Origin of the sequence: Pseudoalteromonas sp. MB41, from assembly GCF_020966275.1 — a bacterium.
Classification (GTDB): Bacteria; Pseudomonadota; Gammaproteobacteria; order Enterobacterales; family Alteromonadaceae; genus Pseudoalteromonas; species Pseudoalteromonas lipolytica.
Map to the genome: position 1 here is coordinate 1 of NZ_JAJJZF010000010.1, position 115,343 is coordinate 115,343.

At 42.6% G+C, this 115,343-nt stretch carries 84 protein-coding genes, 2 rRNA genes, 1 pseudogene and 1 riboswitch (1 of these 88 running past the window's edge); of the genes and pseudogenes, 47 read left to right on the forward strand and 40 right to left on the reverse strand.

The window, feature by feature from the left end:
• Both LPA49_RS11360 and rrf read left to right on the forward strand, forming a co-directional pair.
• Positions 1-211, forward strand: a 23S ribosomal RNA gene (locus LPA49_RS11360); the annotation flags it as partial.
• Positions 212-399: 188 nt separating this feature from the next.
• Positions 400-514, forward strand: a 5S ribosomal RNA gene (rrf, locus tag LPA49_RS11365).
• A gap of 569 nt (positions 515-1,083) precedes the next feature.
• On the opposite strand, the gene LPA49_RS11370 is transcribed toward rrf, so the two are convergent.
• The 4 genes from LPA49_RS11370 to LPA49_RS11385 form a co-directional block, all read right to left on the reverse strand.
• Complete coding sequence (locus LPA49_RS11370) at positions 1,084-1,836, reverse strand: hypothetical protein (protein WP_230236559.1); 753 nt, start codon at positions 1,834-1,836, stop codon at positions 1,084-1,086.
• 92 nt (positions 1,837-1,928) lie between these two features.
• Entirely contained in the window at positions 1,929-3,203 is a 1,275-nt protein-coding gene (locus LPA49_RS11375) for a LysM peptidoglycan-binding domain-containing protein (RefSeq protein WP_230236561.1), read from the reverse strand.
• Between the two features lie 118 nt (positions 3,204-3,321).
• On the reverse strand, positions 3,322-3,861 hold the full coding sequence (locus tag LPA49_RS11380; RefSeq protein ID WP_083202792.1) for a hypothetical protein: 540 nt from the start codon (positions 3,859-3,861) through the stop codon (positions 3,322-3,324).
• A gap of 133 nt (positions 3,862-3,994) precedes the next feature.
• Complete coding sequence (locus tag LPA49_RS11385; protein ID WP_074989535.1) at positions 3,995-4,522, reverse strand: sugar O-acetyltransferase; 528 nt, start codon at positions 4,520-4,522, stop codon at positions 3,995-3,997.
• Between the two features lie 154 nt (positions 4,523-4,676).
• On the opposite strand from LPA49_RS11385, the gene LPA49_RS11390 reads away from it, so the two are divergent.
• The 4 genes from LPA49_RS11390 to LPA49_RS11405 all read left to right on the forward strand — a co-directional run bounded on the left by LPA49_RS11390 (position 4,677) and on the right by LPA49_RS11405 (position 10,105).
• The gene (locus LPA49_RS11390) at positions 4,677-5,438 is read left to right on the forward strand and encodes a DeoR/GlpR family DNA-binding transcription regulator (protein WP_036973640.1); all 762 of its coding nucleotides are present in this window, start codon (positions 4,677-4,679) and stop codon (positions 5,436-5,438) included.
• 95 nt (positions 5,439-5,533) lie between these two features.
• Complete coding sequence (gene glmS, locus LPA49_RS11395; protein WP_065979511.1) at positions 5,534-7,354, forward strand: glutamine--fructose-6-phosphate transaminase (isomerizing); 1,821 nt, start codon at positions 5,534-5,536, stop codon at positions 7,352-7,354.
• Between the two features lie 159 nt (positions 7,355-7,513).
• Positions 7,514-8,641, forward strand: a complete 1,128-nt coding sequence (locus tag LPA49_RS11400; RefSeq protein WP_230236578.1) for an alpha/beta hydrolase — start codon at positions 7,514-7,516, stop codon at positions 8,639-8,641.
• A 168-nt stretch (positions 8,642-8,809) separates the two neighbouring features.
• A complete protein-coding gene (locus LPA49_RS11405; protein WP_180311253.1) occupies positions 8,810-10,105 on the forward strand; it encodes a DEAD/DEAH box helicase in 1,296 nt (431 codons plus the stop codon).
• A 54-nt stretch (positions 10,106-10,159) separates the two neighbouring features.
• On the opposite strand, the gene LPA49_RS11410 is transcribed toward LPA49_RS11405, so the two are convergent.
• Positions 10,160-10,405 carry a DUF3297 family protein gene (locus tag LPA49_RS11410; protein ID WP_174403901.1) on the reverse strand — a complete coding sequence of 82 codons (246 nt, stop codon included), beginning with the start codon at positions 10,403-10,405 and terminating at the stop codon, positions 10,160-10,162.
• Between the two features lie 85 nt (positions 10,406-10,490).
• Entirely contained in the window at positions 10,491-10,955 is a 465-nt protein-coding gene (locus LPA49_RS11415) for an energy transducer TonB (protein WP_180311252.1), read from the reverse strand.
• A gap of 179 nt (positions 10,956-11,134) precedes the next feature.
• Between LPA49_RS11415 and LPA49_RS11420 the strand changes: the two genes are divergently transcribed.
• On the forward strand, positions 11,135-13,219 hold the full coding sequence (locus LPA49_RS11420) for a TonB-dependent siderophore receptor (protein WP_180311251.1): 2,085 nt from the start codon (positions 11,135-11,137) through the stop codon (positions 13,217-13,219).
• A complete protein-coding gene (locus LPA49_RS11425) occupies positions 13,209-14,354 on the forward strand; it encodes a DUF1624 domain-containing protein (protein ID WP_180311250.1) in 1,146 nt (381 codons plus the stop codon). Before LPA49_RS11420 ends, LPA49_RS11425 begins: the two co-directional genes overlap by 11 nt.
• A 64-nt stretch (positions 14,355-14,418) precedes the next feature.
• Here LPA49_RS11425 and LPA49_RS11430 read toward each other — a convergent pair whose 3' ends face one another.
• From LPA49_RS11430 to LPA49_RS11450, 5 genes are all read right to left on the reverse strand, one after another.
• Positions 14,419-19,362 (reverse strand): S8 family serine peptidase, encoded by a 4,944-nt coding sequence (locus tag LPA49_RS11430; protein ID WP_180311249.1) that lies wholly within the window; start codon positions 19,360-19,362, stop codon positions 14,419-14,421.
• 161 nt (positions 19,363-19,523) lie between these two features.
• On the reverse strand, positions 19,524-20,717 hold the full coding sequence (locus tag LPA49_RS11435; RefSeq protein WP_036973632.1) for an ATP-binding protein: 1,194 nt from the start codon (positions 20,715-20,717) through the stop codon (positions 19,524-19,526).
• Positions 20,718-20,723: 6 nt separating this feature from the next.
• The gene (locus LPA49_RS11440) at positions 20,724-21,437 is read right to left on the reverse strand and encodes a response regulator transcription factor (protein ID WP_036973631.1); all 714 of its coding nucleotides are present in this window, start codon (positions 21,435-21,437) and stop codon (positions 20,724-20,726) included.
• Positions 21,437-21,820, reverse strand: a complete 384-nt coding sequence (locus tag LPA49_RS11445) for a DUF3019 domain-containing protein (protein WP_118844767.1) — start codon at positions 21,818-21,820, stop codon at positions 21,437-21,439. The genes LPA49_RS11440 and LPA49_RS11445 overlap by 1 nt, the downstream gene beginning before the upstream one ends.
• 3 nt (positions 21,821-21,823) lie before the next feature.
• Entirely contained in the window at positions 21,824-22,711 is an 888-nt protein-coding gene (locus LPA49_RS11450; protein ID WP_036973629.1) for a MipA/OmpV family protein, read from the reverse strand.
• 346 nt (positions 22,712-23,057) lie between these two features.
• Between LPA49_RS11450 and tkt the strand changes: the two genes are divergently transcribed.
• The gene (tkt, locus tag LPA49_RS11455) at positions 23,058-25,058 is read left to right on the forward strand and encodes a transketolase (RefSeq protein ID WP_180311248.1); all 2,001 of its coding nucleotides are present in this window, start codon (positions 23,058-23,060) and stop codon (positions 25,056-25,058) included.
• Between the two features lie 123 nt (positions 25,059-25,181).
• On the opposite strand, the gene tal is transcribed toward tkt, so the two are convergent.
• On the reverse strand, positions 25,182-26,135 hold the full coding sequence (tal, locus tag LPA49_RS11460) for a transaldolase (RefSeq protein ID WP_074989530.1): 954 nt from the start codon (positions 26,133-26,135) through the stop codon (positions 25,182-25,184).
• Between the two features lie 231 nt (positions 26,136-26,366).
• Here tal and LPA49_RS11465 point away from each other — a divergent pair, with 231 nt between their 5' ends.
• The 7 genes from LPA49_RS11465 to LPA49_RS11495 all read left to right on the forward strand — a co-directional run bounded on the left by LPA49_RS11465 (position 26,367) and on the right by LPA49_RS11495 (position 35,017).
• The gene (locus tag LPA49_RS11465) at positions 26,367-28,019 is read left to right on the forward strand and encodes a ribulokinase (RefSeq protein ID WP_036973626.1); all 1,653 of its coding nucleotides are present in this window, start codon (positions 26,367-26,369) and stop codon (positions 28,017-28,019) included.
• Positions 28,016-28,711 carry an L-ribulose-5-phosphate 4-epimerase gene (locus tag LPA49_RS11470; protein WP_036973625.1) on the forward strand — a complete coding sequence of 232 codons (696 nt, stop codon included), beginning with the start codon at positions 28,016-28,018 and terminating at the stop codon, positions 28,709-28,711. The genes LPA49_RS11465 and LPA49_RS11470 overlap by 4 nt, the downstream gene beginning before the upstream one ends.
• Before the next feature lie 23 nt (positions 28,712-28,734).
• A complete protein-coding gene (araA, locus tag LPA49_RS11475) occupies positions 28,735-30,234 on the forward strand; it encodes an L-arabinose isomerase (protein ID WP_074989529.1) in 1,500 nt (499 codons plus the stop codon).
• A gap of 131 nt (positions 30,235-30,365) precedes the next feature.
• The gene (locus LPA49_RS11480; RefSeq protein ID WP_036973623.1) at positions 30,366-30,950 is read left to right on the forward strand and encodes an HAD family phosphatase; all 585 of its coding nucleotides are present in this window, start codon (positions 30,366-30,368) and stop codon (positions 30,948-30,950) included.
• Between the two features lie 215 nt (positions 30,951-31,165).
• On the forward strand, positions 31,166-32,233 hold the full coding sequence (locus LPA49_RS11485; protein WP_230236563.1) for an aldose epimerase family protein: 1,068 nt from the start codon (positions 31,166-31,168) through the stop codon (positions 32,231-32,233).
• Between the two features lie 12 nt (positions 32,234-32,245).
• Positions 32,246-34,195: a family 43 glycosylhydrolase gene (locus tag LPA49_RS11490; RefSeq protein WP_230236565.1), complete on the forward strand. Its 1,950-nt coding sequence runs from the start codon at positions 32,246-32,248 to the stop codon at positions 34,193-34,195.
• A 141-nt stretch (positions 34,196-34,336) separates the two neighbouring features.
• Entirely contained in the window at positions 34,337-35,017 is a 681-nt protein-coding gene (locus LPA49_RS11495; RefSeq protein WP_036973621.1) for a hypothetical protein, read from the forward strand.
• Positions 35,018-35,030: 13 nt separating this feature from the next.
• Here the strand turns inward: LPA49_RS11495 and LPA49_RS11500 are convergent, their stop codons facing one another.
• The 3 genes from LPA49_RS11500 to LPA49_RS11510 all read right to left on the reverse strand — a co-directional run bounded on the left by LPA49_RS11500 (position 35,031) and on the right by LPA49_RS11510 (position 40,170).
• Positions 35,031-35,363: a carboxylesterase family protein gene (locus LPA49_RS11500; RefSeq protein ID WP_230236567.1), complete on the reverse strand. Its 333-nt coding sequence runs from the start codon at positions 35,361-35,363 to the stop codon at positions 35,031-35,033.
• Between the two features lie 69 nt (positions 35,364-35,432).
• Positions 35,433-38,855 (reverse strand): LamG-like jellyroll fold domain-containing protein, encoded by a 3,423-nt coding sequence (locus LPA49_RS11505; protein ID WP_180311245.1) that lies wholly within the window; start codon positions 38,853-38,855, stop codon positions 35,433-35,435.
• Positions 38,856-39,207: 352 nt separating this feature from the next.
• A complete protein-coding gene (locus tag LPA49_RS11510; RefSeq protein ID WP_036973618.1) occupies positions 39,208-40,170 on the reverse strand; it encodes a glycoside hydrolase family 43 protein in 963 nt (320 codons plus the stop codon).
• A 599-nt stretch (positions 40,171-40,769) separates the two neighbouring features.
• Between LPA49_RS11510 and LPA49_RS11515 the strand changes: the two genes are divergently transcribed.
• The 4 genes from LPA49_RS11515 to LPA49_RS11530 all read left to right on the forward strand — a co-directional run bounded on the left by LPA49_RS11515 (position 40,770) and on the right by LPA49_RS11530 (position 48,142).
• Positions 40,770-43,586 (forward strand): TonB-dependent receptor, encoded by a 2,817-nt coding sequence (locus tag LPA49_RS11515; RefSeq protein WP_180311244.1) that lies wholly within the window; start codon positions 40,770-40,772, stop codon positions 43,584-43,586.
• Between the two features lie 269 nt (positions 43,587-43,855).
• The gene (locus tag LPA49_RS11520) at positions 43,856-45,193 is read left to right on the forward strand and encodes an MFS transporter (protein WP_065979494.1); all 1,338 of its coding nucleotides are present in this window, start codon (positions 43,856-43,858) and stop codon (positions 45,191-45,193) included.
• Between the two features lie 77 nt (positions 45,194-45,270).
• Entirely contained in the window at positions 45,271-47,715 is a 2,445-nt protein-coding gene (locus LPA49_RS11525; RefSeq protein ID WP_118844760.1) for a glycoside hydrolase family 127 protein, read from the forward strand.
• 10 nt (positions 47,716-47,725) lie between these two features.
• Complete coding sequence (locus LPA49_RS11530) at positions 47,726-48,142, forward strand: FKBP-type peptidyl-prolyl cis-trans isomerase (protein ID WP_051501946.1); 417 nt, start codon at positions 47,726-47,728, stop codon at positions 48,140-48,142.
• 82 nt (positions 48,143-48,224) lie between these two features.
• Here LPA49_RS11530 and LPA49_RS11535 read toward each other — a convergent pair whose 3' ends face one another.
• Positions 48,225-49,229: an arabinan endo-1,5-alpha-L-arabinosidase gene (locus tag LPA49_RS11535; protein ID WP_118844759.1), complete on the reverse strand. Its 1,005-nt coding sequence runs from the start codon at positions 49,227-49,229 to the stop codon at positions 48,225-48,227.
• A 104-nt stretch (positions 49,230-49,333) separates the two neighbouring features.
• Between LPA49_RS11535 and LPA49_RS11540 the strand changes: the two genes are divergently transcribed.
• Positions 49,334-50,362: a family 43 glycosylhydrolase gene (locus LPA49_RS11540; protein ID WP_036973613.1), complete on the forward strand. Its 1,029-nt coding sequence runs from the start codon at positions 49,334-49,336 to the stop codon at positions 50,360-50,362.
• A 56-nt stretch (positions 50,363-50,418) separates the two neighbouring features.
• Here the strand turns inward: LPA49_RS11540 and LPA49_RS11545 are convergent, their stop codons facing one another.
• Positions 50,419-52,047, reverse strand: coding sequence for a sodium:solute symporter (locus LPA49_RS11545; RefSeq protein ID WP_036973612.1), 1,629 nt, complete (start codon positions 52,045-52,047; stop codon positions 50,419-50,421).
• A gap of 259 nt (positions 52,048-52,306) precedes the next feature.
• Between LPA49_RS11545 and LPA49_RS11550 the strand changes: the two genes are divergently transcribed.
• The 4 genes from LPA49_RS11550 (at position 52,307) to LPA49_RS11565 (ending at position 55,608) form a co-directional block, all read left to right on the forward strand.
• Positions 52,307-53,032, forward strand: coding sequence for a FadR/GntR family transcriptional regulator (locus LPA49_RS11550; RefSeq protein ID WP_065979489.1), 726 nt, complete (start codon positions 52,307-52,309; stop codon positions 53,030-53,032).
• 46 nt (positions 53,033-53,078) lie between these two features.
• Entirely contained in the window at positions 53,079-53,858 is a 780-nt protein-coding gene (locus tag LPA49_RS11555; RefSeq protein WP_230236569.1) for an SDR family NAD(P)-dependent oxidoreductase, read from the forward strand.
• Between the two features lie 130 nt (positions 53,859-53,988).
• Positions 53,989-54,696, forward strand: a complete 708-nt coding sequence (locus LPA49_RS11560) for a sulfite exporter TauE/SafE family protein (protein WP_074989520.1) — start codon at positions 53,989-53,991, stop codon at positions 54,694-54,696.
• Between the two features lie 27 nt (positions 54,697-54,723).
• On the forward strand, positions 54,724-55,608 hold the full coding sequence (locus LPA49_RS11565) for an SMP-30/gluconolactonase/LRE family protein (protein ID WP_227006793.1): 885 nt from the start codon (positions 54,724-54,726) through the stop codon (positions 55,606-55,608).
• On the opposite strand, the gene LPA49_RS11570 is transcribed toward LPA49_RS11565, so the two are convergent.
• From LPA49_RS11570 to LPA49_RS11600, 7 genes and pseudogenes are all read right to left on the reverse strand, one after another.
• Positions 55,603-56,490: a LysR family transcriptional regulator gene (locus LPA49_RS11570; RefSeq protein WP_036973605.1), complete on the reverse strand. Its 888-nt coding sequence runs from the start codon at positions 56,488-56,490 to the stop codon at positions 55,603-55,605. The two genes, LPA49_RS11565 and LPA49_RS11570, sit on opposite strands and share 6 nt — an antisense overlap.
• Before the next feature lie 288 nt (positions 56,491-56,778).
• Positions 56,779-57,621: a DUF4198 domain-containing protein gene (locus tag LPA49_RS11575; protein WP_118844757.1), complete on the reverse strand. Its 843-nt coding sequence runs from the start codon at positions 57,619-57,621 to the stop codon at positions 56,779-56,781.
• Positions 57,622-57,630: 9 nt separating this feature from the next.
• Entirely contained in the window at positions 57,631-58,131 is a 501-nt protein-coding gene (locus tag LPA49_RS11580) for a DUF2271 domain-containing protein (RefSeq protein ID WP_036973601.1), read from the reverse strand.
• Positions 58,131-58,763: a PepSY-associated TM helix domain-containing protein gene (locus LPA49_RS11585; RefSeq protein WP_065979485.1), complete on the reverse strand. Its 633-nt coding sequence runs from the start codon at positions 58,761-58,763 to the stop codon at positions 58,131-58,133. The genes LPA49_RS11580 and LPA49_RS11585 overlap by 1 nt, the downstream gene beginning before the upstream one ends.
• A gap of 201 nt (positions 58,764-58,964) precedes the next feature.
• A pseudogene (locus LPA49_RS11590) lies at positions 58,965-59,348 on the reverse strand (YbaN family protein); the annotation flags it as partial.
• A 224-nt stretch (positions 59,349-59,572) separates the two neighbouring features.
• Positions 59,573-60,898 carry a porin gene (locus tag LPA49_RS11595; protein ID WP_230236571.1) on the reverse strand — a complete coding sequence of 442 codons (1,326 nt, stop codon included), beginning with the start codon at positions 60,896-60,898 and terminating at the stop codon, positions 59,573-59,575.
• Positions 60,899-60,998: 100 nt separating this feature from the next.
• On the reverse strand, positions 60,999-61,484 hold the full coding sequence (locus LPA49_RS11600; RefSeq protein ID WP_036973598.1) for a MarR family winged helix-turn-helix transcriptional regulator: 486 nt from the start codon (positions 61,482-61,484) through the stop codon (positions 60,999-61,001).
• Between the two features lie 328 nt (positions 61,485-61,812).
• On the opposite strand from LPA49_RS11600, the gene LPA49_RS11605 reads away from it, so the two are divergent.
• From LPA49_RS11605 to LPA49_RS11625, 5 genes are all read left to right on the forward strand, one after another.
• Entirely contained in the window at positions 61,813-62,664 is an 852-nt protein-coding gene (locus tag LPA49_RS11605) for a D-hexose-6-phosphate mutarotase (RefSeq protein ID WP_118844755.1), read from the forward strand.
• A gap of 60 nt (positions 62,665-62,724) precedes the next feature.
• Positions 62,725-63,258 (forward strand): PH domain-containing protein, encoded by a 534-nt coding sequence (locus LPA49_RS11610; RefSeq protein ID WP_065979478.1) that lies wholly within the window; start codon positions 62,725-62,727, stop codon positions 63,256-63,258.
• Positions 63,251-64,786 carry a PH domain-containing protein gene (locus LPA49_RS11615; RefSeq protein WP_118844754.1) on the forward strand — a complete coding sequence of 512 codons (1,536 nt, stop codon included), beginning with the start codon at positions 63,251-63,253 and terminating at the stop codon, positions 64,784-64,786. The genes LPA49_RS11610 and LPA49_RS11615 overlap by 8 nt, the downstream gene beginning before the upstream one ends.
• A 79-nt stretch (positions 64,787-64,865) precedes the next feature.
• Positions 64,866-65,108: a hypothetical protein gene (locus LPA49_RS11620; protein ID WP_036973594.1), complete on the forward strand. Its 243-nt coding sequence runs from the start codon at positions 64,866-64,868 to the stop codon at positions 65,106-65,108.
• 97 nt (positions 65,109-65,205) lie between these two features.
• Entirely contained in the window at positions 65,206-68,028 is a 2,823-nt protein-coding gene (locus LPA49_RS11625; protein WP_180311661.1) for a hypothetical protein, read from the forward strand.
• 3 nt (positions 68,029-68,031) lie between these two features.
• Here LPA49_RS11625 and LPA49_RS11630 read toward each other — a convergent pair whose 3' ends face one another.
• A complete protein-coding gene (locus tag LPA49_RS11630; RefSeq protein WP_230236573.1) occupies positions 68,032-69,174 on the reverse strand; it encodes a lipopolysaccharide assembly protein LapB in 1,143 nt (380 codons plus the stop codon).
• A 267-nt stretch (positions 69,175-69,441) separates the two neighbouring features.
• On the opposite strand from LPA49_RS11630, the gene LPA49_RS11635 reads away from it, so the two are divergent.
• On the forward strand, positions 69,442-70,056 hold the full coding sequence (locus LPA49_RS11635; RefSeq protein WP_036973591.1) for a membrane protein: 615 nt from the start codon (positions 69,442-69,444) through the stop codon (positions 70,054-70,056).
• 55 nt (positions 70,057-70,111) lie between these two features.
• Here the strand turns inward: LPA49_RS11635 and LPA49_RS11640 are convergent, their stop codons facing one another.
• Positions 70,112-72,622, reverse strand: coding sequence for a zinc-dependent metalloprotease (locus tag LPA49_RS11640; RefSeq protein ID WP_180311239.1), 2,511 nt, complete (start codon positions 72,620-72,622; stop codon positions 70,112-70,114).
• A 264-nt stretch (positions 72,623-72,886) separates the two neighbouring features.
• On the opposite strand from LPA49_RS11640, the gene LPA49_RS11645 reads away from it, so the two are divergent.
• The 5 genes from LPA49_RS11645 (at position 72,887) to LPA49_RS11665 (ending at position 80,792) form a co-directional block, all read left to right on the forward strand.
• Complete coding sequence (locus LPA49_RS11645; protein WP_180311238.1) at positions 72,887-74,062, forward strand: efflux RND transporter periplasmic adaptor subunit; 1,176 nt, start codon at positions 72,887-72,889, stop codon at positions 74,060-74,062.
• A 9-nt stretch (positions 74,063-74,071) separates the two neighbouring features.
• Positions 74,072-77,209: an efflux RND transporter permease subunit gene (locus LPA49_RS11650; protein WP_036973587.1), complete on the forward strand. Its 3,138-nt coding sequence runs from the start codon at positions 74,072-74,074 to the stop codon at positions 77,207-77,209.
• Positions 77,210-77,342: 133 nt separating this feature from the next.
• Positions 77,343-77,433, forward strand: a riboswitch (cyclic di-GMP riboswitch).
• Between the two features lie 114 nt (positions 77,434-77,547).
• Positions 77,548-78,117 (forward strand): chitin-binding protein, encoded by a 570-nt coding sequence (locus tag LPA49_RS11655; RefSeq protein ID WP_065979472.1) that lies wholly within the window; start codon positions 77,548-77,550, stop codon positions 78,115-78,117.
• A gap of 140 nt (positions 78,118-78,257) precedes the next feature.
• Positions 78,258-80,336, forward strand: a complete 2,079-nt coding sequence (locus LPA49_RS11660) for a S9 family peptidase (RefSeq protein WP_180311237.1) — start codon at positions 78,258-78,260, stop codon at positions 80,334-80,336.
• Between the two features lie 54 nt (positions 80,337-80,390).
• Entirely contained in the window at positions 80,391-80,792 is a 402-nt protein-coding gene (locus LPA49_RS11665; protein ID WP_036973584.1) for a hypothetical protein, read from the forward strand.
• A 143-nt stretch (positions 80,793-80,935) separates the two neighbouring features.
• Here the strand turns inward: LPA49_RS11665 and LPA49_RS11670 are convergent, their stop codons facing one another.
• Positions 80,936-81,409 carry a Dps family protein gene (locus LPA49_RS11670; RefSeq protein WP_065979471.1) on the reverse strand — a complete coding sequence of 158 codons (474 nt, stop codon included), beginning with the start codon at positions 81,407-81,409 and terminating at the stop codon, positions 80,936-80,938.
• Positions 81,410-81,777: 368 nt separating this feature from the next.
• Between LPA49_RS11670 and LPA49_RS11675 the strand changes: the two genes are divergently transcribed.
• Positions 81,778-81,987, forward strand: a complete 210-nt coding sequence (locus tag LPA49_RS11675; protein ID WP_036973582.1) for a hypothetical protein — start codon at positions 81,778-81,780, stop codon at positions 81,985-81,987.
• A 7-nt stretch (positions 81,988-81,994) separates the two neighbouring features.
• Here the strand turns inward: LPA49_RS11675 and LPA49_RS11680 are convergent, their stop codons facing one another.
• Together LPA49_RS11680 and LPA49_RS11685 are read right to left on the reverse strand one after the other, a co-directional pair.
• Entirely contained in the window at positions 81,995-82,597 is a 603-nt protein-coding gene (locus LPA49_RS11680) for an alpha/beta hydrolase (protein WP_065979470.1), read from the reverse strand.
• Between the two features lie 8 nt (positions 82,598-82,605).
• Positions 82,606-83,142, reverse strand: a complete 537-nt coding sequence (locus LPA49_RS11685; protein WP_036973580.1) for a YaeQ family protein — start codon at positions 83,140-83,142, stop codon at positions 82,606-82,608.
• Positions 83,143-83,233: 91 nt separating this feature from the next.
• On the opposite strand from LPA49_RS11685, the gene ylqF reads away from it, so the two are divergent.
• Complete coding sequence (gene ylqF / locus LPA49_RS11690) at positions 83,234-84,178, forward strand: ribosome biogenesis GTPase YlqF (protein ID WP_065979469.1); 945 nt, start codon at positions 83,234-83,236, stop codon at positions 84,176-84,178.
• A gap of 457 nt (positions 84,179-84,635) precedes the next feature.
• Positions 84,636-88,085: a PAS-domain containing protein gene (locus LPA49_RS11695; protein WP_075594219.1), complete on the forward strand. Its 3,450-nt coding sequence runs from the start codon at positions 84,636-84,638 to the stop codon at positions 88,083-88,085.
• Here LPA49_RS11695 and LPA49_RS11700 read toward each other — a convergent pair.
• Positions 88,082-91,051: a DUF3857 domain-containing transglutaminase family protein gene (locus LPA49_RS11700; protein ID WP_180311236.1), complete on the reverse strand. Its 2,970-nt coding sequence runs from the start codon at positions 91,049-91,051 to the stop codon at positions 88,082-88,084. The genes LPA49_RS11695 and LPA49_RS11700 overlap by 4 nt on opposite strands.
• A 207-nt stretch (positions 91,052-91,258) precedes the next feature.
• Here LPA49_RS11700 and LPA49_RS11705 point away from each other — a divergent pair, with 207 nt between their 5' ends.
• Positions 91,259-91,777 carry a DUF2569 domain-containing protein gene (locus tag LPA49_RS11705; protein WP_118844747.1) on the forward strand — a complete coding sequence of 173 codons (519 nt, stop codon included), beginning with the start codon at positions 91,259-91,261 and terminating at the stop codon, positions 91,775-91,777.
• On the opposite strand, the gene LPA49_RS11710 is transcribed toward LPA49_RS11705, so the two are convergent.
• The 8 genes from LPA49_RS11710 to LPA49_RS11745 all read right to left on the reverse strand — a co-directional run bounded on the left by LPA49_RS11710 (position 91,770) and on the right by LPA49_RS11745 (position 103,899).
• The gene (locus LPA49_RS11710) at positions 91,770-93,059 is read right to left on the reverse strand and encodes a PAS domain-containing sensor histidine kinase (protein ID WP_180311235.1); all 1,290 of its coding nucleotides are present in this window, start codon (positions 93,057-93,059) and stop codon (positions 91,770-91,772) included. The genes LPA49_RS11705 and LPA49_RS11710 overlap by 8 nt on opposite strands.
• Positions 93,060-94,436: a sigma-54 dependent transcriptional regulator gene (locus tag LPA49_RS11715; RefSeq protein ID WP_118844745.1), complete on the reverse strand. Its 1,377-nt coding sequence runs from the start codon at positions 94,434-94,436 to the stop codon at positions 93,060-93,062. It lies immediately after the preceding gene.
• Between the two features lie 64 nt (positions 94,437-94,500).
• Complete coding sequence (locus LPA49_RS11720) at positions 94,501-96,951, reverse strand: ABC transporter permease (protein WP_036973575.1); 2,451 nt, start codon at positions 96,949-96,951, stop codon at positions 94,501-94,503.
• 1 nt (position 96,952) lies between these two features.
• The gene (locus tag LPA49_RS11725) at positions 96,953-97,708 is read right to left on the reverse strand and encodes an ABC transporter ATP-binding protein (RefSeq protein ID WP_036973573.1); all 756 of its coding nucleotides are present in this window, start codon (positions 97,706-97,708) and stop codon (positions 96,953-96,955) included.
• The gene (locus tag LPA49_RS11730; protein WP_036973572.1) at positions 97,705-98,982 is read right to left on the reverse strand and encodes an HlyD family secretion protein; all 1,278 of its coding nucleotides are present in this window, start codon (positions 98,980-98,982) and stop codon (positions 97,705-97,707) included. Before LPA49_RS11730 ends, LPA49_RS11725 begins: the two co-directional genes overlap by 4 nt.
• Before the next feature lie 161 nt (positions 98,983-99,143).
• Entirely contained in the window at positions 99,144-100,628 is a 1,485-nt protein-coding gene (locus tag LPA49_RS11735; RefSeq protein ID WP_230236575.1) for a serine hydrolase domain-containing protein, read from the reverse strand.
• Positions 100,629-100,844: 216 nt separating this feature from the next.
• Positions 100,845-101,507 (reverse strand): response regulator transcription factor, encoded by a 663-nt coding sequence (locus LPA49_RS11740; protein WP_036973567.1) that lies wholly within the window; start codon positions 101,505-101,507, stop codon positions 100,845-100,847.
• Positions 101,508-101,607: 100 nt separating this feature from the next.
• Positions 101,608-103,899, reverse strand: coding sequence for a TonB-dependent receptor (locus tag LPA49_RS11745; protein ID WP_036973565.1), 2,292 nt, complete (start codon positions 103,897-103,899; stop codon positions 101,608-101,610).
• 294 nt (positions 103,900-104,193) lie between these two features.
• On the opposite strand from LPA49_RS11745, the gene LPA49_RS11750 reads away from it, so the two are divergent.
• The 7 genes from LPA49_RS11750 (at position 104,194) to LPA49_RS11780 (ending at position 111,984) form a co-directional block, all read left to right on the forward strand.
• Entirely contained in the window at positions 104,194-105,495 is a 1,302-nt protein-coding gene (locus LPA49_RS11750; protein ID WP_036973562.1) for a GntP family permease, read from the forward strand.
• 9 nt (positions 105,496-105,504) lie between these two features.
• Entirely contained in the window at positions 105,505-106,695 is a 1,191-nt protein-coding gene (locus LPA49_RS11755) for a homoserine O-acetyltransferase (RefSeq protein ID WP_036973560.1), read from the forward strand.
• Positions 106,696-106,699: 4 nt separating this feature from the next.
• Entirely contained in the window at positions 106,700-107,461 is a 762-nt protein-coding gene (locus LPA49_RS11760; protein WP_036973558.1) for a 3-hydroxybutyrate dehydrogenase, read from the forward strand.
• Between the two features lie 9 nt (positions 107,462-107,470).
• Positions 107,471-108,178, forward strand: coding sequence for a CoA transferase subunit A (locus tag LPA49_RS11765; protein ID WP_118844742.1), 708 nt, complete (start codon positions 107,471-107,473; stop codon positions 108,176-108,178).
• 11 nt (positions 108,179-108,189) lie between these two features.
• On the forward strand, positions 108,190-108,849 hold the full coding sequence (locus tag LPA49_RS11770; protein ID WP_074989499.1) for a 3-oxoacid CoA-transferase subunit B: 660 nt from the start codon (positions 108,190-108,192) through the stop codon (positions 108,847-108,849).
• Between the two features lie 226 nt (positions 108,850-109,075).
• Entirely contained in the window at positions 109,076-111,163 is a 2,088-nt protein-coding gene (fusA, locus tag LPA49_RS11775) for an elongation factor G (RefSeq protein WP_118844741.1), read from the forward strand.
• 401 nt (positions 111,164-111,564) lie between these two features.
• On the forward strand, positions 111,565-111,984 hold the full coding sequence (locus tag LPA49_RS11780) for a hypothetical protein (RefSeq protein ID WP_036973553.1): 420 nt from the start codon (positions 111,565-111,567) through the stop codon (positions 111,982-111,984).
• A gap of 43 nt (positions 111,985-112,027) precedes the next feature.
• Here LPA49_RS11780 and LPA49_RS11785 read toward each other — a convergent pair whose 3' ends face one another.
• Complete coding sequence (locus LPA49_RS11785; RefSeq protein WP_065979461.1) at positions 112,028-114,778, reverse strand: ExeM/NucH family extracellular endonuclease; 2,751 nt, start codon at positions 114,776-114,778, stop codon at positions 112,028-112,030.
• Between the two features lie 133 nt (positions 114,779-114,911).
• A protein-coding gene (gene hemB, locus LPA49_RS11790) for a porphobilinogen synthase (protein WP_065979460.1) crosses the window boundary here: on the reverse strand, positions 114,912-115,343 show its 3' end. It continues 579 nt past the right edge of the window; the window shows 432 of its 1,011 coding nt (coding positions 580-1,011); its start codon lies off the right edge, out of view — the gene reads right to left on this strand; the stop codon is at positions 114,912-114,914.

Below are 115,343 nucleotides of genomic sequence, written 5' to 3' on the forward strand. Positions count from 1 at the left end.
GTTGTCATGCCAATGGCATTGCCCGGTAGCTACGTTCGGAACTGATAAGCGCTGAAAGCATCTAAGCGCGAAGCAGGCCTCGAGATGAGTTCTCACTAGACTTTTAAAGTCTCTGAAGGGCCGTTGAAGACTACAACGTTGATAGGCAGGATGTGGAAGTGGTGTGAGCCATTAAGCTAACCTGTACTAATTACCCGTGAGGCTTAACCATACAACGCCAAACGCGTTTTATGACAGCGTAACAGACAGAAGTTAGTATACTAAAGTAGATTTTACGATTATCAGATTTCCAGATTTTATGTAGGGTGAACCGCAGCGCTTAATGCGAAATCAGTTCACCTTGCGCAAAGGACTCGTAAGCGCGATGCGCTTTGTCGAGAATCCTTTCCACGCATTTTGCTTGGTGACAATAGCGTTTTGGACCCACCTGACTCCATGCCGAACTCAGTAGTGAAACGAAACAGCGCCGATGATAGTGTGGCATTTGCCATGTGAAAGTAGGACATCGCCAGGCTCCTAATTAGAGAAACCCGTTGCAGCAATGCAGCGGGTTTTTTGTTGCCTGTAGAAAAATAAAACACCCAACAAGACCCCCTACGACCTATATCCTAGTAGGCATAAGCGCAAGATGAAGAGACGTAGGAGGCACTTTAGTGCCGAAGTATCTGATATGCCCTTCATACATAACCACTGACATTCACGGCTAAAGCCGTTCCCACGCTTTATAATCAGATGCTTAATCACGATTCCCATGTTGTTTAATCATGACGACAAGAATGAAAGATTCCCTTAAATTGCTCACTTCGCTTCTGGTTCAAATAACTAGGCGTAGTAGGAGGCACTTGAGTGCCGAAAGGGTCTGATATGGCCTTCATACATAACCCCTGAGATTCACGGCTAAAGCCGTTCCTACGCTTCTTAATCACGATGTTCAATCACGGTTCCCACGCTGCTTAATCATGATGACAAGAATGAAGGGACTCTAAAATGGGCTACTTCACTTTACGCTAACCTAATTAGCGCGTAGGAGGTACTTTAGTGCCGAAAGTGTCTGATATGCCCTTCATACAACACCCCTGACATTCACAGCGCTGTCTCTGGCGAATTACCTGATATATCACACTGTTCTATTTCTTTTACATCTGCGCGGCCATCGCTTAGGTAGCATTGTTCTAGTAAAGAGCAATAGCAGATCTCGGTTTTGATGCTATTACGTTGCTTGTTTACTTTGTCCCATTGAGTTTCATTAAATCCCGTTCGCTTGAAACCAAAAAGTTTAAGTTCGCTGCCAGATGCCAGTAAACGGTTATCACTGGCACTCGTCATAATCCAGCCAAATGCTTCGAAAATATTTATGTTGGGAGAATCATCTTGCAGAGTTTGTAGCTGTGTTTCATATGCTTGTGTATCAAAACAGCATGCAGAAATTACTTTATAGATATCTAAATATGATTGGTCGTTATAGTGATACTTCACATACTTTACTATCGCAGGTCCTGATCCTGAATTAGTGAGTACAAAGGTGATTTCAGGTAGATTTTTTTCTTCATCATAATTCTCCGTCATAACTTCAAGCCAAGGCCATGTGGCGGCTTTTACTTGTCGTTCTGCAGCATTTGCTTGCAGGTATGTGGCATAAAAAGACGCTGCTGAAATAATAATGGCACACAGTGCGAGAAAGAGGTTTAGGCGCTCATTGGTAAACCAGGCTTTAGGCTGTTTAGAGTCGTCGGGTTCAGTGCTTACCGTGGTTGATTTTGGTTGGTGTTCATCGCTTGCCTCTTGCTGATGTGTCTCAAGAGTTGATTCGGTGACGTCCTTTTGTTGATTATCCATGACTTTGTCGTTGTTATTTTTATAGACTACTAAAGATACAACTTTAATTGGATATATAAAAGAGACAGGGAGTAAAACTCCCTGATTTGGTATTAACTATTTGAGATAAATACGGTGAGCTTTTCGCCTACTCTTAGACTATCTCTAGAAAGGTTATTCCATTGCTTTAGTTTGGTTATGCTGACTTTGTATTGCTTTGCTATTTTCCATAAGCTGTCGCCAGATCTTACTTTGTACTCAATTTGTTGATCAGCTAATTGCGGTAATATGAGTTTTTGACCTACGCGAATAGTGTTCGTTTTTAAGCTATTAAAGGTTTTAAGCTGGCTGACAGTCACTTTATAACGTTTTGCTATCACGCTTAAGCTATCGCCGCGTTTTACGGTGTAATGTTGCCACTGGCTGTAATCATTACTTTTCTGATTTGCTAACAGTGTTTTAAAAGTTGACTGTTGATCTTTTGGTACCACAATATGTGGCGCATCTATTACTGCAGGGTAGCGAATTACGCCATGGTTTAACTCTTCGAGTTCTTGCCATTTTGCTTTGTCAGCTAAGATCACAGCCCCTGACACAGGCAAGATGCTAATTGCTTCTTCATTTTTAATCGACGGAAAGACCATTTTTTGATGTTTAAGCAACTGTGCAGCAGCGAGCAGCTTGGGCACATATTGACGAGTTTGTGATGGTAGTTTTAAGCTGAAAAAATCGGTTGGTTTACCTTGCTTTTGATTACGAGCAATGGCTTGTAACACTCGCCCCTCACCGATATTGTAGGCAGCAATAGCATGATACCAATCGCCATCAAAGCGTTTATAAAGATACTCCATAAAATCGAGAGCTGCACGTGTGCTGTCAATCACATCTTGTCGACCATCATACCAAGGAGTAATTTTTACTTTAAAGTATTTGGCGATTGAAGGAGTGAGTTGCCATAAACCCGATGCATGCTTGTGCGAATAGGCACTGGCATCAAAATCGCTCTCTATAAGCGGCATTAGGGCAAGTTCTATGGGTAAGTCACGGTTTTCTACTGCTGTGACGATATGATACAAATACGGCGCTGCACGGCGGCTTATTTCTTCCATATAATTCGGATGAGTAAGGTACCAAGCAATGCGCTTTTGTACATCAGGATGACTTGAATCGCTAAACTGCAGTTGAACGCGAATACGCTGCCACACATCTTCAAGTTCACTTGGTTTTAGCGGTGGCACCGCATCTACTTGTTCTGTTTTAGATTCTGTAACCACAGTATCTGGATTTGCCTTAATTATGGGCTTCTTTTCAGTAAGAGACTCAGGGGCAGTCTGACAGCCTGTTACAATAAGACAAACAACAAGGCCTAAAAATCGATTTAAAAACACGTATTAAAATACTCCGTTAACTTAGGTGCGGGTAAACTAAAGCGCCTAAGCTTAACATAGGGTGAGCTAAAAATGACCATTAGATTAACAACGTGCTAACTCTCTCACCCAATTGAAATTAAAACGAAATACTAACTTGTAACCCAGCATAACCATGGTTTTGTGCCTCCCAATAGCGGCTGTCTATTTCTCGGGCTCTGGCATAGATCTCTATTCTGAATGGCTTAGAGTCCACGCCTATACCAACACCCACATAGCCATCGATACTATTGTTATCGTCATCGAAGCGGTCGTTATAGTCATGGTCTTTTCGGTCGTCGTAGAAAGCGAGCTCAATTAAATCTAAGCCCACTTCGCCATAGACAAAAAAGTCACTGAAATAGCCAAATTTTATGCCAGTGTCGAGGGTTAAAAATGTCTCCCGATCACCTTTTTTAGTAAACACTTCAGCTGACCCAAGCGCTGTTGTCAATGCTGCGCCAAAATTGCTGTTGTTATTTTTAGCCATAAATTCGACACCTGCCGAGGTGATTGAGTCAGTGCTATTACGTTCTGACTTCACAAACAGGTTTATATTAGGGTTGTCATAAATCCCTGCAAAGCTTGTAGAAGGAATTAAGGCAAGTGGTGCAAAAAGTGCTAAGCCGAGATATTTCATATTGAATTTAATCCATTAACTGTAATGGGTACAATAATATCAATCTTGGTGAGTTCTAATTGTAAGAAAATGTTCTAAATTGGCAGGTTAGCCGACAATGTGTGCTCAATTTAATATCGCTATATTGTAATTTTTAAAGGTCTTTAATCTTCACTGCGGGGTTACCTGCTACTAGGGTATTTGCCGCGACATCTTTAGTAACTATTGCCCCTGCGCCAACTACGGCATTATCAGCAACTTTAATACCTGCAAGTATAATCGCGCCAGCACCAATCCATACATTATTACCAATGCTAATCGGCGCTGCAAAATTAGCTTTAGCTAAACGCTCGGAGGGGTTTGCTGCATGCGATACTGCAAGAATTTGCACATTTGGGCCAATTAAGCAGTCATTGCCTATGGTAATTTGTGCATCTGATAGCGGCGCATCAAGTATTGTACAGTTAATATTTATGAAGGTTCGATCACCTATTTTAATACCACTGCCATAATCACAATGAAAACCCGCTTCAATAACGACCTGTTCACCACACTGAGCAAACATGCATTTTAGTCGTTTTAAATTGCCTTTACTGGGACTTTTGGCAAATAAACGGCAAATCTCATGTGCGTTTTTACGCTGTTCAATCAGGGATTTATCTAGGCTATTAAACTCTTTCATGGTGATCAGTCTAAGTAAATTCTAAAGATAGCTTATCGCGTAAAAGTCAGAGATCAAAATAAACTTAGTGGGGTTATAAAACATTCACTTGCCATTTATATTGTTTCGTTTAAAATCCCGTAACTTTCGAAACGAAACTTATGTGATCAGGTTAATGACAAAACGAAACACTCAACAACGTCGTCATACAATATTAAGTCAGGTTAATGAACTTGGCGAAGTAGCCGTTGAAGCGCTGGCTGAGCAGTTTCAAACCTCCGAAGTGACCATTCGTAAAGATTTAACAGCGCTTGAAAAAAGTGGCTTATTACTGCGCCGCTATGGTGGGGCTATTGCATTACCGCAAGAGATTGTGAGTGATGAAGAAGACTCAGTACGTAAAATCGCAATCGCTAAAGCGGCTGCGGGCCTTATTAAAGATCATAACAGAGTGATCATAGACAGTGGTCGCACAACGGCTGCCATGATCCCTGAGCTTGCAAGTAAACGTGGCCTAGTAGTAATGACAAATGCCATTAAAGTCGCTAACCGTTTATTAGCACTGGAAAACGAACCGACATTATTGATGACCGGCGGCACCTGGGATCCGCATTCAGAATCGTTTCAAGGCCAAGTTGCAGAGAACGTTTTGCGCTCTTATGACTTTGACCAACTGTTTATTGGTGCCGATGGCATTGATGTAGATAGAGGCACAACGACCTTTAATGAATTAGTGGGCCTTAGCCAAGTAATGGCTGAATCGGCTCGTGAAGTCGTTGTTCTTGTTGAGTCAGATAAAATAGGCCGAAAAATACCGAATTTAGAACTGCCTTGGCAGCAAATTACCACACTTATCACAGACAACAACCTTAGCGAAGAGAAACGCGAGGCGATAAGAAAATGTGGTGTGCAGCTGATTTGTGCAGACATTGAATAACCCGTAATAAGACCGACAACATCTTATTACATAAATTTTATGACAACACATACTGCCCAAAGTGAGACACTTTGGCATGTGCAAAAGGAGAGATTATGTGTGGAATCGTTGGGGCTGTTGCAGAACGCCCAGTAAATAAAATTCTTGTTGAAGGCTTAAAGCGCCTTGAATACCGTGGCTATGACTCAGCAGGTGTGGCTTTACTTAAAGGTAATGAACTAAACACAGTTAAAGCAGTGGGTAAGGTTGCAAACTTAGAAGCTGCACTTAATGATGCCGCTGTTAATGGCACTACCGGTATTGCACATACGCGTTGGGCAACGCATGGTGGTGTAACAGAGGCCAATGCGCACCCGCATATTTCAAAAAGCGAAATTGCCCTTGTTCATAATGGTATTATTGAAAACCATGCCAGCCTGCGTGAAGCGTTAAAAGGCGATGGGTATGAGTTTTTATCAGAAACTGATACCGAAGTAATGGTGCACCTTATTCACCAGTTACGTCAGCAACATGACACGCTATTAGCAGCAGTACAAGCTGCAGTTAAGCAGTTTGAAGGTGCATTTGGTACTGTTGTTTTCGATAAAGCGAACGACAACGAAATCATTGTAGCGCGCTCAGGTAGCCCACTGGTGATTGGTTTAGGTCTTGGTGAGAACTTTATTGCATCTGACCAACTTGCCTTACTACCTGTTACACGCAGCTTTATTTACCTTGAAGAAGGTGATGTAGCGCGTATTACCCGTGATAGCGTGGAAATTTTTGATGCGAATGGCGAAGCTGTAGAGCGTGAAGTGATTGAATCAAACATCACCCAAGATGCATCAGGTAAAGGCGAATATCGTCATTACATGCTGAAAGAAATTTACGAACAGCCACTTGCAGTTCGTAATACACTTGAAGGCCGCCTTGTTAATGACACTGTAGCGATTGATGCCTTTGGCGACAGTGCCCAGCAAATCTTTAAAGATGTAAAACACGTACAAATTATTGCCTGTGGTACGTCTTATCACTCAGGAATGGTGGCTCGTTACTGGCTTGAACAGTTTGCGGGTGTGAGTTGTAACGTTGAGATTGCGTCTGAGTTCCGTTACCGCGAATCATTTGTGCATGAAAACAGCCTATTAGTCACTATTTCTCAGTCAGGTGAAACAGCCGATACCCTAGCTGCATTGCGATTAGCTAAACAGCAAGGTTACATGGCATCGATGACCATTTGTAACGTACCGGGTTCATCTTTAGTACGTGAATCTGATTTAGCCTTTATGACGAAAGCGGGTGCCGAAATTGGCGTTGCATCAACGAAAGCCTTCACAACACAACTTGTTGGCTTATTAATGCTAACAGCGTCTATTGCGCAAGAAAAAGGCCTCGACCAACGTGTAATTGTCAATGCAATTAAAACACTCCCTAACAAGCTTGAAGAAGCATTGTTATTAGCGGATGGCATTGAAGAGTTAGCTGAAGAATTTGCCGACAAGCATCACTCACTATTCTTAGGTCGTGGCTCACAATACCCAATCGCGATGGAAGGTGCGCTTAAGCTGAAAGAAATTTCATACATTCACGCGGAAGCATACGCAGCAGGTGAGCTTAAACATGGCCCGCTAGCTTTAATTGATGCCGACATGCCAATCATTGTTGTAGCACCCAACAACGAGCTACTTGAAAAGCTTAAATCAAACGTAGAAGAAGTGCGTGCCCGTGGCGGTATTATTTATGTATTCGCAGATAAAGATTCACACTTCGAATCTGACGAAACAATGCGTGTGATCAACGTAAACCATGTTGATGACGTGATTGCACCAGTTGTATATACAATTCCACTACAGTTACTTTCATACTACGTAGCGGTGATTAAAGGCACCGACGTAGACCAACCACGTAACCTAGCGAAATCGGTGACAGTTGAGTAAAATCAATTAGTTGAATTTTTAAAAAAGGCGTTCTAGGCGCCTTTTTTTATACCTGTAATTCTGTTAGCTTAAAAAATTACCAATATTTCTTAAGGATAAGTCGTGCGATTATTTAAGTTACTCTGTATTAGCGGTTTTTTACTCTGTACTAACCATGTAATGGCTCAACCAGCGGCAGATGAGCCGGTTATAAATTACAGCCAACAAACGCATACTTTTGAATCAAGTATGCTTAATGAGCAGCGCACTGTCGTTGTGCAATTACCGAAAAGCTATCAAACTCATCCAAATAAGAAATATCCCGTTATATATCGTTTAGATGGGGCTGGTAATGTGCCATTAATTAATGCAGTGCTTGAGCGCTTACAACAAGATGACCAAGCGCCAGAGGTGATTGTAGTCGCGATTGAAAGCACCAATCGACTTAGAGATTTTTATCCCACCGTGAACAAAGAACCGCAAGGACCCGTTGGCGAGGGCGGTGGTGCAGCAAAGTTTTTAGCTTTCGTAGAGCAAGAACTGATGCCTCTGGTTAATAAACAGTATCGCACTCATGATTATAGCGTTATTGCGGGAGCCTCAGCTGCTGGTGTATTTGCTCTTTACGCTATGCAGGCTAAGCCAGAGCTATTTCAAGCGCATATTGCTTATAGCCCCGCGGTATGGTGGAACTATGGCGCTCCGGCTAAGAGCTTGAAAACCTTTGTTACTAAAGCCAACAGTATCAACAGCTATGTATATATAAATATCGGTGAAGAAGCCGGCATTATGCGCGAAAGATACGATGATATGCAGCAAACTATGCAAAATAGTAAGGTGCAAAATCTGCGTTTTAAGAGCGACGCCTTTGCTGGCGTTTCGCATAACTTAACCTCAGCTGCCGGAGCATTTAATGCTTACCATGGCTTATTTTTATCTAAACAGATGCCTTTGAGTGCATTGAGCGATGATGTTTCATCAATTGATGCTTATTATCAACGCTTATCTCAGCAATGGGGCGAGCAAATAGCGCCACCAGACCGTGCTGTTAGGCTACTAGGTTACAGCTTAACGGATAACCAGCAATTTGAGCGGGCTATTGAGGTGTTTAAGTACAATATCAAAAACTATCCTAAATCAGCGTATGCACTGTCAGCTTTGTCATATGGCTATGAAATGCAAGGTAATACTCGACAAGCTCTGGTTCAAATCGAAGCTGCAATAGCGGTCGCAGATGACACTTACCCCTATCTAGATTACTTAAAAGAGACAAAAACGAGGTTAGAAGCACAGTTGAGTAAGAGTTAATAATATGGCCAACTTAGTTGTTGGCTTTTTAAGTGCCTCTTTTAATATTGAGCAATTATCATAAACCAGTGGCTATCATCTAAAAGGTATTTAAATCACTAATCCCTACTTACCGGGCAATAAATGCGTTAAAATTGCAGGCTATTTTAGTAATGAGCCCACACCTTTATGACCTCAGCCTCAAACCCTAGTAATTTCAATGCACTTGGCCTTATTCCAGAGCTAGTTGCTCGATTGTCTGATCTTGAATATACCCAGCCTACACCTATTCAGGCAAAAGCAATTCCAAGTATCTTGGCGGGACATGACTTAATTGCAGGAGCGAATACGGGCTCAGGTAAAACAGCGGCGTTTGCACTACCTATATTGCAAAAAATATCACAGGGTGCATTAAAGCGAGATGCTAAAGGTAACTATGTATCGGCGCTTATTTTGGTGCCGACGCGTGAGCTTGCAACGCAAGTGGCTGATAATGTTAAATCGTATTCTGCTTATTTTAATGGCGCGATTAAAACGATGGCTGTATTTGGTGGGGTGTCGGTTAATACACAAATGCAGGCACTACGCGGCGGTGCCGATATTATTGTGGCAACTCCTGGGCGTTTGCTCGACTTAATTTCAAGCAATGCCATTAAGCTAGATAAAGTAAACACCTTAGTGCTTGATGAAGCTGACCGACTATTGAGCCTTGGTTTTACAGAAGAGCTTGCTGAGTTGTTGGCGTTAATGCCTGCTAAAAAGCAAACGATGTTGTTTTCAGCTACGTTCCCTGAGCAAGTAATGCTATTAACGCAAGAGCTGTTAAAAAATCCGCTAGAGATTCAGTTACAAAACAAAGATGAAAGCACCTTGGTGCAGCGTGTATTCACGGTAAATAAAGGCGAGAAAACCACCGTTTTAGCGCATTTAATTAAACAGCAGCAATGGCGCCAAGCACTTATTTTTGTGAACGCCAAAAAAGACTGTGAGCACTTAGCCAATAAACTAGAAAAACGCGGTATTAGCGCACAAGTATTCCATGGCGATAAAGGCCAAAGCGAGCGTACACGTGTAATCGAGAAATTCAAAGCGGGTGAAATTGACGTACTAATTGCCACTGATATTGCTGCCCGTGGTTTAGATATTGAAAAACTGCCAGTGGTGATTAACTTTAATTTACCGCGCAGCCCCGCTGATTACATGCATCGCATTGGTCGAAGTGGCCGTGCTGGTGAAGTGGGTTTAGCGTTATCACTGATTGATTATGAAGACTTTCATCACTTTAGAATCATCGAAAAGAAAAATAAGTTACGCTTGGAGCGAGAGCAAGTGGGAGGTTTTGAAGTGAATAAAGCAAACCTTGATGCTGCACAGGCGCTTAAAAGCGATAAGCCAATGGCAAAACCGGAAGGCACGGGTAAGAAAAAGAAGAAAAATAAAGTGAACAAAGAAGACGATGTTTGGAGTAGCTGGCGTCGTAAGTAACAAAAATGAACAAGCCGACGAAAGTCGGCTTGTTCATTTACAGTAAGACAGAGTTTACTTATAAAAAACCTCAACAGTGCCTTTTACTTTCATAAGTAATGGCTGGCCGCGACGGTCTAGTGCTTTAGGTGCTGCAATTTTGATCCAGCCTTCGCTGATGCAGTATTCTTCTACGTCAAAACGCTCTTTACCGTTTAGTTTTACACCAATTTCATGTTCGAATACTTCTTCTACATAAAATTTGCTACGTGGGTTGATAGAAAGTTGATCGGGTAGTGCTGGTTTTGTTGTATCGGTCATAGTTGCGATCTGCATTGAATAAATTGTGCGCCATTGTAGGCAATACCGCGCATTCGCTCAAGTATCAGTGGTGCAAATTTGTTGTTTACTCACACGCTTGCGCTGAATGATCTATACACTGTGCAATGGCATCACTCTTTTTATCGAAATCATGGGTTAGGCAGTAGTCAAAACGCATGGTTAAATCAACCACCTGCTCATCGGTGCGCTCTGGCCAGCGCCAGTCTCTGACGATTTCCCTTGCGGCTTTTCTGACTTCTTTGCTGTATCGCTTAGGTGCAGATTTTTCAATATTTATCGCTTTTACTTGGCCTTGTGGTGTGACTTTAAAATTAACAATCGCGCAACCACTGCCTTGCTTATTTAAAAGCTCACGAGGGTATTGAACATTTGGAATTTGCTGCAGTCGCTGCCATGTTAGCTCACCGGCTGAGGTATCAAGTACCTGTGCTTGAATATCCACAAACGGTACTTTACGTGATAAGTCTGGGTTGGCGTATGCGCTTACAGATGTGCAAGCCAGTGATAGTGCGAATAGCGATTTGTACATAGTCATCCGTAACATGTTTGTTTTTTGTTCAGCGATAAATACTAAAGATAAGAAAGCCGGATGTAAATAAGTGGTGTGGGTATAAAACAGTAACAAAATGATTTGTTATACTATATCAACACGATTATTTGTGTTATTTTATAACAAATAATCGTTTAATCTTTTTGAAGTACCAACCTATGACGTTTTCAACCCTTCCCCTTAGTTTAGCTGTTGTAATAAGCACGGCTGTGAATGCGACTGATAACAGTGATATAGAAACTATTACTATTGAACACAAGCAAGCGTTTCGGGGGGATATACCCGCCAAAGAGCTACCGCAATCGATCACGACCTTAAGTAAAGATATGCTCACTGATAATGGCATAACTAAGTTTCGTGATGCGCTCGATTTTTCGGCGAGTATCAGCCGTAAAAATAATGGAGGGGGCTTGTGGGATAGCTACTCTATTCGCGGTTTGTCTGGTAATGAAAACATGCCTTCGGGGTATTTAATTAATGGCTTTAGTGGTGGAAAAGGCTTTGCAGGGCCAAGAGATGTGTCGAATATTGAATACATTGAGGTGTTAAAAGGGCCTGGCTCTGCGCTTTATGGTCGTTCTGAACCGGGTGGTACTATTAATATTATTACTAAAAAGCCACAGTTTTACCAACAAGGCCAGTTTAAGGCTGAACTGGGCAGTGATGAACACAAGCGAGTTCAAGGTGATTATACCAATGGTGTGACTGATGATTTAGCGTTTCGCATTAATGGTGCGTGGCAAGACAGCGATAGTTTTCGTGATTATGTGCACCACGATAAATTAGTGATTACACCTTCGCTTTACTATCAAGTGACTGATAACTCATCGCTCACCTATGAGTTTGAATATGTTGACCAACAACAAATGTACGACCGAGGCGTTGTGATTCTTAATGGCAATATTGAGACTGTGCCGGAGTCACGCTTTTTAGGTAACCCAAATGATGCGCCAACAAAAGTTCACTCCAGAGGCCATCAACTCAACTATAACTATAATTTTAATAATGATTGGTCATTACTTGCTGGCGCTAATTATCGTGCAGCCACTTTAACTGGTGAGTCTTCAGATGCGGAATTATCGCCATCGCGCCAATCATTATTTGATGATGGAACAACCTTAACGCGCCAGCACCGCTATCGAGATTATGAATCTGAGGATGTTTCCGTGCGTTTTGAGCTGAGCGGTCAGTTTGATATTGCAAGTATTACCAATCATGTTTTATTCGGTGCTGATGCATATGAATACGAGTTACGTACAGGGTTATATCGTTACCGCGGTGGTTATGGCACTTATACAATTGATATCCATGAGCCAGATTACACGCCTATCGAAGGCCCTGAAATGGGTATGCAATATGAGAACAATGAGGAACAACGTGCTTACGGTCTTTATATACAAGATCAGTTAGATATAACTGACAACCTAAAAGTGATGGTTGGGTTACGTTTTGATGAAATAGAACAAGATATTTTCGAAACGAAGTCGGGCGTTGCATCACACAGTAAAAAAAATCGTATTAGCCCACGTTTTGGTATGGTGTACGTGCTAAACGATAACATTAATCTGTACTCAAGTTACTCAGAGGGTTTTTTACCGTTAAGTGGCACCGACGCTGAAGGTAAGCCATTTGGCTTTGAAGAGAGTGACTCGTTCGAAGTCGGTGTGAAATTTAGCAGCGAAAAAATCACTGGTACAGTGGCAATATTTGATGCGACTAAGAGCAATATGCTGGTGGCAGATCCTGTTAATGTGGGGTATTCAGCCCCAATAGGCAAAGCCAAAAGTAAAGGTGTTGAGCTTGATTTAACAGGCTCACTGGGCGCGAACACTGAGTACAACCTATCTTATGCATATGTTGACGCTGAGACAGCAACAGACAGTTTAAATGTTGAGTGGATAGTGCCTATTCCAAAGGGCAGCCCGCTTGTTAACGTGCCAAAGAATAACTTTTCTGCAAGTTTTAATCATGATCTGACACTATTTTCTCAAGAGCTTAAGGTCGGGGGGCATTATCAATATGTGTCAGATCGTTTAGGGGACCCTGCCGATTTAACTTTTCGCATCCCACGCTATCAATTAGTGGGTTTATTCGCAAAATGGCGTGCAACAGAGCAAACAACCGTGTCACTAAATGTCGATAATATCTTTAACGAAAAATATATTGCCAGTAGCTACAATGCACTGTGGGCTTATCCTGGAGCGCCAACGCAATTTAAACTGGGGGTGAGCTATGACTTCTGAGCAGCTTAAAAGTCGTATTCATAGTATCGACATTATGCGGGGGGTCGTTATTTTAATTATGCTCCTAGATCATGTCAGAGAACGCTTCTTTTTGCATATGCAAGTGTCTGATCCGATGGACGTTGATGTTACTTCACCCAGCTTATTTTGGAGTCGTTTTGCGGCCCACTTTTGTGCACCAACCTTTATCTTTTTAACGGGGCTGTCGGCGTGGTTGTACAGTCACCCAGCAACGGGTGTCGCACGCTCTGCTCGCGGCTTTTTAGTAAAACGAGGGCTGTTTTTAATTGCGCTTGAAGTAACGTTAATTTGCTTTTCGTGGATGGGGTATTACTACACGATTTGGCTTCAAGTGATGTGGGCTATTGGCTTGTGTATGTTGGTGCTTGCTTTACTTATAAAGCTACCTCAGAGGGTATTACTCGTCCTTGGTTTAGTGATTGTATTCGGCCATAACTTACTTACTCCAATCAGTTTCACGCCCGATGAGTTTGGTTATTCGCTGTGGACGATTTTGCATGATCGAGGTTATTTATCACAAGGTGGCTTAATTGACGTAAAAATTAGCTACCCTGTATTGCCGTGGATTGGTGTGATTTTACTGGGTTATTGCGCAGGGCCACTATATGCACATACGCAAAAAGCGCAGTCGCGTAAACGAGCATTGCTGCTGTTAGCACTATTATGTGTAGGATTATTCGCGGTACTGCGTGGTTTTAATATTTATGGTGAAACGTTGCCTTGGCAAACCTTTAGCACCACCACAGAAACGATCATGTCGGTATTCAATGTAACGAAGTATCCGCCATCATTAAACTTTTTATTGATAACCTTGGCGGGGATGTTTCTCGGTTTATGGGCGTTTGAGCGACCCCTTAACCGCGTGACCAATGCGCTGCGCGTTTATGGTTCTGTGCCTATGTTTTTTTATATATTACACCTGTATGTGCTGCTCGCCATGTATCAAGTCGGTATGTTGATATGGGGGGCAAACCAAGGGCACTATTTTGGGGTAAGTGATATATCAAGTGTTTGGTTAATTACTTTACTCTTAATAATTGGACTCTATTGGCCAACCAAAAAGTTTAGTGAATACAAACGTAAAACTAAAAAACCGTGGCTTAAGTATTTGTAAAATGAAAAATGCCGATATGCAAGCATATCGGCATTACTTCTTAACTATCCTAATTAACTTATCCTTAGTTAATTTGAGATTTCTTACGACGAAGCGTCAGAAGTGGTGCAAACGCTAGTAATAACCAGCCAAATGAGCCACTTGATGATTTTTTGCTTTCTTCCACTTCAGGGTCTGGGATAACGGCCTCAGGGAAAGTACAACTACCATTGTCAGTATTTGCATTTTCATCATAATTTGTTGCTGCGCTGTCAGTACAACCCAACTCAATACCATCTGACATAACCATTAATGAGAATGAGCTCATTGCAGCATCTGCAGAGTTTACTCTGTCGCTTACTTTTACCATGACATCAATTTCACCATTAAAGTGCTCTGTAGGTGTGATTGTTACTGTGCTACCTGATGTGTGACCTGAAACTTCAGAAGTAAAGTTTTCACCCATCACTTCAATCACGTTACTTACGTTGTTTTCATCCGCGTAAAGTACATCGAAGCTAATAGAGTTGTTTTCTTCAACTTGCATATCAGGGAAGTCAGATAATGAAATATTACCCAGTACGTTAAGCTCTAAGGTTAACACTTCGTCATCAGCGCCTTCTAAGCCGTTATTAACCGTCAGCGTATGCATTTGTGCTGCAGCTGCTTCGCCAATATACGCTTGGAACTGAACGTCAAACTTAGACACTTCAGGGCCTACATAATCCATACATACGACAAGCTCATCATGAACAACTTCATCAAGATTGTCGTATGCAAAACCATCACCAATATTAAGATCTACAGGCATATCACCATTAACAATAATACGACCGTCAGCAGCTTTGAAACCAATAGAACCTTGGTTATCAGCGAGGTTAACGTTGTCATAAGCAAACATCATTTCATATTCGCCTGGCTCATAAGCAATATTCATACGCATGAACAATTCAACGTCAACTGATTGCCCTTCTACTTGAGAGCGTTGGATATTATCCCACTCAAGGACAAGCCAATCACGTGCTTGAGTATAAGTTGGTGTAATACCCGCGTTAGCGTCATAGTTACCATAAGTGCCATCTACACGCTCAGGAATTGTGTTATCACCAACCCAGAAAGGCGCAATAAGATACGGAGGTGGTGGTGGGAAACCGCCGCCTGATGGAAGTTCTACATGGAATGGCGTTGTGCGGCCGTTAGAGCCAAACGTCACTAAACCAGCTGGGTTAAGTTTGATTGAATCAAAATGGTATTTATTAAAGAATGGGAAAGAAACATCGAGATCTGTTGCCATTAACTCTTTAAATGAATACTCAAACTCGTTCCAGTATTGGCCTTGAACTCCTTCAAGTGTACGCCAGCCAAGTGTACGCAAGTCTAAATAGTTAGGGTACGGAGATTTAGCTGCTCCAAGAGAACACATTTCATCTGTTAGATTCGTGGTAATTTTATAGTTACGAGCCACATCTTTGGTCGTCTCTTGCGTACCTTGAAGTGATAATACGTTGTCTACCAGTTCAGGTGTTGCTGGAGTTGATGCTGTCGCAACAATGCTGTCTTCAATAATTTCGATGCCTTCTGGGAAAGCAGTATCAATTGTGAAATTACGAGCCGCTTGTTCATTATTTGCGATTACTTCAATTTTGAAATCAACTAATTCACCCACAGTCGCTTGTTCTTTATTTGCTGTAAAGCGCATGTCTTTATCAATTTGATTGATAATGACAGGAACAAAACCAAGGTTACCAGCGTCTTCAGGGTTGCTACCTAAGTCAAAACCACCAAAATATATATCGCCTACTTCCATGTCAGGTAAGTTGTACGACAGTGTTAGCTCGTAGTCTTTGTAACCTACAATTTTCTCTGGAGCACTGACTGTTAGGTTGCTTTGACCTTCTTGAACCACTGCTGTTGCAAAAGTGATATCTCGGCCTTGGTCTTCTTCACCCGAAGGAACATTTGCTAAGCTCATGTAAACGGTGAAATATTCACCTGCTTCTGGGTCAACAATGTTACAGAAGTTGGTAACAGTAAAGCTGGTAGACATACAGATAGTTTCATCCATGCTTGCTAAACCATCGTTATTACTGTCTTTACCCATAAACATAAGCACGCGAGAGGCTTCGCCTACTGGGCTTGCGCTTAGCATTTTTGCGTCTTGTGGTACGGTAGTCCACTCGATATGGTTAGGGTTAACAATTTCACCATCGACGTCGACTAAATCAAATGGGTCGCCGCTGGTGGTGTCTGTGAATAATTTTACGGTGTTTTGTTGGCCTTCCACTAACCCAAAAGAGCGCGATGTGAAATCACTCACTTCATCGGTGTTGAAAGGACCTACATTAATTGTTGAAGAACGACGATGCGCATCTACTTTAATAAAGCTCGGTAATCCTGTATCACCGTTAAATGTCCATACTGGCATTTCTAGAACGGGTGAATTAGGGTTGCTCGAAACCAATTTTATTTGACCTTGGTTTCCTGATACCTCAATATTATCAATTGCTTGAGCAACTTGGTTCATTTTCACTTCAACAACAATGTTTTGTGTTTCACCGGCTTTTAGTGAAAACTCACTCGGCGTTACAGTAATTGTGCTGTTACCAATCCACTCTTCAGCTGATACGCTCCACGTTGCATCTTCTGTTGCTGTCACTGTACGCATAAAGCTACATTCTAGGCCACAGTTATTATCAACCATGTAAGCCGTGTTAAGTGCTTTTAAGCGGCCGCCTAAATTAGGATTTGCCGCTTTCATATTTTCGATGCTTTCATGCATCACTAAACCGGCTTTATCAGCAAGGTCAACATGCATACGACCCGCACCCATATCTTGTAAAGATGAATCAAAGCCTTCATCTTTATAGTTATCAAGGTATTGTGCATTTTTAAGGTTGTTGCTTGCCGTTAACATCAGCGCTGATTGAATCTCCATTAAAGACCATTCAGGATGAGACTGTTTAAGCAATGCGGCAGCACCAGCAACGTGCGGACTTGCCATTGATGTACCCGACATCGTTTGCCAGTCTGTTGATGATGGGTTTTTAGAAAACGGTTGGTCGTCTGAACTCGCTGCGAACACATCAACACCCGGTGCAGCAACATCAACTAACAAGGTATCAAAACCAAAGTATGATGGACCGCGACTTGAGAAGTACGCAATGCGCTCTTCATCTACTTCTTCGGTGCTAGCTGAGTTTGCTGTAATGGTTCCTTTATGACCTGAGCCTGTGCTTAACCAATTAAGTAGTTTAACACCTTCTGCATTGGTTACATGTGCTGTAGGCGCAGGGTAAGGCAGTTGAGGTGCTGGGCTACGGTCTTGGTATGACGATAGGTTGTAAATAATGACACCCTCAGCGCCACCGGCTAATACGTTATTTGCTTTTGCGTAAAGCGGTTTATTGCTTCGCTTACACACAACAATAACGTCTTCTTGGCTTTCGTCGATATCCGGCGTGTTAGGGTCATCGGTAAAGTCAAAGGTGCCCGCTGGATAAGGCTGATCACAGTCTGTTTGGTAGCGTGACACTGGCTCATTTGGGTTAGGGTAATCAGACGCAGAAACAATTAAACCCGTTAGCTCGTCAAAGGTAATGCCTGCAGCAATCATATCTGTTGGTGCGTCAGTGTCGCCACCTGATAAGTTCTCAAGAGTTTTATCGCTAAACACAACTTGCGAAGATGGAGTATGCGCAGCAACCGTTGTTACCCAAGGAGATGAGTGATCAGCTGATTGTAAGTAAGGGCCACTGTTACCGGCTGCAACAGCAACGAATACACCTGAGTTTGCCGCATTGAAAAATGCTTGCTCAATAGGTTCAACCCAAGGATCTTCCTCAAAACCACCGAGTGAGGCATTGAGTACATCAACGTTATCAATAGCTGATTGCTCGATAGCGGCAATAATTGCACTACCTGGACAGCCCGCATATGGGTCGCCAGCAGCGCCAGGCCAACAAACTTGGTAAGAAATGATATTTGCATGCGGTGCCATACCTGACACTTGCGGGAAGATAAGGTTCGTTTCAGTGCCTGAGTTTTGGCTACCGTAACCAGGTTCTTTATAAGTAATATCATAAAGTACGTTACCCGCTGCGGTGCCTGCAACGTGAGAACCATGAGAGTTATAATCTTCACCATACGCTGGACGCGATTCTTCAAATACAGGATCAGAATACGCTACTGTGATTTCTGGGTATGAATACACACCAATGAGCTTATCGTTACAGCGATCTGCGAATTCAGCTTTAGCACAATCACCTAAGTAAGTATCACCCAGTGGATTGGTGTGTGTATAGCCATCATCGCCTACGGCAGCAAATGATGGGTGATCAGTATTAATACCCGTGTCGATAATACCGACAACAACGCCTTCACCTTTGTTACTTGTTAGGCCACTTTGACTGTTGCTCCACAGTGCTTTTGCACCTGTTTGCTCAATCGTGTTAAACGTAGTTAGTGGGTATATCTTAGAGCGTGCGATGTGCTTAATGCCAGGCACTTTTGCTAAACGCGCAGCTTCTTCTTGGGTCATTCGGGTTGTGAAGCCGTTTAAAGTGACGCTAAATTCACGATCTACTTTTAATTGCAGACCTTGAAGTGTCAGTGCAGAGTTCACAACATTTTGACGCTTGCTAGCGAGGTGATTTGAGTAGCTTGCAATTTCAGGTTTATTTAAATCAAGTGGCTTTGCGGTTGTTTGTCTAGCTGTCGCCACTGTTTCACGTGTACTTGCTAGGCCTTTTAGGCTGCCATCATAAGCTGAAATAGGTGCATCAATTAATTGAACAATATAAGTTTGAACACCAGTGATGTCTTTTTCTGGCGTGAAAATGCGGCTTTGTTTCTTCACCGTTTGGTTGATTTTACCATCCCAATTAGTTTCAGCAGAAACCATTGGTTTTGGCGCATAATCAGCGGGTTGTTCAGCCCATTCTTGTGCTTGATTCAGTGCAGCATGTGAAGTGCCAGCACTGATATACAGTGCAGAAGCGACCATCACTGATACTTTTTTCATATTGAACATGTGCTTTAGTTCCCTAGAAGGATTTTTTAATTATGAGCTCGCTATTTGTTGCGAACGATTTTAATCACTAGGGATAGTGTTCAGTTGTGTATCTAACATCAATATAATGTAAATAAATGGCACACACTGATACATCTTGGTACATTTTCGGGGAGGGGGTATCAACGCAAAAAATGAATACTTGCCTTGGCGCCAGTGAGCTGGCTGCTATTGTCTAAACTAAACTGTGCGTTATTCCAAATACAGAGTTGCTTCACGATTGACAAGCCTAAGCCGACTCCCTTATAGCCACGTTGATGCACAGAGGCCGTTTTAGAAAAAGGCTGCATTAAGGTTGCGCGCATCGCTTCTGGTATACCTGGCCCGTCATCTTCGATGATGAGTAACGTGCCTTTTTTAGTGTGTTTTAAGGTGATCTCAATATGTTGTTTAGCAAACCGCACAGCGTTACCAAGTAAGTTTTGCAGTAAGCGCTGAAAGCTTTGCTTATCAACACTTATTTTTTCTAGTTGGCAATCAATACGAATATCAAGCTGACAATAACTCATAAACTTAGCAATACAGGGCTGGAGTAATTCATCAGGGCTGTAGTCTTTAATTAATATGCGTGGCTCACACTGTTCAAGCTCTGCATAAGTTAAAAACTCTTCAACTAATAGCTCTAACTCAATAATGTCTTGCAAAATACTGTGGCGATAATGGTTGTTATCGTCAACGGCTTCGAGGGCAAACTTAGCGCGTGAAATCGGGGTTAAAAAGTCATGTGAAACGGCGTTGATAAGTTCGCGCTGACTTTGGTTTCGGTTATAAAGTGCCTGTGCCATATTATCAAAGGTATCGCCTATGCTTTTTAATAAACTAAAGCGGCTAAATTGAACTTGCGGGCTAAAATCAGCATTTGAAATTTTGCTACTTGCTCTACGTAGTTTACTTAAATCAATCAGTAATGGGCCGGTAAAAATAACCACCGCTAATGCAACACTACTATAAAAAACCAGACTCACGAGGGATTGTGATGCTGTTTCTTCTGTTTGTACGTAAGGGCCAGCGCTTAAAATGGTGTCACCATCGACAGCAAGTCGATGAAAATACACATTCCCTTCAGGGTCATTAACACTGATCACTTCGCCTCGTAACAGGGGTTGTTTTAAAGCATCGCCTAAGTAGAAACTGGCAAGGGGCGATTTTTTTATTAACGCATTATCGACTTGGCTTTCTACACTTAGCAGGTGGTGTGCGAGTTGCTGTTCTAACGAGTGAGCGGGAGGAGAAGGAAAATAAGTCTCTAGTACCCACGCTGCGCTACTTAGGCAAACAGCGAGGGTTAAATAGAGGTAAAAATACAGCCTAAACAAGGCAAGTTAGCTCCAAGCTTGAGGTGAAAAAATATACCCTTTGCCCCACACGGTGACTATTTTTTGGGGTGGCACAGATTCGTCTCCGAGCTTTTTTCGGAGCCGACTTATACGGCCATCAATTGTGCGGCTTTGACCATCATATTTACGACCAATTGCACTATCAAAAAGCTGATCGCGACTGATAAGTTGCCCTGGAGCCTTGGCTAACTGTATTAGTAATTCAAACTCTGCACTGGTTAATTCAAGAGGTTGGCTATGCAAATAAGCTTCGCGCTGAATGGTATTTATACTCAGTGAGCCAAACCGTATGTTATGGGCGTTGTGTACAGTACTTTGAGGCTTAACCTGTTGAGTGCGGCGAATCGTGTTGTTAATTTTTGCTAATAAAATAGACGGTGATACAGGCTTGGTAAGGTAGTCATCGGCTCCTAATTCTAGCCCTGTTATATGATCAACCTGACTTTGTCTGGCAGTCATAAAAATAATCGGACTGTCTTGATAGCGCTTTAGCTCTTTGAATACGTCAAAACCATCTTCGTTACCAAGGCCGATATCGAGTAAAATCAAGTCGAACTTCTTCATACTTGCTTGGTAGCACGCATGGCAGCCATTATCAAAATGATCAACCTCATACCCATTACTCATCAGGTAATTTACGACTAATTGAGCCAGTTTTAGGTCATCTTCAATATATAAAATTTTATTATGCTTGGTCATTAAAAAATACTCCATGCGATATCACGGCGACGTTTTTTAATATTTTGATAAAAAACGTTTATTTCAGTGCTTTCTAACGGGATAAGTTGCTCGGTTAATAGCTCTAGAACAATATTTCGATTGTTTCGTACAGCGATAAGGAAGTTGTGCCCTTGTTTTGGCTTTTGACAAAATAGCCTGACTTGCTGATCAGTAACACGAATGCACACCGTGCTGGTGGCCTCTGTGAACCAATCTACCTTAATATTCATCACACAATCTTGTTCAATAGTTACACAGTTACTGGGTGTTACTTCAATATGACTCGACTCAGCAAAGGCAAGTTTACTAAGGGTGAAGCTGAGGATAAGCATCATGAGTAAAAATGAGTTAGTTCGCAGCATTGTTTAGTAATTCCATGCAATGCCAGCATAAAAAGAAAGCAAGTTGCTATCGTTTATGAGTGGACTGTCGGCGATGCCCGAAGATAAGCGCTGGTACTTTACATCACTAATAAATTGCCATTGCTGACTAAAGTGGTATTGGTAGCTGGCCTTAAGGCCATACTTTTGACTTGAGCGACCTTCAAAGCGGCTAAACCCCACCTGCACGTCTTGTTGGCTAGTGCCATAATAGTAATCAACTAACCCTCTGTTTAAATGCTGTACTTCGATACCCAATAAAAGTAGATGCTGATCAATTTTATATAAGCGCTGTGCAGAAAGTGCGCCTTGTAAACCCTTATGATAGTTGGTTAGCTCCATTGCCCAACTCACGCTAAAGCGCCAGTTTTGCCAATCGTATAGCGCTTCTGCGCCAGTCATAAAAGAGAGTTTACGGTTACTAATACTGCCTATATCGCCGCGTCTTTTTTGGGTCGTGGGCGGCATGTCACCCATTGCCGGTGGAATTGACCCCATTGGAGGGCGGCCACTTATAGTCCTTATTGCTGCGAGTGCAGCGGAATGCTTAGCAAAGTAAAGCCCGTCTTCGTTTAGTTGAGTGAACACCGAGAGTTGATAGTTTTCACGTGTTATCGGTGTCCAGGTTAGTTGCGTATTTGCGAACGAGAAATCACCGACAAACAGTTCTACGCGCGGCAGCACATAAAGTGGAATATCCCCTTTATTATAAACCGGATTATCGAGCTGCCCATACCCTAAGCTAATGCCAAGGCTCAATCCTTCATCTGCTAAATAGGCAGGCGCGGTACTGTGAGCCTGAGGAGACAAGTAAAGCGTGCTTAAGAGTAAAATAATGCGAAGCCCAATAGAGCAACCACTGTTAACTATCACAAATAAAAAACCTCAGCGAAAAAACGTGTTAACACTAAGGTGTTCTTGTTAACTTGAACAATGAAATAATGTACCAAATTGTAGCATTGGTTGGTTTTTGTAAACTAAATAATGTAAGCGCATGAATTAATAATTAATGTGTTTGTGATGCTGAGGTCGCTAAAAAAAGCGTGAGCAACATAAACAGAGTATTACAAAGTATTAAACGGTGCATATTCACGCTCATTTAACACTTTAAAACCGCGTTAGGGGCACGTCATTACTGACATGACACTTTATTAAGTTGCTATTTGACTGAGTTTTTGCGATATTAATTATATTATAATATTAACAGGAAGCTAATAAGATGACTCTGCCTAGTTCTCAATCTGCAAATGCTATTCGCATACTTGCTGTCGATGCTGTTCAACAAGCTAACTCAGGTCACCCAGGTGCGCCCATGGGGATGGCTGATATTGCCGCAGTATTGTGGCAAAACTTTCATCGTCATAACCCATTAAACCCAGACTGGTCTAACCGTGACCGTTTTGTGTTATCAAATGGGCATGGCTCAATGTTGCAATATGCATTGTTACATCTAAGCGGCTACGACGTTAGCATCGAAGATATTAAGCAATTCCGTCAGCTTCATTCTAAAACACCGGGTCACCCTGAATACGGTTACACACCGGGTGTTGAAACAACAACAGGCCCATTAGGTTCGGGGATTGCTAACGCAGTCGGTATGGCTATCGCTGAAAAAACTTTAGCGGCACAATTCAATAAACCGAACTTTGATATTGTTGATCACTTTACATACTGCTTTATGGGTGACGGCTGTCTAATGGAAGGTATCTCGCACGAAGCATGTTCGTTGGCAGGTACGTTAGGCCTTGGAAAACTCATTGCATTTTGGGATGACAACGGTATCTCGATCGATGGTGAAGTAGAAGGTTGGTTCACTGATGATACACCTGCGCGTTTTGAGTCGTATGGCTGGCAGGTTATTCGTGATGTTGATGGTCACGATATGAATGCAATTGCGGGCGCAATCGAGGCGGCGCAAAGCAATACCACGCAACCTACACTGATTTGCTGTAAAACCGTGATTGGTTTTGGTTCGCCAAACAAATCGGGTAGCCACGACTGTCATGGTGCGCCACTTGGTCACGATGAAATCGCTGCGGTACGTGAGCAATTAAACTGGCCACACCCTGCATTCGAAGTACCGCAAGACGTGTACAACGAGTGGAATACTCAAGCGAAAGGTCAAGAGTTCGAAAGTGCATGGCAACAAACGTTTGCTGCCTATAGCAAAGCACACCCTGAAATAGCTAAAGAATATACTCGTCGCGTACTTGAAAAAACACTCCCTGCTAACTTCGCAGAATTAGCTGATGAGTACATTGCTAAATGCCAAGCTGACATGCAAAACATTGCAACGCGTAAAGCTTCACAAAACGCAATTACTTTCTTCGCAAAGCAGCTTCCTGAACTAATGGGTGGCTCTGCTGACCTTGCCGGTTCAAACTTAACATTGTGGCCAGACGCTAAAGGCTTACAAGATGCCGCTGATGGTAACTATGTTTTTTACGGTGTACGTGAATTTGGTATGAGCGCTATCATGAATGGTATTGCACTACACGGTGGCTTTATCCCATTCGGTGCGACTTTCTTAATGTTTATGGAATACGCGCGAAATGCTGTGCGTATGGCTGCATTAATGAAAGCACAAAGCATCTTTGTGTATACTCATGATTCAATTGGTCAAGGTGAAGATGGTCCAACTCACCAACCAATCGAGCAAATTGCAAACCTACGTATGACCCCGAATATGACTGCGTGGCGTCCGTGTGATGAAACAGAAACAGCGGTTGCTTGGCGTCAAGCGTTATTAAAAGAAACAGGCCCAAGCTCACTCATTTTCAGCCGCCAAGGCACGAAAGCGATGGCGCGCGATGAGCAGCAAGTAGCCGATATCGCTAAAGGTGGTTACGTACTTGTTGATAGCGAACAAACAGCTGAACTTATCCTAATTGCAACAGGTTCAGAGGTTGAACTGGCGGTTAATGCTGCCGCTGAACTGACAGCACAAGGCAAGCAAGTTCGCGTGGTATCTATGCCGTCGACTAATCAGTTTGATAGCCAAGACAAAGCATACCGTCAAAGCGTACTACCAGCAGGTACTCCAAAAATTGCAGTTGAAGCTGCGCACCGTGACTTCTGGTTCAAGTATGTTGGCCAAGATGGTGACGTACTCGGTATGGATACATTTGGTGAATCAGCGCCAGGTGCTGTATTGCTAGAGCACTTTGGTTTCACGGTTGCTAACCTCGTCGCTAAAGCAAACGCATTACTTGCTGAATAATGTTGTTAGCTAAAAATTTATCGTAATCGCAACACGATAAGCCTGCCTTCACGATTATAAGGCAGGCACAAAAAAGCCCGCAAACCTTAGTTTGCGGGCTTTTTTCTGCGTAAACAATCAGGTTTAAACTAATTCGCTTAAGATTGACTCTAGTTTCTCTTGGTCAATGGCGAACTGGCGAATACCTTGGCTTAGCTTTTCAGTGGCCATTGCATCTTCATTCATTTCCCAGCGGAATGCGTGCTCTGTCATCGCTGCTGGCGCGTCTGCTTTTTCAGTCGCAGGTTGTAGCTTTTGTGTCAACGGCGCTTGCGTTGCTGCAAGTTCTGCAAGAAGTTTAGGGCTGATAGTTAAGCGGTCACAGCCTGCTAGTTCTTGAATTTCACCAATGTTACGGAAGCTTGCACCCATAACGATTGTTTCAAAACCATGTTTTTTGAAATAGTTATAGATGTGAGTCACTGACTTAACGCCCGGATCGTTTGCACCGTCGAAATCTGCGCTTGCATCTTGTGCTTTATACCAATCAAGAATACGCCCTACGAATGGAGAGATTAGGTATGCGCCTACTTCGGCACAAGCACGCGCTTGAGCAAATGCAAACACCAGTGTTAGGTTACAACGGATGCCTTGTGCTTCAAGTACTTTAGCGGCTTGAATACCTTCCCATGTAGAAGCAATTTTGATTAACACGCGCGATGTGTCGATACCTTGCTCTTTATAAAGAGCAACAAGCTCAAGAGCTTTATCAACGGTTGCTTGGGTATCAAATGATAAACGCGCATCAACTTCAGTTGACACTAAACCCGGTACTTGCTCCATTAATTTAGAGCCAATTAATACTGCTAGTTTATCAGCTGCTTTGCTTATTACTTCATTTGTATCGTTACTTTGTGCTTTAGCCCATGAAACGGCTTCTGCAGCAAGTGGACGGTATTTCTCAATTTGAATCGCATTTAAGATGAGTGATGGGTTCGTTGTTGCATCTTGCGGTTTGTATTCGTTGATTGCTTCAAAATCACCCGTGTCAGCAACAACGGTTGTCATTGCTTTAAGTTGTTCTAGTTGGTTAGACATAATTATCCCATTCTTATCATACAAAAGTTAATTTAGTGGCTTTAACCTGTTATTTGTGCTGAAAAAACAATCTAATCTTCCAGAAAAACTGCGCAATAAATCGCCCGCCAGCAGCAAATAATCCTGTTAATAATATTTTTATAATACCTTTACAATCTGGTATTGTTGATATTATCATACAAATAAAGATAATGACTAACAATGTTAGTAAGCAATTAGTGAAAGGTAATTATGTCTCGTTATACGTTGGGATTAGACTACGGGTCAGACTCGGTAAGAGCATTACTCGTTGATGTTGCAACTGGTGAAGAACTAGCCAGCCATTTAGTGAACTACCCGCGCTGGGCACAAGGTTTATATTGTGACCCAAGTAAAGATCAGTTTCGTCAGCATCCACAAGACTACATTGATAGCCTTGTTGAAGTAGTGAATGGTCTTTGGTCGCATGTTCCAGCAGGTACCGCAGACAAAGTAGTGGGTATGAGCTTTGATACGACAGGCTCAACGCCTGTGGCTATTAATAGCCAAGGTACACCACTGGCATTAACTGAAGAGTTTGCAGAAAACCCAAATGCAATGTTCATTTTGTGGAAAGACCATACGTCTATTAAAGAAGCAAATGAAATCACTCAAGCTGCAACTAACAACGATGTGAACTACCTTTCACACATGGGCGGTATTTACTCTTCTGAGTGGTACTGGGCTAAAGCATTACATATTTTCCGCGTTGATAGCAGTGTTAAAGCAGCCACTTATTCATGGGTTGAACACTGCGATTGGATGACCGCGCTCATGTGCGGCACAACTCACCCTGAAGCATTAAAGCTAGGGCGTTGTGCAACGGGCCACAAACAAATGTGGAACGAGCAGTGGGGCGGTTTCCCACCAAACAGTTTCTTTACAAGTATCGATCCACTATTAGATGGTGTTGTTGATACTTTAAATGCAACCACAGAGCCAAGCGACCAAGTTGCTGGCAACTTAACCGCTGAGTGGGCCGAGAAGCTAGGTTTACCACAAGGCATTGTGATTGGTTACGGTGCATTTGACTGTCACATGGGGGCAGTAGCTGCCAATGTTCGCCCAGGCGTTCTAACTAAGGTAATGGGTACCTCAACCTGTGACATCACGGTAACGTCTAAAGAGCAACTAGGTGATACCTGCGTTAAAGGTATTTGTGGTCAAGTTGATGGCTCAGTGATCCCTGGATTAATTGGCTTAGAAGCTGGTCAGTCTGCTTTTGGTGACTTATACGCATGGTTTAAAAATCTAGTACTTTGGCCAACTCGCCAACTTACAAATCTATCTGACGCTGAGCAGGCGTTAGTTAACAAGCTAGAAGACTCAATCTTAGTTGATTTATCAAACGCGGCAGCAGCACTCCCTGTAACAAGCAGCGACGTAACTGCGCTTGATTGGGTAAATGGTCGTCGTACGCCAGATGCTGATCAAAGCGTTGCAATGGCATTAACGGGCTTAAAAATGGGCACCGATGCACCTAAATTCTTTAAAGCACTTGTTGAAGCAACGGCGTTTGGCGCACGTGCTATCACTGAGCGTTTTCAAAGTGAAGGCGTGCCAATTGAGTCAGTGGTTGTTATCGGCGGTATTTCTAAAAAATCAGACTACGTAATGCAAACCTGTGCTGATGTTTGGAACTGTCCAATCGACGTTTTAGAGAGTGAGCAAAGTTGTGCATTGGGTGCGGCAATTATGGCTGCGGTTGCTGCGGGTGAGCACGCAACAGTGGCTGATGCGCAAAAAGTGATGGCGTCATCAGTCTGTCATCAGTACTTACCAAACCCTGAGCGTGTAGCGGTGTATGACGCGCTTTATGCCAACTACCAAGCACTTGCAAGCTATGTAAACGGAGACAAAGCATGAGTTTTACTGAACTAAAACGTGAAGTTTATGAAGCGAATATGGAGCTTCAACGTCGTGGCTTAGTAATTTATACCTTTGGTAACGTATCGCAAATCGACCGCGACAAAGGCGTGATTGCGATTAAACCAAGTGGTGTATCGTACGACCAAATGAAAGCCGACGACATGGTGATCGTCGACCTTGAAAACACCATTGTTGAAGGTGCTATGCGTCCGTCTTCTGACACCAAAACACATGTTCATTTATATCGCCACTTCGATGAGATTGGCGGTGTAACACACACGCATTCGACCTATGCAACTGCATGGGCACAAGCAAAACAAAGCATTCCTTGCCTTGGCACAACTCACGCTGACTATGTACACGGTGACATCACCTGTACGCGTGAACTAACTGATGAGCAAGTGAATGGCGATTATGAATTAGAAACCGGTATTCAAATTACTGATGCGTATAAAGACCGCGATCCGAAAGCTGCACCTATGGTGATTGTTGCGGGTCATGCGCCTTTCACGTGGGGTAAAGATGCCGCTCAGTCTGTATACCATGCCGCGCTACTCGAAGAGATTGCTCGCATGGCGTATTTAACACGCACTTTAGATCCACACGCAGCTGAACTTAAAAAAGCAGTGATGGATAAACATTATCTACGTAAGCACGGTAAAAACGCGTATTACGGTCAGAGCAAATAGCAAGAATTTAGAGGATTATTAACATGACGACGATGACGAAAGAAGTCTGGTTTGTTACCGGCTCACAACATCTTTATGGTCCTAAGGTGTTAGAAACGGTCGCCAAAGACAGCGAAGCAATTGTAGCGGGCTTAAACAGCGAAGCGAACCTACCAGTAAACTTGGTATGTAAGCCTACCGTTAAGTCACCTGAAGAAATTCACGCTGTTTGCCAAGCGGCAAATACCGATCCTAACTGTGTTGGTTTAGTATTATGGATGCACACTTTCTCACCTGCGAAAATGTGGATTGCTGGCCTAAGCGAATTACGTAAGCCTTGGTTACACCTTCATACTCAGTTCAATGCAGCCCTTCCTTGGTCTGACATCAACATGAACTACATGAATACGCACCAAAGTGCACACGGTGACCGTGAGTTCGGTTTCATCGGTACAGTAATGCGTAAAGAGCGCAAAGTGGTTGCGGGTCACTGGCAACGTGCTGACGTACAAAAGCAGTTAGATGACTGGTGTCGTGCGGCGAAAGGCTGGGCAGAAAGCCAAACACTTAAAGTAGCGCGTTTTGGCGACAACATGCGTCAAGTAGCGGTAACGGAAGGTAACAAAGTTTCAGCACAAATCACCTTTGGTTATGAAGTACACGCGTTTGGTGTCGCTGAGCTTGTAAAAGTGGTTGATACAATCACTGAAGACGAAATCGATGCACAGTTAGCACTTTATAAGCAAGACTATGTGATTGCTGACGAAACTCTACAAGACGATTACGCCGTGAAAATGCTGCGCAACGAAGCACGTTTAGAGCTTGGTATGGAGCGTTTCTTAGAGAAAGGCGGCTTTAAAGCATTCACAAACTGTTTTGAAGACTTATCAGGTCTTTCGGGTCTTCCGGGTCTTGCTACACAGCGCCTAATGTCGAAAGGCTATGGCTACGGTGGTGAGGGTGACTGGAAAACAGCTGCGATGGTTCGCATCATGAAAGTAATGGGTGAAGGCCGTGAAGGCGGTTGTTCATTCATGGAAGATTACACTTACAACATGGGTGAGACTGACCAAGTACTTGGCGCGCACATGTTAGAAGTATGTCCTTCAATTGCAGCACAAAAACCACGCTTAGAAGTTCACCAACACACGATCGGTGTGAAGTGTGATGTAGGCCGTTTATTGTTTACTGCAAAGCCAGGCGCTGCAATTAACGTATCACCAATTGATATGGGTAACCGTTTCCGCATTCTAATCAACGAAGTAGATACAGTGGCTCCGCCAGCTGATTTACCTCACTTACCAGTGGCTTCAGCACTGTGGGAACCAAAACCAAATCTATCTGTTGCATCTGCTGCATGGATCCACGCAGGTGGCGCACACCACACTGCATACAGCCAAGCAGTCACAACTGATATGATCGTTGATTTTGCTGAAATGGCAGGCGTTGAAACGATGATCATCGATAACGATACGACAATTCGTGGTTTCAAAACAGAGCTTCGTCATAACGCAGCTTATTACATGCTAAAACGTGGCCTGTAAAAACGAGTACATAAAGTACTAGGGCATGCTTTTAGTATGTTCAGTCAAATTTTGTTGTCGATTAAGCCAGTGATGAGCCTCGCTCCTCGCTGGCTTATGCTATTGTGAAGTAACACTTTTTAGGAGTAGATATGATCGACTTAAGCGCCTACCAAGGCATTATTTTTGATATGGACGGCACCTTAATTGACTCAATGGGCAGTCATTTGCAAGCATGGCAGAAAGCCTGTGAAGCGTATGGTTATCCGTTCGATTACGACTACATGTATAGCTTGGGTGGCATACCGACCGTTAAAACCATTGAAATGCTCAATGAAAAATTTGGTTTAGATCACGACCCTCTCGTTGTTGCTAAAGACAAGCACCAATTTTGGGTTGATTTACAGCACCATCCGTTGGTAATTGACGAAACCGTCGCTGTACTTGAGAAATACCATGGCGTACTGCCAATGGGAGTGGGTACAGGGGCTGACCGCGAGCATGCAATTGATCACCTAACAGATACTAATTTAATTAATAAAATAGGCGCCTTAGTTACCGCAAGTGATGTGAGTAAAGGTAAGCCAGACCCAGAAACGTTTTTAAAAGTGGCTGAGCAATTAGGTGTTGAACCCAGTAAATGCGTGGTGTTTGAAGATACGCAAATTGGCTATCAAGCAGCAAAAAGTGCGGGCATGGACTGCATTATGGTAAAAGACGGCAAAATCCAATTTTAGCGATTAAATTTGCAATGATCCCCTTATTTGTATTATAAAACTATAAATACAATTAAAAAAAGGTTATTCATATGTCATTGCAATGTGTTTTCCAAGGTTTAAAAACAACTCATCAAACAGCCGGTTCGAACACGAAAAAGTCGCGCGGGCTTTATGCATTGTTGGTGACATGTGGGATTGCCCTTACACCAGCGTGTGCTCATCAAGGAGACAATATGACAACTTCCCCTTCAGCATCTATGACGGCTTACGGCGTGCTTGCAGATCAAACCCCTGTAAATCAAGTAACACTCACTAACAGCAATGGCATTAGTGTTGATGTAATCAACTACGGCGGTATTATCACGCGCATTGAAACGCCAGATGCAAAAGGCGAAATGGGTAATATTGTACTGGGTTTAGATAACCTAGACGCTTACACAAAAGCAACGACTTACTTTGGCGCTATTATTGGTCGTTTTGGTAACCGTATTGCGAACGGTAAATTCACGTTAAATGGCACCGAATATCAGCTTGCCACTAACGACGGCGACAATCATTTACACGGGGGTGTGCAAGGTTTCGACAAAAAAGTATGGAACATGACACCGTTCACTACGCAAAACAGTGCAGGCGTGACCCTAAGCCTTGTTAGCCCCGATGGTGACCAAGGATACCCAGGTGAAGTAACCACTGAAGTGACTTACACGTTAACCAATAACAACACGCTAGACATGCAGTTTATTGCTACAACGAACAAGCCTACCATTATCAATATGACGCAGCACAGCTACTTTAACTTAGCGGGTAAAGGCGACATTCTTGATCACCAAATGCAAATTAACGCCAAAGCGATTACGCCTGTAGATGGTGGCTTAATCCCAACGGGAGAGTTAATGGATGTAGCAGGCACACCGTTTGACTTCCGTACTGCTAAAGCAATTGGTCAAGATATAAAAGTAAGCAATGAACAGCTTCAGCTTGGTAAAGGCTACGACCATAACTTTGTACTAAAAGACACACCAAGCAAAGAGCTTATTGAAGCGGCAACGGTTTACGAAGCAAACTCAGGTCGTACATTAACCGTTTACACCGAAGAGCCTGCCGTACAGTTTTATTCAGGTAACTTCTTAGACGGTAGTAGCAAGCAAGCGTCTGGCTTAGTGCATAACTTCAGAAGTGGTTTTTGTTTAGAGCCACAACACTTCCCAGATGCACCCAATCAGCCAACGTTCCCAAGCACAACATTATTACCGGGTGACGTGTACTCAACACGCATCGTGTACGAATTTGGTACAAAATAAAGGAACACAAACGTGAAAACAACAAAGCTTAAAAGCGCAATGCAAAAGGCCGGTTTAGCCAGCCTATTTGCCTTGTCGTTTGGCGCGCTGACTGGCTGTCAGACAACGGCTGAAGACAACACAGCTAAAAAAACTGATGTAGCAGCCACAGAAAAAGCGCCCATTCAAGATAATGGCATATTTACCAATCCGCTGTTTCCTAATGGCGCCGATCCATGGCTTGAGTATTGGGATGGTAACTATTACTTAACCACAACAACATGGACTTCTGAATTAGTGATGCGAAAATCGCCCACACTTGCTGGTCTTGCAGATGCAACACCTGTCAATGTGTGGTCTGATTCAAACCCTGAACGTTGTTGTAACTTCTGGGCGTTTGAATTCCATCGCCTAAAAGGGCCAAATGGCTATCGTTGGTACATGATGTACACAGCCGGTACCGATGGCACGCTAGATAACCAACACTTAAATGTTTTAGAAAGTGCCGGTGATGACCCTATGGGTCCATACGAATACAAAGGGGCATTAATGCCAAACGTATGGAATATCGACGGTAACTACCTAACATACAACGATAAACTGTATGTGATTTACTCACAGTGGCAGGGCGATCAACAGTTAAACATTATTGCTGAAATGGAAAACCCATGGACACTGAAAAAGAACTCTCCACATACGGTGATCACGCGTCCTGAGCTAGACTGGGAAATTAGTGGTCGTAAAGTAACGGAAGGCGCTGAAATTATACAGCACAATGGGCGTACGTTTATGACGTACTCAGCAAGCTTCTGTAATACCCCTGACTACAAGCTGGGTATGCTTGAGCTTGTAGGTGATGATCCACTTAAAGCCAGCAGCTGGAAAAAATACGACAAGCCGGTATTTGAGCGCACAGAAGACGTATTTGGCCCAGGTCATAATGGTTTCTTCACGTCGCCAGATGGCACTGAAGATTGGCTGGTTTACCATGGTAATGATTCAGTAGAGCACGGTTGTAGCGCAACGCGTTCTTTACGTGCGCAAAAATTCACTTGGAACAACGATGGAACACCAAACTTTGGTAAACCATTAACGCCGGGTGTTGAAGTCGCCCCACCATCAGGTGAATATGGCCCGCTGGTAACACGTGTACAAGGTCAACGCTACCAATTAGTGAATGCCACAAGTGGCCTATGTTTAGACATCGCTGCAGACCCACAAGATGCGCGCGCAGTGCAGCGCCAGTGTGCAAGCACCAATGGTCAGTGGGTTATTGATGCAACAACAGACGGTTTTGTACGTTTAGCCAACCGCGAAGACAGCAAGTTCTTAGAACTTGAAAGCTGTAACGAGGCTGACAACGCTAAAGTACAATCTGCGGCATGGCGCAATAACTTCTGCCAGCAATGGAAAGTAGCACCAAGCACAGACGGTAATGTGTCTATTACTAACCGTTACACAGGCAAACCTTTAGCGGTTGCAGGGTGTTCGGCTGCGCAAAATCAAGCGGTTTTACAGCAAAGCGACACAACAGCGTGTGGCGACTGGCAATTACGCCCTATGGGCAGTGTTGTGGTATTAAGCCAACAAAGTGGTAAAGCGTTGAGCGTAGCTGGTACAGTTAAAGCTGGTACTAATGTTGAGCAACACGCTTATACGCACAAAGACGCACAGCAATGGTTCTTCACACCAACAGATACGGGTTATGTAAGCCTTAAACAAAGCGCTGACAGCGAGTTCTGTGCTGCAGTAGCCGATAATGCACTCGTGCCGGGTGCCAATGTAGAAATGGCTTCGTGTGCCGCGAAAACAGCACAGTGGCGCATTGCCCCAGTTGAAGGCGGTGGCATCATGCTTATCAACCGTTACACAAAACAAGCATTAGGCTTAAGTAACTGTGGCTTGGCTGAAAACACTAACTTTGCACAACAACCCGATTTAGGTAACAAGTGCCAAGTGTTCCACCTGCGTGAACCACATTAAGTCATAAGTAAAGAATCGACTCAAACCAAAGCCACTTCATTTATGAGTGGCTTTTTTTGTTCCTGTTAATATAACGTGAAGGTATAATTATACAGTTTAAGGGAATGCGCTGGTTGCTTTCTCAGGGAGTAGGAGTTGTAAATGTCTTATTTAATTAATTCAAGTAAACCAATTTCAAGTGTGCATCAGCTGCAAAGTGAAGGTGGTCAGTACATTGAGTTAGCTGAAGCAGGTTATCAAATACCAATAGTCTGGTTAATGTTTTTCAATGAAGATGATTTCATCGAGTCTAAAATTGAATACATGGATGGAGAGGGTAATTTACACTACGATACGATCTCTTTACCGTGTACGACGGTCAAAAAAGCGAAAGAAAATATAGAAAACTCACATCGGTTTTTTACTGAATTATTTCAAGAGCCTGAAATAGCGATAGGGTATTTAGATAAGACAATCGCGCTTTTTGATGAGCTAGAGTACGAGTATCTCATTCTGGATGCGAGTGAATATTTTTATATGAATATTGATGATGCTGAATGGCATTTGTTTCGGAATGCATTTCTTAGAAATGAAAAAGCGAAACGTTTTATTTTTGAATATTCAGGGTATGACGAGGCTTATTTACCGTATCCAGTCGAAGAGTTTTATTCTAATCCCCACTTAGATGACTATGATCGAATGAATAACTCAACGGCACTGAACCCTGCCTTTAGTGATCCGTCTTATCGTATAAGGTATCCCCATGAAACAGCAAGCTCAGCGTTGAGTAAAACAGATACCGCGAGTAACAAAAAGTGGTGGCAGTTTTGGAAAAGTGAGTAAAACTGCTCACGAGTTACTTTGGCTGTTGTTGGAAGTACATGGTACTCGGCTTTTCATCATCAAAAGCTGGCCAGTTTGGTAGTGCGTCATGATTGGGATTCCCGTTTTTAGCGAAGTTAGTCCAATACGTTGCCATAACCTCTGACATTTTTAAGTCGTTTGGTGTGACATTGGGATCTGACTTATTCAAGTTTTTAAACACGTACGCAATTTCATGACCGTGAGCAGAGCCGTGATCTTCATCTTTTGCACCACTCTTTCGGGCAGGGTGATGATCGAAGTAGTACAGGTATACAGGCGCATTACCATATTGTGTTTGTAACTTTGCCCAGCTCCATGTGTGCATAAAAAAGCCAGACAGAGTCTGGCTTTTTACGACAACGAATAAGGAAGGTGAGACAGCTCACCTTACTTATTACTCTTCTTGTGCAGAAGCTGCGTCAAAGAGTGCTTTTATTTCTTCAGCACTAATCGCACCGTTGAAAATTTTCAGTTCATCAATAGCCCCGTTATAAGGGGTATCCCAGTAGTTAACACCCAAGGCAAATTCATTGGTTTCACCAGGTACAGTGAACACGCGAGGGAAACCGCCCGCTTCTAGCTGAAGTTCACCATTGACGTACATTTTTATCGTATCGCCGTTGGTGCCATCAACCGTGAAGGCAACATGTGTCCACTCTTTGAGAGGGATGCGGCTATCTAGCTCTGCATTATCAAAGAATGCGCCATTATTTGCCCACAAACGAGTTAGACTAGAGCCAGCCATCGAAGGCACATAACTCAACCAAGCGTCTGCATTTGCACCTGCAAAGAATGCGGTTGTGTAATCGGTGAAGCTTTCTGGTTTTAACCACATAGATACAGAGTAATCATTGGTTGTAATAAGGTTATCTGGTAAGCGAACACCTGAACCGTCAAGGAATACGGCTTGACCAATGATACCGTCAACAAAAGTTACGTTACCACCAGTGTTGTTAATGAAACCACCCGTTGGTTTACCCGCTGCATACGCACCGTTTAATGCACTTAGGTCACCTTCGAAGCTGTATTCAGCTGGTGCAAGTGATTTTAAGGTTACATCGAATGACTTAGTATCAGTAAAGTCTTTGTACTTAATGGTTGCAGTTAATGTTACAACTTGGTCGCCAGCAGAGGCACTTGGTTGAGTCACAACAGCCGTGCCGTTAACTGGTTTTAAATACTCTTCGTTGTTTGACGTCCAGCTAATACCTGACACAAATGGACCGACACGTGGTAACTCGAAGCTTTCACGTACTGCAGATACATCACCTAAATCAAGCGCATCAGTGATGAAACTTTCGAACTTAGTCGGATCTGTTAGGTTGTTGATTGCTGCACCATTGATGTCTAAGCTGTTTAAGGCGTAGTCATACACGATAAATTCGTCAATTTGACCTTGGAAAGGTAAATCCCACCCGTAGTTAACACCGAGAGCAAAATTGCCTGTTTGCGTGCTGAAGAAATCCGGACGTGGCATTGACCCTGCTCGGATACCATCTCGATAAAGCGTAGCAGTCCCGTTAGCATACGTAATTGCAATGTGATTCCAGTCCATTACCGCAGGAGAACCAGAAATGATTTGGTTCCACATTTCTGTGCCATCTTCAGCAAGGTAACGGCTCCACAGCATTGGTGTTGTTGTAAAGTGCGTGCTACCCGGAATCAAGCTCATCCAACGCGCATCTGATGATGCAGCAAAAAATGTTGGCGTGAAGTCGGTCAACACAGTCGGTTTAAACCAATATGAGATTGTGTACTCATCGCTTGTCACTAAGTCATCAGGTAAACGAACACCCGTTGAACCGTCAAAGTTAAACGCTTTGCCTGTTTGACCTTCAGCGAAAGCGGCTGTGCCTGCACCCACATTTAATAGGTTGTTGTCTGTCACCCCTGCATCACCTAGATTGCCTAAACCATCGCTTAGTGATTCTTCGAATTTGTAGTGTGCAATCGCATTTTTAAATTCTGGACGCGCTTCAAGGTTTACATTAAATGTCTTGGTTGTGCTCTCGCCATTTAAAGAGATATTAGCCGTTAAAGTAACGGATTTATCACCACGGTCTGGCGTAGGGATAAACACAGACCCGTCGCTGGTGATGTAGTATTCATCACTACTTTGCCAGTTAATCGCTGCACCATCTTTACCTTTAGTTGGTAATGAATAGCCTTCGTCTGCAATTGATAATTCAGTTTTTATATCAAGTGCTTCTTGAACAGTGCCCAGCACGTTTGCAGTATCCGTAATTTCATCACGTTTACTTGCCCAAATGGTAGCGCCTTCGCTTGATGTTGCCGATACAGTGACGGCCATCGCTTTGGCGGCGTCATCCCATTGCCATTTAGCCACGCCGAAGTAAGTACCAGAATCAAGCTCTAGTTTGATATTAGAGTCATCAATCATGTACCAGATACCGGGATCATCACCTGTTACTGAGTGATCTTGGTTTAATGCAATATGCATTGAACGAATAGCATCAGTGTTTACATCAGTGCCGTGATTGATAAATTTGTAGTAACCGTAAAGCTCATCAGCAATTACCTTGTTGTCGCCCTCAAGCGGTACATAGCGTTGTGGTGAAGCCATCGGCCAACCTAATGAGTTAATAAACATTTCATGCACACGAACTTGGTGTGCTTCAGTATTGTTAGGGAACTCAGTTGATGTTTGTGGAAAACGGGTGTGTGTTACTAATAAATGACGACCTGTTGCTTCATCGTAGTAAGCCGAGTTATGCCCCGGTGATTGATAGCCCCAAGCAGGTGCTGTTTCGCCAAGTTCTTGGGTGTACTCAAAGCCGCCCATTAGTTTTTCACCAATTTCTAGGCCCCCTATTGCTGCAATGTCATTACCCGCGTTATCTAGGTATGGACCATCAGGTGTTTTTGAGCGAGCAACACGAATGTTATAGCCTCCGTTTAAGTCAAATCCAGCAACTGAGAAGAACAGGTAATAGTACTCGCTCTCTGGGCTATACATTGCAAAGGCGCCTTCTATCGCACGGAAGTCACCACCGACTAGTTTTTTACCGTATCCTTGACCGGCTTCTGGCATACCGGTCTCTTCGTCCATTGCTAAAACGAAAATACCGCCGGAGTAAGAGCCGTAAACCATCCAAAGCTTGCCGTTTGCATCATAGAATGCTGCAGGGTCAATGGCGTTTGGATCAACGGCGCCATTCCATGTTGTTTGGCCGTTATCGAGTGGGTAGGCTGTAAATTCCGCCTCATTGCGGTAGCCACTGCGTAAGAAAATGCCTTTATTTTTATAGGGGCCTTCAATGTTATCAGCTTCAGCTAAACCAAGGTAAGAGCGGTTCCAACACACTTCATCAACAACATCCGGTGTATCTGGGTTATCTTGTGCACAGTGGTTATAGTAAAACCAAAACTTGCCATTTGGGGCTTTAATAACATCAGCAGCCCAGTTGCCAGTAAAGCCATCTGTCCATTCAATACCCTCGGCAATTTCACCTGTGTAGTTGTAATCAAATAGGGGGCTTTCATTAACGGCTGCGTTAGCTGAAAGGCTAGAAATCATTTCCCAGTTCAAGAGATCAGTTGATTTAGCGGCAGCAAGGTGTGAACCAAAAATATAATAAGTGTCGTCAACTTTAACGACAGAAGGGTCATGTACACTGACATTAGTAACCATTACGCTTCCTGATTCAGTGTATTCAACACTGCTGCTTACAGTCGGTTTTGCGCTTTGGGGTTCGGTAACTGCAAGAGACGAGTTAAGCTTAGTACCCTCTTCTTTGCCACAACCTGTCACAGCCAAAGAGCAGGCTATGACCATGGCTAATTTATTTAATTTCATTTTATGTGTCCTCTTGAAACTGGGATTCATTTTTTATTCGATTGTTGTCAATAAAATTGCCGCGTGCCTATATCAAACTAATAAGAACGTAGTATTGTAATTTTATAGTACGATTTAAAATGTGCAAATACTTTTGCAAAGGTAATTGATATGTAAACATGAAGTGTCAGTGTTTACAATATGTACAGCGTGATTTTAATTTTTTCAAGTTGCCAATTTTGGCGTTTTTTTCGCTGTTTTTACTCTTTTAGGGAAGTTTTTACTTATCGGAAAGTGAGGATTTTCCAGTAAATATGTTTATTTGTATTACATTTGAGCACTAAAAAGGGCTCTTTAAGAGCCCTTTTTGAGATTACTTGTCTTGTTTACTGAGACCTTCAGTGGTCATGATAATACGTTTAAGCGTGCCGTCTTCATTGTAGTAAAGTGGTTCGATAGCCACGGAACGACGAAAACGCCCACCACTTGGTTTGCCATCAATTGGTGGTACTGCACCTGTATGGTAAATAAAATAATCTTTACCTTTGTATTCGATAATTGATTGGTGGTTTGTTTCACTGTTGCCCGCGATTTCATTCAAGATACCTTTATATTCCCACGGTCCATGAATACTTTTACTCATTGCATAACAGATTTTTTCAGGGAACTCACAGGCGTACGATACATAGTAGTTATCATTTTTTTTATGCACCCATAATGCTTCTGTAAAGTTTGGCAAATCGATTGTTTTTATTTCCCCATCAAGCGAAAGTAAGTCATCGCTCAGCTTTACATATTTTGGCACTAAGTTACCAAAGAACATGTATGTATCGCCGTTTTCTTCGGTATAAATAGCAGGATCAATATCATCCCAATCATTCGGTGTGTGCTTGGTCATATCGTCTGTAACAAGCGCATGGCCTATGGCGTCTTTAAATGGGCCTGTCGGTGACTTAGACGTTGCAACACCAATAGCAAAGCCCGGTTTTGTATCGTTGTGACGAACCGTGGTAAAGAAGTAAAAGGTGCCATCACGCTCAATCATGTGTGAAGCCCACGCTTCGCCTTTTGCCCACTTAAAGTCAGTGGCTTTCATAATTGGGCCATGCTTTTTCCAATTCACCATGTCGGTAGACGAAAAGGCGAGCCAGTCATGCATTTCGAAAAATACATCGTTATTAGGTGCTTCATCATGGCCTGTATAAAGGTATACGGTGTCGTTGTGAACAAGTGCTGCGGGATCTGCTGTAAAAACATCGGTAAATAATGGGTTTTGTGCAACGGCTAAGCTACTCGAAAAAAGCAATGGCAGTGCTAACGCTTTCAATTTCTTCATGAGTGTCCTCTGTGACTAATGATTGTTGTACGAACTGCTGCTTTTGTGCTTAAAACTCATTCTAAATGACCAGATAATACACAGTGTACGCCTGATTATACTGAGTAACTGATTGTTTACATCGAAACAAATCAGCAAAAGTGCAGCAAAAATTAATTCTATATTGTATTATTGTATTTTAATCATAGTAGCATCAAAATTCGCTGGGTAAATAACTTGTTAGCCCTTTTTTGTCGCTCTAGGTGAACTAAAGACAAATTAAACAAGCAAATGATTACATGCTAAGTTTATGATAATAATCGGTATTAATGAATAACCAAAGCATAAACGCAGCACGCTTTAAGTTTGTAACATGTTATAATTGCGGCATTTTTTGTAAACATAATGGCAGTTATTTTAATTTGGCTTTTTGAGTTGACTGTCAAATAATCATACAATATGATTAAAGTTCAGGCAGCAATGTATTAACATAATAAAATATAGACTCACTTGCGCACCGTTTTGACAACACACGATGCACAATAAAGTGGTCACTCTTCGGTAACTGAATGGGGAAAGTTCAGCGGGCCGATATAACTATAATTTGGAGAACACCGCTTATGTTTAAAAGAACACACATAGCCAGTGCTGTAGTTATGGCATTTACCTGTCAATTTGCTTTCGCTCAAGAGCAAGCACCAAATACTCCTGAAAAGAACGTCGATGAAATGGAAGTTATTCAGGTATCAGGTATTCGCGGCAGTTTAAACAAAGCACTTGATGAAAAACGTGCAAGCGTTCAAATCGTGGATGCTATTGTTGCAGAAGATATTGGTAAATTCCCTGATAACAACGTAGTTGAAGCGCTTCAACGTGTGACGGGTGTACAAACAACGGGCCGTGGTGCAGGTGAAGTAAGTGCGGTTTCAATCCGTGGCCTTACTGACGTCAATACGACTATTAATGGTCGTGCTATATTTACTGGTGCGGGCCGTGATGTGGCACTGCAAGACATTCCAGCAAGCTTACTATCAGGTGTTACAGTTTATAAAACTCGTTCGGCAGATCAAATTGAGCGTGGTATCGCAGGGGCGATCGACATTAAAACGCATCGCCCATTCAACTTTGACGGTGAAAAAGTCGTTTTAGCGGCACGTGCTATTTATGCTGATCAGCCAGATAAAGTTGATCCAAATATCAGTGCGTTACTCTCTAACCGTTGGGACATCGATGGTGCAGGTGAGTTTGGTGCTTTAGTTAATATTTCATACGCTGAAACACATTATCGCGATGATACAATTACAGCAGGTGCAGCATTTCCATTTTTTACTGACAAGCCGCATCATAATTATTCACCGTATTCTCGAATCCCTGACCGTGACTCTCAAGATAATCTAATTTGGCAAGGTGGTTTAGAAAATGGTCTACCATCATCAGAGGGTTCTACGTTGAACGTAGAAGGTGAACCAACTGAGTATTTATTAGCGCGAGATGCTATTTTCGGTACTTCATTTACAGGTTTGCGTAAGCGCCCTGCAGCATCAATATCTTTGCAGTGGGCACCAAATGAAACACTTGAAATTACGGCGGAAGGTTTCTACACGGGTTACGAGAATCAATCTCAAAATGCGTTATGGTTTTCAAATACCTTTGAAACTGGTAACGGCTTTATTGAAACCCCCACAGTATTTGATGGCACTAACGTCGTTAAAGAAAAACAAGCAATCGGTGCTGGTGGCTTCCAAAGTGGTGACTATAACTCTGAAACAACAGATAGCTACTTATATGCATTAGGTGCCGAGTGGCAAGCAAGCGATTATCTAACTATTAAATCTGAAGTGGTTTATCAAGACAGTGAATATAAGTCGGACTTTTTTGCAATGCGTTTTGATCGCACTTCGTATGGTTTAGATGTTGACTTTAATGACAATGATGGTGTGCCAAGTATCTCATTTTGGGATGATCCAAACACCACAGTAAACGAAGCTGATATGGCTGCGATAGAAAATTGGAATGCTAGTACTATTTATGACAGTGCTGCTGGTAATAGCGGTGATGCCATCACTTTCACAATTGACGGTGAGTATCTTTTTGGCGGTACTTACATAGATAAAGTTCGATTTGGTGGGCGTTTCGAAAACCGTTCAGCACAAGAATTTACTAGAGATGATAATAAAGTTATTGGCAATACTTCAGTTGCAAGCCTAATGGAACAGCTAGTCGCTGCAGGCGCATCAGGAGATGGAAGTGGCTTAATTTTTAAAGTAGATGATTATTTTGATGGTCGTGCAGATGTATTTGATAGTTTCATTACTGCAGATGGTAGTTATTTACTGAAAAATGCCGATGCGGTTCGCCAAGTATATGATACTCAAGTTGAAGGTATAGCTAAATCTTTTGATATTGATGAAACTTCTTATGCATTTTATGCAACCACTAATTTCTTTTTAACGGAAGATATTAGTGGTGAATTTGGTTTACGTTATGTGAACTATGAACAAGACATGAAGTTTTATGATACAGATAACAATGGTGAGCTAACAACAGGTAAAAATAAAACAGATAAAATTTTACCAAGTCTAGTACTTAACTGGAACATCACTGATGACGTGGTAGGACGTGTAGCATATACAGAAACACTGCGTATGCCTAATTTTGCTGACCTGAACACGGTTGTAAGATTACAAGACCCACTAACTGATATACCTTATGGTACGGGAACGGGTGGTAATTCTAATTTACAACCGACAGAGTCAAAAAACTATGACTTATCACTTGAGTGGTACTTTGCTGATACAAGCTCAATTTACGCTGCTTACTTTAACCGCGAAATTGAAGGCTTAGTGTTACCTGGACGTAAGACTGAGATTCTTGAAGGTAATGATGGTGTAACTAGACCTTATGTGATTAGTACATCAGTGAATGCGTCAAACGGGGAGCTTTCGGGCTTTGAACTGGGGGCTGTCTATTTTCCTGAAAACTTGCCAGAAATGTTAAATGGTTTTGGTGTACAAGCAAGTTTCACACTACTTGATTCATCACAAGAAACTCCTGACTTTAATCGTGCTGGAGAGATTACAGAATATGTTAAGTCGCAAATGGCTGGCGTATCTGATGAGTCTTACAGCATCGTCGGTATTTACGAGCGTGATTCATTTGACATGCGTTTATCTTACGTGTGGCGTTCAGAGTTTTACACCGGTAACGAAGCAGCTAGCTTTGCTAATCCGATTCAGTTCTGGAGCCGCCCAGAGCAAAGTTTAGACTTCCAGTTTAGTTACAATGTAAATGATGACTTTGTTGTGACATTTGATGCAACTAATATCCTAGATGATGTGTATCAGAACTACTACGGTAAAGGTAACGATAACTTATTTAATTTCGGTAACGGTATCTATTCACGTACATTCGCGCTAGGTATCCGTTATTCTTTCTAAAATTCTTGAATAGACCCAAAAACCCCGGCTTTGCTGGGGTTTTTTATTTTTCAGATTTGCTAGAAAGTGGGCGTGTTTGTTATTAAACGAAAAGAGTTGCGATTTAATTAGTATGATAATACTATCATTCAGGTTAGCATTAAATTTACAAAAATAACGAATGCAGTGGCCAAGCTGTGTAGTATCACATAGTTGATACACAGTATTGAAAGGTGTTCATTGCTTAAAATATTGAGTATTGGCTTAATATTTTCCAATTAGGGTGTGGTATGGAATCTCAAAAGTTATCCGTTGTAGAAAAAGTTGGCTTTGGTGCCGGCGACATGGCAGTGAATGTCATGGTTGCAGCGTTATTTTATTTTATGTCTTTTTTCTACACCGATATCTACGGACTGGATCCGGTTGATATGGGTGTGTTGTTTTTAGTGGCGCGTTTTGTTGATGCCTTTACCGATCCATTAATGGGGGTCATCACCGATAAAGTGAAAACCCGCTGGGGTCAGTTCCGCCACTGGTTCTTATTCTTGTCTGTACCGTATGGTTTGTCGGTTATATTACTATTTACTACGCCAGATCTTGATTACAACATGAAGCTGGCATGGGCCTATGCAACTTACCTGTTTGCTACGTTGATGTTTACCGGTGTAGCAATCCCTTATATCTCTTATATTGGTGTACTCACTGCGGATCCTAAAGAGCGTTTATCTGCTAATGGTTACCGTATGTTTTTCGCAAAAATTGCCAATGTAGTGATTGTATTCTCAGTACCGCTACTTGCGTCTTACTGGGGAAATGGCAGCTTGTCGTACGGTTATAAACTCGCAATGGCATTGGTCTCTGCGTGTGCTGTTGCGTTGTTTTTATTCTGTTTCTTTACTACCCGCGAACGTATTACTCATGAGCCACAAACCGAGGGCGTACTTACGCAATTAAAAGTGCTACTTAAAAACGACCAGTGGTTGTTACTGTGTGCAGCATGTGTACTTGGTACCTTAGGGTATGCAATTCGCGGTAGTGTGGCAATGTACTATGCAACCTATTATTTAGGGGTGCCCGATTTAGCGGGGGCATTCACCAGTGCGGGTATTGCGGCGTCAATCGTATCGATGGTGGCAAGTACGTGGATCACGCAGCGTTACTGTAAAATGAAACTGTTCCGTCAATCACAAATTGCAGTGTTATTTATTTCATTGCTTATGTATTTTGTGGTCCAACCGGGTGATGTAATGATGGCATTCGTGCTTTATATCATCTTGTCATTTGTGGTTGATTTACATGCGCCTGTGTTCTGGTCTGCGATTGCAGAAGCTGTGGATTACGGTGAAATTAAAGACGGTGTGCGTGCATCGGGCTTATCATTTGGTGGTATTTCATTCTGCCAAAAAGCTGGAGGCGGTTTAGCTGGTTTAGCAGGGGGATTATTACTGGCATTTTTCGAGTACAAACCCAACGTTGAGCAAACGGAGTTTACCTTAATGGGCTTAGCACTCATGCTTACTATTATCCCCGGTGTATTCCACGCGTTACTTGGTCTTATTCTTAAAAAATACAAGATTACCGATCAATACTATACGGACATGGTCATTCAAAAACGCCTACCAAAGTAACCTTCTCTTAAAACGCGCACGCTAACACAGTGTGCGCTTTGCTCTTTAAAATAACGGTTCGCTGGGAGACAACAAGCATGAACACATTCAAAGTGAGTTATTTAGCAATTCTGTGTGCTGCAATATTAACGGTGACTGCATGCAGTGAGTTGCCAATTGACAGCAAACAAGCCGCCTCTGTTGCGCATGCTGAACATGCCAGCGAACAACATTTATTTGCGCTAAACCAAGTAAGCTTAAGCGCCAGCCCGTTTTTACATGCGCAGCAAACTAATGTGCGTTATTTATTAGCACTTCATCCTGATCAGCTGCTTGCTCCTTATTTACGAGAGGCGGGCCTGACACCAAAAGCGCCCAACTATGGTAACTGGGAAAATACCGGTCTTGATGGTCATATTGGGGGTCATTATTTATCAGCATTGAGCCTTGCTTGGGCAGCGACAGGGGATGAAGAATTAAAGCAGCGTTTAGATTACATGTTAAGCGAGCTTAATCGTGCTCAACAAGCCACAGGTGGTTACTTAGGCGGTATTCCTAATGGCGATGAAATGTGGCAGCAGATTGAAAACGGTGAAATTAAGGCTGATTTATTCAGTTTAAACGACCGTTGGGTACCACTTTACAATATAGATAAAATCTTCCATGGCCTTCGTGATGCCTACGAAGTTGCAGGAAGTAGCCAAGCAAAGCACATGTTATTTAAGTTAGGCGAATGGTTCTTAGCAACCACAGCGAAGCTAACTGATGAACAAGTTCAGCAGATGCTGTACTCAGAGCATGGTGGCTTAAATGATGTGTTTGCGGATATGTATGTTATTAGTGACGATGAGCGTTACTTAAAACTAGCGCGCCAGTTCTCTCATAACATCATTATTGAACCACTATTACACAAAGAAGATAAGTTAACAGGCCTGCATGCCAATACGCAAATTCCCAAAATTATTGGTATGTTGAAAGTGGCGAATGCCAGCGATGATAAAGCATGGCAGCAAGGCGCTGACTTTTTCTGGAAAACAGTGAGCCAAGAGCGCTCGGTGTCCATTGGTGGTAATTCAGTACGTGAACATTTTCATGATAAAAGTGACTTTACGCCAATGGTTGAAGATGTTGAAGGCCCAGAAACTTGCAATACCTACAATATGATGAAACTCAGCAAGTTACTGTTTTTGAAAACCGCTGATACGCGTTATTTAGACTATTATGAGCGCGCCACATATAACCATATTTTATCGTCACAACACCCAGAACACGGTGGCCTTGTTTACTTTACCTCAATGCGCCCAGGACATTACCGTTTGTACTCATCAGTGCAAGACTCTATGTGGTGTTGTGTGGGCTCGGGTATTGAGAATCACAGCAAGTATGGTGAGTTAATTTATAGCAATACGGGTAAAGAGCTATGGGTGAACTTATTTATTCCCAGTACGTTAAATTGGCAACAACAAGGTTTACAGATCACCCAAGACAGCCAATTCCCTGATGATACCAAGGTTTCACTCACGGTGAACCGGTTGTCTGGGGGACAAAGCTCAGAGTCTGTCATCCATATTCGTAAACCGTCTTGGCAACAAGGTGAACTGCGCTTTACGTTAAACGGAAAAGCCGTGACCGCGAGCGAAAAAGACGGTTACTACAGTATCAGCCATGCATGGCAAAGTGGCGATAAGCTTGCCTTTGAATTAGCACCTAAGCTTTATACCGAGCAGTTACCGGATGGCCAAGATTATTATTCTGTCATGTATGGCCCCGTGGTTATGGCCACCAAAGTACAGGCTTTTGCGAATGAGCAGTTAAGCTTTGTTGCTGATAACAGCCGTATGGGTCACATTGCTGCTGGACCGACGTGCCCACCAGAAGCATTACCCATTATGCTCAGTGAACCTGCGCAATTTGTTGCTGATTTAACTCGTAAACCGGGCCAAGCGTTGGCATTTATCGCAGACAAAAATGTGGCGATTGCAAAGCAAGGCATTGGACAGACTGAACGCACGGAACTTATCCCATTTTTCCGCTTACACGACAGCCGCTATCAAGTGTATTGGCCACAGCAAAGCAAAGCTGAATTCACACAATTTGTAGCTGACGCCAAAGTGGCTGAGCAAGCGAAAGAGCAGCTTCGATTATTAACCGTTGATCACATTACGCCGGGTGAACAGCAACCAGAAGTAGAGCATAGCTTTAAAGGTGAAGGAACCCGTGCAGGTGTCAATAATGGCCACCATTGGCGCGATGCAACAGGTTGGTTTGAATATCAGCTTCGTAACCCCAATAAAAACGCTGCAGCAGTACGTATTCGTTATTTTATCGGTGATGTGAATCGTCATTTCTCAATCACCCTTAATAGGGAGAAACTGGCCGCGGTAAGTTTGCCTGTTGGCAACCCAAGCGATGAGTTTTACACCATTGATTACCCATTAACAGAGGCGATGAAGCAGTCAGAAATGCTGACCTTGCGTTTCACAGCCAACCCAGATTCTGTTGCGGGTGGTATCTATGGCATTCGATTGATCAACGAGCAATAAAGAGTGGGCTATGTTAAGCAATAATGTGTTTGATAAAGCGGTGAAGCCGGTATTTTCGTCATGCTTAAAAGAGCAGCAAAGCGTTTACCAAACTCCTACGGGCCTTGGTTATCGTGTTATTGAGCAGGGAGCAGGTGATAAGCCCCACTGGGATGCAACAGTCACTGTGCATCAACGTGTAGTACTTAATAACGGTCGGGTGTTATTTGACACCCGTGCAGAGGGTGTACCTGTTGAGTATGAAATTGCCGAGGCGATTGTGGGCTTGCAAGAAGCATTGCAACTGATGAGTAAAGGCAGTCGTTTTGAAGTATTAATACCCCCTCATCTTGCGCGAGATGTGTACAGTACATTTATTGCTACAAAGCATGAACAGGATTGCCAAAGCCCGATGCGAGTTGATATCACCCTGCTTGATTTTAATTAATAATACCAACTTAAAATCTCAAAATAGATCACTTGAGTAAATAAAAAACCTGCAAAATTGCAGGTTTTTTGTGTTTGAATAATTACTTTATAAGCGTGGTTTTAAGCTTGTTTAGGTCGGCTGGGTTTACAATCGGCCAATCGTTTTTCCAGCTCATCGGTAAAATTCGTAGCTTTTGTACGCCGTTATCGGCTGTTTCATAGGCGTGCAACACGAGGTAGTCTTTACCATCAAACGTGTAAGCGGCATTGTGACCAAGGGCTGCCCACTCCTTGTTACCTTCAATCACTAAGCTACCACCGCCATCAACCAGAGAGCGACCTTGCTGATCTAAATAAGGACCTTCAACGTTTTTACTGCGACCAACGCGAACATTGTAAGTACTTTCAATACCTTGACAGCATTTATCAAATGACACAAACAGATAGTAATAGCCATTCTTTTTAAAGATATAAGGCGCTTCAATTGGGCCATGCTCCGTGTTTGGACGGCTGGCAATGTGATGCCACTTTTCAGGCTGTGCTAAGCGCACCATGTCATCATCTAGTTGCACTAATTTTAAACCACCCCAAAACGAACCAAAGCTCATCCAAGGTGTGCCATTGTCATCTTCGATGATAGCTGGGTCGATAGCGTTCCAATCATCACGCTCAGGCACTGACTCAACCACAATACCGTAATCAATCCACTTGTAGTCAGGTGATGATGGGTCAAGAGTGTCGTTTACCGTTACACCAATTGCTGAGGTGTTTTTACCAAATGCAGAAACAGAGTAATACAGATAAAACTTGCCATTTTTCTCGTACACATCCGGTGCCCACAGATGGCCACCGAAATTAGGTGACACGCGTTTTGCCCAGCTAGGCTCGTCTTTAAAGACGCGGCCAGTGAGTTTCCAGTTAGTTAAATCTTTTGATTCATAATAGGTAATGCCAGGGCCTGTACTAAATACATAATACGTGTCGCCTTCTTTGGCCATAACTGGATCGTGTACTTCTACCTGTTTTGCCGACACTGCAGCTGCTGAGATAAGTAGTCCAGTTGAAAGCCACTTCATTGCTCGTGTCACTTGGTGTGCGGGTCTCATGATCGAATACCTTTTTGTTGTTTTAACTTTTGTGTTCATTCGTCTACTATATAATATGTAATACAATATTAACAATAAAATAAAAGCGAAATACAGGACACATTATGCTCAAAAAATTATCGCGGCTTACGTTACTTACCGTGTTAAGCGCTTCGTCAGTGCCAGCCTTTGCTGATGCTAATAGTAGCAAGACCGTCGCGCCAATTGATAACCCTATTGTACTTAAGCGTGCCGATCCTTGGTTAGTGCGTGATGAAAAAACCGGATGTTATACCTTTATTGGTAGTTCACCGATGTTTGATGAAATTGAACTACGCCAAGCATGTCGCTTAAATGACTTAAAACTAGCCGAGCCAAAAGTTATTTGGCAAAAGCATGATAAAGGCCCTATGAGCGTTAACATTTGGGCGCCTGAGCTGCACCACATTGATGGCAGTTGGTACATTTACTTTGCGGCCGGTGACATTGAAAAGCCTTTTAGCATTCGTATGTATGCACTTAAAAATGACCACGTTGATCCTATGCAAGGCGACTGGCAAGAAATGGGGCAGGTTATGAGTCACCTAGATAGCTTCTCTCTTGATGCGACCAGTTTTACTCATAAAGGCAAACGCTACATGATTTGGGCACAGCAAAACCAGCCTGCCACATACAACTCGGCCTTGTGGTTAGCAGAAATGGACTCACCAACGTCAATTAAAGAGCCTGTTATCGCGATTACTGAGCCGACTCTTGAGTGGGAAGTACAAGGCTATAAAGTGAATGAGGGGGCTGCTGTAATAACGCGTGGAGATAAAATTTTTGTGACCTACTCGGCCAGTGCCACCGATCATCGTTATGCGATGGGCTTGCTATGGGCAAATGTAAATGATGATTTACTTGACCCTAAAAGTTGGCATAAAAAGCCAGAGCCTGTTTTTACTACCCACGCTGAAGTTGGTCGCTTTGGTCCGGGTCATAACAGCTTTGTAAAAGCGGAAGATGGCGTGACAGATTTGCTAATTTACCATAGCCGCGATTATAAAGAGCTGAAAGGCACGCCATTGACGGATCCAAATCGCCATGCGCGAGCACGCATTATTACATGGGATAAAGATGGGTTTCCTGTGTTTTCACCACAGCTAGCTGATTAAAAAATTTTTAAAAAAAGGGCGCCAATTGGCGCCCTACAACTTTGGGAACGAAATGTTTACCAAAAGCGGTAATATATAAAGGCAGTTATGCCTAAAATGCCCGCTGTATGGATGTAATCCCACTTATCTAAACCCTCGGCGACCTCTTTGAGTGTTGCTTTGTCTAGGCTTGAGAAAGTAAGGCCTTTTAATTGCTCTTCATCTGCTTGTTTAGTGAAAATACTCACCACAATCATAATTACGACAACCACAACAAACAGCAGGATACAGTAGTACAACCAGTTCATTGTCGTTATCCATGCAAACGATGAACCCGTTAAATCATCTTTAAAGGGTAATAATACTAAGCGGATCATACCCAGTACGAAACCAGACACAAGACCAACAAACCCCGCTGTTGGCGTTATGCGCTTACTACATAAGCCGAGTAAGAATACAGCCGCGATGCCTGGTGCAATTAATGATTGAACACTCTGTAGATATTCATAAAGTACATCGGCAATTAAGCTCATGACGGGTATCCACAACAGTCCGAGTACAACGATAACGATAGTGGCCATTCTGCCTACTTTTAGAAGGTGTTTTTCGCTTGATTCTGGCTTAAACTTTTTATAAAAGTCGATCGTAAATAAAGTGGCTGATGAATTGAATAGCGAAGCGAGCGAGCTCATCAGTGCTGCGACTAAGCCACCAATCACAATTCCTTTCACACCCGCAGGTAACAGCTCAGCGACTAACGTAGGAAATGCTTGGTCAGCGCTTTCGTAACTAATAATTCCTTTTGCATTCAGAGCGTAAGCAATCATGCCCGGCACTAAGAAAATAAACACAGGGAGGAGTTTTAAATAACCCGCAAACATCGTCCCGCGACGTGCTTCTTTAATCCCTTTCGCAGAGAGTACGCGTTGCACAATATACTGATCGGTACACCAATACCAAAAACCGATAATAAACGAGCCAAAGATAATCCCAGGCCAAGGGAATTCAGTGTCTGATGCGCTGCGAATAAGGTGCATATTAACGTCATTTAAGCGTTCAACTTCTGCCCAGCCGCCGACTTTATCAAGACCAACAACTAAAATGACCAGTGAACCAATGATCAACACTGGCGTTTGCAGCACCGAGGTCCACATAATGGCTTTCATGCCCCCTAGAACAGTATAAATCCCGGTGATCACCACTAAACCAATGGCAGAAATCCAAAAGAAATCGATACCCCAAATACTCTCAATTCCTAAAATGGTTTTAAAGGCGATACCACCGGCATACACGGTCACGGCGACTTTTGTTAATACGTAGCTGATTAATGAGATAACAGATAAGAAAGTTCGCGACTTAGAATTAAAGCGACGTTCTAGAAACTCAGGCATGGTGTAGACCTTGCTACTCCAATAGAAAGGCACAAAAATCCAACCGAGTAATAGAATAATCCACGACTGCATTTCCCAATGGGCGAGTGCCATACCTGATTGAGCGCCAGAACCAGATAATCCGACTAAATGTTCTGAGCCGATGTTTGATGCGAAAATAGAGGCACCAATTACTAACCAGCTTGCATTACGACCCGCCAAAAAGTAGTCAGCGGTGTCTTCTTCTTTTTGTCGCATAGACATGACGACAACGCCTAATAACAGGACAAAAAATCCTGCCAGCACTGCCCAGTCTAAGGTACTTAGTTCGACCATTGTGTGTTCCACCTAATTATGAAAGAGAATGTTGCTTTTTAATTGTCAGTTAAAAATATTATATTATAAATTGGGTGAGTGAAAGTGATTTGTTAAAATAAGGTGACACTGGATATATAAAAAAGTGACGATTACGCGCGGTTATAATAAGAGGTTCTGTCTTTTTAATGTTTTGTTATTGATTTTAATCAACTATTTGCAGGATGACGGAATAGCTTTATAGATGTATTATATTACCTAGATCTTTAGAGGAACACACATGGCGCGTTTAGAGAATTTGAACTTATCACAACAAGTTACCAATGAACTTGGTAAAGCAATTATTGTTGGTGATTATAATACTGAGACGGGGTTACCAACCGAAGCACAGTTGTGCGAAGTGTATGGTATAAGCCGCACAGCTGTTCGTGAAGCAGTTAAAATGTTGGCTGCAAAGGGATTAATTTCTTCTCGTCCACGACAAGGGATCCGTGTTGAACCGGCGGATAACTGGAACTTATACGACACCAGCGTATTAAAATGGTTACTTGAGAGCAGTCCGTCACTTTACGTACTGAAAGAGTTCTTGCAAGTACGCTTAGCTATTGAGCCACAAGCAGCGGCGTTGGCAGCACGAAAAGGTGACCAAGCTGCGATCGCTGAAATTAAAATGGCGCTCGATAAAATGCAAGCGGCTGCCGATGAACCTGAAGGCGTAATGCACGAGCCAGACCTTGCGTTCCACACGGCAATTTTGCACGCCAGTGGTAACCGTTTTTTCTATCAATTACGTGACTTTATTCGTACTGCATTGCATGTCAGTATTCAGCACACAACACCCGCTAAAGGTAATAAACAAGCCATCGCTGAAGAGCACTTTAAAGTGTATAACGCGATTGCCAATGGTGACCCTGAGCGTGCGAAAAATATGATGACGTACATGATTGATGAAGCGATGGCGTTTATCGAAAAAGAAATTGCAGACAAAGAAGCTGCAGCTCAATAAGTTTCGCTACTCAACGTTGTAAATACTGTAAAAACAAAAGGTTATCATGCCAAATTCAAATGAGCTTAAAACAGTTTACGCCAGCCTTGCCGGTAAAAGTGTATTTATTACAGGCGGAGCGACGGGAATTGGTGAAGTAATGGTAACGCGCTTCTGTGAGCAAGGCGCAAAAGTCACCTTTGTTGATATTGCAAAGCAGCAAAGCGAGGCTTTGTGCGCAAAGCTTGCGGATAAATATGAGTTTGATCCGCAGTTTATCTATTGTGATATTCGTGATGTTGAAGCATTGCAAGCCGCTATAGAGCAAACCCGCCAGCAACAGGGCGATATTGGGGTATTAATTAATAATGCAGCCGATGACACTCGCCATGCAGCAGAAAACATGGATGTAAAATATTGGGAAGACAAGTTTGCTGTTAACTTACGCCCTTGTTTCTTTTCTTCACAGGCTGTTGTGGCGCATATGCAGCGTTTAGGTGGGGGAAGTATTATCAATATGGGGTCGGTAAGTTGGCGCATTAAGCAAACAGGAATGCCTGCTTACACCACTGCTAAAGCGGGTATTGAGGGTCTGACGCGTTCTTTAGCAGCCTCGTATGGCAAAGACAATATTCGGGTTAATACCTTGGTTCCTGGATGGGTAATGACAGAGCGTCAAATTACTCATTGGTTAACCCCAGAGATGGTTGAAGACGTTCGTTTAAGCCAGTGTATAAACGAAACAATACAACCCGACCATGTTGTTAATGCAGCATTATTTCTGGCTGCTGATGATAGTCGGATGATGACAGCACAATCATTAATCGTAGACGCAGGTTGGACTTAATTGCATTTATACATTGCAAAATGACTGACTTGCGATAAAATTTTTTCAATAAAACAAATGATACTATAATAATAAAATATGGGTTGGTATTGTTACCATCTCCCCTATTTTTCTAAGGTGGTAAGAAAGTTTGACCGACTTTGTACTCGTGTATGTAATTCTGATCATTGGTGCTTGCTTGCAAAGTGTTATTGGCTTTGGCCTTGGCATGCTGTGTGTGCCAGTTTTATATTGGTTAATGCCTGAACTGGTGCCTGGCCCTATGATTTTGAATGCACTCTTTTTAACTTCGGTGTTAATGATAAAGCACCGAGGGTCAATCGATATGAAACAGACGGGGATCTCAATAGTCGGTGGTGCAATGGGCGTAATATTCGCAGCGGCAGTGATGTGGTATGTGAATGCTAAGCAGTACCAGTTATTGCTCGGAGTGAGTATATTAGTCGTCGTCGCATTATCTATCATAGGTATGAAACCTAAAATATCGACCATAACGAGTTTATTAGCCTCTATGTCGTCGGGGTTTTTAGGAACCACCACCTCCGCTGGGGGCGCGCCGATGGGGCTGCTCTATCAAGCTGAGGATAAAGATAAAATAAAGGCCAACCTTAGTGCATTCTTTGTTTTCATTAACCTATTTGGCATTATTGTGCTGATGCTTACTGGCTCTGCTGATATGGGGGATGTAAAACTGTTTTTCTTTTGTCTGCCAGCAATCTTAATTGGCTGGGGACTGTCTTTTGTAATTAATAACAACTTAAACGAAAGAGCAATTCGCAGCATCATACTGCTGGTCGCAGGCTTATCTGGCCTAGCACTTATTTTTATACACAGATAGAATGGTAAAAGTTCAGCTGTTTATTTAATGAAATTTATGCTCGATGCCACCTTAAAAATAATTATTTCAAGCCAATGCCAATTAGGCGAAGGTGCTTACTTTGCAAAAGCCCACAACTGTGTATTTTGGGTTGATATTTTGGGTCAGCGTTTATTTCGTTTGCACTGCCAAAGTATGCGGGTAAGTCAGTTTGCCATGCCAGAACCCATTTGTTGGGTAATGGAAACGGAGCAAGGTGAACTTGTTGCTGGGTTTGCGAAGGGCATCTATAAACTTAATAGCGAAGACTTTAGCCGCGAACTGCTTTACTCAATCGACAATGAGCCACAGCAAAACCGATTAAACGATGGTAAAACATCACGGCAAGGTTTTGGTTTTTTTGGCTCGATGGACTCTCAAGAACAAGCTCCGAGTGGAAAGTTATACCGCGTTGGTCATGGAAAGGCTCCTGAAGTCGTTGACCAACACTACACCATTAGTAATGGACCGGCGGTAAGTAAATGCGGGCAGTTTTTATACTCAACAGACTCTGAAAAACAAACTATCTATCGCTTCTCATTAAGTGCACAGGGCGAGCTTAGTAATAAGCATGCGTTTATCCGTTTTACCGATAGCATGGGTTACCCAGATGGCATGACGGTTGATAATGACGACCACTTATGGGTCGCAGCATGGAATGGTTATGGTGTTTATCGTTTTTCGCCACGCGGCGAGCAAGTGCAATTTTTACGTATTCCCGCACCACGTGTTACCAGTGTTGCATTTGTCGGAGAGGCACTTGAGCATGTGGCAATTACTACCGCAGCAGTCGGGTTGGATGAGTCGGTACTTGCTGATTACCCGCACAGCGGGGGCGTGTTTATTTTAAAGCCGGGTGTTAAAGGCATCGCTGAAACACCGCTTAAACTATAGATTTTCCATTACTTGGTAGCGTAATTCGCCAAGAAATGCCCGTGCTGCGGGACCCAGTTTGTCACCGTCTTTGAAGAGCAAATGTAACTTAGCACTGCGGCTACTGTTATGCGTTAAATTGAGCGCTTTCATTTGCCCTGCTGCGAGTTGTTTTTCAATCGCTATTTTTGGTAACCACGCAAAGCCTAGACCATTACTGATCATATCAATAGAGGTGCGTAAATGCGTTACCGTCCAACGTTGATCGGCACCTAGCCAGCCGCCATCTTGTTTGTGTTTATTCGCTGAGTCACGCACTACAATTTGTCGGTGTGATTTTAAATCTTCTAATGTTATTTCGCGGTCAATCGCATGCAAAGGGTGATCTGGATGCGCCACGGCAATAAATTCAATATTGCATAACTCTTCATGAAAGCCAGCCGCTATCGGAAAACCTGTAATGGCAATATCGACCTGATCATTTACAAGTAATTCATTGCCACCCATCAGCACAGATTCATGCAATTCGATACGCAGTTGTGGGTATTGCGAAGACGTGTCGTTAAGCACTTTATAAAGTAATTGCTGTGGAAAAATGGCATCAACTGCAATGCGCAGCTTACTTTCGATACCTTCGCCGAGGGTTTGGCCAATCGCTTCGACTTTGGCAGCTTCATCGAGTAAATAATTGGCACGGCGTAGCATCATTTCACCGGCTTCTGTGAGCACCGTTTTACGTCCTTGAATAGTAAATAATTTTACATTGAGTGCCGATTCAATTTTGCCCACGGCATTATGAATACTCGACTGGCTTTTATGAATGCTTTGTGCGGCTTGATTAAAGCCACCAAACTCAACAACAGCACGAAACATGCGCCATTGCTCTAGGGTGATTCTTAGCATGGTATTCCTTTGCTAACGTGGTTACTTACTAATTAGTGCCTGTAAATGGATAGTACCTATAAATTGCAAAAAAGTTTACTTATCGCTATGTAAATCCAAATAATCAGCACGTTACCTTTAAAGGACTCATAACCATAAATAAACGTATTAGCTTAATCTTAGCTTTCATTGACCTAGCTGGCGACTAAATTGCGTTATAACGAGAAAGACGGCAGCTGTGATCACACCGTTGACTACAGTCTTCCTCGAAAGTCGAATTAGGCCTCTTTTAAGGCCTCATTAAGTGACTTATTCAGGCGCGACTTCAAGAGTGGTAAATAATGAGTAACGCACGTTATCGATATCTGTTTCTGTTGGTTTTTGATCAACAGATGCTTCAATCAGATACATATCAGCGTGTTCGAATGTCACGGTGAAGAAACCTTCACTATCGGTAGTAAGTTTTACTTCATCACGCGCATTACGGTAACGAGCACTGCCGCGTACAATCGCTAGCTCAACGTTAGCGGCAGGTTTTCCATCCATTAATAATTGGAATTTAGCCTCTTCACCTGCAAATAAATCGTTTGGATGCGTTGGGCCCGAAATCTCTAAGCCTTGGCCAAGTAATGTGGGTTTAGAAGTGCCGTTACGGCTTACAAAGGTATCAACGGTTGCGATTGACTTAATCGTGCGTACTTCGGTTGCACCAGCAGGAAGATCAGCGTCTTTTTTACCTGTAAATACACGACCACGGTTGCCGTCTTTATCTTTGTAGAATGTCATTAGCAGGGGCTTTTGCTGCATCGCAATATGGTACGTCCCATCTTGCGATAAGCTAACGGCCGCTGAGTTTTTACGTTTTAGGTAGTACGCGCGAATCTTCTCTTCTACAGGCTTACCGTTTGGCGCAAGGGCGATTAATAAGTTGTCATCATATTCTGCGCCTTGTTCATTTGGGCGGTAGGCTTTGTCTGGGCTAAACAACTCGTTTGAAATACTGGCATCAATCATCACATAATGTGTTTTTTCACCCGATAAAGAGGTGTGCGATGGCATTAACCAACGAGCGTGTGCCTGTGCGTAACTTGATGCAAGTGCGGTGAACGTAACGGCACCGATTAGGGCCGTTTTTAATAATTTTAATTTCATTGTTTATCCTTAATTGCTAGTAATAGTAACGAAGCTAGTCGCGAATTCTTTTTCGCCAGCGAGAGTGACTTTGCCATCTTTTGTTAAGTCGATTTCAACACGGCTGTAATCACGGCCACCTTCTTCACGTACAACTTCCACATTGAGTAAATATTTACCGGGTTTAACGGGGTTACCTTTTAAATCCTTACCGTGCCACTCAATGGTGTAAGTACCAGGACGTTTTGTGGCACCTGTTACGCCGTCGAAGTTATCGTTACTGCGACCTGCTTTACGCCACCACTGACGTAAGTCTTTAAACCACTCTGCTTTTTCAACCCAAAGTGCCACTGTGGTTACATGTTTACGTTCTGGGGTTTCAAGCCAAAGCGCAACATATGGACGGTGATAAGGGGATACATCAAGCTCAGGCAAAGTGAACTCAACGGTGAGGTTGGCGTCTTTGGCAAAGCTAAGTGGGCTGAATAAACAGCTGAACAGTAGAGCAAGTAGTAAGTGGGCTTGTTTCATTAAGATACTCCTTTAAGTTGAGGCACCCAAACTAGATAAATAACCAGAGGTGTGACGACACCAAACAGTGTTAGCCAAAGCCCTGAGGTACGCTTTTTACGGTTTTGAAATAAAATAAATAAGCCAGTTATAGCGAAGATGATCATTAATACTGCTGAGATATCAATTACCCAGCTCCATGCCTCGCCTGTATGACGGCCTTTGTGCAAATCACCAATAAGGCTCATAACCCCACCTGTTTGGTAGTCAAGATTGAGCTCTCCCGTTTGAAAGTCGATTTCGGCATAAGCAAACCCTGCAGGCAACGGGTAGTCGAGCATGACTAGTGCGTCTTGTTTTTCCCATTCAATGCTTTTTACATTCTGCAGAGAAAACTGATCTGCCATATAGCGTTCAATTTCAGGGTAAAGAGTGGGTAATGCATTAAGGTTCTGCTGTGCTTTTTCGAAGAGCTGTGCAGAAATGAGCACGTGGGTTTGACCATTATGTTTGTCATTTTCAAGCCAACTTACGTGATTGAGGATGATGCCGCTGATACAAAATAAGATCAGTAGAAAAAATAGCGCGGTTGATAAATAAATATGTAAGGCACGGCTAACGCTATAAAACATGCGTTTATTGAAAGAGAACATAATGTAAGGTACTTGTTATTGATTCTCACATGATAATAGTTCGTATTATTAATAACAAGTGCGTTTACGTTCTTTACATTCGAGCAGTTAATACTGAATAGCGAGGTACGCAATAATGGCGAGTTGTGAGGTAAACAGGCTAGCAAGTAGCATTAATTGCAGCCGAGTGGATATGTTAAGTTGGATCAGCGTCGGATGATTAGGCTTTGAGGGACGATTGATTAAATAGCCCAACACGCACACCTCGATAACAGCTACAAGATACATAACCCAAATCGGTGCTGCGCTTTGCAGTAAGAAGAAATAGCCCACGGCCATGCCAAGGCCAGCTAAAAACTTTGCTCTTAGCGGAACCACTTTATAGAGCTGCCAATATCGAAGTGATTCACCATACCGAGGATGATTTAATAGCCAAGCAGACAAAGCGGGAGAAGAGCGTGTAAAACAGCCCAAAGCAAGAATAAAGAAAATAGTTGTGGGCATCACAGGGAGTGCAATACCTATGATACCTAAGCCAACCATCAATAATCCAAGTAATTGATAGCAGCCATTTTTATAGGCGGTAAATACCGTTCTTACATTCATCAATATAATTGAGCCTGATAAAACTGAAAATGCGGTGATGCATATTTTGCAAAATCATACATTTATTCTGCGTTACTTTTAACTGTAGCTCAGCTAACGTTTTTTACCTAATGTTGCATGAAGAACGTTTAAGGGGTTAAAAAATTGCTGTGTTATTTAGAGGTAAACGAGGGATGGGGGCATAGAAAGTTTAAAAAAGCCCAGCAATAGCTGGGCTAATCGTTTTAAAAGTAGTAACCGATATTGATATTGAAGCGCGTTTCGGTCTCGTCGCTGTCGCCAGCTATTGAGCCACCAACAAACGGTTGGTTTTTCGCTTTTACAAGATCAAAGTAGGTAAATAAGCCACCTGCGGCGACCGACACACCCGTTACATTCATCCACGTGTCTGCACTGTTATCTGACTTATCGTAAATAATGCCGTAGTCATTATAAAATTGCAGGTTGGTTACTGGCCCCCACTCAACAGGTAAACTGTAAGCAATGTTGGCATTAGTCATGGTGGCTTCGGCGGCGATACTGTCATAAAAAGAGTAGGCACCGACAGCCATACGATTTACGTTATCAATGTCGTAATCGTATTCACCATGTTGCAGTTGGAAGTTCCACGGGCCAATGGTGCTGTTAAGGTGCACAGCCCAAGCCATGTAGTCGCCTGCTTTGTCTTCACCGTCGTGTAGGCCGCCTGATAACGCAGAAACACCTAACTCAGTGGTGCCACCATCATGCTCGAAGTGGTAACCATAACTTCCAGAGAATGTATTGTATTCACCTATCGCATTGGTGGGTTCTGCGTAAACGCCTTCGTCGGCATCACGAAAACCAACGACATCATACGAATAACGATCGCTGCGATTATCAACGTAACCGTCAACACCACCTAATTCATCATTTTTAAAAAAGCCAAGGTCAATTTGCCAGTTATCGGCTATTTTACGCTTAAATAACACACCTAAATCGTGGTCATCTTCTAAGCCAACGTAATAAGTGGTGCCAAAAAAGTAGTTATGAGAGTTATAAGGCCAGTTACCAAAGGGGACTTTGGTGATCCCTGCTTGCACTTGCCAATCTTCGGCAAAGTCATAGGCTGCATAGGCATATTTAACTGCAGTCATGTAATCGAAAAAACGAATTTCTGCATTTAATTGCACGTCACCAACATCGCCTGCAAAATTCAATCTGAAAATATCAAAATCGAAGTCGCCACCGCGGTTCTTATTGCCGTCATCATAAGATGTGTGACTAAAATTGGTACGTACAGCACCGCCAACTCGAATCCCAGATTCTTTCTTTTCGAGCTCTGAATCAACAGCAGCCGTTTGCTGCTCAAGCTGCTTTTGCTGTTTAGCAACTTGGGCATCAATTTGTTCTTGCTGCGCCGCTTGTTGTTTTGCTTGTTGCTCTGCTTTATCGAGCTGAGTTTGAAGTTGCTGCATCTGTTGCTTTAGTAATTGCAGCTGCTTTTGAAGGTCATCGATTTCTGATGCCTGACTAAGACTTGAAGTAGTGCCCAACGCTATCGCTAGGGCTAACTTTGAAAGTTTAAGCATGAATTATCGCTAATGTAAGAATGGGTACTATTTAGCATAGATGATATTCACACTGAACCCAAGGGTAGCCACATAAATTTAATATTAATCAACGGGTTTATTATTGAGACTCAATGGTTCGCGTAAGCGCACCTACTTCAAGTAAGGGGGAGGCATCAAGTTGGTCTGCATCCATCATGGCTGCAATACGTTGCATAGATGACAACAATAGACTTTGTTCCCACTCTTCAAGGGCTGAAAACTTTTCAATAAAGTGCTCTTGTAAAGGCTGTGGCGCTTTATTCAAAATTTCTTTGCCGCGCTCGGTAAGGTATAGACTGACACGGCGCTTATCTAGTTGACTGCGAACACGCGTAACTAGCTCACGGTTTTCAATGCGGTCTAAAATATTGGTGACAGTTGCGGGACTTAAATTAACGTTTTGTGCGATGCGGCTGGCAGTAATGCCATCGGTGTGCGCGACTTCGTTCATTATAAGTAATTGTGGGCCTGTTAATCCCGATGTTTTGTTGAGTTGTTTTGAATGAAGGTCGATAGCCCTGATAACTTTACGTAACGATACCAATAGCTCGTCATACTTTTGCATAGTTGTGTCTCTTTAAAAAGGCGGTATCTGGCGACCGCAATCGCGAAATATTACACATCTAATAAATTGAGTTCAAATAAATTACACCTATATTAGCCATAGATTAAAGCTAATAATGGCATGGTTTTGATTTTTATTTAGTTAGAGCAGAAATTAAATGCTCTATTTTGTCGTTTAGATAGAGTAATTGTTGTTAACACTGAAAATGCTAATATGGGGTGACTTAGCATTTGGTTGTAAAACATTTTCATCAAATAACTAAATATTATTTACTAATTGCCACCGCTTTGGGTAAGGTGGATTTTTCTTTCATTAAATGGGACGAATTATGAAGTTATCGCCATCAGTTACGATTGAACAAAGTGACACCGGACTTGAGTTTATTAAGGTTGCGAGTGAGTTGTGTGAAGCAACTATTTTTCTGCAAGGTGCGCAAATTACTGAGTTCACGCCTGCAGGCAAAAAGCCGTTGTTGTGGGTGTCTGAGTTAGAAGACTATCAAGAAGGAAAAGGTGTACGTGGCGGTATCCCTATTTGTTGGCCATGGTTTGGTGTAAGTCAGCATGAAGGTTGGCCTGCGCATGGTGTGGCTCGTACAGGTCTTTGGCGCGCTGAAGAAGTGAAAGAACAAGAAGATTCAATCTATATCAGCCTTTCGTTACCGATGACTCAGGTTGATGATAAATATTGGCCCCACAAAACTAAGCTACTTGCTGAATTTATTTTAACGTCGAGTCTTGAGTTACGCTTAACGACCACGAACATGGATAATGAAACCATTCACTTTACTCAAGCACTACACACGTATTTCCCAACACCTGCGATTGAAGAAACCAAAGTTGATGGTTTGCAAGGGGCAAAATACATTGAGTTTGGCGAAGGCCCTTTTGAGCAGCATGACTTGGTTGCTTTTGCGCGCGAAACCGACATGGTGTACACCGAAGCAGAGGCTACACAGCGTATAATTACCCCAGACGGCATTATTGAAGTAGGTCGTGAAAACTCAACATCATGTGTGCTGTGGAATCCGTGGATTGAGAAGTCAAAACGCTTGTCGAACTTTGCCGACGATGAGTATCATGTGATGCTCTGTTTAGAAGCAGCAAATGTACTTGATGACAGTGTAGAGCTTGCGCCAGGTGCCAGCCATACGCTTGCAACGACACTTCGCTGGGTTTAATTTACCACGCTCAACGTTAGCAAGTAAGGCCAGTGACACTGGCCTTTACAAGGAATAATCGTGTTTAGTAATCAACAAATCGACACTCTGCCTCGCCACCATACTATTAAATTTCAGCCACTTGCAGATAACGCTATTTGGCATGTACAAATTAATTGGCTGCTTTTTTATATTCCACTCATGACGGTCATTGTGGCTGTTCGGTATTTTAATCAACCGTTTGCTGATGCGGTATCTGCACCTTGGTTGCTACTGCTGCCCGTGCTCGTTGTGCTTTCAATGCTGTATAACTTTTACAGTGTTCGTGTAAAAGGGATTGCATTACGTGAGCATGATATTGCTTATAAGCGTGGTTTAATTTGGCAACAAGTGACCCTGTTACCTATTTCTCGAGTTCAACATACTGAGATACATCGAGGACCCATTGAGCGGAAACTTGGCTTAGCAACACTCAGACTCTACAGTGCTGGTGGCATGAGTGCGGATCTTCATATCAGTGGTTTAACAGATAAACAATGCAATGACATTAGGCAGTTTGTACAAAGCTATGGTTATGACAATCATGCAACAGTTGATGAGCTAGTCGATGAATAACAATGATTGGCAACGCGTGTCGCCGTGGGCACTTTTATATTTTATTGTGCATTTTGCTATTCGATTTGTTAAAGATGGCTTACTAAATTTACTGCCTATTTTAGTTATTTTTGTGACTCAGGTTGAGCAAAAATGGTTTTGGGGGCAAGTCGCTGCAAGCACCGCTATTGTCATATTAGTTGTTTATGCATTTGCATATTATAGAAATTTCTCTTATCGCATCAGTAGCGAAAATGAAATCCTGTTAAACAAAGGGGTATTCAAGAAAGAGCGTTTAACACTGAAGTTTGCCAGAGTGCAAAATGTGAATATCGCTGAGCCCTTTTATTTCCAGCCCGTAAATTTGGTTAACTGTATTTTTGATGCTGCAGGCAGTAGCGCTCAAGAAGCCGTGATCCCAGGTGTAAAGCTCAGTTATGCCGAGCATGTACGCGAACAAGTGATGGCATTTAAAGCGCAGTTGCAGCAAAGTGACACGCCTGAAAAAGCGGAACATGCAGCACAACCATCAGCACAACACACACTCACGCTTAGTAACGCCGAAATAGCGAAGTTTGGTTTGATGTCGAATATGGCTATTTTAGCGTTAGCGGCGCTTGCCCCTTTTATGAATGCCATTTTTGATTACCTTGAAACCTCATTGATTGCGCGTCTAGAAGCCATGTTTAACGAGCAGGCTGCCTTTGTTGGCAGTGCGGCAGCATTGGCTGTGGTGACCGTCATTGTTGTTATCGTGCTGTGCGCTGTGTTGTTGTCGGTTACTATGGCTTTAATTAGGTTTTTTAATTTTCATTTATATTTTCAAGATAATCAGTTTAAACGTGTAGCGGGGCTCTTTGAGCGCCAGCAGTTATCAATAAGCTCAGAGAAAATACAAAGTGTACAAATTAAGCAAAATATCATTGCACGATTATTAAAGCGTTATACATTGATATGTCCACAAGTGAGCAGTGGTAATACAGCCCCAGGTGTTGCGGCGCATAAAAACAAACAAACACTGGTGATGCCCGTGTTAACCGCAGCGCATGTTCAGCAAGTGTGCCGTTGGTTGTTTCCGTGGTTTATTAATTTAAATGAGCTTAATTTTATTAAACCCGAACGGGCACTGCTGTATAAAAACACTGTGCTGTATGTATTTTTGCCGAGTGTGATTAGCGTTGTCGTTATTGATCAACTAGTTGAAACGTTATCAATGCTTTGGGGTTTATTACCTGCGAGTATATTGATGGCTGCCGTATTTTTACGTTATCAAAAAACAGGCATGGCGCTATATCGACATGAAGGCCGCTCATTTGCCGTGTTTAGAACGGGAATGATAGGGACTCAGTATCGTTTGTTTGAAATTTATAAAGCACAAAGTGCCACGACTATTAGTACATATTTAATGCGAAAATCAGGTTTAAAAAGCCTGTATATACAACTTGCATCGGGTTCTGTATCAATGCCGTATTTAAAATCAGTTGATGCAGAACAGTTAATTGATTTTGTGCTTTATGAAATAGAATCAGAGCCACGCAATTGGTTTTAAATGAAAATGATTATCAATACCGTTGATTCGGTTTCGTTTTTGGGTATACTGTCCAAAAGTGAGGGATGCAGGTATTCAGATGATTTATTTACTTCCAATTATCGCTATTTCAGGCTTAGTTGCTTTACTGTGGTACGCGCGCTTTAAAAATGAGTGTAAAGGCTTTTGTATTAGTTGCGCAATTACTTGTATCGCGTTATTGGTAACCAGTGCAATGATGCTCGCAGGCCTTGGTGCGCTCAGAAGCAGTATGATGTTTGCAGTAACTATTTTTATTATTTATCAACTTTTGGGGTTAGTAAAACCTATCAAAATCGATTAATTTCTTACATTTTTTAACTACACCCGCGCAAAAAAGCAACGCATACTAGTGTGAATATTTAAAATCAATATACCCAAGCTGGGGATCAAGGATTATGATGAAAAAAGCACTATTGAGCGTTGCGCTGCTTGTTGCAGGCGAGGCGTCTGGCCAAGAAATATGGCAAACAATTCACACTGAGCATTTTAATGTACACTTTAGCGTTGAAAACCAACAGTGGGCGCAATCGGCTGCCACAGAGCTTGAAATTGTGCGTGATAAAGTGCTTAAGCAACAGCATCGTGCTTTGGATGAAGTCGTTGATGTAGTCGTGTTTGACCCTCTGAATGCCGCAAATGGCTTTGCTCTACCTGTCTCTAATAAACCCTTGATGGCACTTTTTACCACGCCACCGCAATCCGATACGGTGATTTCTAATACCGATGGTTGGCAACAGCTATTGATCTTGCACGAATATATTCACTTGGTGCATTTAGCTCAGCCGACTCGCAGTGATTTTCGTCAAGCAATTAAAAATAGCTGGGATCTGTATGACTTAGCAGAAAAAGACATGCCACGCTGGGCCGCAGAGGGTTACGCAACATTATTAGAATCAAAAATGACAGGCCGTGGTCGAGTGTTTGACAATTTGTCTGAAGCGATTTTAATTGAGTTTGCTCAGCAAGGTGCATTGCCAGGTTATAAGCAACTAAGCAATACAAAAGGCGGCTTTTTGGCGGGGTCGATGGCGTATTTGGTCGGTTCGCGTTTTTTGGCTTGGCTTGAAGAAAACTATTCAGAACAAACGCTTGATGCTGTTTGGACACGAATGCAGGCAGTAAAAGACCGTGATTTCGATGAGGCATTTACAGGTGTATTTGCTGATTCTCCAGCCAAGTTGTATCGCCGCTTTGTTGCTGAGTATACATACAAAGCAATGGCTAAAGAGGTAAGTGAACAACCACTTACAAGTAAGCTTTGGTTGGAGCTTGATCTCTACGCATCAAATCCAGCACTTAGTCCAGACAACTCTAAACTGGCTATTGTTGAGCGTAATAAAGAGGGTGATACACGTTTAGTTATTTACAGTACAGAGCAAAATACACAGGCTGCAGAAGAATTTGCAACACAGCAAAATGCGCTTTTAAACGATGATCCTCTGGATATTGTCGATAAAGCTCCCGCAGTATTTAAGCGTGAGCAGAAGCATGTATTGCAGCAAATAAATAGACAAGGGATTAAAAATCCACAATGGCTGGATGAAAATACGCTGTTTTTTACAGCAACAACCACCGTGGGCAAAGGGTCTGTTCTTGGGATTTCTGATTTATACCGTTACGATATTACAACGGGTGAGGTCACAGCATTGACGCATCACGCGGGCTTGCGTCGTTTTAGCATTAGCGAAAATGGCGAAACTGTTTATGCAGAACAAAATCAGCATGGTTTCTCAGCGTTAGTGAAAGTAGACCTTACTCATGGTGACGTCACTCCCTTGTTTACAAAAAGCCTTGAAACTGTTTATGACTACCCCGTATTAAGCCCTGATAAGTCGCGGCTGGCCTATTTGAAAACCACATTGAATCAGAATTGGCAGTTGTATATACAAGATTTAAACACGACAAAATCATATCGTGTGCCTATGCCTGCAGGGTATCAATATGTATCGCAACCTAATTGGCAAGCTGATGGGAAAGGCCTTTATTTTGTGGCGGGTAAAAATGCAGCAGTTGATTTGTACCACTATGACTTTGATAAAAATGAACTTTATCAACTAAGCCAAGGCCAAGAAGTTATCGCTCATCCCATGGCGATGAATAATGGTGAGTTATTGTATTTATCAGTCACACCGGATGGCCCAAATATTAAGCACTTTACAGACTTAACTCAGCGCGAAAAAGTGACTGAACTTGCTGTAAACCCCACACCACCGCGTGGTGTGACCGCAAGCGAAGTACTCCCTAAAGCGGCTATTTATCAACAAGCGACAGATCGACAAACTGACTATGATGTATTACAGCAAAAACCGACTTTATCGTTGGGTTCTCAGTATTACTCCGCATCATCGTCAATATTAACCTTGGGTGTTAAAAGCAGTGACTTTTTAAAACAGCTTGATTTGCAAGCAGGCTACAGTATTGATTTACAAGATAGCGCATTAGAGGGGGCGTTTGCCGCTGCCAAATATTCAGCCTTTGATTTACACTTTAAAGCTTTGTTATTCGATTATCAGTTAGATACAGATAAACAGTACCACGGACACCATGCTGAAAAAATTGAAAACACGGGTATACACTTGGCAACAAGTTATCCAATGCAGTTTCAACAATTAAGTATCATTCCTTCTGTGAGTTATAACTACAGCGACTTTGTTCACGGCGATGATCAATGGTTAAAGCTGGGGCTAAAACAAAAGTGGCAATATGATAGACAAACAGTGGGGTTTTCTCAGTCAGCAAAGATAGCTTTACTGAAAGGTGATAGCAAAACGCATAATTGGCAAGGTTACGACTTTGCTACTGAGTTTGGTGCGCATGCGTTTAATATTCCTGTTTATGTTAACTTTGCTCAGCATTATCGTGACAATAATACGCTTGCGTTAGGTGGTTTTGCTTCTAACTTAATTAACAACGAGACTCAAAGTGGTTTAGTAGTGGCACCCGAATTACCGTTTATTAGCCAGCTTGGTAACCGCTATAAAGGTTATGGCGGCGGGGTTAGTTATAAAGATTCGCTCCCATGGCTTTACTATCAACAGCATCAAGTAGATAACCGAGTATATGCACAAAGCTATGGATTAAAATGGCAAGGCGAGTTTAGCTTTGGCCTAGGGCCTGCCGGGCTGAATGATGTGAATATTGACTTGGGCGTCGCCCGTGTTGAAGGCGATGACTTTGAAAACGATTTACGTGCTTGGCTTAGTTTTTACTATTCTTTATAACGGTTACTGCTTGGTATTTAAGGCGAATAGTTTGGCGTGATAGAGCGCCCGCTTTTCGTCTTCCCTTTCAAGCTCAATGGCTTTTTCGAGCCACTCTTTGCTCGATTGCTCATTGCCTTGTTGGTAGTTAATAATAGCCAACTCTAGATAGGGTTCAGACAAATAAGGTGCTAAGGCTATGGCGTCTTCGAGCTGCTTTTGGGCTTTAAAATACTGACCATTGTTGCGTGCATTTATTGCCGTTGCTAATAATTCGAACGGATCTTGCTTTGCTAGAGCAAGCTGTGAGTTGAGTTTAGTTAGAAGTACTTGGTCGTCGAGCTGTTCGGCCAGCACAGCGTAGTTATGAAGTAAATTGGTGTTTTCAATGTTGTGCTGTAATGCGGTTTGATAAATATGTTTTGCTCCCACTAAGTCACCAGCTTGACGGTGTAATACCGCTGCAAGATTATACAGTGCAGGATCGTAAGGGGTGTAATCGCCAGCTTTAAGAATATAGCTGTAACTTAAATTAAATTGTTTAGCGGCTAAAGCCTCGGCTGCTAAATTACTGTAGTAGCGACTTATTAAATCGTTTAAATGGGCTTTGCCGGTATAAAAACTGCCGCGGCTCGGAAAATAATCAATAATACTTCCCGGTGTGATTAAGTAAGTCACCTCATCATCAAGTGGGGCATAGACTTTGGTCCTAAAATGACCCGATACATACACAATATTACTTTCTTTGCTGTATACCGGTTCACTCGACACTGATTGAAACCCTGTTTTTAGCCCAGCTAACTGAGCATACGCCTGAGTTAAAATAGCAAGGCTAATACAATTACCTTTCTGTTTTTGAATTGTCTCAGAGGCAGTGAGTGTTTCACTGTAATAGTTAAAATTAGTGAGTTTATTTTCTAAATAGTGATAGAGAATTTGATCATCTCTGAGATAGCCACCTTGTCTTTGTGTAAAGTAATCAAGGAATTGTTGTTGCTCGTCGATGGGCAGAGCAAATAGCTCAGTGTCTTTTAAAGTAACAGGCTGAAAAAGTGTGCTATTAAGGAGGTCTGCAACACGAGGTGGCATAACAGGTTGGTTACTTTTACTGGCACATCCGAGCAGTAACATACTGATAAGTAAGATGCAGAAGAGTTGCTTCATCATCTACCTCTAAGCTTGTTTTTTATTCAATGTACCTATGTTATTCGTTGTATTCAAGTTATGAATGCTGTCTCTAAGCTGTAAACACACTGTACGGAAATCTTGCCAAGTCCTCACTGGCTATTTTTTCATCTTCATTGCATTTTATGAGCATCTCATTAGAATGCCGCGCTCTTTTAAATGGCTTAAAAAACAATGATTTACTTGTTGTGTATGGGCTGTTTATAAACTGCTAACGTATTAACTAAATTGTAACGAGAGAGGTCTGTTTTGGCGCACTATTTGCCGATTATTTCATGCTTTATTTTGGCGTTTAGCTTTTATCCGCTATTAAATAAAATTCGTAAAAATCGCAGTGTGTCGGGCGTGTCGTTGCTAATGATGAGCTTTGGGGTGGCACAAAGTCTTTATTTCATTACCTACAATGTGTACTTTCAGCGCATTTACATGGTCTTACCGTTTATCGTGACGGGTGTGTTAAGTGGTTTAATTCTTTATTACTTCGTGCGTTACAATGCAGCGCGCCAGCAACGGTTGCAATTAGCTGGGCTATTAATTGTGTCGGTGACGCCTTTTTTGTTATTGCTTAGCCCGTCACTGGACACTGCCACTGTCCTTAATTGGCTGACATATGTTGGCTTAGCGATGAGTTCTATCCGTGTTATGCCGCAAACCTACAAAACAATTAAAAGCGGTGATATTAGTAACTTAAGTGCACGTTATTTTAGTTTACAGTTTGTAGCGGGAGCCTGTGGTTTAGGCGCAGAACTGGCGATGGCTTCACCGAGTGTGTCACATGTTCTAACTTTTGTGATGATATTGCTAACTAATGCCGCCCAACTTGGTTGTATTCAATATTACAAGTCACGTCCAGCGATGGCATGATTATAACGTTGAAATAATAAAAGGCTGCCCGTTGGCAGCCTTTTGTGCTTATTAATTAAGCTTCGAGCGCTTTGCTAATTAAGCGATCGATATATTGCTTATGTGCTTTTGCAGCAGTGTCGGCACCCCATGGCGTACTGATATCAGCAATTTTGTTTAGCTGATAAAGCGCAGCAGCTTTGGCTAGGTTGTCGTGCTTGCTCGCTTTACCTAAGCCTGCAATCGCAATCAGCTGGTTCACATACTCAATTTGTAAGTTATGACTTAATGAGTTCGCTTTTTTACTATCGACAAAAATGCTGGCTGTTAGGTCATCCATGAATTGGCTTAGTGAATACTCATTACCGTACATTGCGCTGTCTGAAATACGCAGCATGACTGCAGGGTGCAACAATTGCGCAAGCACAAGCTTTTGCATGCCTAAAATCATGTTATGTGGTTTTGGATCTTCGTTCTTACCGTAATGATTAAAACCACGACGTTGCTGTTGTAAGTAGTTATATAGCGGTTGCATGCTGACTAACACATCAGGTGCAAACACATTTTTGGCCAGAATTTGCATAGCCTGTTGCTGGCGCTCTAATGGCACTGGCGTAAATGGTGCGCCATTTTTATCATCACCCACGACGTTGCGCTCAACATACACCCCACCAATTTGACGAGATACTACGCCAGCCTGTGTTCTGTAACTACCAAATAGGATGTTGGCAGAAGTAACTAGTTGCTGATATGACTCACCTTCAACCGTGGCTTTGTCTTTTAGTTCAGTAAATAGTTTATTGATTAAGGCCATACGGTCTGCGGCGTAGGCCGCTGGGTTTGATGACATATCACCAATCATGATACGTGGATCAATGTGACGTCCTGGCGCTCGCATATCATCAGCGTCGTTACCAAATGCAAGCGCATGCTCAGATGAGCGAGCAAGAATTTTTTCTAAACGTTGTTGCTCGGCATCGGCGTCTGCCAAAGCTTGACTGTAACCATATTCAATAGCCCAGTCGTCATAAGGACCTGGCTTCGTTTGGAAAATGTCGCCTTGTTGCATGCCAATTGGAGCGATATTTGCCGGCGCATAGTCCATAACAGAGCCTGTAACAATCCCTTGCGTTTTACGCTTGTCGTGTACGTCTTTTTCGTTCCACAAAATAGAAGATTTCATATTGTGGTTTAAGCCTAAGGTATGACCGACCTCATGCAAGACAAGTTGTGTTAAACCTTGGCGTAAAATTTCTTTGTCTTCGATGTTTGCACCAGTACCTAGGCCTTTTGCAAGTAACATGTTTTCTTGAATACTGTGGCCCAAAGAGCAGTGTAGTTCTGAGTCACTCATATGTTCAGTGAGTGTCGCCGCACCCTGTGTATATAGGGTGTCGTACATCCAACGGTTTTTCATGAAGACATACTCAAGCATGATGTCTGAGCCTAAGATCTCACCCGTTAATGGATTAGCAAGTGCAGGACCATAGCCACCAAATGGTGGACGTGGAGATGCGGTCCAACGTAATACGTTGTAATTTATGTCGCCTGCATCCCAGTCTGCATCGTCTGGTTGTATTTTTACTTCAATCGCATTTTTGAAACCTGCTTTTTCAAACGAGGTGTTCCATGCCAGTACCGCATCGCGGATGGTATCGCGCCACTCAACCGGTGTGGTATTTTCAATCCACCACGTAATTGGTTTTACAGGTTCAGATAAGGCTGCGGATGGATCTTTCTTTTGTAAATCCCAGCGTTTGATCACGTCTTCATAAGGGGCCCAGTCGGCAGAGGTCATATTATCGAACTGGTTAGTAAAATAACCAATTCGCGCATCATCTTGACGAGGTTGGTAGTCATTTTCAGGTAAAGCAACAAATGAGTGCTGTACTTTTATTGATACGTTACGAGGGTCGCTTATAGCGGCAGAGCCACGCACACTTGGGTTGGCGTTGCTGAATACATAATCAACAATAACATCTAGGTTATTTGCGTAAGGGCGCTGGTTAACAATACGCGATTTTTTGTCATCTAGTTTACCTAGCTTGAAGCGTTTTTTAGCGTTTTTATCGTCAGGGTTAACCCATGGAGACACTTTATGCAGTGCTTCGCTTAAAAATAGCTTATCAACGTCAAAGGCTATTTTGCCGTCTTCTTCTTTGTCTATTTTGATACTTGCGAGAACGGCTTCACTGATATTGGCATCTGCAGAGCGGGCAAGCGCTGAATTCTCGTCAAACTTATAGCGTGGTGTTTTGCTTACAATATCAAGACGATCAAAATGCTTTCTAAACTCTATGAGTTTGGTCTCTCGGTATGAGCCTCGAAAGTGGCCTGCATCTGTCACGCCATCAACGGTATGTGCAAAATACACAAACGGGGTATTAAGCTGTGACTCATTGATGACCATTAAGTTTTTACCCGTTTTGGCATCTTGGTAAAGTGTAAAAATACCGATAAATTCGGTTTTATCTTTGATCATCTCAGCCAGTGTTTCTGGCTTTTTTTCTTCTTTTTTTGCTGCAATGGCATGACCATTGACTGTCAATGCTAGGCTTAACGCTAGCGCAATATTTGTTATTTTCACTGTTAGAATGTCCTTAAACTATGTCATAGAGCAGTTTAATGAAATAATGTCTTGATAAAAGGTGATATGTTAACAAATGTGAAATTGTGTTTTTAACCAGCTGAAATTAAAATGATTTTCTTTGTAACAAATTGTTTTATACGTCACTTTAATCTGAACGGCATCATTCTATGTCTGTTTGTAACAGTTACTTACAAATGTCACATTAATGTTTCTGTCAGCTTTGGTATGATAGGACCAGTTAAAATATTAAAGGTGTAAGTTATGCGCACGAATTTATTAAAATGGACGTTACCTCTTATCGCTTTATTCATTGGTATTGCAGGTTTTATGGGGATCAATGCGATTGCCCAAGAGCCACAAGATAAGGATGAAGTTGATGTGCGTCCTCTCGTGAAAGTTGAAGCTGTTTCTAGTGATGATCACCAAGTGATTATTAACAGTTACGGTGAAGTGAAACCACTTGAAAGTACCCTGATTGCATCGCAAGTTGCAGGTGAAGTGACCAGTTGGCATCCAAATTTTGTTGCGGGCGGAATCGTCGCGCGTGGTGAAGTGTTATTTACTATTGAAAAAGATAACTACGAAGCTGCTGTATTACAAGCAGAGGCTTCGCTTGCAAGTGCGCAAGCGGCATTGATTGAAGAGCAAGCACAAGCAAAGGTTGCACAGGATGAAGCAAAACGTTACCCAGAGCGTGAACGCACAGACTTATTCCTTCGTAAACCGCAAGTATTAAGTGCCCAAGCGGCTGTAAAATCAGCACAAGCTGCATTGAAACGCGCTGAGCGTGACCTTGCTCGCTGTGAAGTGAGAGCACCTTACGATGCATTGGTCATTAACCGTGAGATTGGTGTAGGTCAATACATTAACGTGGGAAGCCAAGTTGCTGAACTTAATAACATTGAAAGTGCCGAAATCATTTTTCCTATTGCTGGTTTTGATAGTGTGTTTTTACCGAAACGCCTTAAAGGTGTTAAGGCGACGATTATTAATAAAGGTTTAAACAGCTTTACACGTGAAGCGGTGATAGACCGCGATCTAGGGGTTGTTGATAATGCGACGCGTATGAGTAATTTGGTGATACGAGTGAACGATCCATATGGTCTCAAGCATGACGTACAGCCGATTAAGTTTGGTGCTTATGTGCAAGTTAGTTTCGCGGGTGAAACACTGCAAAATATTTACCGTTTACCGCAATCACTTGTTAATAATCAAACGGTTTGGGTTGTAAATGACGAGCAAAAACTTGAGCCTCGTAAAGTCACTGTAGTGCGTGAAGAAGGTGAGTTTTTCTATATCAGTGACGGCTTACAAGTTAATGATCAATTGGTGCTTACATTACCGGAATACCCGCAAGCGGGTATGGAAGTGAAAATTGCAGGCATGAAAGAAATGACGAGCGATGCAGAGAATACTGCAGCGGTTGAAAAGCTTTAAGGTGGCGCTATGACAGACGAAAACACAGAAAAACAGTCTGGCATTATTGCCTACTTTGCCAATAACTCGGTTGCTGCGAACCTCATGATGGTCTTTATCGTTATTATGGGGATTATTAGTTATTTTACGATTCAGCGTCAGATGTTCCCGAATGTCGAAATTAACTACATTGAGATACAAGCCAATTATCCGGGTGCATCACCGCAAGAAATTGAAGAAAGTATTCTGATCAAGATAGAAGAATCGTTAAAAGACATCACCGAAATCAAACGAGGTGTGTATCGTGCGTTTCGCAACAATGGACGAGCAAGTTTAGAGATTAATACCGATGCAGAACTCACGGATGTACTTGATAAAGTAAAGCTGCGTGTTGACGGTATTGCAACATTTCCTGCAGGTATGGAACCCGTTACCATTAGTCAGGTCGAGTTTCGTCAAGACGTCATTGGTATGACCTTGGTCGGTGATATTCCGCTGACTGAGTTAAAACCGGTTGCTAATCAAATTGAAGATGAGCTACTGCAATTATCGAATGTGTCCTTGGTACAAAACGATGTGCCACTTGATGAGATTGCGATTGAAATAGACCCTGATTCGTTGCGTCAATACAACCTGACATTAAGCGATGTTGCTAATGCGGTGCGTCGTTACTCGGCTAACATTTCGGCGGGTCAATTACGCACAGATGCAGGTATTATTTCTGTGCGTGTTGAAAATCAATATTACAGCGGTGACGAATTCCGCCAAATTCCCGTTAAAATTGGTGAAAATGGTGCGAAAGTCCTGTTGCAAGATATTGCCGTAATTAAAGATCAATTTATCGAAGGTGAACGCTACTTTAAATTTAATGGCGAGAATGCGGTTTATTTATCGGTAAAAGCAACGAAAGAGCAGAACATGATCCCCGTTGCAGACTCTGTTAAAGCCTTTATAGAAAAGAAAAATAAAGAGCTGCCAGTTGGTTTGCGCCTAGAACCGCTCATGGATATGACCTACTATCTTAATGCGCGTTTAGACATGATGAAAACCAACCTGATCCAAGGGGCAATTTTGGTTGCCATTATGTTGTCGATTTTCTTACGCTTTAAGTTAGCACTGTGGGTAATGATTGGTTTACCCGTGTGTTTCTTAGGGGCGATGATGATGATGCCGCTCTTTGGGATCAGTATTAATATTGTGTCGTTATTTGCCTTCATTATGGTACTGGGGATCGTGGTCGACGATGCCATCGTCATAGGGGAAAGCGCCTACACCGAAATTGAGAAAAAAGGGGGAGGCGTTGTTAATGTGGTGAATGGTGCTAAGCGAGTTGCAACACCAGCAACCTTTGGCGTATTAACGACCATCGCGGTGTTTGCACCGTTTACATTATCAAGTGGCCCCGAAAGTGCGTTTTTCTTTGGTATCGCAGTGGTGGTTATACTGTGTTTAATATTCAGCTTAATTGAATCTAAACTGATTCTACCGGCTCACATTGCGCACACGAAGTTTCCACCTATTAACCCAAATAGCTGGCGTGCCCGTTTTAATAAGCGTTTTTTCAAATTTGTAAACGGCCCATATAAAGCATTTATCGTACGTTGTGTAGAGTGGCGCTGGTTTGTGTTGTTTTCATTCATTGGCCTATTAATTTTAACCTTTGGCCTGATTTCTTCTAATCAAGTGCGCGTGGTGCCAACACCAAAGGTACCTCATGATTTCCCGCAAATTCGTTTAGAGATGAACGAAAATGCGTCGGACATTCAAACAATTGATGCGGTTCGTGAAATTGAAGCCATGGTGTTAAGAGTTGATCAGGAAACTGAGCGTGAGTTTGGCCAAAAACTGATCCGCGATATTTTGGTATTTAATCAAGGCCGAACTGAAGCACAAATTTTAGCGCCGTTGGTTGATGAAGACCTTCGTCCATATAATGCCTTTGAGCTATCACGCCGCTGGCGTGAACAAATGCCAAGCATTGCGGGGGTTAAGTCTTTGCAAATTTACGATGACGTGAATGGCGGTGGCAGTGATGGCGAGTTTGGTTATCTACTTTATGGCCCAGACATTGATACCTTAAATGATGCAGGGCGTCGCTTTATTCAGTTATTACAACAGCAAAAAGGGCTGTTTGATATTAGCTCGACTATCGACCCAGCCAGTAAAGAAGTACAGCTCAGCTTAAAACCTGTGGCGTATGACTTAGGGTTAGACTTAGCAAATATTGCTAATCAAGTCGGCGCAAGCTTCTATGGTGGTGAAGCACAACGTGTTATTCGTCGTGGTGAAGAGGTGCGTGTAATGGTGCGTTACCCTAAGCTCACACGTGAAGCGTTTGCCTCTTTAAAGCATGCTGTAATCACAACCCCTGCGGGTAAAGAAGTTATGCTAGGTGACGTGGTTGAACTAACCGAAAAACCGGGCATCAGCTATATTCGCCGCGAAGGCGGTTATCGTACGGTTTATATTTACGGCAGTATTGATGAAGAAGCCATTGAGCCGGGTGCCGTTGTTAAACAAGTTGAAGACACTTTATTACCACAATTAAAAGAAGAGTACCCATCAGTGAAAACTGAGTTAGGAGGCTCAATTGAAGAGCAACAAGCGCAAGCAAACGAGCAATTAATGTTCTTCATTGGCGGTATGATACTTGTGTATATTTTGCTTGCAGTCCCACTTAAGAGCTATTCACAGCCGTTGATTGTGATGTCAGTTATTCCATTTAGTTTAACAGGCGCTATATGGGGTCATTTTTGGTTTGGCCTAGATATTAGTTTAATGTCGGGCTTTGGTTTAATTGCAGCTGCTGGGGTGGTTATTAATGACTCCTTAGTAATGACAGACTTTGTAAACCAAGCGAGACGAGAAGGCATTTCAACTCGTCAAGCCGTTATCGAGGCGGGGTGTGCACGTTTTAGGGCTATAACCCTAACCTCAATTACAACGTTTGCCGGTGTGTTGCCGATCATGTTTGAAACAAGCCTACAAGCGAAGTTTGTTATTCCGATGGCGGTCGCACTGGGTTTTGCTGTGATGTTTGCAACGTTGATTACCCTAGTGCTTGTCCCTTGCTTATACATTGTGATGAGTGACGTTGGGCACGTATTCTTACGTTTCTTTCGCTCGGTGCGTGAGTTATTTCCAAGCGCTAAGCCAGTAAGAGATTAAGTTAAGATAATGTTTAAAAGCCAACCTCCGGGTTGGCTTTTTTGTATCTGCATTTGCTAGTACTTAATAGTTATATGTATGTTTTGGTTACATTCTTTTGTTTGATTTGTTTTCCGGTCGCGATTATACTCAACTCAGTTTTTGGCAAACTAACTGAAAAGTTAGGACGCAAAGTTTCCGGTCTAAGGTTTTGTTAACAAAACTATGATAGCGGGGCCGCCGATAAGCGCATATTCTTCGGGCTTTGGATCTTTTGCCTCAAACTAAAAAATGTATTTATTTTGTTCGGTTATTGTTGGATAGTACCTATTAGTTGTTCTTAGGGTGTTACTTTGTTTATGCATTCGTCATTGGCCTCTGGAAAGTGGTTACCGATTGGTTGCTTGAACCATCATACTCAGCTTTTTGTTGGGGACACGGTGGTCGTAACCTTTTATGACATGCAAGGAGAGCTAGTCGATTTATCATTCAATTACCGGATCACCAGTACGGATGAAGGTGAGCCTCATAATTGGCCACGTTTAGTTGCCGAGCATATAAACGTGCACATTCCACTGGTTGAGGCCGGAAAAATGACCGAACAAGGTTTGGTGGTTGCATACCGCTCAAACCAAATTTATGCCCTTGAAGGTTCGGGCATAACACATGCAAAAGTGGCGTTTAACTGCATCGCGAAATGTAAAGAACGCGCGGTCGATAATCCACAAGATTATGATTATGTTTACCCACAGGCATGCAGTGATTACAGTGCTGGTGTAAAAGTGCTACAGCCTAAAACAGGCCACATTTATAGGTGTAAGCCTTGGCCATTTAGTGAATTTTGTCGTGTTAAAGATTCACATAACCCGTTGTTTGAACCGGGAGTTGGCAAAAGTTGGGCCATGGCATGGCAGCAGATATCGCATTAACCGTTTTCCCCCTAAATGCTATTTTAGCATTGCTTAGCCCACTCAATTTGAGTGGGCTTTTTTATACCCATTTGTTAAGCGAATTGGCCAAGCTTCTATGGTAAACTCGGTTTAATTCGTTTTTTAATTGTGGTTTCTTTGTGTCATCAAGTTCGTATTCATTGTCATTATTAGCGCATCCGCCGGTTGCTAAAAAACAGCCTCATTCCTTAAGCACTCATCAGTTTACTCGCATCGATAATTACTATTGGATGCGCGATGATGAACGACAAAATACCGAAGTATTAACTCATTTGCATGCCGAGAATGATTATTGTGAAAAGCAGCTTGCAGGTATAAAGCCACTTCGTGAGCAGCTATTTGATGAGCTAAAAGGGCGTATTGTAAAAGACGATAATACCGTACCCGTAAAAGATGGAACGTATTGGTATCATTCAGAAGTGCGTGGCGATGATGAATATGCCCGCCACTACCGCAGTAGCTCAATTGACGCCCATGATAAGCAGTTACTATTAGACGTAAACCAATTAGCCGGTGAGTTTGAGTTTTACGAGCTGGGCGAAGTGGCCATTAGTCCAAATGAGCAGTTGCTTGCTTACTCAGAGGATACTGAAGGCCGACGTGTTTATACGGTACGATTTAAACACCTTGCCACAGGTGACATGTTTACTGATGTACTCGAAAACACCGAAGGGCAAGTCGTGTGGGCAAACGACAGTAACACCGTATTTTACGTGAAAAAAGATCTGCAAACCTTGCTTGGTTTTCAGGTTTTTCGCCATGTGTTAGGCACGCCTCAGGCCGACGATGTATTGGTGTATGAAGAGCAAGATAAAAGCTTTTTTATGGGACTTGGCAAAAGCCGTGATGAAAGCCTTATTATCATTGATCTTGCGACCACAGAAACCAGTGATACATGGGTGCTTGATGCCAACAATCCATGTGGTGAATTTAGTGCGTTAACACCGCGTGAAGAAGGCCATGAGTTTGATGTAGATAAGCTAGGTGATACGTTTTATATCGTGACTAACTGGCAGGCAAAAAACTTTCGTTTAATGACGGCTACGTTAAGTACAATCGCAGATAAATCACTTTGGCAAGAACACACTCCACACCGCGACAATGTGTTACTAGAAGGTGTAGAGATATTTGATGATTATTTAATTTTAACTGAGCGAGAGCTAGGACAAACACGATTTGTTGTGGTGAATAAGCGCGGTGAGCGACTCACCTTAGAGTTTGATGATCCCTGTTATTACGCTGCAATTGCAATGAACCCAGAACCCAACGTACGCTCTGCGCGTATTTATTATTCGAGTCTGACGACACCGGGATCACTGTATGATGTTGATTTAAATACAGGGCAAAAAACCTTATTAAAACAACAACAGGTATTGGGTGAGTTTAAACCAGAAAAGTACCGTTCAGAACGTATCATGGTGACGGCAAGAGATGGCGAACAAGTACCTGTATCACTGGTTTACCGCATCGATAAGTTTAAAAAAGACGGCACAAATCCATTGCTGCAATATGGGTATGGTGCGTATGGCATTACTATCGATCCGAGCTTTTCTAGTAGTTCATTGAGCTTACTCGACCGTGGCTTCGTGTATGCGATTGCTCATATTCGCGGTGGTGAAATGCTGGGGCGTAGTTGGTACGAACAAGGCAAAAAACAGCACAAGCAAAATAGCTTTAATGACTTTATCGATATTACGCGAGCGTTAACCAAGCAAGGGTACGCACACCCTGCAAAAGTCTGTGCGTCAGGTGGCAGTGCTGGAGGTCTATTAATGGGCGCCGTCGTTAACCAAGCACCCGAGCTTTATTTAGGCATTGGTTGTCATGTGCCATTTTTAGATGTTCTGACGACCATGTTAGATGAAAGCATTCCGCTTACGACTAACGAGTATGATGAGTGGGGGAACCCGAACGACCCCGCGTATTATGATGTGATCCAGGCCTATTCTCCATATGACAATATTAAGGCGCAAGCGTACCCTAATATTTTAGTGACGACGGGCTTTCATGATTCACAAGTACAGTATTGGGAGCCCATGAAATGGGTGGCTAAACTTCGCGAGATGAAAACAGATGACAACATTCTTGTCTTTAAAACAGATATGGATGCAGGTCATGGTGGTGCGTCGGGTCGTTTTAAAAGCCTTGAAGAAAAGGCACTCGAAATCGCATTTTTTATTGCTTTATTATCGAATTAAAGCTTAGATAACACCTATAAGTGCAAAACTTAAGTTGTATTTTAAGGGGTGAGCATGTTTAAAGCCCACGGTGATTGGTGTTACTTTATTGAACCGCCAGTGATTTATGTGGAAATAAGTGGCAGTTTTAATAAAGAAGCTGTTGCTTCGTTTAGTGTTGAAGTTGCTCAAGAAATAATGAAATACCCTGAGCACTCAATTCAGTATGCTGTTGTTAATTTAGCGCAATTTGAATTAGCAACGGCAGATAGTATTGAAACCGCGAAGGCGTATTTTCAAGCTATAAAAGCACGTGGTTACAAACGCGTTGACTATATCAAAGCAAATATAATTGCGCGCAATTTACTCGAGACAATATGGTCGGGTGTCGATATGGATATTAACTTTCATCACAATGCTGATAGCTTTTTTGAAGACAGGCCAGAATACAGTCATCTGAGAAAGTGGTTAAAATAAAAAAGCCCTCATAGAGGGCTTTTCAAGTGATGTAAAGTAAGGGCCTAGCCTAAGTAAGCTTTTAACATCCAAACAAGTCTGAGAAAGTGGTTAAAATAAAAAAGCCCTCATAGAGGGCTTTTCAAGTGATGTAAAGTAAGGGCCTAGCCTAAGTAAGCTTTTAACATCCAAACAAGTTTTTCTTGTTCTTTAATGTAATCACTCATTAGTGATGCAGTCCCTTCGTCATCAGCATCGCCAGCTTCTGTTAAAATTTCGCGCTGCATCTGAATAAGTGTGCTGTAACCTGCTAATAGGTTTTCAACGGCTGCGGTGCCTTCAGTAATGTTCTTCGCTTCATTAATCTTACTTGCTTCGAGGTATTCTGAAAACGCATGAACAGGTGCGCCACCAAGTGTCAAAATACGCTCTGCAATTTCATCTACTTTTTCAAGAAGTAGGTTATAAATTTCTTCAAATTTAAGGTGTAATTCAAAAAAGTTACGACCTTTAATATTCCAATGAAAGCCACGTGCATTCATATATTGAATTTGGTAGCAGCTTAATAAAGTATTGAGAGATTTTACGATATCTTCACTTTTTGCGCTGTTTAAACCAATTGCATTTACCTGTGACATAGATTAGCTCCTTAAAAAATAATCGTGAATAGGTTACTTGCTAGTGCGTGATATCAAGTATTGGCCATTTTTATTAATCTGTAAAATGGTTTAATTCGAACAGGGTGATAGGTTTTAGCTATCAATGCGCATTTTGAATCAGTCGTCCACTATCAGCATAACCTCGAAGTACTCTTTTATAAACTTGGGGCAAGTGACGCAAAAAACCACCATAAAAAGTGATTATTTTTTAATGAAGGTGAAAATATGATCTAAAACAAGTTTTGCTTTAGCTAATATACATGCCGATTTAGAACTTGATTTAGGTCAAAAAATCAACGCAACAGAAGCGCATAATACCTTTACCGCTTTTAGCTAGGAGAACAAAAATGGACGGTAAAACAGTAAAAGAAAACAAAGCAGAAATAGTGGTTGTTGTTATTGCATTACTTGCGTTTGTAATCGGTTTAGTGGGTCATCTTGCAGGGGCAAGCTTTGCTAATTTTGACACCTTTGGTTATATCGCTGCGCCGGTGCCGTTGATTCTGGGGATTATTGTATTAATTTCTTACAAAGTTGCCGCAAGTGCTGAGAAATAAAATACAGCTAACGTTGATTGATAAGCTTAATAATGTAATCCATGACTTGGCGTGAGTAGATCATACTGGTGTGACTTAAATGAAACACCTTGTGCTCTGCCATGCCATTGAGTTTGGTTTCATCTATAAGCACTGTGCCATCGGAAGCACTGCCTTTAGCAATGAGCGGCATTAATCCAATGGGTAAGTCGCCTGCAATACTATAAAGCTTGGCATTAAACGGCCAGTCGCCATTTTCAGACAACAAAAACTCGACACTATTTTTAAGTAACATATCGAAGCCTTTTTGCTGCATTTGCTTAGCAATATGGCTGCCTTTATGAGGCGTGCCTAAGGTAATGACTTTTTCAACATGTTTGCTTTGTAGCGAGTTTGCTTCAAGGTAGGCTCGGGCGACTAAACCGCCCATTGAATGACACACCATTGCTGTGGGTTTGCCATTAATAAAGCGGTCAATCTTGTCAAAAATAGCCGTTCTATTTGGCGACAGCGTATTGTAGGTCAAATTGAGTATATTAAGCCCTGATTTCTCAAGACGTGCGCACAGAGGGCGCATTACAAAGCCCGACATATAAAGTCCGTGTAATACTACAACCTGCCTAATTGCCATCGCATTCCTTACATGAGTTGCTGAGGTTTAATTTCGATATTTGCTGTGTCTGAGCTCACCCATACCTCACCGTCTTGAATCGTAATCGTAAGCTTAATATTACGGTCTGCCAGTGCGGCTAATGCTTGAGTCGCAGCATAATCGAGGCTAAAAATACTTAAGTTTTTAAAATCATACAACTTAGGTTGATGCTTTTGCCACCAAATAGTTTGGTTATTTTCGCCGTAAGTATACAAAATAACCTGTTTAGCTTTGTTACAGGCTTTTTTCAAACGCTTTTCATCAGGTAGACCAAGCTCAATCCATAACTCAATTTCTTCGCTGTAGTTTATGTGCCAAAGCTCAGGTTCATCATCAGCACACAAGCCTTTGGTAAACTCCAACCCTTCACGGGCATTGAGTGCAAATGCCAGCAAGCGGATCATCAGGCGCTGCTCGGTCTCTGATGGGTGCTGTGCAAGGGTTAGATTGAAATCTTGATACAGGTGTCGGTCCATATCGCTCAGCGATATGTGTGCTTTTATAATGGTTGATTTAAGAGCCATAACTGCTTACTTGAAAAAATTTGCGTCATTATAGCGCAATTAACTGCTGAGCCAGTTAAAATACCGTGAAATTATCTTGTAGGAGTAAAACATGGCAATCCAGTGGTTCCCGGGTCACATGAACAAAGCCCGTAACGAAATTAAAGAAATCATGCCACAAATGGATGTGATCATTGAGGTGCTTGATGCCCGTATTCCTTATAGTAGTGAAAACCCGATGGTTACAGCGCTTCGCGGTGATAAACCCGTTATAAAAATCATGAATAAAGCTGACCTTGCTGATCCTAAACTCACGCAAGCGTGGAAAGACTACTTTGAACAACAAAGCGGTGTTAAAGCAATTGATTTTGGGAATGATAAAGCGGGTGAAGTGCATCGTATTAATGAGCTTTGTAAAAAGTTAGTGCCGCATAAAGTGGGTGCAGATAAGCAAATAAAAGCCATGATAATGGGTATTCCAAACGTAGGTAAATCAACGCTAATCAATACCTTAGCTGGCCGAATTGTTGCAAAAACGGGTAATGAACCTGCTGTAACCAAAGCCCAGCAACGCATTAAACTTGATGATGGCATTATGTTGTACGACACGCCAGGCATGTTGTGGCCAAAAGTAGAAAACGAAAACTCAGGTTATCGTTTAGGTGCAACAGGTGCGATTCGTGATACTGCGATTGATTATGAGGAAGTGGCAAGCTACACGGCGGAGTATTTATTGCACGCATACCCTGAGCTTTTAAAAAGCCGTTATAAGATTGACGAATTACCTGAGTCTGACTGGGAATTTGTTGAAATGGCCGGTAAAAAGCGTGGCTGTATCCGTGGTGGTAATCAAATTGATACCTATAAAATGTCAGAAATTCTGATAAATGAATTACGTGATGGCATTATTGGTCGAATTACCATGGAAACCCCCGCAATGCGTGAAGAAGAAGAGCGCATGGTGGCAGAGCTTCGCGCTGCGGCAGAAGCTAAAAAAGCAGCAAAAGAAGAAGAGAAAAAACAGCGCCGAGCGCGTGCTCGTAAAAACCGCCGTTAATCACACTTTATTTGCAGACATAAAAAAAGCCCGTAAGGGCTTTTTTAGTTTCATATCTACCGTCACCGATATGAGCAATGTAGCAAGTAAAATAAGTAGGGCGATCGCCTGTTGCCAACATCAAGGGGCGCTGCGGTTAGCAACAAGCGATCTTAGCTTTATCGTGGGCCACACGTGTTTCAGGGTCGAGAAACAAATCAGTTTATTCCGATAACAATTCGCCAAAATACGTAATTAAGCGAACAGCTATTACAATCCGTAATGCTTTTTCCGTCTTGTTGATATTGATTATCAATTAGATTTAGATATCTGCCAACACTCTATTGCAAATAATTCTCATTTAATTTTTATTTTCTTCAAAGTATGGCTATTACACGCATTAGCACTAAAGTTAGGCTGTAAATTAGCGCCAATAAAAACTATGCTGGTGCCATAATAATTAAAAAAATCACATGCGATGTTTTCAATTTGGTCAATAAGCCTACTTGCGATTGTTTATTTAGCAATTTTATTTGCTGTTGCAGGCTGGGCTGATAAAAGAAAGGTGTTGCCTTTTAAAGGCTTAACTTATGGTTTGTCGTTGGGCGTGTATTGTACGTCGTGGGCTTTTTTTGGCACTACGGCGCAAGCAGCTTATAACGGCTGGTGGTTAGCACCAACGTACGCTGGCACGATTCTGCTGTTTATTTTTGGCTGGCAGATTTACTGCCGAATTGCCCATATTTGTAGACAGCAAAAAATCACTTCCATGGCTGACTTTATCGCGACTCGTTATGGTCAATCATCAAGCTTGTCGGGCTTAATATCGCTAATTTCTGTGATTGCTATTGTACCGTATATTTCGTTGCAACTCAGTGCGACCGCACAAAGTATTAATTTACTAACCGACCGAGCAGTGACACAAAGCAGTGAGGTATGGGCCGACAGCACTTTTTATATCACGCTCTTGTTGGCGTTATTTGCAATTTTATTTGGTGCAAGACGCTTAAAACCCAGTGAACATAACCCCGGTTTAATCGCCAGTATTGCCTTTGAGTCGGTGGTGAAACTTCTGGCATTTTTAGCGGTTGGTTTATACGTATGCTTCGTTTTATTCGACAGTCCCATCGCTCTTTTTGAAACGGCACAACAATTAAATATTGACCAACAAGTTGCGGCTTCAAAGAGTCCGACCTATGTGTATGTTGCACATACTCTCTTGGGTATTTTGGCTACCTTGTGCTTACCACGTCAGTTTCATATGAGCTTTATTGAAAAAAATAACGATAAAGAACTGGCTTCAGCACGTTGGCTGTTTCCTATTTACTTATTACTTATCAACTTGTTTATTTTGCCAATTGCGTATGCCGGGCTTATTTATTTTCAAGGACAAGACGTAGGCTACGATACCTTTGTATTGGCATTACCCATGGCCGCAGACGATGCCTTTGTTGCATTGTTGGCCTTTTTAGGCGGCTTTTCAGCGGCGACGAGTATGGTGATTGTGTCGGCAATTGTACTCTCGGTGATGATCACCAATGACTTTATTAACCAGTTCATTTTACGCCGCTCACAACTCACGTCGAGTAGCCGAGGCTTGGATAAAAATAACCTTTTGCATGCGCGTAAAATCGTTATCGTACTGATTTTATTATTAAGTTACTTCACGCATCGGGTTTTAGGCGAAAGCACTACCTTAGCTAATGTTGGTTTGATGTCGTTTACGTTGGTTGCCCAATTTTCACCGGCCATGATCATTGGTTTATGGTGGCGACAAGCGTCTTGCCGGGGTGCACAACTGGGTATTTTGAGCGGTTTTATTATTTGGGGTTACACGTTATTACTGCCCAATTTAGCGGGCGGATTAGGTAACGATAGCCAATGGTTGGTTGATGGCCCTTGGCACATTAGCTGGCTTGCACCGACTGATTTATTTTCGCTGGGTCTTGAAAGTATCAGTCAGGCTTTATTGTTATCGTTGGGTGCGAATTGTTTGGTGTACTTTTTGGTGCCTCTGTTTAGTCGTGCAACACTGGCTGAGCGTTTACAAAGTAATAAGTTTGTTGCTCAAGGAAATGAATCTCGTGTAAGTAACCATTTGCAGCCTTTAAGTTATCACGATTTAGGGGCTTTATTGCAGCGCTTTGCTGAAAAAGAAGCGGGGCAATCGCTGGTAAATCACTATTTTCCTGAAGATAAAAGTAAATGGAAGCGGCCCGCAAATGTTGAACTTGAGTTACTCGTAGAGCGTGAAATGTCGGCGGTCATCGGGGGCGCTTCAGCACGGCTTATTTTGGATGTTGCCAAAAATGAGCAGCGCCAACCTCTTGAGCAAGTTGCTGAATTTGTTGATGAAGCAAGCCAAGTATTGAAATTTAATCGTGACCTGTTGCAATCAACCATAGAAAATATTCAACAAGGTATCAGTGTAGTCGACAGTGAACTGCGTTTAGTTGCTTGGAATCAAGGCTACAAAAACATGTTTGCTTACCCAGATGATGCCTTGTATATCGGTCGTCCGGTTGCCGATATTATTCGCTTTAATGCTGAGCGCGGTTTGTTTAGCGGTGAAAGTATGACCAGTGAAGTTGAAAAACGCTTGGCGTATTTGCGCCAAGGCAGTGCGTATAAATATCAGCGCTCACACAATGATGGCCGCGTGTTTGAAATGCAAGGTAATCCGCTGCCAGGTGGTGGCTTTGTAACGACTTACACAGATATTACTGAATTTGTAAAACAACAAAAAGCACTCACAGAGGCCAATGTTAGCCTTGAAGAAAAAGTGGCGGCACGGACCTTAGCACTCACTCAAGCGAACCAAGAGCTATCAATGGCAAAACAAGTCGCCGAGCAAGCAACCGTCAGTAAAACGCGCTTTTTTGCAGCTGCCAGCCATGATTTATTACAGCCATTTAATGCTGCTAGCTTATTTTGTTCCTTAATGAATGAAAAAGCCCAAGACACAGAACTTAAAGAACTGGCAATGAATATTAAGAATTCGCTCGGCAGTGCTGAAGAATTGTTATCGAGTATTTTAGAGTTAACTAAACTTGATTCGGGATCATTTAAAGTGCAAATGAGTGAATTTGCCATCAGTAGTTTGGTTGAACCATTGCGCAATGATTACGAAGCGTTAGCAAGTGACAAAGGGTTAAAGTTCATTTTAGAAACATGTGATGTCCGTTTGCATACAGACAAAGCATTATTGCGTCGTGTGCTTCGCAATTTACTCAGTAATGCAATTCGTTATACCGAGCACGGCGAAGTTCGCCTGAAAATGCATCACGATGATGACCATGTATCGTTTATTGTTGAAGATACAGGGATTGGAATTGCTGCCGGTGATCAACACACCATATTCCAAGAGTTTAAGCAGTTGGGTGTTAAACCGAGTGCTGAAGGACTTGGATTAGGCCTTGCCATTACAAAACGTATTTGCGACTTATTAAAAATACCGCTCGTAATGGGCTCTGAGCTGGGCAAAGGTACACAGTTTACTTTAACCTTACCATGCAAAGTTAGCACTGCACCAAAGCAGGCACAACATGCTGAAATATCGCAAGAAACAGAGCTTGGGCAATTAAGGATTTGGCTGCTGGATAACGATAGCAATGTATTAGAGGCGTTAAAGCAGTTACTTGAAAACTGGGGATGCGAAATCTCTACGGCAACTAACTTAGCTGAGCTGGAACAATTAAAAGCTGAGCAGCCCTTGCCGCAGTTGCTGATCATTGATTATCAACTTGATGATGGTGTTACGGGTCTTGAGGTCATAGAGCAAGCAGGCTTAACAACACTGCCTGCAATTGTAAATACCGCAAACCATGACGAGGGTATACGCGAGCTGGTGCTCGATGCGGGCTATCCGTTGCTTTATAAGCCACTGAAAGCGCCCGCATTAAAGCGTATGATTAAGCGACTGACTTAATCTGCGTTTTGCTCAGTTGCTGGGGTATTGGCCTTAATTAAGCGCTCTACCTCAGCGACAAACTTCTTATCTAAGTCATCTTCATGGCTCAAAAATAACAGCATTTCATCACCATTGTGGTCAATGACCGTTAGCGTGGTGGTTAGTAGGGCGCTTTTAGCATAATCAACGTTGAGCTTTTTAATGTCACTAAAGCGGCGCTGATCTTTCTCAAGCACACCGTGCTCATTTTCCCAGTAACTAAAAATGGTGTTTTCAGTTATGCCGTTTCCATCAGTTTTAAAATCAACAAAGGCATCACTATAAAAGTATTGCACATTCTCATTTGCTGGGATGATCTCTTTTCGTTTTAAGAAGTTAACTTGATACGACCATAGCTTATCGCCGGTTACTATGGTTGAATTTGGCAACAAATATAGCTCATAAATTAAGCCATAAAATAGCCAAGGCAGCATGAATATCGAAATGATAACCTGCCTCGCTCGCCATTGAGAATGGTACTCAAGAGCTTGTTCAGGTTGCTTGAGGTTTTGAATGTAATTAACTAGAGGCAACCATAAAATAGGCGTAACTAAAAACAGCCAGGTACCATATTCCCAGTTATAGCTTACGACTTCAGAAATGATAATCGCCAGCCATAACACGAACCCAACCGCAACGGGCATGATCTTATTTTTGCCAAAGGTTTGTTCGCTGTGCTTGCAAAGCTCAAGTAACAACGGAATAAAAAACAGTGGTGCAAATATACCTCGGGCAATCGGCATTATATGGCTTTGTTGTTGCTCTTTTATCGCTTTCCAGTTGCGATAGCTCCAGTAGTTAATGAATATTCCTAAGCTCAATAAGCTGTAAATAACAAACTTACTGTTACTGACAGGGTAGAACTGCGTACCTTCAAATTCTGGACGTTTTCGAACTTCAAAACGCCAAGCCGCGATGAAAAAGATGATTGCCGCTAAGTAGCTTAAAATAAAAACGCTATACCAATTGGTTTCTTCATCTACCTGCGTGGTAGTCGCAGTGTTAGTACCATATTTGATAATGCCATATTGCGTTTCGTTAATTAGTTTTTTCCGCGCGTTGAAGTATTGCTCTATTTGGTCTGCAGGAATATGGTCTTGCTTCGCACTGTAATCAAAGTAAAGGGTAAGTATAGAGTCTTTGAAGGTAACGCGTTTTTCCAGATGGAAAAAGGGATTGTCGATACTGAGTTGTTCTTCCTCAAATTCCCAATTAGGCTCTGAGAATGCGATTTGAATTGTTGTTTCAATATCATTTGGATACCGAAACCACATGGGGGCATTACGCTCTAGCTGTTCTGGTTTATAAACGCTGTTTTGAATTTCGCTGGCATAAAAATCGTTGCGATAGCCTTTATTGTCAGGTTTCCAGAAATTATCAATTGTGTAGTATTCATTTGTAATTAGTTGACCTGTGTCATCAAGGGTATCTACGGTCATGGGTTTAGCTGTTTTTAAACCTTTGAAAGAGTCTTGATAATATTCTCTGTAATCATCTTCTGTGCTTTTAAGGCTATTTTTTGCTATTGAACTACGGCGGCTTATCGCTTCATAATCGCCGTATTCATAGCGAGTTGTAAAGTGGGTGGCATCATCTACCTTTTCGGGGATTGAGTAGCTATCAAAGACTTGAACACGCTTGACCAGAGGCTTAGTAAGCATGTCTGTAAAGCCTGTTTCACCTTCTTTAACGATTAAAGCCACGCCATAGTTTGGTTGTGCTAAATGCGCTAAGTCGCCGCGTTGATATGACGTGGTAGGATCAAGCCAATAGCGCTTCCCTTGGTGCTCTAGGGTGACAATGACGTGATCAAATAAGTTTGGGGCGACAGGTAACCTCGCTAAACGCTTTGTTTCTTCTGTATTTACCAATGCTGGATAGGCGTCAACGCCCAGTGCTTTTAACAATGAAATAAGCAGTACTGTTTTGTCTTTACAATCACCATAGCGCAGTGCAAGGGTTTCTGATGCCGGAGTTGGCCGATGCGAGTTGGTGCCCATTTCGAGCCCCAAGTAACGAACTTCGTCTTGACTGAAACGCAGTGCTGCAACTATTTGTGACTCTAAATCAGTATGCTGCAACTTGATTTGACGAGTAATAGTTTCAATAGCAGGGCTAATTTCAATGGCTGATTGGTAAAGTGGCAGTGACCAATCGATGACCTCTTGCCAGTTATTAACTTCAGAGAAATAAACTTGTTTATACGGTGAGTACCAATAAGGTACTTCACTTGCTGAGATCATTGTAGGTTCATTGTGTTGGTTTATTTGGTAGTCAAATCCTATATTTAGGGGAGTACTGATAAGAGTTGATTCGCCATTGACAAAGTTGATGTGTAAAGGGTTTGGCTTTTGCCATAGAACCCGCATAAATTGCTGCACGACAGGCACAGACCAATTAAGAGTTCTCGCTGTACTAAAGTGTTGATAAACTGGATTGCTGCCCGAAATCGTATAGCTGTAATCTAATATATCCATTACCCGCATATCATCAATAATGATATTTAGGCTTAATGTGCCATTGTATATTCGACTTGCTAGGTCGGTCTCACGTTGTAAAACCTGTCGCTGAGCACTACCCAGTTTGTCTATATATTCACCATTACGGATAATCCCTAAACTATTGAGCGAAAGTGATTGATAACTAGGGTCAAAATCAATATTGAGTTGACTAATATAATCTACTCCAGATTGATTGGCAGCTTGCATAACCGTTCGAGTAAAGCGTTGCTGTGGTGCTTGTTCAGTCACCTTAAACTGTGTATCGAGCATAAGATAGAAGGTCCCATCTTTAATATGCTCATTGGGGATATTCGGTGTTAGTAGTTCATGCTGTTTGACCCAGCTATCCGCTGGCGTAACCTGGTAATCATCAGCAACTACCAAGCAGCTTATAAAAAGTAAAAAAAGCGATGATAACGTGAGGTATAGGTGCGTCCATTTCATTATTATTTTCTAATTACGTTTAGTTTTATATGACAAATTACTGAAATAAACAGTATTAGCCAACCAAAATTAGCCTTTTTTGTCTCTTTTTTAGTTATAAAGGCATTTGGTGAAAATGAAGAGTGGATGATGTTTAAATAGTGTGAGGTGGAAATAGGATTCTTCAAAAATCGGCGTATAGTGAAAAAATAATAAAAAGGAGATGTCATGGAAGAGGTTAAACAACAAAGCGCGACTCAAACAGCCGATGTTCAAGGAGATAAGGATTTAGTCGGTATAAAAGGTTGGCTGATTCTGGTTGCTATTGGAGTGGTTATCAGCCCACTTCGGGTTTTTTATGAAAGTATCAACATATTTAAACCTATCTTTACTACTGATATGTGGCAAAGATTAACCTCACAATTTGGTGATATGTATCACCCGTTGTGGGAGCCTCTTTTAATTATTGAGATACTCTTTAATGTTACATTATTTTTTGCATCACTTTATTTGATTGTGTTGTTCTTTAAGCATAAAAAAGCATTTGTTAGCTGGTATTTAGCTATTTTACTCGGCGGCCTCGCATTTATAGTGCTTGATGCTTTTGTTGTGAGCTTACTTGTGCCGAGTGTCACCATTTTTGATAGTGAAATGAAAACTATGCTGATAAGGGGAGTTATTCAAGCCTTAATTTGGGGCCCCTATATGCTTTTATCTCAGCGTGTTAAAGCAACATTTGTTAAATAGTGCTGCAGGGCACGCTCACTTTTGCTTGCGTTCCGTGCGCTGGCTGCGACGTTAAAGTAAGCTCGCCACCTTGATTGCGTATTAGTTCGCGGGTGATTATCAGTCCTATGCCTGTGCCGTTAGCTTTGGTTGAGTAAAATGGCACAAATAGGTTGTCGGGGTTTTGAATGCCACAACCTTGGTCGCTAATTTCAATATTTAAGTTATCACCTTGTCTTGACCAAGTGAGGCTAGGAGCAGAATTGCTACCTGCTTCAAATGCATTTTTTATCAGGTTGATTAAGGCTTGTTCGAGTTGCCCTAAATCGGCACTAAAATGCAGCTTTTCGCTGCTATTTATAACGAGTTCAGGGAAGATAGCTGTTAAACGCGTATTTAATTGCTCGTTGCTTATCGGTTGTTTGTTTGCAGGTGGTAGTTTTGCAAAGGCGCTGTAACTGCTCACAAAGTCTAACAAGTGCTGGGCGCGTTTTTCGATGACTTGCAGCATATCTTGAGCAAGATCATCGTGATTGCTTATTTGTCCCTGACGCTTCATGGTTTGCAGCGATTGGCTCATTGAATAAATCGGGGTGAGGGAGTTACGAACTTCGTGATTTAATACCCGAATGAGGCGCTGCCAGACAAGCTGCTCGTTTTCGCGAAGTTGTTTCTCGATAGAAAAAAAGGTCAGTAATTCAAAGCTTCTGCCAGCCCGCCAAAAAGTTTGAGAGGCTATCTGAAAGCGCTGTGTAAAGGGGGCGCTTTTTTGCTGCTGCCATTGCCCGTCTTGAAGTGTTAACCCCAGCTCACTGGCAGTTTTACCTTCTATATTGCTATTTTGTATACTGTTTAAAAAAGCACGGTTGCTAAAATATACCAAGCTATGTGGGTCTAATATCACAATGGGTAAATCTAGCATGCTCGCAAACTCAAATACAAACTCTTCGGTTTGCATATAGTGGCGTTTGTTTTTCGCTATTTTATCGCTCAGCTTAGCAAAGTCGTTTTTGAGTGAGGCAACTCGGCCACTTTCATAAAAAGCTAAATGCCAGCTATTGCTCTCGTCGTTGGCGAGTGCGTCAAGCTGTAAACCAAAACGCTCTACGACATCGGTGATCAGACGGTAGCTTTTAATTAATGCGAATGCGCTTACGCCAATAAAAGGCAGCAGTAGACTAATGCTGGCGAACCAGTCGAGCTTTAGGCTCAATGTGAGTGCGATGCCCAGTGTGAATAGAGCAATTAACACCACAGAATAATAACGTTTTACACGCTTCTCTAACGACAGCTTTGCACCCATTTAACGATCTACTTCTTTTAGGTCAAGTTGGTGTTTATCAATGCGACGATAAATAGCTGATTTACTTAACCCTAAAAATTCGCCAGCAGCAATCACATTGCCATTAAATTGCAGCAGCGCTTTTTGAATCATCTGTTTTTCAAGCTCTTCAAGAGGCAATAAGGGCAGCGTTTTATCTGCACTGTTAATAGGTTGCTCGCAGCTAGGTTGATCTAAAATGAGATCGCTTGCTTGAATATTGATGTTGTCACTCATGATCACAGCACGTTCAATGCAGTGGCTCAGTTCACGAATATTACCCGGCCAACTGTATTGTTCTAATGCCTCGATGGCTGAGTTACTTAGCGACATATTTGAACGTTGGTATTTTTTACCATGAGTGAGTAATAAATGCTCCGCTAAGGGGGCAATATCCGCTTTTCTGTCGCGAAGCGCAGGAATATGTAGCTCAATGGTGTTGAGTCTAAACAGTAAATCACGGCGGAATTCACCTTGCTCAATCGCCGTTGCAAGTTCTGAGTTGGTTGCCGAAATAATCCGAACATCGGCTGTTCTGGTCTGGCTTGAACCTAATACCTCAAATTCTTTGCTTTCGAGCACGCGCAGCATTTTGCTTTGTAGTTCAAGGCTCAAAGTGGCTATCTCATCAAGAAATAAAGTGCCCCCTTCGGCAATTTCAAAACGCCCTAAGCGATCTTCTTTGGCGTCAGTAAACGCCCCTTTTTTATGGCCAAATAATTCGCTTTCAAAGAGTGATGGCGCAATGGCGCCTATATTTACGCTTACATAGCGTTTGTCACTGCGTATAGAATGCTGGTGGATATAATTGGCCAGTAAACTTTTGCCTGTGCCATTTTCGCCGGTAATTAAAATACTGGCATCGGTTTTTGCGGCGCGCTCTGCTTTGGCGAGTAGTTGTTGCATTACCTCAGAATGGGCTATATAGCTAGCGTGTGTGTTATTGGTAAGTGCTTTTAAGCAGGCATTATCATGGTGGCTTTGTTTTAGTTTTAACTGCTGTTGCACCACCGCTGTTAAGCGCAAATTATTCCATGGCTTTTCGACAAAATCGACCGCGCCTAATTGCATGGCTTTAACGGCGACATCAATGCTTGCCCACGCCGTCATTACGATCACGGGAATGGTTGAACCTAACGTATTTAGTTGCTTTAAAAAACGCAGTCCTTCCTCACCCGATGTGGTGTCGAGTTTGTAGTTCATGTCGAGTAAAATTAAGCTAATATGTTCTGATTTCAACACGTCAAAAGCGTGTTCAGGGCCTTCCGCTTCAAGGCATTGTAAGCCGAGTTGTTGTAATGCAACGGTTGCAGCCAGACGCACATCAGCTTGATCGTCAATGACTAAGATTTTGTCCATGATGTTTTTCTTTTTGTCCTGTTGATGTGGCTTAAGTTAGCACTTAAGCCACCGTTTTGTGCTGTTAATCGTTACGCAGTGCAGCCATAGGTTTTGCTTTAAGCAGTAAAACCAAAGGCCTAAAGCAAGCGAATAGGGCAATACATAAGGTAATGCTCCAAGCGAGTAATTGCAGCCTTACATCAAGTACCAGCCAAGACATTAGCTGCCCTTGTAATAAGTAAAAACCAGCAATCACAGCAGCCAACGCGACACTAAAACCAATTAAAACAGGGATAATCGCTTCAACACTCATCAGTTTGAATAAACGTGCTTTTTTAGCACCTAAAGCCATGCGTATACCGAATTCATAACGGCGCAGACCAAGGTTGTAGCTCAGTACCCCAAAAATACCGATTGCCGCTAATAATAGAGTAAATAGCGCTAAGGTACTACACAGAACCACAGTTAGTCGGCTCATATACAGTAAATTGTCATACTCGTGTTGTAAGTCATTAAACTGCCACATGGTTAAGTCGCTGTTCTTTTCTTTTAGTGTATTAAGTATTTGTTTATTGGTCAGCTTGACGCCTTCAGAGGCTTTAATTGTGAACATATAGCTATACGGCTGGGCCGGCCACCAAATATGACGGCCAAACGACTCGTCGTAGTATTTTGGGTGATTAAAGTCTTCGGTTACGCCGACCACTTCAAACATTTTTTCTTCCAGGCCTTGATAAGATTTACCAATAATATTGCGATAATCTTGATCGGGTAATAAGTTTTCTGCCACGCTTTGTGACACCAGTATCTCGTTGGTTTCACCGCGTATTGCTTGCTCAGTAAAAGTGCGCCCCGCAAGAATTTGCGTGTTAACTAAAGCAAAGTAATCAGGCCCCACCCACTGACTTGGGAAGAAAATTGAGCTTTTACCATTAACATCAGTCAGGGTATTGGCGTTTTGTCTTGGCGACACCGGGCTGTGACCGAGAGCCACATCTTCAATGCCTTCGCTATTAAGTAAAACTTGCTTGTATTGCAGCATGTGTTCGTAGCGCTCAGCCAATGACATTTGATTATTTGGCTGGAACAGGTTGGCAAAATAGAGGTTCTCAGTGTCACTGCCTAAAGGGCGGTTAATCGTACCGAGGGCTTTGCTTACAACCATTACCGAAAAGCTAACGAGTAGAGCGGCAACAAACATTTGTGAGCCAATTAAAATGCGTACCGTACGGCCAGATACTTGTGATACCCCGCCTTTACCACTGTTCTGCATTTGCGTGTTTAGGGTTTTGTAATTCACTAAACGCGCTGTTATCAGTGAGAAAATAGTGGCAAGTGCAATACATAAAAGCACTGCAACGATCACCAGTGTACTATCAACAGCAAGGCTATTAACCAAGGGTAAACGCCCTTCGGCCAATACTTTAAATAAGCGAATGCCCCAGACTGCTAAAAACAGTGCAATACTGACCGACAAAGTCATTAGAATCAGTGACTGTAAGAATATGCTATTAAACAAGGTTTTTCGTTTAGCACCGAGCACTGCTTGCAAAGCGAGGGTTTTATGTTGCGCCAGCGCACGCGAGAAAAATAAAGTACTGACGTTCAGCACCGCAATGATTAATAAGCCCACGGCTCCTGCAAGCATCATTAAGCTTAAGTCATCATTTTTGCCTAATTCAACGTCGCGATAGGCGGTTACTTCGGGTTTTACATCGGTAATGCCGCCATTGTTGAGCCATTCTGATTTTATGGTGTCAATTTGTTGTTTTAAGTCGACTTTAACTTGCTCAATTGTTACGCCGGGTTTTAAAACGGCAATTAGCTTTAAGTTTTTAAAGGTGTTTGTCCACGGGCTTTGCCAGTCTTCATTGTGAAAAAAACGACGGTCGGCGCTTGATGGAAACCACACTTCAACATCACTTGCTTTAAACATATAAGGTGGGCTAAATGAATCATCAACAACCCCCACGATACGGTGAACATAATCGGTTTTACCGGCCATTACTGAGAGTGTCTTACCAATAATATTCGGATCGCTGCTGTAATGCTTGCGCCAAAAGTTGGCTGAAATCACTACGCGATCGTCGGGTGTTTCTAGTGTTTCGCCAAGGTCAAAACCTTGCCCTAGTATGAATGGGGTGTGCAACAAGTCAAAATAATTGCCGCCCACATAAAGTACCGGTTCTTTTGGTTGGCCATCGAGGTTGGCAAAGATTTCCTCGCCAGCATTGATCATCATACTTTGCTCGAAGCTTTGATTATGCTTGAGCCAATGCACCATCGACTGATAGCTTTGAAAGCCGGTGGCGTCGTAGTCATCATAAGTAAGGGATTGTTCAACGACCACCATGCGATTTTCATCGTAGACATCTAGTGGCTTTAAAAAGTAGCTGTTTACTAAACTGAGTACCACAAACAAGGTGGCGAGGGTGAGTGCCAATGTTGCGATAACCGCCGTTACAAAGCCGGGAGCATTCATTAGAGATGCCCACGCTAAACTCAATTGAGTGCGTATTTTGGTTAGTTTCATGTTAGATCACCTCTGCACTTTCTTCATTGTGTTCAGTGGCTGCTAAGTGATCTGAGGCTTGACGCGCCTCTGAGTAGGAAATAATTTCGCCATCGAGTAGTTTTAGCTGGGTTTTGGCACGTCCTGCGTAACGTAAGTCGTGGGTAACCATGCAAATCGTGGTGCCTTTTTTATTTAGCTCATCGAGCAAGTCCATAACCGCATCACCATTTTTTGAGTCTAAGTTACCCGTTGGCTCATCCACTAATAGAATGCTGGGTTTACCAGCCAGCGCACGGGCGATAGCAATGCGCTGCTGTTGACCACCCGATAATTGATTGGGTTTATGCTGAGCACGGTGGCCCATTTCTACTTCATCGAGTGCTTGCTTTACTGCCGCTTCAATGTCGTTTTGGCTCATTGCGGGCTCTCTATAGGTGAGAGGTAGTGCAACGTTATCGAATACAGATAGTTCATCAATTAAATTAAACGACTGAAAAATAAAGCCAATATGTAGATTTCTCAACTCTGCTTGTTTATCCATATCGAGGGTTTTAGTGTCGACATCTTTAATGAAATAGTCGCCACCTGTAGGGCTATCAAGCAAGCCCAGTAGTGAAAGCAGCGTTGATTTACCACAGCCAGAGGGGCCGCTAATGCAAATATAGTCACCTTGATTAATGTTCAGACTGATGTTTTTTAATGCATAGGTTTCAACATTTTGGCCGCGATAGACTTTGGCGATATTGTTTAATGAGATAAGCGTATTGGTTTTCATAAACTGTCCTGTTCGATTTTTATTGTTGCCAAATGCTGCCATTTAGAAAGATCTGAAATGATCAGCTGTTCGCCCTCAGTGGCGCCGCTCAAAAGTTGAATTTGGTTGTCACTGAGTGTACCAAATTCGATATTAATTGGCGCTGCTAACTGAGTACTTGGATTGAGTTTAAAAAGAGTGGCATGGCTGTGCGCCGTTGCTCTTTGCGGTACATTAATGGTTAATGCATCGGGGATGATATTACTCACTACATAGCCTTCGATGCTTAAGTCGGGTCGAGCATTGGCAGGCAGCGTCCCTTCTAAATCAAGTTCTATGATCACGCGACCGTCGGTCACGATAGGGTCAATTCGGGTCACTTTAGCGCTTACTTCTCCCTGACCCGCTTGGCTAAAGGTGTTTACTTTAGCTGTCATATTAAGTGCCACTTTTTCTGCATCGGCTTGCTGTACACTGAGCTCAGCTTTGAGTGCTTTATTTGAACCCACAACAGCAAGGCGGGTGCCCGGCATGAGGTTTTGTCCAAGTTCTACATTGAGCTCTTGCAGCATGCCATCGATACCAGCTTTGATTTGCAGTTCATCAAATGCGTGTTGTTCTACCTGATAATTCAGCTCAAATTGGCTTAATAACTCTTGCTGAATTTTATCGCGCTGTAGGTGCATTTCTTTTAGTTGCATAAGGCGTTGCTTTTCGATGTTAACGCGTTCGGTTAGTTGTGCGACACTGAGTAAACTGCGTTTGTAATCTAAGCTTGAAACAATACCTTGCTCAACTAATTTGCTTTCGGCATCGGCTCTAAGCTCTGCACTTTGTAATTCACTTTTTAAAATCGCGAGGTTAGCTTGGCGTTCAAGTAGTTCACTTTGCTGGTTAATTTGTTGCTCATTGACACTGGCTTTTTGGCGGGCGAGTTCTAATCGTGCAACCGATAAACGTTGTGCTTGTTGCGGGTTTATTAAGCTGAGTATAACCGTGTCTTTAGTCACTAAGGTGCCAGGGTAAACATGGATAGCCTCGACCATGGCAGTATCGGTATTGGTTAAATAGCGTTGGAATTTGGGTTTTAAACGACCAAAACCGCGTATCTTCACTATAAAATCGGCTTTTTTAACGGTGGCGATTTGCAGTTGCTTGGCCAAGAGCGTCGTGGGGGCGAGCCATGATTTGACCAACCACATTACAAGCAACGTGCTTATAATTAAGACGCCAATGATCAACTTTTTACGCTGACTTGGCTTATTGCTAGGTTTTAAGGTGCTATCTAAATCCATTGGCTATGTTTCATTGTGTTTTTAATTAATAAATACAATAGCGAGGAACATGCCAATATTTAAATTTATGAATTATATGGATTTTTATGTTTTTGTGAATGCGGAAATTCCCACTTCCGGGATTAATAAATCAAAAGTGGGACAGCGTATAAAAACGGCGTTTATTGATTTAATTTTGCAAGCTTAGCCAGTTGCTTTTTCGCATGCGCGTTATCAGGTTGTAGCGTAAGCACATGATTATAGTTGGCGATTGCGTGTTTGTGGTAACCCAAATACCAGTAAGCTTCTGCCAAGCTATCAAAGGTATTGTAGCTATTTGGGAAAAGGTGTGTGTTGAGTTTAAAAATGGCTAATGCTTCATTGAGCTTATCTTGATTGATAAGTGAATAGCCCCACTGGTTAATATTTTTTTCATCAAATTGGATGTGCTCTTTTTGGCTCAATATGTGTGCTGCTTCAATTGCATTTTCATAGCCTTGAACTTCAAGTACTTGCCATAGTTTTTTAAGATTTTTGCTTAAACCAAAGCCATTCTCACGTTTCATTTCAGGGATATAAAAACCGGCAATTTCATCAACAAACTGCGAGGGAAGTGCGCCAATTAAGTTGGTTAAAATGACGATTGACATATTATCTTCAGGGTAAACAAACACACCTGCTCTATCGCCACCTACAGCAGCTATCGCAGGGTGTTCTTCTCTCGCCATTACAGGCCAGCCGAGGCTATAGCCATTTAAACGTTGGTTAAACCCTTGCGTATTGCCATTTAATAAACGAGTAGGGGTCCACATTTTGCGCACACTATCAGCCCCCATTAATTGATTTGTTTGTAATGCAATTAGCCAATGTGCCAGCTCAGTTGCTGTAGAAGCCATGCCCGCGGCTGTTTGCAATAGAGGAGAAAAAATCGCTTCTCTAGAGTTTAAAAGGTCATTGCCTTGGTTTTCGTATCGTCTCGCTGAGTGTTTTACGACGTTATTGAGGTTGTTAAAGCCTGCTTCAATTGTTCTGTTCATTTCGGCCTGTTGTAACTGGTTTTTTTGAATAAATTCCTGAAAAGGCATGCCTGAGAGTTTGTTAATAAGCTGACCGACAATAACGTAATTTGTTTGGTTATATTTAAAACGAGTACCTGTATTAAATTCTAATGGCATAGTTTGTACTCGTTGCCACGCGTGATCAGGGCCTTGATCGGAGATTAAATTACCAATGCCATCTTTTAAAATCTCAGGTAAACCAGACGTGTGGCTCATTAGTTGCCTTGTTGTGATTGGGTGCCACTGTTTAGGGAGGTCTGGTAGGTAAGTGGAAATAGGCGCATCAAGGATTAGTTTCTTTTGCTCAACCAGTTGCATTAGGGCTACGCCGACAAACGCTTTGGTGACTGAGTTAATAGCAAATAAAGTAGTTGAATCAACGGCAATATTATCTTCAATATTTGCAGTGCCATAGTTGGCAGTTTTGGTTATTTTATTATTTTGCACGACAGCTAGCTGCAACCCTGGGATATTTCTTTTTTGCATTAACTCAACGATCCATTGGTCGAGTTCGTCTGCATGCACAGAAAAAGCACTGAATGTGATGGTAAGAAAGGTGATGGTTTGTAGTATGAGTTTTTGTCTAAGCTTTTTGCTTGTTGAGTACACGTGATTATCCTTAGCGTTCATTTTTATCGGTATATGCTTTTTACGAACACATAAGCGAGGAGTGTGCCAAGGTTTAAGTTATTAAAATATATAGTTTTTTGTTTTTAATGCGGAAGGTAAATTCCCACTAATGGGAATTTTAAATAAAAACGGGAGTCGCGTTTATTGCTGTGGTTTATTAATGTGGGTTTAGTACAGTACTCGTTGTCTTCTATTTTAGTTGTCTTCTATTTTACCAACCTGCGAAAGCTGATTAAATAAAATACCTGCCTGAGTACGGTTATACACATTGAGTTTGCGTAAAATGGCTGATACATGCTGTTTAATGGTGGTTTCTTGAATCGACATTTCAAAAGCAATTTGTTTATTGAGTAAACCATCGGCAATCATCGCCAGCACGCGGTATTGTTGTGGGGTGAGTTTTTCAAGGTTACGAGCAAACTCACTCTGCTCATCATTGATTACCACATCGGTTAAATCAACTTCAGGAGGTAACCACGTATCGCCATTTAGCACATGACTAATTGCTTCGCTGATCACATCAAGAGACGATGACTTAGGAATATAGCCAGCTGCACCTAGGCTCATTGCTTGTTTAATAATGGCGGGTGTTTCATTGGCTGAGACCATAATGACTAAAATATCGGGGTAGTGATTACGCAATTGCGACAGGGCTTGCAGACCATTTGCACCAGGAATGGTGAGATCTAAAAAAATCAGCTCAATTTCTGGGTGAGCGGCTAATAATGTAAATAAGCCATCAATATCACTGGTTTCTTTTATGTGTTCTTCAGGCACAGATGTTGCGGCCGCTTGACGAAGTGCACTTCTAAATAACGGATGATCATCGGCGATTATGGTGTTCACAGCTAAAGACATTCCCTCGATTCTCCAATGCGTTATGTTATAAGTGATTTTACAGTTGGAAACAAGGTTTGCCTGAGGGGAAGTATCAGGCAAACCTTTCTCACACAAGGATTTAGAAACGGTAACCTACGGTGAAAGCGACAGTGCGAGGGTCGCCGTAGTAACCGATTAGCGTATTATCACCCCCTAAACCTGGGGTGTATTTGCTAGTATCGGTAGGGTCGCTCGGATCAGGTGCTACGAATTGGTAACCCCCAATCATGTACTCTTCGTCGGTTAAGTTTTTACCGTAAAGACCCGCCGTCCAATGACCATCAGTGCTGTACCATGTCACACCCATGTTGAAGATACCGTAAGCATCTTGCGTTAATAGGCTGTCTTCTTCGAACAGTGCATAATCACCACGGTAGTAGTAATTACCATTGACGACAAAGTCACCCATTTCAGTGTACATACGGTATGTTGCACCTAAATTAAAGGTTAAATCAGGCGTATTTGAAACGCTAAAGCGGTCTGACTTGTCAAATGCTTCACCTGTTTCAGGATTGTAATCAATAACATTGTCGAAGCTACTGTCGATATAACCGACTGAGGCATCAAAGCTGAGTGATTCTGTTGCTACGTAATTAAGTTCAAGCTCAATACCGTCTGATTTAGATTCACCAATGTTACCTAAACGTTGGTTTAAATCAGCTGCACTGTCGCCCGGTAGTACAGAAATATATTGGCGGTCTTTATGATCAAGGGTAAATACGGTGACGTTTGCACGTAAGTTATTGTTCCATTCGCTCTTCATACCCATTTCGAAAGAATCAACAATTTCTGGTCGTGCAGCTGGCTCTGCGGTTGTTGCACGCGGGTTGAATGTGCCTGATTTAAAGCCTTGCGCATAACTTGCGAAGAACATAATGTCGTTTGAGTATTGGTACTCAACACCTGCACGAGGTGTAAAGCGTGACCACTCTTCTTCATCATCAAGTACGGTAGGGACTAGCTGGCCTTCTGGGCGCACATAACCTGGGATCCAGTCTGATTCAGGATAAACAATGTCAAATACAAGGCCGTTGTTAACAATGGCCTCTTTGCTGTCTTTGGTGTAGCGCGCACCTAATGTCATTGACCATTTTTCACTCAAATCAATCGAGCCTTGTATATAGGCTGCTTTACTATTTGAATTACTACAGCCGCTTACTTCACGCGTTAATCCCGCAGCGCCTAAGCTTTGACCTAACACACCTAAAATAGCCTCAAATTGACCACATGACTCACCATCGTAATAGTAAAGGCCTGACACCAACTTGTAGTTATCGCCTTGATGGTTTAGTTGAATTTCGTGTGTCGTTTGTTCGTCATCGTAAATAGCCGGTACGTCAAAAATAGGCAGTGAGGTGTTATCAAAGTCAATATTGGTTGGTGAATAACTTTCACGGCTCGAACCGATGTATTTAACACTGGTGCGGTCGCTCATATCCCAACGTGCAGTTAAGCTGTAACCCTCAAGCTCTACTTTATTCCATGTTGGTAAGCTGGTGTATGAGTCGTATACGCTGTCGGGGACTGGCGCATCCGTGAGTAAGCTTGGTAGTAAACGGTAGCCGCCTTTGGCGTTCGATTTATCTTCTGTTTTATCCCACGCTAAGCGGAAGAATAAGTCATCTGTTGGTGTGTATTCTAATGTAACACGAGCTGCAGTGACATCTTTGTTGTAGTTTTCGCGGTCTTGGTTATCAAGTGCTGAGGTTAAAAACTCACCAAAGCCATCACGGTTTAATGTAGCAAACCCAAAGCCCACATACAGTTTTTCGTCAACAATAGGCAGTTGACCTGTGATTTTAAGGTCCTTTTGGTTGTAGCTACCCACTGTGCCCTGCACATTTAACATGGCATCGCCGCTCATTTCTTTGGTGACATACTTAATTGCGCCACCAATGGTATTTTTACCATACAGCGTCCCTTGTGGACCACGAAGTACTTCGATTTGTTGTACGTCTAGTAGGTCGAGTACCGCACCTTGTGGACGCGCTAAATAGACGTCGTCAATATAGATACCGACACCAGGCTCATAGCCCCACAGTGGATCTTGCTGACCTACGCCACGAATAAATGCAGTAATGGTTGAGTTAGTACCACGGCTTGCTTGTAGTGTGGTGTTAGGTGAAAACTGCTGAACTTCGGTCATCACTGATATGCCATTTTCAGCCAGCTCTTCAGCACCAATTGAGGTCACTGCAACAGGTACTTCTTGTAGGTTTTCAACGGTTTTACGCGCTGTTACCTGAATGCGTTCAAGTTCACCTTTCTTGGCTGCAGGTTCTGCTTGATCAGCTGCTTGCGCATTCACACCTGCTAAAGCAAGGGAGACTGCCAGAGTAAGTGGCGCGACTTTTGGGTTAAGCTTTATCATGTTGTATTCCTTGTTATTGTTGTCATTTGTCTTGTGGCCACTCACGATGATGTTGCCTAAGACTCATAATATTTGCCCGTGTCACCTGTCAGTTAATGTAGAAGATAGTTGCGAAAAATGAATTAGTACCATAGTGCTATACCCGCTATAGGCCTTTATTTATCAAGCTTTTAAGCTATTTTTAAAGCAGATAGTACCTTAGTGTTATGTCTTTTTTTGGCGCTTAAGGTAAGACTGAATGCATTATTCCGATGTCACCTCATCTGTTTAATAACAATAATTATAGGAATGTCTATGCTGAGCATGATAGGACTGTTAGGCGGTTTAATACTGCTGATCATTTTAACGTTGCGTGGGGTAAATTTATTTATTGCCGCGCCAATCTGTGCGCTACTTGTCGCACTCAGTAGTGGCATGGCTATTTTTCCTGTGTCGGCTGACTCAAACTTTATCAATGCCTATATGGACGGCTTTGCTGGTTTCTTAAGTGCGTGGTTCTTTATGTTCTTGCTGGGATCTTTATTCGGTAAGTTTATGGAAGACACGGGTGCGGCAGACAGTGTGGCAAGTTATATTGTGGGTAAACTAGGCATGAAGCACGCGGTGCTTGCTGTGGTGATTGCGTGTGCTGTATTAACGTATGGTGGCGTTAGCGTGTTTATCGTAGCGTTTTCTGTCTACCCAATGGCACTTAGTTTGTTTAAAGATGCCAATTTACCGCGCCGTTTTATTCCAGCGACCCTCGCATTTGGCTCAGTGACCTTTACCATGACCTCGGCTGGTTCACCTGAAATCCAAAACTGGATCCCCGTGAAGCACTTAGGTACCTCGCCTTATGCTGCATGGGAAGTGAGTTTAGTGGTGGCTATTTTCATGGCTATAGCAGGGTATTTTTGGTTAAACAAAATGATCAAAAAAGCGGTGGCTAATGGCGAAACTTTTGAAGCGCGTGATGACGACCCGGTAATAATTGAACGCCGTCGCCCGCACCCAATTACGGGTGTGATCCCTTTGATTGTGGTACTGCTTTTATCATTTACTTTACACGATGTGTTACAGCAAACAGCATTGATCGTTGCGTTGCTGGGAGGGGTGTTAAGTATTGTGATTATTAACTTTAAGCATTTTCACGATATGGGGAATGCCATTAATGTGGGCACAACCGGGGCATTGGTCGCCATTGGTAATACCGCAGCAGTTGTTGGTTTTGGTGCGGTGGCTAAGGTGTCACCTGCGTTTACTGCTGCTGTGGATGTAATGACGCATATGCCTGGTAATGAACTTGTAGGGGCTGCGGTTGCCGTGAGTGTCATTGCGGGTTTAACTGGTTCGGCTTCTGGCGGGCAAGCCATTGCATTACCCCTTGTCGCACCTGGGTATTTAGATATGGGTGTGAACCCAGAGCAACTACACCGTGTGGTGGCAATTAGCTCGGGCGCACTCGACACCTTGCCGCATAATGGCTATGTGGTAACGACCATACGCGCTATCTGTAAAGAAACGCATCAACGCGCTTATTGGTCAATGGCAGCGCTAACAGCGGTTATTCCGCTCATAGGTGTGGCATTGGCACTTGGACTCTTTATTTTATTTTAAGGAACAGCAATGAAAACTAAATTAATAATGTTGCTATGGTTGGTTGTATTTAGTTGCACAGCGTTTGCTGCTGATAACACACCACCTCAGACAATGCTGGTAGAAAAACAGCATTTTACGACAAAGGACTTTACCACTGTCTCTGGCGTGACTTTACCTAAAGTCGATATTGGTTGGGAAAGTTACGGTAAATTAAATGCCAACAAAGATAATGTGATTTTAATTACCCATTATTTTTCGGGTACCTCACATGCTGCAGGTAAATATAAAGCAGATGATGCATTACCAGGGTATTGGGATGCGATCATCGGCCCAGGTAAGGCGATTGATACTAATAAATATTTTGTGATCAGTTCAGACACCTTAGTGAATGCGAATTGGCACGATTCTAATGTGATCACCACAGGTCCAGCATCGATTAACCCAAAAACGGGTAAACCCTATGGTTTGGATTTTCCTGTTGTGACAATCACTGACTTTGTTAATGTGCAAAAGCGTTTATTAGACAGCCTAGGCATTAATAAATTACATGCAGTAATGGGCGCATCTATGGGCTCGTTTCAAGCGCTTGAATGGGCAACACGTTACCCCGATAAAGTAGAGCGTTTAATTCATGTTATTGGTGCGGCAACGATGGACGCATGGACTGTCGCAGCACTTGAAAAATGGGCTTTACCAATTCGCCTTGATAAAAATTGGCAACAAGGTAATTACTATGGCAAAGAGCGCCCGTTAGAGGGGCTTGCTGCAACCATGCTCAATATCACTCAAGATGCAATGCACCCGATTATTTACAATGCCAGTTTCCCAGATTTTAACGTTCTAGATGACGGGGCATTAAAAGACATTCGCACTTTGCCTAAATTAAACCAAGTGCTTGCACAGCGTGCAATGGCGCGTGCGCAAACTCAAGATGCGAACCATGTATTGTATTTGGTCCGGGCATCACAATTATTTACGGCGGGTATGCAAAGTGATTTAACCAGTGCACTTAAAAACGTATCTGCAAAAACCTTACTGCTTCCTGCAAGTAACGACTTATTGCTACGCCCTGAAAACATGCGCGCTGTGTATGAAACCATGAAAGCGCAAGGTAAAGATGTCACGCTTTCTGAAATCGAAGGCGGTTGGGGGCACCTTGATGGCCTGTTCTCAATTGCGCCTAAGGCGCAGCTTATCAGTGAGTTTTTAGAGGAGTAACCCGATGAGCAAAACAGTTTTAATTACCGGTGCTGCCAGTGGTATTGGGCTGTATATTGCCCAGCAACTTGCGATGCAAGGGCATACCATTATTGTCACTGATTTAAATCAACATGCGGCGCAGCAAGCAGCAGCAGGAATTGTAGAGCAAGGCGGCAGCGCTGAAGGCTATGCACTGAATGTGGCAGACAGCACTGCGATAGAGCAATTTTTCACTGAGCTAAATCAGCCGATTGATGTTCTTATTAATAATGCGGGTATCCAGCATGTTGCCAAGCTTGAAGACTTTCCGGCAGATAAATGGCAGTTTTTACAACAGGTAATGCTTGTTGGTCCGGCAATGATGACCAAAGCGGTATTGCCGCGTATGCGTAAGCAAGATTTTGGTCGCATCATTAACATTGGCTCAATTCATGCCATGGTCGCCTCTAAGTATAAGTCGGCTTATATCGCCGCAAAACATGGCTTAATTGGCTTTGCAAAAACCATGGCACTCGAAACTGGCGATGCCAACATCACGATTAATACGGTGTGTCCGGCCTATGTGAAAACCCCGCTGGTGGAGCAGCAAATAGCGTCTCAAGCGAAAGAACATGGCATTTCTGAGCAGCAAGTGATCGACACCATTATGCTTGCTCCTATGCCGAAAAAGGCATTTATCGGCTTAGATGAAATACTGCATACCGTGAGCTTTTTAATGGCGGATGCAGCAAGAAACATTACTGCGCAAGCAATCGCCATTGATGGCGGTTGGACAGCACAATAGGAGGAGCCCATGGCTGGTTTTGATAAAGTAGTAACAACGTATAGTGATGCTATGGCAGGCCTTGAAGATGGCATGACTGTCATCGCTGGCGGCTTTGGCTTATGTGGTATTCCCGAAGGTCTAATTGCTGAAATTAAACGTCAAGGCACGCGTGATTTAACCGTGGTGTCGAATAACTGCGGCGTAGATGGTTTTGGCTTAGGTGTGTTGCTCGAAGACAAGCAGATCCGCAAAATGGTGGCCTCGTATGTCGGCGAAAACGCGTTATTTGAGCAGCAATTATTAAACGGTGAGCTTGAGGTTGAGCTCACACCGCAAGGCACCTTAGCTGAAAAAATGCGTGCTGGTGGTGCGGGTATTCCTGCATTTTATACCGCGACGGGTGTGGGTACACCGGTCGCTGAGGGTAAAGAAACCCGCAATATTAATGGTCGCGATTATTTATTAGAGCCAAGTATTACGGGTGACTTTGCGATAGTAAAAGCGTGGAAAGCAGACCGTTACGGCAATTGTATTTATCGACATACGGCAATGAATTTTAACCCGATGGCGGCAACCGCGGGCAAAATTACGGTTCTTGAAGTTGAAGAAATCGTTGAGCCAGGGGTGCTTGAGCCAAGTCAAATTCACACACCGGGTATCTATATTGACCGCGTGATTAAAGGTGAATTTGAAAAACGCATCGAGAAAGTTACCACTAAGCAAGAGAGTCAATAAGGAGCACGCAGATGGCATTATCACGAGAACAAATCGCTAAACGCGTGGCGATGGAATTACAAGACGGTTACTACGTTAATTTAGGCATTGGTATTCCAACCTTAGTCGCGAATTATGTCCCTGATGGCATCGAAGTGATGCTGCAATCAGAAAATGGCTTGCTCGGTATGGGGCCCTACCCAAGCGCAGACCAAGTTGATGCCGATATGATCAACGCCGGTAAAGAAACGGTCACTGCGGCAACGGGGGCGGCTATTTTTAACTCTGCAGAAAGCTTTGCCATGATCCGCGGTGGGCATGTTGATTTAACGGTACTGGGTGCCTTTGAAGTTGACCAAAACGGTAACATTGCCAGTTGGATGATCCCGAAAAAGTTAGTTAAAGGCATGGGAGGCGCAATGGATTTAGTGGCCGGTGCTAAAAACATTATTTGCACCATGACGCACGCCAATAAACACGGTGAATCAAAGCTACTAACAGAGTGTAGTTTACCGCTCACTGGTGTTGGTTGTATTAATAAAGTGATCACCGATTTAGCGTTATTAGAAATTAAAGACGGTGCATTTCATTTATTAGAGCGTGCCCCAGGTGTTTCGGTTGATGAGATTATTGCAAAGACACAAGGCAAACTTATTGTCTCGGGTGAGATTCCTGAGATGGCATTTGATTAGGCGTTTTTTCGCATTATTTCGAATCTCTTTTTATTTTTGGAGACATAAAATGACTCCTTGGCACCTTAACATCACTTTAACGGCACTTTAAAAAGTGCCGCTTATCCTTTGCATATAAAAATTTTATAAAATTGATTGCATTTTAAGCGACTTCTATGGTGATGTTCGCTTTAAGTAATGCTATACTCCCGCCGAATAATTTTTCGACTTTATTAAGAGTAAAATAATGGCAGATTTATCGAAGTACAGAAATATTGGTATTTTCGCCCACGTTGACGCGGGTAAAACTACCACCACTGAGCGTATCCTTAAGCTTACGGGTAAAATTCATAAGACTGGTGAGGTACACGACGGTGAGTCTACTACTGACTTCATGGAACAAGAAGCTGAGCGCGGTATTACAATCCAATCAGCAGCTGTAACTTGTGAGTGGAAAGGCCACCGCTTAAACGTTATCGATACTCCGGGACACGTTGACTTCACAGTAGAAGTATACCGTTCACTTAAAGTACTAGACGGTGGTATCGGTGTATTCTGTGGTTCTGGTGGTGTTGAGCCACAGTCAGAAACTAACTGGCGTTATGCGAACGAATCAGAAGTTGCACGTGTAATCTTCGTAAACAAACTAGACCGTATGGGTGCTGACTTCTACCGCGTAGTTGGTCAAGTAGAAAAAGTACTTGGTGCTAACCCACTAGTTATGACTTTACCAATCGGTATCGAAGACCAATTCTGTGGTGTTGTAGACGTACTTGAGAAAAAAGCATACGTTTGGGACGAGACAGGTCTTCCTGAAAACTACGAAGTACAAGACGTTCCAGCTGACATGGTAGACAAAGTTGAAGAATACCATGAGATGCTAATCGAGTCTGCTGTTGAGCAAGACGATGAGCTAATGGAAGCGTACATGGAAGGTGAAATGCCTTCATTAGAAGAAATCAAGCGTTGTATCCGTAAAGGTACTCGTGATCTTGCGTTCTTCCCAACGTTCTGTGGTTCTGCATTCAAAAACAAAGGTATGCAATTAGTACTAGACGCGGTTGTAGATTACCTACCTGCGCCTACAGAAGTTGATCCACAGCCTCTAACTGATCCAGAAACAGGTGAAGCGACAGGTGAAGTAGCAACAGTTTCTGCTGATGAGCCACTTAAAGCGCTAGCGTTCAAAATCATGGACGACCGTTTCGGTGCACTTACATTCATCCGTATCTACTCAGGTCGTATGAAAAAAGGTGACACAGTACTTAACTCAGCAACAGGTAAAACTGAGCGTATCGGCCGTATGGTTGAGATGCAAGCTAACGACCGTAACGAGATCTCTGAAGCGCAAGCGGGTGACATCATCGCTGTTGTTGGTATGAAGAACGTTCAAACTGGTCACACGCTTTGTGATCCTAAGCACGAATGTACACTTGAAGCGATGATCTTCCCTGATCCAGTTATCTCAATCGCTGTTGCGCCTAAAGACAAAGGCGGTAACGAGAAGATGGGTATCGCGATCGGTAAGATGGTTGCAGAAGATCCTTCATTCCAAGTTGAAACTGACGAAGATTCAGGCGAAACCATCCTTAAAGGTATGGGTGAGCTTCACTTAGATATCAAAGTAGATATCCTTAAGCGTACTTACGGCGTAGACCTAGTTGTTGGTCAACCTCAGGTTGCTTACCGTGAAACTATCACGAAAGAAATCGAAGATAGCTACACGCACAAGAAACAATCTGGTGGTTCTGGTCAATTCGGTAAAATTGATTACCGCATCAAGCCAGGTGAGCCTAACTCAGGTTTCACATTCACGTCTTCAGTTGTTGGTGGTAACGTTCCTAAGGAATTCTGGCCTGCAGTTGAGAAAGGCTTTAAGTCTATGATGGATGAAGGTGTTCTAGCTGGCTTCCCAGTATTAGACGTTGAAGTAGAACTTTTCGACGGTGCTTTCCACGCAGTTGACTCATCAGCAATCGCGTTCGAAATCGCTGCTAAAGGCGCTTTCCGTCAGTCTATCCCTAAAGCGGGTGCACAACTTCTTGAGCCAATCATGAAAGTTGACGTGTTCACACCAGAAGACAACGTAGGTGACGTAATCGGTGACCTTAACCGTCGTCGTGGTATGATCAAAGACCAAGAAGCAGGCGCAATGGGCGTTCGCATCAAGGGTGAAGTACCACTTTCTGAAATGTTCGGTTACATCGGTCACTTACGTACTATTACGTCTGGTCGTGGTCAGTTCTCTATGGAGTTCTCACACTACGCACCATGTCCACAAAACGTAGCTGAAACTGTAATCGCTGCAGAAAAAGAGAAAAAAGCTGCTAAGTAATTAGCCTTTTAACTTCTTAAAAAAACCCGCACTTGTTGCGGGTTTTTTATTGCCCGCCAAGCACGATTACAAATAACACATCTAAATTAATCTTCTATTCAGTGCTTCTTTATTAATGTTCCCAATATGATCACGACTTTTAGTATTGGTTTTATTTTCATAATTACCAAATAAGTACTAAGTGGTTTGATGTGCATGATTTTTGTACAAATTTATTTTTAATCTAAAAAGCTATGCTTTTTAGTAAGTTGTGAATTAATCATTTTGTTCTAGTCTAAAAGTCTTATTCTGTACCTTGTGTACCTTTTTTGAACGGTGTAGAATTGCCTTGCGAATGATTAGTTAATCATTTTGTATTAAAAGTCCTGCTTATTTTTATTAAAAATTAAAGATATATTCTCATGAAAACGATTAAGTTAAGTCCAAATTGGACCGTACAGGGAAGCAAGTTAGTGCTGGCTAGTCTTGTTGCATTTAGTGTTAACATTATTGGTACGTCATTACTGATGTTTATTTTGCCAGTTTTACTGTTTATCACGGTATTAAACTTTTTGCAGATCCGTTTTTTACACTGCTACAAAGCAGGCATTTGCTATTCTCGTGGTTTTGGTAAGCGTTATATAAATGCTGAAGAGATTAAAGCCATTGAGTTTAAGAAAGTGGCCTTTCTTACGGTGTTTAAGATTAGCCTTGAGAATGGTGAAAAATACCATTTTAGTAATTGGCAAATTAATGAAGAGCAGCAATTAGCAATTACGAAGTTGTATAAAGTAAACAAAGGCTCTAGTACATTTAAGGCACATGTAGAGTGTAAGGCTTAAATCGCAGGATGAATAAAGGCCGCAATTGCGGCCTTTTTAATGTTTATGCTTTAAAGCGGCGGCGTACAGCCACGAAAGGTAAAGCAAGTAAACTCAGCCAGCCAAATGAGCCAGAATCGTCTTCGTCTTCATCGTCAGCTTCATCATTTTTCACATTGATGTAAAGTAGTTGCGCTTCCGATAAGTTACCTGCGCTATCTTCAGCGCGGATCATAAGTGTTAGTTTATTTTCGAACTCATAATCAAGTTCTTTCGTAAGGCTGATTTGACCGAGTGCGTCGATTGATATCGCATCTGCGTTTTCACCAGAAACAATGAATTTTACAACAGGCGTATACTCAGCATCAGCATCGCTGAATTCAAGTTGGCCAATGACAGTACCAATCGCGCTATTTTCAAGTACTTCAAAAGCTTGCTCTGGGCTTATCACTGGGGCTTGTGGCTCAGGAATAGGCTCTGGTGCTGGCTCTGATTTAATATCAATGATGACTGGGTCATGATCCGATGCTCGATAAGCATTGTCTGCATAGAGGCTTGCTTGTTGAGTTGATGACTTGTATTCAAGATTATAGTCTAAGCTAATTGGCTCATCGGCATTGATATGCCAATCTGTCGCTGCAACTACTTTACCAAGCAGTGATTCAGATACTAATGCATGATCAAGGCTACCAATACGACCAGAGAAGCTATAAGAATAACCTAATGTGTTACCATCTAACTCTGTAACAGCACTCTTAAGGCCTTTGTCTGCAAATGCACGGATAGGGTCTTCCATGGCATAAGCGTTCATATCGCCAACCAAAATGACATCGTCATCTGCGACACCCGTAGGATGAGTGGCTAACCAATCTGCATAGGCATTGGCACCCGCAACTCGAATTTCATTCCAACATGCTTGGCCATCGCCTAAATCTGCATTATTGCCTTCGGCACTGCCACAGCCACCTTTTGATTTTAAATGCGCAACAGCAACAGTGAAAACCTCTTCTGTTTCTAGCGATTTAAAACTTTGTGCAATTGGCGGACGATTACTGTAATCAAATGGTGCAACCGTAGTATGCGCGGCTGTGCCAACCTCGGTTACTTTATTTGCACGATAGATAATTGCCGTTGTAATCGCGTCAGTGCCTACTTGTGGGACGTTAAAGTCAACAAAAGCATAACTGTTGTTTACGTCTTCATCATTGAGTGCTGCGACTAGGCTGGCGATAGCGCTATTTTCACCAAAGCCATCGTTTTCGATTTCCATTAAGCCAATCACATCTGCCTGAATTGCAGTGATTGCACTGACGATTTTCGCTTGTTGACGAATAAACTCTTCTTCACTGTCTGCACCGCGGCTAGTAGGGAAACCTGCACCTTGGCCATCACCATTGAAGTAGTTCAGTACATTGAAACTAGCAACACGTAAATCTGCACCTTCGGCCAGCTCAGGAGCGTCTGCACGTGGATTTGTTGCTGTAAAACTAGGTTGCACAGTCGGGTGAATACGGTAACGGTCAAAGCTGTAACCCATTACACCGGTGATAGAATTTACTGTATCGCCTAAACGCAGAGTATTATAAGCATCGAGGCCCGTGCCAGGATAAGCAATTGGATCACGGTTTTGTTTGGTTGAACCATCATCAATTAAGATTTGCTTCTTCAGGTTTTCAGCTTCAATTGCATTCGCAGCATCACCTGGGAGCGCAACTTGCGTGCCTTGGTATAAACGCTCAGTACCTAAGTCAACTTCGCCGTAGCGGCCAAGGCCATAGTTGTTATTAACGACAAGTGGTTGAGAGAGGGTAACGAGCATACCTTCGTAAGCTTCAAGGTCTGCAACGTCAGCAACTGGCAAGGTGATAGCCGTAGCGTCGGTAGTTAAACCTGTCGCACAAATTTCTACTTGGCTAACATCACCCAGTTGTGTTGCGCTGTAGTATTCAGCCACGCTGCCTTTAACACGTACGTGGTCACCAACAGTCACATCAGTATCAGCGAAATAAACGAATACGCCTTCAGAGGTAAGTGGGTTTGCATCGATATCAGCCGCAAGTGAGCCGATGAAGAAACCTTTAAGTTGATCATCACCTTGGAAGTCAGCAGTGACTACGCCTTCAACTTCTACTTCAGTGTTAATAAGTGGGCTATCACCCCCTTCACCTTGAATGGCGCTGATTAAGGTTTTTTCTGCGCCACACACAAGTGGTGTTACTGGTTCTGGCTCAGGTGTTGGTTCACTGCTGTCACCATATAGGCCTAAGTTGCTGAAATCGTCTTGATCGAATTGTTCCCACTCTTCGCTTGGGTTAAAGCCTGCCGTTGCATCGGTACGGCCAGTGGTTACAGTCGTTTTACGACGGAGTGTTTTATTAGCCGTTGTTACTCCCCCCTCAGACCACGCTGAACCTGGATCAACACCGAGTTGACCAAAGCTATCAACAATTGCTCCGTCTTTGCTTAATACCAACGCATCATCACCATTAAAGTAGGTAATGGTTGAATCTGTATCTGCTTTTGCTATTAATTCTGCACTAGCGCCTGCATTAGCAATCACATATGTGCCATTTGCAGCAAGGGTACCGCTTAAGGTGAGGCTGTTATTAGGAGAGGCTAAGTCACCATTTCCATTTGAATACAATGAGATAGTGTAACCATCGAGTGATAACTCAGTGCTTGACGTGTTGTAAAGCTCAACAGCTTTGTTGTTGGCGCTTCCTTCAACGTATTCTGAGATGATTAAGTTGGCTGAGGCAGGCGCGCTCAGGCTTGCAATGACAAGCGCGAGCGGCGTTAATTTAGTATTTATCATTATATTTTCCCGTGTATGTATGATTAGAGTCCCAAATTGGGACACAATACTTTAAGGAAAATCTATGACAAATTGAATACAAAATGTTAATAAAAGTGAAATAATCACTGTTTTTTAGACTATTTACTTTAGGTTAGTTATTTTTTAACCACGTTGCTGCTTGTTTAGCAAAATAAGTGAGGATGCCATCGGCACCTGCACGTTTAAAGGCCAGTAAAGATTCCATGATTATTGCCTCTTCTGCAAGCCAACCATTATCAATGGCTGCTTTATGCATGGCATATTCACCGCTCACTTGATACGCAAATGTTGGTACGCCAAACTCGTCTTTCACGCGACGTACAACATCTAAATATGGCATGCCAGGTTTAACCATCACCATATCTGCACCTTCTTGTAGGTCTAACGCTACTTCACGCAAGGCTTCATCTGAATTTGCTGGATCCATTTGATAGGTTTTTTTGTCGGCACCTTTTAAATTACCTGCTGAGCCTACCGCATCACGGAATGGTCCATAATAGCTTGAAGCGTATTTAGCAGAATACGCCATGATGCGAGTATGGAT

Bases quoted from the DNA above. Each gene is read 5' to 3' on its own strand.
- LPA49_RS11370 (WP_230236559.1), bottom strand. From the start codon at position 1,836: ATGGATAATCAACAAAAGGACGTCACCGAATCAACTCTTGAGACACAT.
- LPA49_RS11380 (WP_083202792.1), bottom strand. From the start codon at position 3,861: ATGAAATATCTCGGCTTAGCACTTTTTGCACCACTTGCCTTAATTCCT.
- LPA49_RS11385 (WP_074989535.1), bottom strand. From the start codon at position 4,522: ATGAAAGAGTTTAATAGCCTAGATAAATCCCTGATTGAACAGCGTAAA.
- LPA49_RS11390 (WP_036973640.1), top strand. From the start codon at position 4,677: ATGACAAAACGAAACACTCAACAACGTCGTCATACAATATTAAGTCAG.
- glmS (WP_065979511.1), top strand. From the start codon at position 5,534: ATGTGTGGAATCGTTGGGGCTGTTGCAGAACGCCCAGTAAATAAAATT.
- LPA49_RS11400 (WP_230236578.1), top strand. From the start codon at position 7,514: ATGGCTCAACCAGCGGCAGATGAGCCGGTTATAAATTACAGCCAACAA.
- LPA49_RS11405 (WP_180311253.1), top strand. From the start codon at position 8,810: ATGACCTCAGCCTCAAACCCTAGTAATTTCAATGCACTTGGCCTTATT.
- LPA49_RS11410 (WP_174403901.1), bottom strand. From the start codon at position 10,405: ATGACCGATACAACAAAACCAGCACTACCCGATCAACTTTCTATCAAC.
- LPA49_RS11415 (WP_180311252.1), bottom strand. From the start codon at position 10,955: ATGTACAAATCGCTATTCGCACTATCACTGGCTTGCACATCTGTAAGC.
- LPA49_RS11420 (WP_180311251.1), top strand. From the start codon at position 11,135: ATGACGTTTTCAACCCTTCCCCTTAGTTTAGCTGTTGTAATAAGCACG.
- LPA49_RS11425 (WP_180311250.1), top strand. From the start codon at position 13,209: ATGACTTCTGAGCAGCTTAAAAGTCGTATTCATAGTATCGACATTATG.
- LPA49_RS11430 (WP_180311249.1), bottom strand. From the start codon at position 19,362: ATGTTCAATATGAAAAAAGTATCAGTGATGGTCGCTTCTGCACTGTAT.
- LPA49_RS11440 (WP_036973631.1), bottom strand. From the start codon at position 21,437: ATGACCAAGCATAATAAAATTTTATATATTGAAGATGACCTAAAACTG.
- LPA49_RS11445 (WP_118844767.1), bottom strand. From the start codon at position 21,820: ATGCTGCGAACTAACTCATTTTTACTCATGATGCTTATCCTCAGCTTC.
- tkt (WP_180311248.1), top strand. From the start codon at position 23,058: ATGACTCTGCCTAGTTCTCAATCTGCAAATGCTATTCGCATACTTGCT.
- tal (WP_074989530.1), bottom strand. From the start codon at position 26,135: ATGTCTAACCAACTAGAACAACTTAAAGCAATGACAACCGTTGTTGCT.
- LPA49_RS11465 (WP_036973626.1), top strand. From the start codon at position 26,367: ATGTCTCGTTATACGTTGGGATTAGACTACGGGTCAGACTCGGTAAGA.
- LPA49_RS11470 (WP_036973625.1), top strand. From the start codon at position 28,016: ATGAGTTTTACTGAACTAAAACGTGAAGTTTATGAAGCGAATATGGAG.
- araA (WP_074989529.1), top strand. From the start codon at position 28,735: ATGACGACGATGACGAAAGAAGTCTGGTTTGTTACCGGCTCACAACAT.
- LPA49_RS11480 (WP_036973623.1), top strand. From the start codon at position 30,366: ATGATCGACTTAAGCGCCTACCAAGGCATTATTTTTGATATGGACGGC.
- LPA49_RS11485 (WP_230236563.1), top strand. From the start codon at position 31,166: ATGACAACTTCCCCTTCAGCATCTATGACGGCTTACGGCGTGCTTGCA.
- LPA49_RS11495 (WP_036973621.1), top strand. From the start codon at position 34,337: ATGTCTTATTTAATTAATTCAAGTAAACCAATTTCAAGTGTGCATCAG.
- LPA49_RS11500 (WP_230236567.1), bottom strand. From the start codon at position 35,363: ATGCACACATGGAGCTGGGCAAAGTTACAAACACAATATGGTAATGCG.
- LPA49_RS11505 (WP_180311245.1), bottom strand. From the start codon at position 38,855: ATGAAATTAAATAAATTAGCCATGGTCATAGCCTGCTCTTTGGCTGTG.
- LPA49_RS11510 (WP_036973618.1), bottom strand. From the start codon at position 40,170: ATGAAGAAATTGAAAGCGTTAGCACTGCCATTGCTTTTTTCGAGTAGC.
- LPA49_RS11515 (WP_180311244.1), top strand. From the start codon at position 40,770: ATGTTTAAAAGAACACACATAGCCAGTGCTGTAGTTATGGCATTTACC.
- LPA49_RS11520 (WP_065979494.1), top strand. From the start codon at position 43,856: ATGGAATCTCAAAAGTTATCCGTTGTAGAAAAAGTTGGCTTTGGTGCC.
- LPA49_RS11525 (WP_118844760.1), top strand. From the start codon at position 45,271: ATGAACACATTCAAAGTGAGTTATTTAGCAATTCTGTGTGCTGCAATA.
- LPA49_RS11530 (WP_051501946.1), top strand. From the start codon at position 47,726: ATGTTAAGCAATAATGTGTTTGATAAAGCGGTGAAGCCGGTATTTTCG.
- LPA49_RS11535 (WP_118844759.1), bottom strand. From the start codon at position 49,229: ATGAGACCCGCACACCAAGTGACACGAGCAATGAAGTGGCTTTCAACT.
- LPA49_RS11540 (WP_036973613.1), top strand. From the start codon at position 49,334: ATGCTCAAAAAATTATCGCGGCTTACGTTACTTACCGTGTTAAGCGCT.
- LPA49_RS11545 (WP_036973612.1), bottom strand. From the start codon at position 52,047: ATGGTCGAACTAAGTACCTTAGACTGGGCAGTGCTGGCAGGATTTTTT.
- LPA49_RS11550 (WP_065979489.1), top strand. From the start codon at position 52,307: ATGGCGCGTTTAGAGAATTTGAACTTATCACAACAAGTTACCAATGAA.
- LPA49_RS11555 (WP_230236569.1), top strand. From the start codon at position 53,079: ATGCCAAATTCAAATGAGCTTAAAACAGTTTACGCCAGCCTTGCCGGT.
- LPA49_RS11565 (WP_227006793.1), top strand. From the start codon at position 54,724: ATGAAATTTATGCTCGATGCCACCTTAAAAATAATTATTTCAAGCCAA.
- LPA49_RS11570 (WP_036973605.1), bottom strand. From the start codon at position 56,490: ATGCTAAGAATCACCCTAGAGCAATGGCGCATGTTTCGTGCTGTTGTT.
- LPA49_RS11575 (WP_118844757.1), bottom strand. From the start codon at position 57,621: ATGAAATTAAAATTATTAAAAACGGCCCTAATCGGTGCCGTTACGTTC.
- LPA49_RS11580 (WP_036973601.1), bottom strand. From the start codon at position 58,131: ATGAAACAAGCCCACTTACTACTTGCTCTACTGTTCAGCTGTTTATTC.
- LPA49_RS11585 (WP_065979485.1), bottom strand. From the start codon at position 58,763: ATGTTCTCTTTCAATAAACGCATGTTTTATAGCGTTAGCCGTGCCTTA.
- LPA49_RS11595 (WP_230236571.1), bottom strand. From the start codon at position 60,898: ATGCTTAAACTTTCAAAGTTAGCCCTAGCGATAGCGTTGGGCACTACT.
- LPA49_RS11600 (WP_036973598.1), bottom strand. From the start codon at position 61,484: ATGCAAAAGTATGACGAGCTATTGGTATCGTTACGTAAAGTTATCAGG.
- LPA49_RS11605 (WP_118844755.1), top strand. From the start codon at position 61,813: ATGAAGTTATCGCCATCAGTTACGATTGAACAAAGTGACACCGGACTT.
- LPA49_RS11615 (WP_118844754.1), top strand. From the start codon at position 63,251: ATGAATAACAATGATTGGCAACGCGTGTCGCCGTGGGCACTTTTATAT.
- LPA49_RS11620 (WP_036973594.1), top strand. From the start codon at position 64,866: ATGATTTATTTACTTCCAATTATCGCTATTTCAGGCTTAGTTGCTTTA.
- LPA49_RS11625 (WP_180311661.1), top strand. From the start codon at position 65,206: ATGAAAAAAGCACTATTGAGCGTTGCGCTGCTTGTTGCAGGCGAGGCG.
- LPA49_RS11630 (WP_230236573.1), bottom strand. From the start codon at position 69,174: ATGATGAAGCAACTCTTCTGCATCTTACTTATCAGTATGTTACTGCTC.
- LPA49_RS11645 (WP_180311238.1), top strand. From the start codon at position 72,887: ATGCGCACGAATTTATTAAAATGGACGTTACCTCTTATCGCTTTATTC.
- LPA49_RS11650 (WP_036973587.1), top strand. From the start codon at position 74,072: ATGACAGACGAAAACACAGAAAAACAGTCTGGCATTATTGCCTACTTT.
- LPA49_RS11655 (WP_065979472.1), top strand. From the start codon at position 77,548: ATGCATTCGTCATTGGCCTCTGGAAAGTGGTTACCGATTGGTTGCTTG.
- LPA49_RS11665 (WP_036973584.1), top strand. From the start codon at position 80,391: ATGTTTAAAGCCCACGGTGATTGGTGTTACTTTATTGAACCGCCAGTG.
- LPA49_RS11670 (WP_065979471.1), bottom strand. From the start codon at position 81,409: ATGTCACAGGTAAATGCAATTGGTTTAAACAGCGCAAAAAGTGAAGAT.
- LPA49_RS11675 (WP_036973582.1), top strand. From the start codon at position 81,778: ATGGACGGTAAAACAGTAAAAGAAAACAAAGCAGAAATAGTGGTTGTT.
- LPA49_RS11680 (WP_065979470.1), bottom strand. From the start codon at position 82,597: ATGGCAATTAGGCAGGTTGTAGTATTACACGGACTTTATATGTCGGGC.
- LPA49_RS11685 (WP_036973580.1), bottom strand. From the start codon at position 83,142: ATGGCTCTTAAATCAACCATTATAAAAGCACACATATCGCTGAGCGAT.
- ylqF (WP_065979469.1), top strand. From the start codon at position 83,234: ATGGCAATCCAGTGGTTCCCGGGTCACATGAACAAAGCCCGTAACGAA.
- LPA49_RS11695 (WP_075594219.1), top strand. From the start codon at position 84,636: ATGTTTTCAATTTGGTCAATAAGCCTACTTGCGATTGTTTATTTAGCA.
- LPA49_RS11700 (WP_180311236.1), bottom strand. From the start codon at position 91,051: ATGAAATGGACGCACCTATACCTCACGTTATCATCGCTTTTTTTACTT.
- LPA49_RS11705 (WP_118844747.1), top strand. From the start codon at position 91,259: ATGGAAGAGGTTAAACAACAAAGCGCGACTCAAACAGCCGATGTTCAA.
- LPA49_RS11710 (WP_180311235.1), bottom strand. From the start codon at position 93,059: ATGGGTGCAAAGCTGTCGTTAGAGAAGCGTGTAAAACGTTATTATTCT.
- LPA49_RS11715 (WP_118844745.1), bottom strand. From the start codon at position 94,436: ATGGACAAAATCTTAGTCATTGACGATCAAGCTGATGTGCGTCTGGCT.
- LPA49_RS11720 (WP_036973575.1), bottom strand. From the start codon at position 96,951: ATGAAACTAACCAAAATACGCACTCAATTGAGTTTAGCGTGGGCATCT.
- LPA49_RS11725 (WP_036973573.1), bottom strand. From the start codon at position 97,708: ATGAAAACCAATACGCTTATCTCATTAAACAATATCGCCAAAGTCTAT.
- LPA49_RS11730 (WP_036973572.1), bottom strand. From the start codon at position 98,982: ATGGATTTAGATAGCACCTTAAAACCTAGCAATAAGCCAAGTCAGCGT.
- LPA49_RS11740 (WP_036973567.1), bottom strand. From the start codon at position 101,507: ATGTCTTTAGCTGTGAACACCATAATCGCCGATGATCATCCGTTATTT.
- LPA49_RS11745 (WP_036973565.1), bottom strand. From the start codon at position 103,899: ATGATAAAGCTTAACCCAAAAGTCGCGCCACTTACTCTGGCAGTCTCC.
- LPA49_RS11750 (WP_036973562.1), top strand. From the start codon at position 104,194: ATGCTGAGCATGATAGGACTGTTAGGCGGTTTAATACTGCTGATCATT.
- LPA49_RS11755 (WP_036973560.1), top strand. From the start codon at position 105,505: ATGAAAACTAAATTAATAATGTTGCTATGGTTGGTTGTATTTAGTTGC.
- LPA49_RS11760 (WP_036973558.1), top strand. From the start codon at position 106,700: ATGAGCAAAACAGTTTTAATTACCGGTGCTGCCAGTGGTATTGGGCTG.
- LPA49_RS11765 (WP_118844742.1), top strand. From the start codon at position 107,471: ATGGCTGGTTTTGATAAAGTAGTAACAACGTATAGTGATGCTATGGCA.
- LPA49_RS11770 (WP_074989499.1), top strand. From the start codon at position 108,190: ATGGCATTATCACGAGAACAAATCGCTAAACGCGTGGCGATGGAATTA.
- fusA (WP_118844741.1), top strand. From the start codon at position 109,076: ATGGCAGATTTATCGAAGTACAGAAATATTGGTATTTTCGCCCACGTT.
- LPA49_RS11780 (WP_036973553.1), top strand. From the start codon at position 111,565: ATGAAAACGATTAAGTTAAGTCCAAATTGGACCGTACAGGGAAGCAAG.
- LPA49_RS11785 (WP_065979461.1), bottom strand. From the start codon at position 114,778: ATGATAAATACTAAATTAACGCCGCTCGCGCTTGTCATTGCAAGCCTG.